The 113410-nt window shown below is 60.6% G+C and carries 112 protein-coding genes and 1 tRNA gene (2 of these 113 running past the window's edge); 32 read left to right on the top strand and 81 right to left on the bottom strand.

Annotation, left to right across the window (positions count from 1 at the left end):
• Both ACYQ1P_RS14840 and ACYQ1P_RS14835 read right to left on the bottom strand, forming a co-directional pair.
• Nucleotides 1-486, bottom strand: partial view of a DUF3299 domain-containing protein gene (locus ACYQ1P_RS14840; protein ID WP_460021118.1) — the 5' portion only. 180 nt of this gene lie to the left of the window's left edge; only the first 486 of its 666 coding nucleotides appear in the window; the start codon lies at nt 484-486; its stop codon lies beyond the left edge, outside the window.
• Between the two features lie 337 nt (nt 487-823).
• The gene (locus tag ACYQ1P_RS14835; protein WP_460021117.1) at nt 824-1237 is read right to left on the bottom strand and encodes a thermonuclease family protein; all 414 of its coding nucleotides are present in this window, start codon (nt 1235-1237) and stop codon (nt 824-826) included.
• A gap of 189 nt (nt 1238-1426) precedes the next feature.
• On the opposite strand from ACYQ1P_RS14835, the gene ACYQ1P_RS14830 reads away from it, so the two are divergent.
• Entirely contained in the window at nt 1427-2239 is an 813-nt protein-coding gene (locus ACYQ1P_RS14830) for a ferritin-like domain-containing protein (protein WP_460021116.1), read from the top strand.
• Here the strand turns inward: ACYQ1P_RS14830 and ACYQ1P_RS14825 are convergent.
• Nucleotides 2215-4272, bottom strand: coding sequence for a thioredoxin domain-containing protein (locus ACYQ1P_RS14825; protein ID WP_460021115.1), 2058 nt, complete (start codon nt 4270-4272; stop codon nt 2215-2217). The two genes, ACYQ1P_RS14830 and ACYQ1P_RS14825, sit on opposite strands and share 25 nt — an antisense overlap.
• Nucleotides 4269-5382 (bottom strand): peptide chain release factor 2 gene (prfB, locus tag ACYQ1P_RS14820; protein WP_460021114.1). Its coding sequence is split into 2 segments (ribosomal slippage): nt 4269-5312 and nt 5314-5382, totalling 1113 coding nucleotides; the frame shifts between segments, so codons are not numbered across the junction. Before prfB ends, ACYQ1P_RS14825 begins: the two co-directional genes overlap by 4 nt.
• A 168-nt stretch (nt 5383-5550) precedes the next feature.
• Between prfB and ACYQ1P_RS14815 the strand changes: the two genes are divergently transcribed.
• On the top strand, nt 5551-5982 hold the full coding sequence (locus ACYQ1P_RS14815) for a response regulator (protein WP_460021113.1): 432 nt from the start codon (nt 5551-5553) through the stop codon (nt 5980-5982).
• A gap of 7 nt (nt 5983-5989) precedes the next feature.
• Here the strand turns inward: ACYQ1P_RS14815 and ACYQ1P_RS14810 are convergent, their stop codons facing one another.
• The 3 genes from ACYQ1P_RS14810 to ACYQ1P_RS14800 form a co-directional block, all read right to left on the bottom strand.
• Entirely contained in the window at nt 5990-7315 is a 1326-nt protein-coding gene (locus ACYQ1P_RS14810; protein ID WP_460021112.1) for an adenylate/guanylate cyclase domain-containing protein, read from the bottom strand.
• Nucleotides 7316-7768: 453 nt separating this feature from the next.
• Entirely contained in the window at nt 7769-10219 is a 2451-nt protein-coding gene (locus tag ACYQ1P_RS14805; protein ID WP_460021111.1) for a penicillin-binding protein 1A, read from the bottom strand.
• Nucleotides 10220-10307: 88 nt separating this feature from the next.
• Nucleotides 10308-11600, bottom strand: a complete 1293-nt coding sequence (locus ACYQ1P_RS14800; protein WP_460021110.1) for an N-acetylmuramoyl-L-alanine amidase — start codon at nt 11598-11600, stop codon at nt 10308-10310.
• 503 nt (nt 11601-12103) lie between these two features.
• Here ACYQ1P_RS14800 and ACYQ1P_RS14795 point away from each other — a divergent pair.
• From ACYQ1P_RS14795 to ACYQ1P_RS14765, 7 genes are all read left to right on the top strand, one after another.
• Entirely contained in the window at nt 12104-14494 is a 2391-nt protein-coding gene (locus ACYQ1P_RS14795) for an Rne/Rng family ribonuclease (RefSeq protein ID WP_460021109.1), read from the top strand.
• A 189-nt stretch (nt 14495-14683) separates the two neighbouring features.
• A complete protein-coding gene (locus tag ACYQ1P_RS14790) occupies nt 14684-15052 on the top strand; it encodes a type II toxin-antitoxin system RelE/ParE family toxin (RefSeq protein ID WP_460021108.1) in 369 nt (122 codons plus the stop codon).
• Nucleotides 15049-15351: a Fis family transcriptional regulator gene (locus ACYQ1P_RS14785; protein WP_460021107.1), complete on the top strand. Its 303-nt coding sequence runs from the start codon at nt 15049-15051 to the stop codon at nt 15349-15351. Before ACYQ1P_RS14790 ends, ACYQ1P_RS14785 begins: the two co-directional genes overlap by 4 nt.
• 15 nt (nt 15352-15366) lie before the next feature.
• Nucleotides 15367-16101 (top strand): hypothetical protein, encoded by a 735-nt coding sequence (locus tag ACYQ1P_RS14780; RefSeq protein WP_460021106.1) that lies wholly within the window; start codon nt 15367-15369, stop codon nt 16099-16101.
• A gap of 360 nt (nt 16102-16461) precedes the next feature.
• Nucleotides 16462-16758: a type II toxin-antitoxin system RelE/ParE family toxin gene (locus ACYQ1P_RS14775; RefSeq protein ID WP_460021105.1), complete on the top strand. Its 297-nt coding sequence runs from the start codon at nt 16462-16464 to the stop codon at nt 16756-16758.
• 9 nt (nt 16759-16767) lie between these two features.
• On the top strand, nt 16768-17076 hold the full coding sequence (locus ACYQ1P_RS14770) for a HigA family addiction module antitoxin (protein ID WP_460021104.1): 309 nt from the start codon (nt 16768-16770) through the stop codon (nt 17074-17076).
• A gap of 60 nt (nt 17077-17136) precedes the next feature.
• Entirely contained in the window at nt 17137-17466 is a 330-nt protein-coding gene (locus tag ACYQ1P_RS14765) for a hypothetical protein (protein WP_460021103.1), read from the top strand.
• A 276-nt stretch (nt 17467-17742) separates the two neighbouring features.
• Here the strand turns inward: ACYQ1P_RS14765 and ACYQ1P_RS14760 are convergent, their stop codons facing one another.
• From ACYQ1P_RS14760 to ACYQ1P_RS14750, 3 genes are all read right to left on the bottom strand, one after another.
• Nucleotides 17743-18423 carry a sensor histidine kinase gene (locus ACYQ1P_RS14760; RefSeq protein WP_460021102.1) on the bottom strand — a complete coding sequence of 227 codons (681 nt, stop codon included), beginning with the start codon at nt 18421-18423 and terminating at the stop codon, nt 17743-17745.
• A gap of 3 nt (nt 18424-18426) precedes the next feature.
• The gene (locus ACYQ1P_RS14755) at nt 18427-19044 is read right to left on the bottom strand and encodes a response regulator transcription factor (RefSeq protein ID WP_460021101.1); all 618 of its coding nucleotides are present in this window, start codon (nt 19042-19044) and stop codon (nt 18427-18429) included.
• A gap of 225 nt (nt 19045-19269) precedes the next feature.
• A complete protein-coding gene (locus ACYQ1P_RS14750; RefSeq protein WP_460021100.1) occupies nt 19270-21462 on the bottom strand; it encodes an ATP-binding protein in 2193 nt (730 codons plus the stop codon).
• Nucleotides 21463-21643: 181 nt separating this feature from the next.
• Here ACYQ1P_RS14750 and ACYQ1P_RS14745 point away from each other — a divergent pair, with 181 nt between their 5' ends.
• A complete protein-coding gene (locus ACYQ1P_RS14745; protein ID WP_460021099.1) occupies nt 21644-22111 on the top strand; it encodes a tellurite resistance TerB family protein in 468 nt (155 codons plus the stop codon).
• On the opposite strand, the gene ACYQ1P_RS14740 is transcribed toward ACYQ1P_RS14745, so the two are convergent.
• Complete coding sequence (locus ACYQ1P_RS14740) at nt 22106-23266, bottom strand: LuxR C-terminal-related transcriptional regulator (protein ID WP_460021098.1); 1161 nt, start codon at nt 23264-23266, stop codon at nt 22106-22108. The genes ACYQ1P_RS14745 and ACYQ1P_RS14740 overlap by 6 nt on opposite strands.
• Before the next feature lies 1 nt (nt 23267).
• Nucleotides 23268-24425, bottom strand: a complete 1158-nt coding sequence (locus ACYQ1P_RS14735) for a DUF2336 domain-containing protein (protein ID WP_460021097.1) — start codon at nt 24423-24425, stop codon at nt 23268-23270.
• A 222-nt stretch (nt 24426-24647) separates the two neighbouring features.
• On the opposite strand from ACYQ1P_RS14735, the gene ACYQ1P_RS14730 reads away from it, so the two are divergent.
• Entirely contained in the window at nt 24648-25199 is a 552-nt protein-coding gene (locus tag ACYQ1P_RS14730; protein WP_460021096.1) for a SiaB family protein kinase, read from the top strand.
• A gap of 3 nt (nt 25200-25202) precedes the next feature.
• On the opposite strand, the gene ACYQ1P_RS14725 is transcribed toward ACYQ1P_RS14730, so the two are convergent.
• From ACYQ1P_RS14725 to ACYQ1P_RS14660, 14 genes are all read right to left on the bottom strand, one after another.
• The gene (locus tag ACYQ1P_RS14725) at nt 25203-25784 is read right to left on the bottom strand and encodes a hypothetical protein (protein WP_460021095.1); all 582 of its coding nucleotides are present in this window, start codon (nt 25782-25784) and stop codon (nt 25203-25205) included.
• Nucleotides 25769-26824 (bottom strand): COX15/CtaA family protein, encoded by a 1056-nt coding sequence (locus ACYQ1P_RS14720; RefSeq protein WP_460021094.1) that lies wholly within the window; start codon nt 26822-26824, stop codon nt 25769-25771. Before ACYQ1P_RS14720 ends, ACYQ1P_RS14725 begins: the two co-directional genes overlap by 16 nt.
• Before the next feature lie 9 nt (nt 26825-26833).
• Nucleotides 26834-27703, bottom strand: coding sequence for a heme o synthase (cyoE, locus tag ACYQ1P_RS14715; protein ID WP_460021093.1), 870 nt, complete (start codon nt 27701-27703; stop codon nt 26834-26836).
• Nucleotides 27704-27783: 80 nt separating this feature from the next.
• A complete protein-coding gene (locus tag ACYQ1P_RS14710) occupies nt 27784-28284 on the bottom strand; it encodes a cupredoxin domain-containing protein (protein WP_460021092.1) in 501 nt (166 codons plus the stop codon).
• Nucleotides 28281-29588: a cbb3-type cytochrome c oxidase subunit I gene (locus tag ACYQ1P_RS14705; protein ID WP_460021091.1), complete on the bottom strand. Its 1308-nt coding sequence runs from the start codon at nt 29586-29588 to the stop codon at nt 28281-28283. The genes ACYQ1P_RS14710 and ACYQ1P_RS14705 overlap by 4 nt, the downstream gene beginning before the upstream one ends.
• Before the next feature lie 87 nt (nt 29589-29675).
• Entirely contained in the window at nt 29676-30806 is a 1131-nt protein-coding gene (locus tag ACYQ1P_RS14700) for an SGNH/GDSL hydrolase family protein (RefSeq protein ID WP_460021090.1), read from the bottom strand.
• Between the two features lie 12 nt (nt 30807-30818).
• Entirely contained in the window at nt 30819-30977 is a 159-nt protein-coding gene (locus ACYQ1P_RS14695) for a hypothetical protein (protein ID WP_460021089.1), read from the bottom strand.
• Complete coding sequence (locus tag ACYQ1P_RS14690) at nt 30974-32128, bottom strand: MBOAT family O-acyltransferase (protein WP_460021088.1); 1155 nt, start codon at nt 32126-32128, stop codon at nt 30974-30976. Before ACYQ1P_RS14690 ends, ACYQ1P_RS14695 begins: the two co-directional genes overlap by 4 nt.
• A gap of 3 nt (nt 32129-32131) precedes the next feature.
• A complete protein-coding gene (locus ACYQ1P_RS14685) occupies nt 32132-34519 on the bottom strand; it encodes an AMP-binding protein (RefSeq protein ID WP_460021087.1) in 2388 nt (795 codons plus the stop codon).
• Between the two features lie 10 nt (nt 34520-34529).
• Entirely contained in the window at nt 34530-34952 is a 423-nt protein-coding gene (locus tag ACYQ1P_RS14680) for a DUF420 domain-containing protein (protein ID WP_460021086.1), read from the bottom strand.
• A 195-nt stretch (nt 34953-35147) separates the two neighbouring features.
• Nucleotides 35148-36764, bottom strand: coding sequence for a cytochrome c oxidase subunit I (locus ACYQ1P_RS14675; RefSeq protein ID WP_460021085.1), 1617 nt, complete (start codon nt 36762-36764; stop codon nt 35148-35150).
• Between the two features lie 15 nt (nt 36765-36779).
• Nucleotides 36780-37595, bottom strand: coding sequence for a cytochrome c oxidase subunit II (locus ACYQ1P_RS14670; protein WP_460021084.1), 816 nt, complete (start codon nt 37593-37595; stop codon nt 36780-36782).
• Nucleotides 37592-38431, bottom strand: coding sequence for an SCO family protein (locus ACYQ1P_RS14665; protein ID WP_460021083.1), 840 nt, complete (start codon nt 38429-38431; stop codon nt 37592-37594). Before ACYQ1P_RS14665 ends, ACYQ1P_RS14670 begins: the two co-directional genes overlap by 4 nt.
• A 23-nt stretch (nt 38432-38454) precedes the next feature.
• Nucleotides 38455-39237 (bottom strand): cytochrome c oxidase subunit 3, encoded by a 783-nt coding sequence (locus tag ACYQ1P_RS14660; protein ID WP_460021082.1) that lies wholly within the window; start codon nt 39235-39237, stop codon nt 38455-38457.
• Nucleotides 39238-39578: 341 nt separating this feature from the next.
• Between ACYQ1P_RS14660 and ACYQ1P_RS14655 the strand changes: the two genes are divergently transcribed.
• On the top strand, nt 39579-40373 hold the full coding sequence (locus ACYQ1P_RS14655; RefSeq protein WP_460021081.1) for a DUF2189 domain-containing protein: 795 nt from the start codon (nt 39579-39581) through the stop codon (nt 40371-40373).
• Between the two features lie 103 nt (nt 40374-40476).
• Nucleotides 40477-40905: a hypothetical protein gene (locus ACYQ1P_RS14650; protein WP_460021080.1), complete on the top strand. Its 429-nt coding sequence runs from the start codon at nt 40477-40479 to the stop codon at nt 40903-40905.
• Nucleotides 40906-41098: 193 nt separating this feature from the next.
• Here the strand turns inward: ACYQ1P_RS14650 and tyrS are convergent, their stop codons facing one another.
• Nucleotides 41099-42352, bottom strand: a complete 1254-nt coding sequence (tyrS, locus tag ACYQ1P_RS14645) for a tyrosine--tRNA ligase (RefSeq protein WP_460021079.1) — start codon at nt 42350-42352, stop codon at nt 41099-41101.
• A gap of 58 nt (nt 42353-42410) precedes the next feature.
• Between tyrS and ACYQ1P_RS14640 the strand changes: the two genes are divergently transcribed.
• Entirely contained in the window at nt 42411-43514 is a 1104-nt protein-coding gene (locus ACYQ1P_RS14640) for an anhydro-N-acetylmuramic acid kinase (RefSeq protein WP_460021078.1), read from the top strand.
• Here the strand turns inward: ACYQ1P_RS14640 and ACYQ1P_RS14635 are convergent.
• From ACYQ1P_RS14635 to ACYQ1P_RS14625, 3 genes are all read right to left on the bottom strand, one after another.
• Nucleotides 43474-44442, bottom strand: coding sequence for a zinc ABC transporter substrate-binding protein (locus ACYQ1P_RS14635; protein ID WP_460021077.1), 969 nt, complete (start codon nt 44440-44442; stop codon nt 43474-43476). The genes ACYQ1P_RS14640 and ACYQ1P_RS14635 overlap by 41 nt on opposite strands.
• A 23-nt stretch (nt 44443-44465) precedes the next feature.
• On the bottom strand, nt 44466-45815 hold the full coding sequence (locus ACYQ1P_RS14630; protein WP_460021076.1) for a mechanosensitive ion channel family protein: 1350 nt from the start codon (nt 45813-45815) through the stop codon (nt 44466-44468).
• 137 nt (nt 45816-45952) lie between these two features.
• Nucleotides 45953-46027: transfer RNA gene (locus ACYQ1P_RS14625), tRNA-Val, on the bottom strand.
• Between the two features lie 298 nt (nt 46028-46325).
• Here ACYQ1P_RS14625 and ACYQ1P_RS14620 point away from each other — a divergent pair.
• Nucleotides 46326-47271, top strand: a protein-coding gene (locus ACYQ1P_RS14620; RefSeq protein ID WP_460018340.1) for an IS630 family transposase whose coding sequence is annotated in 2 segments (ribosomal slippage) — nt 46326-46664 and nt 46666-47271 — 945 coding nt in all. Because the reading frame shifts where the segments join, the coding sequence is not laid out codon by codon here.
• A gap of 63 nt (nt 47272-47334) precedes the next feature.
• Here ACYQ1P_RS14620 and ACYQ1P_RS14615 read toward each other — a convergent pair.
• From ACYQ1P_RS14615 to ACYQ1P_RS14585, 7 genes are read right to left on the bottom strand one after another with little or no spacing between them, the layout of a single operon-like run.
• On the bottom strand, nt 47335-48165 hold the full coding sequence (locus tag ACYQ1P_RS14615; RefSeq protein ID WP_460021075.1) for a hypothetical protein: 831 nt from the start codon (nt 48163-48165) through the stop codon (nt 47335-47337).
• Entirely contained in the window at nt 48162-49721 is a 1560-nt protein-coding gene (locus ACYQ1P_RS14610; RefSeq protein ID WP_460021074.1) for an MBL fold metallo-hydrolase, read from the bottom strand. Before ACYQ1P_RS14610 ends, ACYQ1P_RS14615 begins: the two co-directional genes overlap by 4 nt.
• Before the next feature lie 19 nt (nt 49722-49740).
• Nucleotides 49741-50448 carry an ABC transporter ATP-binding protein gene (locus ACYQ1P_RS14605; RefSeq protein ID WP_460021654.1) on the bottom strand — a complete coding sequence of 236 codons (708 nt, stop codon included), beginning with the start codon at nt 50446-50448 and terminating at the stop codon, nt 49741-49743.
• Complete coding sequence (locus tag ACYQ1P_RS14600; protein ID WP_460021073.1) at nt 50445-51206, bottom strand: ABC transporter ATP-binding protein; 762 nt, start codon at nt 51204-51206, stop codon at nt 50445-50447. The genes ACYQ1P_RS14605 and ACYQ1P_RS14600 overlap by 4 nt, the downstream gene beginning before the upstream one ends.
• Entirely contained in the window at nt 51203-52147 is a 945-nt protein-coding gene (locus tag ACYQ1P_RS14595) for a branched-chain amino acid ABC transporter permease (RefSeq protein ID WP_460021072.1), read from the bottom strand. Before ACYQ1P_RS14595 ends, ACYQ1P_RS14600 begins: the two co-directional genes overlap by 4 nt.
• Nucleotides 52144-53019 (bottom strand): branched-chain amino acid ABC transporter permease, encoded by an 876-nt coding sequence (locus tag ACYQ1P_RS14590; protein ID WP_460021071.1) that lies wholly within the window; start codon nt 53017-53019, stop codon nt 52144-52146. Before ACYQ1P_RS14590 ends, ACYQ1P_RS14595 begins: the two co-directional genes overlap by 4 nt.
• A gap of 43 nt (nt 53020-53062) precedes the next feature.
• Nucleotides 53063-53701: an alpha/beta hydrolase gene (locus ACYQ1P_RS14585; RefSeq protein WP_460021070.1), complete on the bottom strand. Its 639-nt coding sequence runs from the start codon at nt 53699-53701 to the stop codon at nt 53063-53065.
• Nucleotides 53702-53914: 213 nt separating this feature from the next.
• On the opposite strand from ACYQ1P_RS14585, the gene cysE reads away from it, so the two are divergent.
• The 10 genes from cysE (at nt 53915) to mnmA (ending at nt 62134) form a co-directional block, all read left to right on the top strand.
• Nucleotides 53915-54688 (top strand): serine O-acetyltransferase, encoded by a 774-nt coding sequence (cysE, locus tag ACYQ1P_RS14580; RefSeq protein ID WP_460021069.1) that lies wholly within the window; start codon nt 53915-53917, stop codon nt 54686-54688.
• Nucleotides 54689-54727: 39 nt separating this feature from the next.
• The gene (locus ACYQ1P_RS14575; RefSeq protein ID WP_460021068.1) at nt 54728-55210 is read left to right on the top strand and encodes an Rrf2 family transcriptional regulator; all 483 of its coding nucleotides are present in this window, start codon (nt 54728-54730) and stop codon (nt 55208-55210) included.
• Nucleotides 55211-55270: 60 nt separating this feature from the next.
• Nucleotides 55271-56515 (top strand): IscS subfamily cysteine desulfurase, encoded by a 1245-nt coding sequence (locus ACYQ1P_RS14570; RefSeq protein ID WP_460021067.1) that lies wholly within the window; start codon nt 55271-55273, stop codon nt 56513-56515.
• 23 nt (nt 56516-56538) lie between these two features.
• Nucleotides 56539-56943: a Fe-S cluster assembly scaffold IscU gene (iscU, locus tag ACYQ1P_RS14565; RefSeq protein WP_460021066.1), complete on the top strand. Its 405-nt coding sequence runs from the start codon at nt 56539-56541 to the stop codon at nt 56941-56943.
• 36 nt (nt 56944-56979) lie between these two features.
• Nucleotides 56980-57321, top strand: a complete 342-nt coding sequence (locus ACYQ1P_RS14560) for a HesB/IscA family protein (protein ID WP_460021065.1) — start codon at nt 56980-56982, stop codon at nt 57319-57321.
• Between the two features lie 74 nt (nt 57322-57395).
• Entirely contained in the window at nt 57396-58055 is a 660-nt protein-coding gene (gene hscB / locus ACYQ1P_RS14555; RefSeq protein ID WP_460021064.1) for a Fe-S protein assembly co-chaperone HscB, read from the top strand.
• Between the two features lie 7 nt (nt 58056-58062).
• Entirely contained in the window at nt 58063-59985 is a 1923-nt protein-coding gene (hscA, locus tag ACYQ1P_RS14550; protein ID WP_460021063.1) for a Fe-S protein assembly chaperone HscA, read from the top strand.
• Between the two features lie 55 nt (nt 59986-60040).
• Nucleotides 60041-60379 carry a ferredoxin family 2Fe-2S iron-sulfur cluster binding protein gene (locus ACYQ1P_RS14545; RefSeq protein WP_460021062.1) on the top strand — a complete coding sequence of 113 codons (339 nt, stop codon included), beginning with the start codon at nt 60041-60043 and terminating at the stop codon, nt 60377-60379.
• Nucleotides 60380-60386: 7 nt separating this feature from the next.
• Nucleotides 60387-61049, top strand: a complete 663-nt coding sequence (tenA, locus tag ACYQ1P_RS14540; RefSeq protein ID WP_460021061.1) for a thiaminase II — start codon at nt 60387-60389, stop codon at nt 61047-61049.
• A complete protein-coding gene (gene mnmA / locus ACYQ1P_RS14535) occupies nt 61046-62134 on the top strand; it encodes a tRNA 2-thiouridine(34) synthase MnmA (RefSeq protein WP_460021060.1) in 1089 nt (362 codons plus the stop codon). The genes tenA and mnmA overlap by 4 nt, the downstream gene beginning before the upstream one ends.
• Here the strand turns inward: mnmA and ACYQ1P_RS14530 are convergent.
• From ACYQ1P_RS14530 to ACYQ1P_RS14480, 11 genes are all read right to left on the bottom strand, one after another.
• Nucleotides 62118-62543, bottom strand: a complete 426-nt coding sequence (locus ACYQ1P_RS14530; protein WP_460021059.1) for a universal stress protein — start codon at nt 62541-62543, stop codon at nt 62118-62120. The genes mnmA and ACYQ1P_RS14530 overlap by 17 nt on opposite strands.
• 12 nt (nt 62544-62555) lie before the next feature.
• On the bottom strand, nt 62556-64763 hold the full coding sequence (locus ACYQ1P_RS14525; protein WP_460021058.1) for a TRAP transporter permease: 2208 nt from the start codon (nt 64761-64763) through the stop codon (nt 62556-62558).
• Between the two features lie 72 nt (nt 64764-64835).
• Entirely contained in the window at nt 64836-65801 is a 966-nt protein-coding gene (locus ACYQ1P_RS14520; RefSeq protein WP_460021057.1) for a TAXI family TRAP transporter solute-binding subunit, read from the bottom strand.
• A gap of 104 nt (nt 65802-65905) precedes the next feature.
• Nucleotides 65906-67243 carry an aspartate aminotransferase family protein gene (locus ACYQ1P_RS14515; RefSeq protein ID WP_460021056.1) on the bottom strand — a complete coding sequence of 446 codons (1338 nt, stop codon included), beginning with the start codon at nt 67241-67243 and terminating at the stop codon, nt 65906-65908.
• Nucleotides 67240-67848 carry a MurR/RpiR family transcriptional regulator gene (locus ACYQ1P_RS14510; protein WP_460021055.1) on the bottom strand — a complete coding sequence of 203 codons (609 nt, stop codon included), beginning with the start codon at nt 67846-67848 and terminating at the stop codon, nt 67240-67242. The genes ACYQ1P_RS14515 and ACYQ1P_RS14510 overlap by 4 nt, the downstream gene beginning before the upstream one ends.
• Nucleotides 67845-68144, bottom strand: coding sequence for a MurR/RpiR family transcriptional regulator (locus ACYQ1P_RS14505; protein ID WP_460021054.1), 300 nt, complete (start codon nt 68142-68144; stop codon nt 67845-67847). The genes ACYQ1P_RS14510 and ACYQ1P_RS14505 overlap by 4 nt, the downstream gene beginning before the upstream one ends.
• Nucleotides 68145-68277: 133 nt before the next feature.
• On the bottom strand, nt 68278-70599 hold the full coding sequence (locus ACYQ1P_RS14500) for a cache domain-containing protein (protein WP_460021053.1): 2322 nt from the start codon (nt 70597-70599) through the stop codon (nt 68278-68280).
• Between the two features lie 61 nt (nt 70600-70660).
• Nucleotides 70661-71512, bottom strand: coding sequence for a mechanosensitive ion channel family protein (locus tag ACYQ1P_RS14495; RefSeq protein ID WP_460021052.1), 852 nt, complete (start codon nt 71510-71512; stop codon nt 70661-70663).
• A 93-nt stretch (nt 71513-71605) separates the two neighbouring features.
• Nucleotides 71606-73849, bottom strand: a complete 2244-nt coding sequence (locus ACYQ1P_RS14490; protein ID WP_460021051.1) for a GAF domain-containing protein — start codon at nt 73847-73849, stop codon at nt 71606-71608.
• A gap of 29 nt (nt 73850-73878) precedes the next feature.
• Nucleotides 73879-74688, bottom strand: coding sequence for a coiled-coil domain-containing protein (locus tag ACYQ1P_RS14485; RefSeq protein ID WP_460021050.1), 810 nt, complete (start codon nt 74686-74688; stop codon nt 73879-73881).
• 62 nt (nt 74689-74750) lie between these two features.
• A protein-coding gene (locus tag ACYQ1P_RS14480) for an IS630 family transposase (protein ID WP_460018340.1) occupies nt 74751-75696 on the bottom strand; the annotation gives its coding sequence in 2 pieces (ribosomal slippage) (nt 74751-75356 and nt 75358-75696; 945 coding nt in all).
• 338 nt (nt 75697-76034) lie between these two features.
• On the opposite strand from ACYQ1P_RS14480, the gene clpS reads away from it, so the two are divergent.
• Both clpS and clpA read left to right on the top strand, forming a co-directional pair.
• The gene (clpS, locus tag ACYQ1P_RS14475; RefSeq protein WP_460021049.1) at nt 76035-76364 is read left to right on the top strand and encodes an ATP-dependent Clp protease adapter ClpS; all 330 of its coding nucleotides are present in this window, start codon (nt 76035-76037) and stop codon (nt 76362-76364) included.
• Nucleotides 76365-76370: 6 nt separating this feature from the next.
• Nucleotides 76371-78680 (top strand): ATP-dependent Clp protease ATP-binding subunit ClpA, encoded by a 2310-nt coding sequence (gene clpA, locus ACYQ1P_RS14470; RefSeq protein WP_460021048.1) that lies wholly within the window; start codon nt 76371-76373, stop codon nt 78678-78680.
• 83 nt (nt 78681-78763) lie between these two features.
• Here the strand turns inward: clpA and ACYQ1P_RS14465 are convergent, their stop codons facing one another.
• The 4 genes from ACYQ1P_RS14465 to ACYQ1P_RS14450 form a co-directional block, all read right to left on the bottom strand.
• Entirely contained in the window at nt 78764-80026 is a 1263-nt protein-coding gene (locus ACYQ1P_RS14465) for an OmpP1/FadL family transporter (RefSeq protein WP_460021047.1), read from the bottom strand.
• 366 nt (nt 80027-80392) lie between these two features.
• On the bottom strand, nt 80393-80866 hold the full coding sequence (locus ACYQ1P_RS14460) for a CopD family protein (RefSeq protein WP_460021046.1): 474 nt from the start codon (nt 80864-80866) through the stop codon (nt 80393-80395).
• Between the two features lie 14 nt (nt 80867-80880).
• Nucleotides 80881-81528, bottom strand: a complete 648-nt coding sequence (parA, locus tag ACYQ1P_RS14455) for a ParA family partition ATPase (RefSeq protein ID WP_460021045.1) — start codon at nt 81526-81528, stop codon at nt 80881-80883.
• A 21-nt stretch (nt 81529-81549) separates the two neighbouring features.
• Nucleotides 81550-82755 carry a tetratricopeptide repeat protein gene (locus ACYQ1P_RS14450; protein WP_460021044.1) on the bottom strand — a complete coding sequence of 402 codons (1206 nt, stop codon included), beginning with the start codon at nt 82753-82755 and terminating at the stop codon, nt 81550-81552.
• A gap of 135 nt (nt 82756-82890) precedes the next feature.
• Between ACYQ1P_RS14450 and ACYQ1P_RS14445 the strand changes: the two genes are divergently transcribed.
• From ACYQ1P_RS14445 to ACYQ1P_RS14435, 3 genes are all read left to right on the top strand, one after another.
• Nucleotides 82891-84057: a phosphoserine transaminase gene (locus tag ACYQ1P_RS14445; protein ID WP_460021043.1), complete on the top strand. Its 1167-nt coding sequence runs from the start codon at nt 82891-82893 to the stop codon at nt 84055-84057.
• 111 nt (nt 84058-84168) lie between these two features.
• A complete protein-coding gene (serA, locus tag ACYQ1P_RS14440; protein WP_460021042.1) occupies nt 84169-85740 on the top strand; it encodes a phosphoglycerate dehydrogenase in 1572 nt (523 codons plus the stop codon).
• Nucleotides 85741-85887: 147 nt separating this feature from the next.
• The gene (locus ACYQ1P_RS14435) at nt 85888-86301 is read left to right on the top strand and encodes a hypothetical protein (protein ID WP_460021041.1); all 414 of its coding nucleotides are present in this window, start codon (nt 85888-85890) and stop codon (nt 86299-86301) included.
• A gap of 3 nt (nt 86302-86304) precedes the next feature.
• Here the strand turns inward: ACYQ1P_RS14435 and ACYQ1P_RS14430 are convergent, their stop codons facing one another.
• From ACYQ1P_RS14430 to ACYQ1P_RS14410, 5 genes are all read right to left on the bottom strand, one after another.
• Nucleotides 86305-86892 (bottom strand): TMEM165/GDT1 family protein, encoded by a 588-nt coding sequence (locus tag ACYQ1P_RS14430; protein ID WP_460021040.1) that lies wholly within the window; start codon nt 86890-86892, stop codon nt 86305-86307.
• Between the two features lie 5 nt (nt 86893-86897).
• A complete protein-coding gene (der, locus tag ACYQ1P_RS14425) occupies nt 86898-88307 on the bottom strand; it encodes a ribosome biogenesis GTPase Der (RefSeq protein WP_460021039.1) in 1410 nt (469 codons plus the stop codon).
• 11 nt (nt 88308-88318) lie between these two features.
• Complete coding sequence (locus tag ACYQ1P_RS14420) at nt 88319-89650, bottom strand: PQQ-like beta-propeller repeat protein (protein WP_460021038.1); 1332 nt, start codon at nt 89648-89650, stop codon at nt 88319-88321.
• Nucleotides 89651-89663: 13 nt separating this feature from the next.
• On the bottom strand, nt 89664-90332 hold the full coding sequence (locus ACYQ1P_RS14415; RefSeq protein ID WP_460021037.1) for a tetratricopeptide repeat protein: 669 nt from the start codon (nt 90330-90332) through the stop codon (nt 89664-89666).
• 128 nt (nt 90333-90460) lie between these two features.
• Nucleotides 90461-91018: a thioredoxin family protein gene (locus ACYQ1P_RS14410; RefSeq protein WP_460021036.1), complete on the bottom strand. Its 558-nt coding sequence runs from the start codon at nt 91016-91018 to the stop codon at nt 90461-90463.
• 129 nt (nt 91019-91147) lie between these two features.
• Here ACYQ1P_RS14410 and ACYQ1P_RS14405 point away from each other — a divergent pair, with 129 nt between their 5' ends.
• The gene (locus ACYQ1P_RS14405; protein WP_460021035.1) at nt 91148-91468 is read left to right on the top strand and encodes a hypothetical protein; all 321 of its coding nucleotides are present in this window, start codon (nt 91148-91150) and stop codon (nt 91466-91468) included.
• Nucleotides 91469-91483: 15 nt separating this feature from the next.
• On the top strand, nt 91484-92218 hold the full coding sequence (locus ACYQ1P_RS14400; protein WP_460021034.1) for a tetratricopeptide repeat protein: 735 nt from the start codon (nt 91484-91486) through the stop codon (nt 92216-92218).
• Nucleotides 92219-92221: 3 nt separating this feature from the next.
• Here ACYQ1P_RS14400 and ACYQ1P_RS14395 read toward each other — a convergent pair whose 3' ends face one another.
• The 24 genes from ACYQ1P_RS14395 to dsrA all read right to left on the bottom strand — a co-directional run.
• On the bottom strand, nt 92222-93100 hold the full coding sequence (locus ACYQ1P_RS14395; protein ID WP_460021033.1) for an ABC transporter permease: 879 nt from the start codon (nt 93098-93100) through the stop codon (nt 92222-92224).
• Nucleotides 93097-94059: an ABC transporter permease gene (locus ACYQ1P_RS14390; RefSeq protein ID WP_460021032.1), complete on the bottom strand. Its 963-nt coding sequence runs from the start codon at nt 94057-94059 to the stop codon at nt 93097-93099. Before ACYQ1P_RS14390 ends, ACYQ1P_RS14395 begins: the two co-directional genes overlap by 4 nt.
• 37 nt (nt 94060-94096) lie before the next feature.
• Nucleotides 94097-94591: an HPP family protein gene (locus tag ACYQ1P_RS14385; RefSeq protein ID WP_460021031.1), complete on the bottom strand. Its 495-nt coding sequence runs from the start codon at nt 94589-94591 to the stop codon at nt 94097-94099.
• 69 nt (nt 94592-94660) lie between these two features.
• Nucleotides 94661-95281 carry a cytochrome b/b6 domain-containing protein gene (locus ACYQ1P_RS14380; protein ID WP_460021030.1) on the bottom strand — a complete coding sequence of 207 codons (621 nt, stop codon included), beginning with the start codon at nt 95279-95281 and terminating at the stop codon, nt 94661-94663.
• A 67-nt stretch (nt 95282-95348) separates the two neighbouring features.
• Nucleotides 95349-96479 carry a rhodanese-like domain-containing protein gene (locus ACYQ1P_RS14375; RefSeq protein WP_460021029.1) on the bottom strand — a complete coding sequence of 377 codons (1131 nt, stop codon included), beginning with the start codon at nt 96477-96479 and terminating at the stop codon, nt 95349-95351.
• Between the two features lie 45 nt (nt 96480-96524).
• Nucleotides 96525-96857: a thiosulfate oxidation carrier complex protein SoxZ gene (gene soxZ, locus ACYQ1P_RS14370; RefSeq protein WP_460021028.1), complete on the bottom strand. Its 333-nt coding sequence runs from the start codon at nt 96855-96857 to the stop codon at nt 96525-96527.
• 15 nt (nt 96858-96872) lie between these two features.
• Nucleotides 96873-97358, bottom strand: coding sequence for a thiosulfate oxidation carrier protein SoxY (locus ACYQ1P_RS14365; RefSeq protein ID WP_460021027.1), 486 nt, complete (start codon nt 97356-97358; stop codon nt 96873-96875).
• A gap of 14 nt (nt 97359-97372) precedes the next feature.
• On the bottom strand, nt 97373-98917 hold the full coding sequence (locus ACYQ1P_RS14360; protein WP_460021026.1) for a tetrathionate reductase family octaheme c-type cytochrome: 1545 nt from the start codon (nt 98915-98917) through the stop codon (nt 97373-97375).
• A 122-nt stretch (nt 98918-99039) separates the two neighbouring features.
• Nucleotides 99040-99405, bottom strand: a complete 366-nt coding sequence (locus tag ACYQ1P_RS14355) for a rhodanese-like domain-containing protein (protein ID WP_460021025.1) — start codon at nt 99403-99405, stop codon at nt 99040-99042.
• 36 nt (nt 99406-99441) lie between these two features.
• A complete protein-coding gene (locus ACYQ1P_RS14350; protein ID WP_460021024.1) occupies nt 99442-100257 on the bottom strand; it encodes a CbiX/SirB N-terminal domain-containing protein in 816 nt (271 codons plus the stop codon).
• On the bottom strand, nt 100250-101050 hold the full coding sequence (gene cobA, locus ACYQ1P_RS14345; RefSeq protein WP_460021023.1) for a uroporphyrinogen-III C-methyltransferase: 801 nt from the start codon (nt 101048-101050) through the stop codon (nt 100250-100252). Before cobA ends, ACYQ1P_RS14350 begins: the two co-directional genes overlap by 8 nt.
• Complete coding sequence (locus tag ACYQ1P_RS14340; RefSeq protein ID WP_460021022.1) at nt 101047-102435, bottom strand: cobyrinic acid a,c-diamide synthase CobB; 1389 nt, start codon at nt 102433-102435, stop codon at nt 101047-101049. Before ACYQ1P_RS14340 ends, cobA begins: the two co-directional genes overlap by 4 nt.
• A gap of 150 nt (nt 102436-102585) precedes the next feature.
• Complete coding sequence (gene nrfD / locus ACYQ1P_RS14335) at nt 102586-103839, bottom strand: NrfD/PsrC family molybdoenzyme membrane anchor subunit (RefSeq protein WP_460021021.1); 1254 nt, start codon at nt 103837-103839, stop codon at nt 102586-102588.
• Nucleotides 103840-103853: 14 nt separating this feature from the next.
• A complete protein-coding gene (gene dsrO / locus ACYQ1P_RS14330) occupies nt 103854-104615 on the bottom strand; it encodes a sulfate reduction electron transfer complex DsrMKJOP subunit DsrO (protein ID WP_460021020.1) in 762 nt (253 codons plus the stop codon).
• A complete protein-coding gene (locus ACYQ1P_RS14325; protein WP_460021019.1) occupies nt 104612-105058 on the bottom strand; it encodes an Hdr-like menaquinol oxidoreductase cytochrome c subunit in 447 nt (148 codons plus the stop codon). Before ACYQ1P_RS14325 ends, dsrO begins: the two co-directional genes overlap by 4 nt.
• A 4-nt stretch (nt 105059-105062) precedes the next feature.
• The gene (locus ACYQ1P_RS14320; RefSeq protein WP_460021018.1) at nt 105063-107012 is read right to left on the bottom strand and encodes an NAD(P)-binding protein; all 1950 of its coding nucleotides are present in this window, start codon (nt 107010-107012) and stop codon (nt 105063-105065) included.
• 51 nt (nt 107013-107063) lie between these two features.
• A complete protein-coding gene (dsrK, locus tag ACYQ1P_RS14315; protein WP_460021017.1) occupies nt 107064-108560 on the bottom strand; it encodes a sulfate reduction electron transfer complex DsrMKJOP subunit DsrK in 1497 nt (498 codons plus the stop codon).
• A 23-nt stretch (nt 108561-108583) separates the two neighbouring features.
• Nucleotides 108584-109324, bottom strand: coding sequence for a respiratory nitrate reductase subunit gamma (locus ACYQ1P_RS14310; protein WP_460021016.1), 741 nt, complete (start codon nt 109322-109324; stop codon nt 108584-108586).
• 133 nt (nt 109325-109457) lie between these two features.
• A complete protein-coding gene (locus ACYQ1P_RS14305; RefSeq protein ID WP_460021015.1) occupies nt 109458-109790 on the bottom strand; it encodes a TusE/DsrC/DsvC family sulfur relay protein in 333 nt (110 codons plus the stop codon).
• A 79-nt stretch (nt 109791-109869) separates the two neighbouring features.
• A complete protein-coding gene (gene tusB, locus ACYQ1P_RS14300) occupies nt 109870-110169 on the bottom strand; it encodes a sulfurtransferase complex subunit TusB (RefSeq protein ID WP_460021014.1) in 300 nt (99 codons plus the stop codon).
• Between the two features lie 20 nt (nt 110170-110189).
• Complete coding sequence (tusC, locus tag ACYQ1P_RS14295) at nt 110190-110582, bottom strand: sulfurtransferase complex subunit TusC (RefSeq protein WP_460021013.1); 393 nt, start codon at nt 110580-110582, stop codon at nt 110190-110192.
• A gap of 11 nt (nt 110583-110593) precedes the next feature.
• Complete coding sequence (tusD, locus tag ACYQ1P_RS14290; RefSeq protein WP_460021012.1) at nt 110594-110953, bottom strand: sulfurtransferase complex subunit TusD; 360 nt, start codon at nt 110951-110953, stop codon at nt 110594-110596.
• Nucleotides 110954-111022: 69 nt separating this feature from the next.
• Nucleotides 111023-112096, bottom strand: coding sequence for a dissimilatory-type sulfite reductase subunit beta (gene dsrB / locus ACYQ1P_RS14285; protein WP_460021011.1), 1074 nt, complete (start codon nt 112094-112096; stop codon nt 111023-111025).
• Nucleotides 112097-112231: 135 nt separating this feature from the next.
• Nucleotides 112232-113410 carry the 3' portion of a dissimilatory-type sulfite reductase subunit alpha gene (gene dsrA, locus ACYQ1P_RS14280; protein WP_460021010.1) on the bottom strand. 75 nt of this gene lie beyond the right edge of the window, so only the last 1179 of its 1254 coding nucleotides appear in the window; its start codon lies off the right edge, out of view; the stop codon is at nt 112232-112234.

The raw sequence follows: 113410 nt of genomic DNA, 5'->3' as shown, positions 1-113410 counted from the left end.
TTGATTGATTGGCGGCGGCGGGACATGAATACAGGCACCCACGAAGGGGACGAGCAAGAATTCGGTCACCGCTTCCCCATTAAATTCCAGTGGTAGTGCAAAACCCGGAATTTTCACATCTTGGCCGTTCAGACTCTCATTCACGGAAGAATTCCGACGCAGAAGCTCCTTCCGGTAAGCTTGATCTCTGCGCAGAAGGGCCTCCACGTCTACGCCCTGCTTGGCAAGTTTTGATCTCAGGTCATTTTCCTCGACCGAACCAATACCCATTACTTCAATTGCATCCACGCCCTGTTCCCTCAGCGCCTGCATATCTGAGAGTTCGGCTATATCGTATTGCTGGTCCTCCGTTAGCGTCGTGAAGGGATCCTCTAACGGCGGCAGTTCGGGCAACAAATCATCCCAGGTCAGCGTTTTCAGGGTTTCTGCCGTACCGCTGACGGAAAGCGTCAAAAAAATGGCGAGTGTAGACAATAAAATGCGCATAGCGGCTCCCTTGGGATTGCGGTAGTGGCATGGACACCCCCCCCGGCGGCCTCGCGATGAGTCATGCTGGAGAACGTCGACGCTTTCAAGCACAAGGAGCGTTCAATGTCCAAGATTACCACAATCGGCCTTGATCTGGCCAAACGCGACTTACAAGTTCCTGCCGTCGTCGGGCCGGGGTGTCCACAGATGCCCGCGTCGATGGCCTTGCGGTCATAAGGGTGGAAGAGAAGCGGGTGCCGCTGGCTGATTGCCCGGGTGGCCGGACTGGTATGAGCTGGGTGAGGTCTTGCCCTTGAAGGCCTGGGGACGAGGCGTTTGGCTCAGGGGGTGCAGATCAACCGCACCAAGCCAGACGGCGTCCGCCCCGCATGGGTTGGACAAGTCCTTCGTCGAGCAGGATCGACGCAATGTCCCTGCCATCGACCCGCACCCGGGCGATCAGGCGTTGGGCATATTTGCCAGGGTGGGAGCCCTCGACCGTTACCTTGCCGTTGAGCAAGGCGGTCAGGCGGGCCTTGGCGCGCTGGGCCAGGGCGCGCTCGCTGTCGCATTTTCCCCGGATTTCGGGGGCGTCGATTCCATCCAGACGAATGGCGCGCTTAACCTGGAGGTCCGGCATCGGTTCGATCCACGCCCAGAAGGTATCGCCATCAATCACCCGGATCACATGGGCGGGATAAATCAGCCCTTCGGTCGCCGTGGCCTTCGGCGCACCCAGAGCCAGCAGAAGGAGAATCAGGTATTTCATTTACATAGAATATATAACATTAAGACAAATCACAAATTGTATTGTAATGACAATTTTTGTAATCGTCAAAATTGATTTTGCGGGGTTTGGATGAGCCGTGACAAGGCTAGGCGCAAAGTTGGTCACCTGTTAGGATTTAATAGAAGGGGGAATTGATTTGCCTGAAGAATTTAATTGGGAAGTGCGAACGTGAGGACGGACGCCAACACCCTGGCGGCCCGCGCGCGGGCGATTCTGCTGACCCCGGAACCGTCGGACAAGGCGGCGGCAAGTCTGGCGTTGGCCGAGTCTTGGCGTCAGGGACAGGTGAGCGACTCCGGTCACGGGGAGGCGCTGGCCCTGGATCGTCCGGCTCGTCCAGAGACACCGGAACTCCTGCACCCGCGTCACATGCCCCGGCGCGGCAAGGGCGGCCTGAGCGGTCGCATCGCCCTGCTGCATGCCATCGCGCATATTGAGTTTAATGCCATTGATCTGGCCTGGGATTTGATTGTTCGTTTCGGGAGGCCGGATCTGCCCCGCGCTTTTTATGATGATTGGGTTCTGGTGGCGGAGGACGAGGCCCGGCATTTCGCACTACTGGCGGCACGTTTGGCCGAGTTGGGCGCGGCCTATGGGGATCTCCCGGCCCATGACGGTCTGTGGGAGGCGGCGACCAACACCGCTGACGATTTATTGGCACGGCTGGCTCTGGTGCCCATGGTGCTGGAGGCGCGCGGTCTGGACACCACACCGGGGGCGGTGGCGCGCCTGAACAGCCATGGCGACCGGGACAGCGCCGAAATTCTGGCCCTGATCGGTGCCGAAGAGGAACGCCATGTGGCGGCCGGGGTGCGCTGGTTCCGGTTCGAATGCGCGCGCCGGGGGCGGGACCCGGTGCCGACCTTTCAGGATCTGGTGCGGCAACGATTTCCCGGGCGTTTCAAGCCGCCCTTCAATGGTCCGGCGCGGGATCGGGCCGGTCTGGAGGAGGCCTTCTACCTGCCGCTGGTTGGAAGCTGACGCAGGTCCTTCAGGGTTTCCGCCAGTTCAACCGCATCCGTGACCGGCAGGGAACAGACCGGACCGCGACAGACATAGGCGGTGGGACGGCCCGCCACCTGCGGCTTATCACGCGCCGGATGGCCCTCGGGCAAGGATGATTGGGGAGGGAGGACCTGCAAAATCCGCCCCGGCAGGTCCAGGGCAAAGACGTGCCGGAGCAGGACCTGGGTGGCCGGGTCCTGTCGTTCGCCGACCAACACCACTTGCAATCCGTGGCTCAGGGTATCGGCGGCGGCCACCAGGGCGGCATGGCGCAACGGCTGTTCCGGATCGCCGGAAAAGGCGGCCAATGTTCTGTCGGCGGCCACTCTCCAGGGTTCCTGACCGGTCAGATAATAAAGCCGCGCCAGTCCCTCGACGATCAGGGCATTTCCGGAGGCATTGGGATGATCCTGCATGGGTTTGAGGCGTACCGGTAACAGGGGCTGGTCGTGTGCGGTGGCAAAAAAGCCGCCGCTTTCCCGATCTTCGTGCATTAACAGGGCGCGTTCGGCCATCTCCCGGGCCTGGGCGAGATAGGGGGCTTGTCCGGTGATGTCATAGAGAGTCAGGGCGGCATCAATGCCATTGGCCAGATCATCCAGCAGCGCCGGAGGAGCGGCCTTGCCCAGATACAGGGCATGGGTCGGCGCCCCGCGTCCATCAATCAGGCGGTCCCACAGAACCGCGAGGGTCTGTTCCGCCGCCGTGATCCATGCCATTTCGCCTAAGGTAACGCCGGCTTCGGCCAGGGCGGCGGCGGCCATGGCATTCCAGTCGGCCAGCAGCTTGTCGTCGCGGCGCGGGGCGGGGCGCTGTTGCCGGGCGGCGCGCAGAAGGGCAAGGTCTTCCGGGCGGAGGGCCTCCCCATGACGAAACAGAACCCCGCCGGATTCTTCTGAGGTCAGCCCATAAGAGGCAAAGAAGCCGTCGCTCCACGTCCCGAGAACCCGTCGAATATCGCTCTCGCGCCAGGCGTAGAAGGCCCCTTCGGTCATTCGGCCGTTGCGTGGCGAGCGGCTGTCTGCATCCAAGGAAGAGGCGAACCCGCCGTCGGGGAGGCCCATGTCGTCGAGCAGAAACCGCACCGTATTCCGGATCGCTTGTTCCAAAACAGGATCGTGGGTTTCCTTCCATACTCGGGTCATCAGCCGCAGCATCGCGGCATTGACGTCGAGCATTTTCTCGTAATGCGGTTCGCGCCAGGGCGCATCGACACAGTAGCGATAGAAGCCGCCGCCCACATGATCGTGCAAGCCGCCCCGCAGCATGGCATCCAGGCTCTCGATGACGGCCTCTCGCCAATCCGCGCGATCCTGGCGGATCGCAGCTCGCCAGAGTAAATCCAAAGCCGCCAGATGGGGATATTTGGGTGCCGTTCCAAAGCCGCCATTAAACGAATCCCGCTGCTCCATCAAGGCACTGGCGGTCTTGGAGAGGCCGGGCAGGGCGGTCGGCTCGATTTGGCCCAGGGCCGCGATCAGGTTGCGGCCCTGTTCTCGGATGTCGCCTGGATTGGCCGCATGGGTCGTGGCGACGCGGGTCAGGATCTGTCGCAGGGAAGGCATCCCCTGACGCGGTTCCGGGGGGAAATAGACTCCGCCGAAGAAGGGGGTGCCGTCGCCGGTGAGGAACAGATTGAGCGGCCATCCGGTGGACAGCCCGAGCCGGGCGGCAGCCTGCATGTAAAAGGCGTCCACCTCTGGCCGGTGTTCGCGATCCACCAGAATCGGAATGAACCAACGGTTGATCATGTCCGCCGTCTCCGGGTCGCGAAAATGCTCGTCCTGCATCACATGGCACCAGTGACAGGCCAGATATCCGATGGACAGAAAGATCGGCTTGCCTTCCTGCCGGGCCAGGGCGAGGGTGTCCGGGTCCCAGCCGTGCCAGCGCACCAGATCATGTTCATGCAGGGCCAGATAGGGGCTGTTGGCGGCCTCCAGCGGCACCGCCCGGACCGGGCTCGCGAAAAGCAGCGTCAGGACGACGCACAGACCGATCGGCCTCATGACTCCGGCGCGTTGCCCAGCCGGGCGGCCAGGGCGGCGGCCATGAAGGGGTCCAGGTCGCCGTCCAGCACCCCTTGGGTGTTGCTGGTTTCCACGTTGGTCCGCAGATCCTTGACCATCTGATAGGGTTGCAGCACGTAGGAGCGGATTTGATGTCCCCAGCCGATATCAGTCTTGGCGTCATGCTCGGCCTGCGAGGCCTCTTCGCGGATTTGCAGTTCGCGCTCGTAGAGACGAGCTTGCAGCATCTTCATGGCGGTGGCCCGGTTCTTGTGCTGCGAACGGTCGTTTTGGCACTGCACGACGATATTGGTCGGCAGGTGGGTGATGCGGACGGCGCTGTCGGTGCGGTTGACGTGCTGCCCCCCGGCCCCGGACGCGCGGTAGGTGTCGATGCGCAGGTCTTTTTCCTGGATGTCGATGTCGATGGCGTCATCAATCACCGGATAACACCAGACCGAGGAAAAGCTGGTGTGGCGGCGGGCGCTGGAATCGTAGGGGGAGATCCTCACCAGCCGGTGCACGCCGCTTTCGGTTTTCAGCCAGCCGTAAGCATTGTGGCCGGAAATCTTGAGAGTGGTCGATTTGATCCCGGCCTCTTCGCCAGGACTTTCTTCGATCCATTCCAGCTTGTAGCCCTTGGATTCGGCCCAGCGGCTATACATGCGCAGCAGCATCTCGGCCCAGTCCTGGGCCTCGGTGCCGCCCGCCCCGGCATGCACTTCGAGAAAGCAATCGTTGGCGTCGGCCTCGCCGGACAGCAGAGTCTCCAGCCGAGCCTGGGCGGCCCGGTCGAGCATCGCCTTGAGGGCGGCCTCGGCTTCCGCCACCACGTCCGCATCGTCCTCCGCCTCGCCCAGTTCGATCAATTCGAGGGTATCGGAAAGATCCTGCTCCAGGGTGTGAATGGCGGCCAGGCCGGATTCCAATTGGTTCCGCTCGCGCATCATCGCCTGGGCGCGGGCGGCGTCGTTCCACAGGTCGGGGGATTCGGTGAGGGCGTTGAGCTCCTCCAGTCTCAGTCGGGCCTGATCGTAGTCAAAGATGCCTCCTCAGCAGCTCGATCGACTGCTTGATTTGCTCGGCGATATTTTCTACCTCAGCGCGCATGCAAGACCTCTATTGTAAGTCATTGGTCAGACGTTTATAGTGAACCAAGCGTTGTTCGTTGCCCGTCGTGTGGTCAGTTCAAGCGTTGTATTAGCCGCTTATGGAAGGACGGACAAGGCCTGACAACGACCGCTCCAGGAGGCGGGCTGAGTGATTGGAGACTTGACGATGATGCGGGTGCTCCTGGTGGAGGACAATCCAGGCGATGCCCGGCTGACCCAGGAAGCCTTCAAGGCCGGACGGGTGCTCTGCGACGTCTTCCACGTCGTCAATGGCGAAGAGGCGATGGCCTATCTGCGCCGTGAGGGGATCTACCGGGATCGTCAAAAACCCCACATGGTACTGTTGGATCTGAACATGCCGCGCATGGACGGGCGTGAGGTGCTGGCCGCCATGGCCCGCGATCCGCAGCTCAAGGAAATCCCCGTGATCGCTCTGACCACCTCTTCGGCGCCCGAGGATATTGAGGCCTGCTATCGCAACGGAGCCAACGCCTATGTGGTCAAGCCGCCGGAATTTCAGACCTTTATCGAAAAGGTGAAGGCGCTGGAGGATTTCTGGTTCGGCACCGCCAGCCTGCCGGAATTCGGCACCATCTGATAACGGATTATTCGTCTAAAAAATTGATGTCCAGTACCTCGGTCACCGGAAGGGTCGCGATATCCTGAAACTTTTCGTTTTTGGGATTGCTCAGGTCGACGAGATTGACGATCCGTGAGAAGGTGGAATTCACCAAGATTTCCTGACCGTCGTCGCCGCGCCGCCGGATGCCGAAGTAGAGTTGCTTGCGATGGTGATAGCTGAGCTTGCTGACCACCTGTTTGCTGACCCAGATGGACCCCTTGCGCGCAAAGTCACTCAATCGGGCGGCCTGATTGATGGTATCGCCAAGGACAGTGAATTCCAGATGGGTCGGGGTTTGGTAGGTGCCGAACCATTCCTCGCCTTCATGGATGCCGATGTTAAGCTGTAACTCATTGAGCCAGTTTTTCCGTGTGCGCCATTTGCGGGATATGTCCTGCATGGTCTTGCGCATTTCGCCGGCACAGTACAGGGCGTTTTCGATGTAGCAGGAATCGGGCTGCGGGAGGAAGTAATAGACCATCCCATCACCGACATGCTTGCCGTGGGTGGCATGGAAACGGCGCAGGTTGGGTTCCACCGCGCTCCAGATGGAATTGATCAGTTCAAAATATTCCTCGGGGGGCAATTCGGCGCAGATCTTCGTGGAGCTTTGCAGGTCGGCAACCAAAACCGCCAGGGGAGTCAGATAGGGACGCTTGTGGCGCATCAATTCCCGAATGACCACGTCCCGTCGGGCCAGAAAGGTGCTTAACGTCTCGACTTCGCTCTCGAAAGGCTCATAGACGAAAAAAATGCCCTCTCTGAAAAACGAGGCGTAGACATGGAACCAGTTTTCCGCTCCGCCACGGGGGCCCAGGTTCACTTCCGTGCGGATCATGGCGCGGGTGACCAGGGGCGGAGTCTTGTCATAAATTTCCAGCAGTTTGTCGAGATAGTTCCTGTCATCCTCGATTTCCGCATCGAGCGCGACGATCGACTTGCGGGAGACTCGTTTCTTGGCGATGGAGACATGCAGGTCGCGCAGGACGTCCCAACTTTCCGCTTCCAGGGCGGTCCGGCTGGCGGAGAACAGGAGGAAAATGTTGCGTTCAGCAATCTCCAGCGCCTTGTTGAGGCGATCCGGAAAAAGCAGCGCGGTGGATTCAGTGTTCCACCATTCCAGTTCAAAGTTGTTGTTGACCATATAGGCCGGACTGGTGATCTGATCGAGACTGAGGCGCATGCCGTCACCGGGCAGATTGCTCTTGATGATCTCAATGCCCGGCGGCAGGTCGGATTGTGCCGTTTCCTGATCCTCCTGCGGGGCGCCTTTTGCATTGTTCGTGACGATTCGAGAGATCTCCGCCATTTTTCATCCCCACATTCATTTACCAGTCAATGAACACACCATTATTCGAGGCAACGGCAATCCCGGCATCGACGGATGGGCCGTGGCAATTTTATCTTTTTGATTCAGAGGCAGAATTCGCCTCCAAGAAGATCCTTGGCCCGGCCTCTCCCCCCCCCATCAACCCGTTTTATAAGATGAGGCGAAGATTTCCCTTACGTCGAGCATTAATTTTAATTCATTGGAGGTATATGTAAATAATAAAATCAATAAATTGGTTTCAGATTTATGAATACAGGGCCTGATTTTTGGAGTGGGCAAATATTGCCGATTCGTATGGCTGTGTTAGGCGCAACTCTTTCATCCGATTTGACATATAAGCGGAAAGTGAATGGCCTGGATATATCAGTGAAGTTTGCAAATATTACAGTGTAACGATATTCTTGTTTGGTCAAGGATTGAAAGAATTGTGTATCAGTACAACCCGCCGGTTCCCAGTGCCGGGGCACCGCTGCCGCCCATGCTGCGGCTGTCGATTTCTTCGGCTTCCGATTGTTCGGTCGGCACCGTATCTGGCTTGAAGGCTTCCAGAATCACATCTCTGTCCGAAGTGCGGGCCAGTTTTCCGGTGCGGGCATTGATCCGCACCAGACGGATATCATTGGGAATGCGGAAGGGGATGATCGGCTGATCCTTCAGGGCCTCGCCCATGAAGTCCTTGAACACCGGCGCGGCGACGCTGGAGCCGGTTTCCTTGCGGCCCAGGCTGCGGGGCTCGTCAAAGCCCATGAACACTCCGACCGCCAGATCGGGGGAAAATCCCACGAACCAGCTGTCCAGGCTGTCGTTGGTGGTGCCGGTTTTGCCGGCCAACGGTCGATCAAGTTCGGAAATCCGCCGCCCCGTCCCCCGTTTGACCACCCCTTCGAGCATGGAAACGATCTGATAGGCGCTGGCCGGGCTGGTGACGGCTTCTCGGGTATCGGGAACCAGTGGCACCGGCTGTCGGGTCCAGTTCACCGCCCGGCAGTCGGGGCAGGGGCGGTCATCATGGCGGAAAATGGTCCGCCCCTTGCGGTCCTGAATGCGGTCGATGAGGCTCGGCTGAATTTTCTTGCCACCGTTGACCAGCATGGCATAGGCGGTGGTCAAGCGGAGAAGGGTGGTTTCCCCGGCGCCCAGGGACATGGACAGGGTCTGCGGGAGATTGTCGTAAACCCCGAGACGGCGGGCATATTCGGCAACCCGATCCATGCCCAATTCCTGGGCCAGACGCACGGTCATCAGGTTGCGCGATTTCTCGATGCCTAAACGCAGGGTGCTCGGCCCGTAGAACTGCTTGGTGTAGTTGGCCGGACGCCATTTGGGCAGGCCCGGTCCCTGGTCGATGACGAAGGGGGCATCAAGAACGATTGAGGAGGGGGTGAACCCGCTATCCATGCCAGCCAGATAGACAATCGGCTTGAAGGCCGAACCCGGCTGCCGCTGGGCCTGGGTGGCGCGATTGAATTCGCTCTGCTGATAATCGAACCCGCCGACCATGGCCAGCACGCGACCGGTATGCGGATCGAGGGCCACCAATGCCCCTTGAATTTCCGGCATCTGGCGCAGGGCATAGGTGTTTTCCGGTGGCGCGGTTTTGTCGTTGGGCGAAGGGGTGACCGGCTCGACCAGAATCAAATCGCCCACCCGCACAACATCGCTCGCCCGTTGGATCGCCGGGCCGCGTTCCTGGTCTTTTTCGGCGCTTCTGGCCCAGCGCAACTCGGCCAGGGGCAGGGTGCCCCGGCGGGCATCGGCAAACAGAATCTCGGCTTGATCGGCGCCGACCTTGTCCACGGCGGCAAGGGACCAAGTGTCGGGCAATCCCTTGGGCGCCGCCGCAGCCCGCAATTGACCGAGCCAGTCGGCGGGCAGGGCGGCGGCCCCCTCGGCGGCGATGCGTCCCACCGGGCCGCGATAGCCATGCCGCCGATCATAGTCAATCAGTCCCTCGCGCAGGCTTCGACGGGCAATGGATTGCAAATGTGGATCGAGGGTGGTGCGCACCGACAGGCCACCCTTGTAGAGACCGCTTTCACCATATTGGTCGGCCAGTTGACGGCGCACTTCCTCGGCAAAATAATCGGCGGTGACGAATTCGGTGGCCGAGCGTTCGCGGACGATTAGCGGTTCGTCGCGCGCCTGATCCCGCTGTTGTGCGGTGATCCAACCTTCCTCGAACATGCGTCCGACCACCCAATTGCGGCGCTCGATGGCGGCGTCGGTCTTGGTGATCGGGTCGTAGTTGTTGGGGGCCTTGGGCAGGGCAGCCAGAAAAGCGGCCTCAGAGACGGTCAGTTCCCCCAGCGACTTGTTGAAATAGTTGAGGGCTGCCGTGGCCACCCCGTAAGAGCCATAACCGAGATAGATTTCATTAAGATAGAGTTCAAGAATGCGGGCTTTCGGCAAAACCCGTTCGATGCGCAGTGCCAGGATCGCTTCCTTGATCTTGCGGCGGTAGGACACTTCGTTGGTGAGCAGGAAATTCTTGGCGACCTGCTGGGTGATGGTCGAGGCCCCCTGAAGCCGTCGTCCAGAGCCCAGATTCTTCAGGTTGGTCAGCATCGCTCGGGCGACCCCCATGGGATCAACCCCGGTATGGTCGTAGAAATGTTGATCCTCGGCGGCCAGAAAAGCCCGGGCCACCCGAAGGGGAATGGCGGTGATGGGGACGAAGACCCGCTTTTCGATGGCGTATTCGGACAACAGGCGGCCATCCCCCGCATGGACACGGGTCATCACCGGCGGTTTGTAGTCGCTCAGCTGGTGATAGTCGGGAAGGCCGCTGCCAAAGGCGTAAAACACATAGCCTACCCCCGCCGCCCCGATCAGGCAGAGCAGCAACAAAAGGGCGGCAAAGACCCCAAGAAGGCGCAACAACATGATAAATCCTCGCTTGCCGCCCTTTATACAAGGACAAGCGAGGCAACATTAAGCGGAAAAATGGACCATTTGATGACCTTTTCGCGCCTCAGCGTCGAATGGCTTCCTCGACCTGGGTGAAATAGCTGTCGATCCCCTGGGAGATGGCGCGGGCCAGATCGCTACGGTAGCCCGGATCGCGCAGGGCCGCTTCGTCCTTGCTGTTGGACAGGAAGCCCAGTTCCATCAGCACAGAGGGAATGTCCGGGGCCTTGAGCACGGCGAATCCGGCGAATCGGTGGGTGTTGCGGAGCAGCTTGGTCTCGCGGCTCAGTTCATGGACCAGCAAGGAGGCAAACTGCACAGATTGGTTCATGGTCTCCCGTTGTGCCAGGTCAATGAGAATGTTGGTCACCTCATCGGATTCGTGGGTCAAATCCACCCCGGCGATCAAGTCGGCCTTGTTTTCCTTCTCGGCCAGTAGCCCGGCTTCCTTATCCGAGGCCTTCTCGGACAGGGTATAGACGGAGAGGCCGCGGATTTGACGATCCCGGATGGTGTCGGCATGCAGGGAGATGAACAACTCGCCGCCCCGGTCACGGGCCATGCTCACCCGATCCCGCAGGCGGATGAAAATGTCGCGATCACGGGTCAGGATGACCTTGTAGCGTCCGGTGGCCTGCAACCGGTCCCGAACCTCGCGGGCCATGGCCAGAGTGATGTTCTTTTCATGGATGCCGCTGACTCCGGTGGCTCCGGGATCAATCCCCCCATGTCCGGGATCGAGCACCACCACCCGTTTGCGCAGTCGGTCGAGGGGTTTGGGCTTCGGCGGTCCGAGCCGCGCCAGCAGAATGACGTCGTCGGGCAGGTTGGGGCGGGCGGGCGCGGCCTGAACGGGCGGCGCCGATTCTTCGGGAGCGGAGCTGGTCCCGGAGATGATCGCCCGCGCCGAGGTCTGCCCCAGGTTGTTCAGGAACGCCTGCTCGGAGATCGGCTCCAGATCGAGCACGAAGCGAAAGCCCAATCCCTTGCCCGGCGGCAGGACCAGGGCCTGACGGATGCCCACCGGCACCGTGGCGTCGAGCACGACCCGCGATTGCCCCGGTCGGAACAGGCCATAGCGGAAACCGCTGATCGACCCGGCCCGGTGCGAGCCGGTATCCTCGGGCAGGTGCCAGCCCACCTCCGGCATGTCGATCACCACCCGATAGGGATTGGTCAGGGCATAGACCCGAAATTCCAGGGGCTGGTCCAGTTCCAGGACAAAACGCGAATAGCCCGGATGCGCCCCCAGTCGAAGGTCATGCACCGACGGCGTATTGGCCGCCAAAGCCGAAAGCGGGCCGAACAGTCCAAGAACGAGCAATGCCGACAGCATCAATCCCATGGGGTGCCGCATCGTCGTTTTCCTGTGGTCGCCGCCAGTGCCCATGCGTAAAAAATCCAATTGACTCTACCGGTCCCGGCAACCGGGGCCTGAATGCGGGGGCTATCATACCCCGATGGAAGTAGGGGGCAAGCCTTGCCCGACTCCTTATTGGTGCCAGAGTTAAAAACCCTCAACAAGGCCATTGTCGAATGATATCCCTACCGTTATGTTAACAACGCACTGGCGTCGGTCGCTCGGCTCGGCTCGGGACCGGGGCGAATCGGAACCCCCTTTGATGGGAGGCTGATTTTTCGCCCTGACCCGCCCCGACGGGGCCGCTTGTACCAGTGTCGCCCTACCTAATTTCTTAGCTCCCGGAGAGGACCGCCCGTTGAATTCCGTTTCCCAGACTTTTGGCTTTGTCAGCCCCCTGGAACGGCATGCGCGCGCCGCCGGAGCATTCACCAAAACCACCCGATCCAGCTCGCGGCTCCGCCGTCGGGGAACGTCGGGTGTCAGGAGTTCTACAATACATGGCCATCAAACGCATGCTCATCGATGCCACCCACCCGGAAGAAACACGGGTCGTGGTGGCGACCGGCAATCGGCTGGAAGACTTTGATGTCGAAGTCGCCTCCCGCAAACAACTCAAGGGAAATGTCTATCTCGCCAAAGTAACCCGCGTCGAACCGTCCCTTCAGGCGGCTTTTGTCGAATATGGCGGCAATCGCCACGGGTTTTTGGCTTTTAGCGAAATTCATCCCGATTACTATCAGATCCCGGTCGCCGACCGCGAGGCCATGATGGCCGAGACCTCGGTGCAGGAACCGGTCAACGGCGATGCCGACGAGGTTCCTGAAAACGCTAATGAGTCTGCGGAAAGCTCTGAAGAATCGGCGGAAACCGTCGAGGAACTGGGCGGCGACGATCCGGCCGAGGAGGCCGAGGCCCGTCGGCCCTCCCAGTCCTACCGCAATTACAAGATTCAAGAGGTGATCAAGCGGCGGCAGATTCTGCTGGTGCAGGTGGTCAAGGAAGAGCGCGGCAACAAAGGGGCGGCGCTGACCACCTACCTGTCCCTGGCCGGTCGCTATTGCGTGCTGATGCCCAACACCACCCGGGCTGGCGGCATTTCGCGCAAGATCGCCAGTGTCAATGACCGCAAGCGCCTGAAGTCGGTGCTTGGCGACCTGTCTATTCCGGATGGCATGGCGGTCATCGTGCGCACCGCCGGGGCGCAGCGCTCCAAGGCCGAGATCAAGCGCGACTACGATTATCTGCTGCGGCTGTGGGATACCATTCGCAGCGCGACCCTGGAAAGCGCCGCGCCTTGCCTGATTCACGAGGAAGGCAACCTGATCAAGCGTTCGATCCGGGACTTGTACGACAAGGACATTGATGAAGTGGTGGTCGAGGGCGACGAGGGCTATCGCACCGCCAAGGACTTCATGAAGATGTTGATTCCGTCCCACGCCAAGAAGGTGCAGCCCTACAAGGACAACGTTGTCCCCATGTTCCAGCGGTTCCAGGTGGAAAGCCAACTGGATGCCATGCATGGACCGGATGTGCAGCTCAAGTCGGGCGGCTATATCGTCATCAACCCGACCGAGGCCCTGGTTTCCATCGACGTCAATTCCGGACGGTCGACCAAGGAGCGCAACATCGAGGAGACCGCCTATCGGACCAACCTCGAAGCGGCGGAAGAAATCGCCCGTCAGTTGCGGTTGCGGGATCTGGCCGGGCTGATCGTCATTGATTTCATCGACATGGAAGTGTCGCGCTATCAGACCAACGTCGAGCGCAAACTGAAGGAATCCATGCGCAATGACCGGGCGCGCATTCAGATTGGCCGCATCAGCCCGTTCGGGTTGCTCGAACTCTCGCGCCAGCGCCTGCGTCCGAGCCTGATCGAGACCAGTTTCGAATCCTGCCCCCATTGCTCCGGAACCGGTGTCATCCGGTCCACGGAATCGACGGCGCTGCATGTGTTGCGGGCCATCGAGGAAGAAGGGACCCTCAGCCGCTCGGCGGAAATCATCGTCCATGTGGCGACGTCGGTTGCTCTTTATATCCTCAATTACAAGCGCTTGGCTCTGGCCGATATCGAGGCCCGCTATGGCTTGTCGGTGATGATTCAAGGGGATGACGCGCTGATCCCTCCGGCTCACCGGATCGAGCGCATCAAGGCCCGTGGCGCCGATGCCCCGGCCATTGTGAATATTCCGGTCCTCGATCTGGGGAATCCCGACGAAGAGGAAGCCACCGAAGACACCGATGAGGACGGCAACAAGCGCAAGAAGCGTCGGCGTCGTCGTCGCAAGCGTCCCGACGGAACGGAGGCTCCCGAGTCTGCCAATGACGAGACGGAAGAGGAGTCCGAGGACTCCGAAGACTCCGAGGAGGCCGCCGTCGGGGAGGGCGGTGGCGACGAGGATGCGCCGAAAAAGCGTCGTCGTCGGGGCCGTCGCGGCGGACGTCGGCGGAAGCGTCCCGATGCGGAAACCGGCGAGAATGGCGAAAATGGCGAAAACGGCGAACCAAGCGCCGCCGCTCCAGCCGAGGATGGGACGGAAGCACCTGTTCTTGAAGCGGAACAGCCCGTGACGGTGGACGAAGATGCCGCCCCGGAGGCCGAGGCCCTTGTCGAGGCCGCAGCAAGCGACGAAGAGCCGCCCAAGAAGGCCCCCCGTCGTCGCGCGCCGCGCAAGAAAAAGGAAGAGGAAACTCCGGTTGACGCTTCGGAGGAGACTGCTCCGGCACTGGAAGTCGCGCTGAGTGTTGTCGAAGACACGGCGCAGGACGCTCCGGCGGAGGAAAGCCCTGTCGAGGAACCGCAACCACCGGCCCGCACCGATGTGGTCAATGTGGATGCGGTACAGACGGAAGATCGGAAAAAAGGCTGGTGGTCCAGAATTCTGGACTAGTTGTTCTCAAAACGAATCCACTGAAGGAGAGGGCTCAGGTCCTCTCCTTTTTTATCGAGATCCTCCGGCGGGGGGACGGACTCTGGAATCCAGTATTCTCTATTTTATTGAATAAAAATAAGACACTATTTGTATTTGTCTCAACAATTTTGATGCAAACTCCTTCCTCCTTGTTCGTGCGGATCATTTTTGGTACATTTCATTGTGGTCGATCAAATGAAGCGCATTCAGGCCGTATTCTTCCGCTCCGAGAGTGGTACCGAACCGGTGCGGGATTGGCTGAAAGCGTTGGACAAAGAGGATCGGTTTCGCATCGGCACGGACATCAAGACGGTCGAGTTCGGCTGGCCGATCGGGATGCCGACCTGCAAGCCGATGAAGAACGGGGTGTTCGAGGTGCGGACCAGCCTCGGCAACCGGATCGCCCGCGTCCTGTTCTGCATCGTCGAGGGTCGTATGGTGTTGCTGCATGGTTTCATCAAAAAGACCCAAAAGGCTCCGCAATCGGATCTCGACCTAGCCCTGGATCGCAAACGCAAACTGGAGAAGTTCTCATGACCAAGGCCCGCAACCCTCACATCGGCTCGCCCCTGGACGACCTTTTGGAAGAAGATGGCATACTGGCCGAGGCACACGCCGTCGCCATCAAACGCACCCTGGCGTGGCAGGTCAGCCGGACCATGGTCGAGGAAAACCTGAGCAAGTCGGAGATGGCCCGGCGCATGCACACTAGCCGCGCAGCCCTCAACCGCCTGCTCGACCCTGACAACCCCTCGGTGACCCTGCTCACCATGGACAAAGCGGCGGCGGTGCTGGGCAAGCGGCTGCGGGTGGAGCTGGTAGACGAGGTGGCGTGAAGATGAGGTCGGCTCATGCAAACCCCAAGCGAACCAACGGTTTTACAAGCGATTATTAGCGCAACCGAATTCTGGCCGGCCATTGTTGGTGCGTTCGTCGGCGGCAGCTTGGCCCTGATTGCTCAACTCATTGCCCTCCGTGAGGAGCGAAAACACCGTGCCGAAGACCGAAGGCTGATCCAGCAAGCTCATGGGCGCGCGCTTCTGGTCAAGACCATGCATATCTACGAAAACTTTGTTGAGGTGCACGGCAAGATAGGGGAAGGCATTCCAGATGCGGTGGAGGATGAGAAGCTCTGGTCGTTCGTTCAGCCACTCGTCACTTTTCCTGATCATATTGATTTTTCGGCTGAGGAGCTCGGCATGTTGCTCGGGTTGAATCACGGTGACACCTTCGACAAGGTCCGCTCTTTAGGCATGAGCCACAACAGTCTTGTTGATGCCACAAAGGTTTATGCCACCGAGCGAACTTCGCTAGCAGACCGGCTTCCCGCAGGCAAATTCGACACGGGCGAGATCGGCAGTCACTATCTAGACGAGCAACAGCTAGCCGCCCTTCAGCCGCGCATGATTGACTTGAACTCCCTGATCAAGCAGATACGCGGCCGCGCACAAAAGGACCTGAGCGAATCGCGAGCCGCGCTCGAGATGCTTCGTGTTGCACTAAGGGATAAACTCGATCTCGACCACCCATTGGAGTTTGTGTCGGACATATCGTCCTCAACGTCACCGGCGAGCCCGCGAGAATAGTCTACATCTGTGATTGTCGGGACCGCCTCAGCCCCGTACAGACCGCAGTCAACATGACCGGAGAACATTGGCCGAGAGAGAGGGGGGGCGGGAAGAAACGCCGGTGGGACGGTCAACAACTTGCCGCCTGAAAGCGCACGGAACCAAGGGTTTCCAGACCACAGAAAGACTCCGAGAGACCGTCGCTGATGCTAGATGGCGGAGGGAAGAGTTCTGGATTTCAATCTTCTCTACAATTTCATGTAAATTCAACGCATTACCCTACGGCATACAGTCCTGATCGCTTGGCATCGGGGTTGTTCGCGTTTCTTGCGCCAATGCCCCAATGTGTGGTACATTGGTACTGAATGGAGTGGCGGGATGATCGTTGGGTTTCGGGATAACTGGCTGCGAACATTCTTTATGGATGACGTCCGCTCACGCAATGTCCCGCCCGACCTCGAAAACCGCCTGTTCCGCAAGCTCCAGATGATCGATGACGCGACGTGCGACCAGGATTTACGGGTGCCGCCCAGCAACCACTTTGAAAAGCTGCGCGGAAATCTAGACGGGCTCCATTCCATCCGCGTCAACAAGCAATGGCGGTTGATTTTCCGTTGGAACAGCCGCAAGGGGGAGGCGTCGGACCTCTATCTCGACGATCACGGGTACAAGTGAGGTGAAACCATGCTGACGACCAAGCGCAAACCGGCCACGGTCGGCGAAATTCTTGTCGAGGAGTTCATGCGGCCCATGGGTCTGACGCAGGGCGCGTTGGCCGAGGCCATGGGCGTTCCGCGCAAGCACGTCAACGAACTGTGCAACGACCGCCGCTCCGTGACGGCGCCGACCGCGCTCATTCTTGCCCGCGTATTTGGCAACAGTCCGGACTTTTGGCTGAACGTGCAAAGGCGAACGGACCTGTGGGAGGCGACGCATTCGCCAAAGGAAATGGCGCGTATCGAACGGGCCAAGCCGCTGTCGAGCGCGGCGTAAACCGAATGGCAAGGCGTCCGCGAAGGTTCTGTGTCACGGAAACAACGAGAGGTCAAACGCATGAGTATTTCTGAACCCAACCAGACCGTTCACTTGATGAGATGGTACGATGTACTGCGCACACGGCACCTTATGAAGGGCCGCAACAAACTCGAAATGCAACTTTACACCACGGACGATTTGCGGCGGCGGTATCAAGAAAACGACGATGACCTAAACTTTCTCCGTGATGGCATTGTCACCCGCAACGAGCTGGTTGCTGAAATTCTCTGGCGGGTGTTTTGGGCACGGTTCGGCTATGGGATAGTACTGGTTATGACTGTGATTGCGGCAGTTGCTGCAGTCGTCGCCGCCGTCGAAGGATGGAAGTGGGACCTTCCGATACGGTGACCGACCGGTACAATGCGGATACGGCGACAGAGCACACGTTACCTCACCTCAAACCGTACCTTCATCGATTTCGCAGTCGGCAGGTGCGGAGATAATGAAGCGGAGAGAAGAGATCCGCTAGGGTGGTCAACAGCTACCCGCCTGAAGGCGCACGGTACCAAGGGTTTCCAGACGACAGAAAGACTCCGAGAGACCGTTGCCGATGAAAAATGGCAGAGGGTGCGATATACGGACTGTCGGTACGCTTAGGCCGCAATGGGTCAAAAGAGCCCTGATCTATATCAGGGGCAGCGCCAGGGAAAAAACCGAGCCGCGTCCTTCTTGGGAGCAGAGTTCGAGGGGGTGTCCGAGCAGATCGGCGGCCTGCCGGGCCATCGGCAAGCCCAGACCCAGGCCCCTGGAATCCCCCTTGAAACCCTCTTGAAAAATCGCGTCCCATTGATCCTCGGGGAGGCCCGGCCCGCTGTCCCAGACTTGCAGGCGCAAATGGTCGCCGGTTTTGCGACAGCCGAACAGAACACCGCCCCGCGTCGTGACGTGCAGGGCATTGGCCAGCAGTTGGCGCAGTATGATTTCCACCAAGGGCTCGCTGCCGAGCACCGGGGCCGAGGGGGCCACATGGCGCAGGGTGAGACCCTTTCGTCGGGCCTTTTCCTCGAATTGCCGGTGCACCCGTGCGAACAACGGAGCCAGATCCAGTGGTCCGAGATCGTTGGGGAATTCTCCAGATTGCAGGCGGGCGTAGTCGAACAACTGAATGTGCAGGGCGCTCAGGTTTTCGGCCGCCCGATCAAGGCGTTCGACCACATCCGTGGCCCGGGGAGACAAAGATTCTGCTTTCAGAACATCGAGCAACAAGGTGATGGCCTGAAGGGGTTGACGCAGGTCGTGGCGAAACAATGAAATCAGGCGACCAAGACTGGCCGGGTCGTCGGGGCGGGGACGGGACGGCGGCATGGGTCAGGCGGGACTGGCGATTCCCAGGTCCATCGCCTTGCGCACGGCCTGGGTGCGGTTGCTGACCTTGAATTTGCGGAACACCGATTTGAGATGAACCTTGACGGTGATCTCCTTGATTCCCAGGCGTTCGGCAATGTCCCGATTGGAATGCCCCTGGGTGAGCAGAATCAGCACTTCCCGCTCGCGCTGGGTCAGGGCGGAGACATCGGGATGCCGTTCTATATCCACCAACAGGTCGTCGGGCACGAAGCGTTCGCCGTTGAGGACTTTTTTTAGGGCCTCGATCAATTCCGGTCCCCGAATGGTCTTGGGGATATAGCCTTGCGCGCCCAGTTCCAGGCTGCGCGCGGCCTGATGGGCCTCCACCACGGCGCTGAGAATGACCACCGGCACATGGGGGTGGGTTTCGGTCAGGTTGATCAGTCCGGCAAAGTCCTTCATGCCCGGCATCATCAAATCGAGGATGACCAGATCCGGCTTGAGGCCATTAGTCATGCGCGTATAGGCCTCGTCGAAGTTGGAGGCCTCATGCACTGTGACATCTTCGGAGATCCTCGAGAGATACAGGGATAGAGTCTCCCGTATCAATGCATGGTCGTCCGCCAGAATAATTTGCATCAATTCACCCCAAAACCTCTAAAGCCCATGACAATCCGCTGAGCCTTTCCGTTCGGTACGATAACCTCCCCCAGCGATAATCTGAACAGGAGAATTAGGCTTTTATCACATGATGAAAACATTATCCTCCCGAAACACTTTTTGTCTACACCGATTATGGTAAAGCTATGAGCCTTTAGTCAGTGAGCGGGTATGCACCAAACAAAAACCAGAATAAAATTACAATTATAAAATGGGAAAGGTGAATAGGAATTTACAGCCGTTGTTCCGGTTGCTCTCGATCCAAATCCGGCCACCGTTTCGGGTGATGATCCTTTTGACCAGCGCCAGGCCGACGCCGCTGCCTTCGTGGGTATCGGGGTGGTGCAAGCGTTGAAAGAGGCCGAAGACCCGCTCTTGATCCTGCGGTTCAATGCCGATCCCATTATCTTCCAGGGCAAACAGCCAGTTCCGCTCTTGGCGCGTAACGGTCAGGGCGATTTCCGCCGGGCGATCAGGACTTCGGTACTTCAGCGCATTGCCGATGAGGTTCTGGAAGACTCGGACCAAAAGGTCGTGATCGCCTAAAATGCGGGGCATTTCGGGAGGAATGGTGATTTTTGCCGGATCATTTTCAATCACCGCCCGCAAATTCATCAGCGCCTCTTCGAGGGCAGCCCTGCTGTCCACGGGGGTGGGCGTGAGGGCTCTGGTATGGACGCGGGCGTAGTCGAGCAGGCTGGTGATCATGCGGCTCATGCGTTCCGCGCCATTGGCGGCGAACGTCAAATATTCCAGCCCCTCGGCGGGGACATCACCTCCGAATTTGCGTTGGAACAGCTTCAAAAAGCTGGAAACCATGCGCAAAGGTTCTCGGAGGTCATGGGAGAGGGCCGAGGCGAACTGCTGGAATTCAGCATTGGATCTTTCCAATTCGGCGGTTTTTTCGGCCATCTGTTTTTCGGCTTGTCGTTTTTCCGTGATATCGGTGAACAGACAGTAGGTCTGCTTGAACTGCCCTTGTTCATCATAACTGACCCGGCCCTCGAAAGAGCCCAGGAGCGGCGGGCCATAGGCTCTTTGCAGGGCCAGTTCCACCCCGTGCATGCTACCCTCGGCCAGAAACCGCTCGAACGTCTGGTCATACGTGGCGCGGCTTTCCGCGGTCAGCACATCCTTGAATTTTTGGCCGATGACCTGCTCATGGGGCAATCCGGTGAGGCTGCTCCAGGCATTGTTGACATCAAGGATACGGCCTTGCGCATCCAGGGACTGGTACGGGATTGGGGCGTTTTCAAACAACCTGCGAAAGCGTGTTTCGCTGTCGCTCAGGGCACGGGTTTTGGCCGTGACCTCATTGGCGAGCTTCCGACTGGCATACCGGAAGGCGACGATCAGCAGGATTTCGATCACTATGAACCCGACGATGCCATAGCCGATGGTGATCTGCTGCGACATGTCATAGGCGGCGATTTGCGCATCGGCATTGCGCCAAAAGACCAAAGCCCCGACAGGGGGGCGAGCGAGGTCCTTCGTCCCCTTGTAATCGCGGAGGGGAAAGTGACTGATGGCAAAGGTGTGATCCCCGACCTCGATGAATTCTGCTCCCTTGGTTTGTAAATAGATGGCGCTCGATTGCGCGGCGGAGAGGATCTCTTCCAGGCCGTCCCGAGAGGCCGCTTCCAGCATGCATCCGCAAGCCGATTGGCTCTGACCGAAAACCTTTTTGATCGCTTCCGGCCACATGGTTGATTCCACATGTTCTTTCGTGAGCAGAGCGGCTGCGCCAAAATCGTAGCGTTGGTCCAAAATAGTGAGCAACGTGTCGAAGGAGGTGCCCACTTCCAGGGCTCCGGCATGGACTGTTTTTCCTGTTTCAGGGTCGAGGGCGGATACGGGAACCACCCCCCGCAGTCCGGAATAGACGCGGCCCGTTTCGAATCCGGTGCGGGGGTTCCGTTCTGCGTTGGTATCGATCACGGTAAAGCGCAGGTCATGCATCGTGTCGCCGAATTTTTCCGGTCGATGGACACGCAGGAAGCTGGTCGAGGCCGGACCCAGGTGAAAGTGCAACTGCCGGACATGATACGACCCTTGGACCTCGCGCCAGGACGGGCCGATCTTGTCGAGCAGTTGCTGTCGGATAATGGCGGCCTTCGCGCCCCCCGGACCGCCGCCTTCCGCTTCCACGGCCTGTTTTCCGGCCAACATCAAGGAGCTGATTTCCGGGTCCAGGGAAATGAAGGTGGCCATGGTCAGCATGTTCACATAGACCTGCGAGATCAGCATTTCGTAGCTGGACTCGATCCGTTGTCCTTCATCTACGAGGGTCTCGTGCAGGGCCCGCTTGGCGAAATAGTGACTGCTGACCACCACCGCAAAGTCTGAAAGGGCGATGGCCAGAGATAGAAACAGAAGGGGCCGGTTTCTGATCTTCATCTACACACCGGTAGGAGGAAAACTATACGTTAGAATGATATAATGTTTTACCGAATATGTCTCTTTCCAATTCTTCGCCCTCCGCGCTCAAGGCCCGGTCGTAAACGGCTTGATGTGCATAGGCGGTCGTGCTGAAGTACTCGTTCGAGGAAAAGAGGCGCGGGCAAAGGGAGGCTGAGGCTTGGGCTTTTTATCGGTCCTGACGGATCGCTTTCAGGAGGAATTGTCGCGCCAACGGAACCTGCCTTTCCTGCGCGCCACCATGGCCGCCTGTGCTCTGGTGGCGGCGGATGATGGCGTGGTTTCCCTGGGGGAGCGGGTGCGAGTCGATCAGATCCTGGAGACATTGGAAGCCCTGCGGGTGTTTGATCCCCATGAGGGAGTCGACCTGTTCAACGCATTTGTCGACGGCATTCTGGCCAGTCCCCGGGTCGGGCATGCCGCCGCCTTGCGGGTGGTTCTGGATTTCGTCGAGGACAACCCGGAGGTGGCGCATCTGCTGATTCGGGTCTGTCTGGCGGTCAGCGAGGCCAATGGCGAGAAGACGCTGATTGATCAGATCGAGATTGTCAGTCTGTGCAGTCGGCTGGGAATTGATCCGCAGACGGTGGGGCTTTATACCCCCGGCTCCGTGATCCCCGATTCATAAGGTGACCGTTCCCAGGTTGGAGGCCAGAACCACGGCCTGAGTGCGGTTTTCAGCCCCCAGACGGTCACAGACGGCCCGCACATGGGATTTGACCGTGGCCTCGGAAATCTCCAATTGTCGGGCAATCTGCTTGTTGGAATAGCCTTTCATCATCAGGGAAAGCACTTCCCGCTGACGCCGTGGCAGGGCCTGAACCTGCTCGTTGGACGTTTTTTCCGTGCTGGGAGAGGCGGCCAATGTCGGCCCGCGATCCAGGGCGAGCGTGCCGCGAGTGACGGGATAACCGGGAATCAGCGCATTCAACAGGGCCACCATGCGCAGGAGTCGGGTGGCATGACCCAGGATCTTGTCGATGCCCGCCTGGGCCGAAGCGGCGGGCAGGGCGACGGCCATGCGCCGGGCCTGCTCATCGAACAGCATCCAGAGATCCAGCGGTGTGCCTCTCAGCGGTGACGAAATCCGAAAGGCGATTTCCTCCACCTCGTAAAGCTCGCTGCGCCGGGTGCGATAGAAGCTTTTGTTCTGCCAGGCCCCGAACGCCGTCAATTGTTCATCGGCGCGAGTCGTTTCCGTGTCGTCGGAGTCCTGAAACAGCAGGTCCGCGCGGGTCAGGCTCTTGAGTTCCATTTCGCCATGGCCGCTGATTTCCTGAAAGCGGGGATTGGCATAGAGGATCTTGCCCTGTTCGTCGCTCATCAACAAAGGGACGAAATCGTTGTCCAGGGCCTGCACCAGCTTTTTCAGTCCCTGCCAAGCCAGGGGCGTGTTGGTGGCATCCTCCAGCATGCCGATCATGCCGAGAAAACGGCCATCCTGCGTATCGTACAAGGGAGCGGCGCTGACCTTCAGCAGTCCGGGCAGGTCGTCCCGGCTTTCATACTGGTACAGCAGGTCGCGGAACGGTTGGCGTTTTTGTTCCCGCGTGGCATCCGCCCGGGGCAGTACCGGACGGATGATGTCGTCGAGCAGACATCCGACCAGTTCCACCGGATAGTATCCCATGTGACGCACCGAGGGATCGGAAACCGCGACGAGCCGAAAATGCGCATCGGTTTCGAAAACACAGGTGTCGAGCAGATTGATCAGCTGCTCGCGGCGCAGCGCCATTTGGTGGTGGGCCTGCCGTTCCTGCTCCAGTGTGAGAGGGGGTTCCATCTCACTTTCCCCGCTTTCCCGTCATCTGCAATTCCCGTACGGCGGACAGAAAATCAGCGCCCCGAGACCACATTTTGACCACCCTGTCCGCCGCCTCGTGGGTCACGGAATCGAAGAAATCCAAAGCCGTCGAGGGTTCCGGGTCGCTGCCGATATCCTCCCCGGCTCCGGCCCGGGCCATACGCGACAGAACATAGATATCGGCATAGGCCTCCCGGTTGAGGCCAATGGCGCGGCAGGCGATGGCCAGTCCCTCGCCGCCGGGTTCGAACAAAATGCGCCGGACCAGCCGGGCGCGCAATCCGCTGACCTGCCGGAACATGCTGATGAACAATGGAACTTCTCCCTCGTGCAGGGCGGCGACCAGCAGCTTCATGCGGTCTTCCTGGGTCGCCATCAAGGTGGAAACCAGGTCCTGGCCCGGCACGAATTTGCGGCCCGATAATTCGTACAGGCGGCGTTCCTTGATGATGGTTTTTTCCAGCGCCTCGTCGACCAGCGCCGGGTCCAGCCGCCAGGTCTCCAGGATGTAGCTGCGCAAAGCGGCGCTGACCCAAAAGACCATCTTGCGGGCCAGATCCTCGTCCAGATCGGAACGTCGCACGATGGGTTCCTGAATGGCGCTCATGGTGCGGGATTTTTCCACCAGATATTCCATGGTCTGGCGGGAAATGACCGAATCGGTGTTATGCAGCAAACGCAGGATGACCCCTTCCTCGCCGGTCATGGCCAAGGCGTGGGACAAGGTTTCGCTGACATTGCGTCGCGCCGCGATGGCCATTTGATGTTCCAGCGTGCGGTGACGGATGATTTCGATCAGGTCCTCGTCCATCAGGACCTTGCTGTGCAGAAGAATCGGTTCGGCGACGGCGAAATCGTCATTGCCCAGAAAGCGCAACAGGTCGCGCGGCGCAGCCTTGTGTTCGGACAAAATCTCACTCAGGTTCAGCCGCACCGAGGATTCCACGTCGGTGATGATCTGATGCAGGATGTCATAGATCAGCGAGCGGGCGCGGTCGTTGAGCACGTCTTCGCCGTGATTGAAGAACGCCGCCACCATCTTGGCCAGTTCGGACCGCGATTGGGTCGATTTTTTGCGCGCCAGGGCCAGCAGATAATTGCTGTCGATGGGTCCGCCCGCTGTCGGCTGATCTGCCATGCCTTGGGTCCTGTCCCTCAAGTGCCGGGAGGATTCCGTATCCATCCTCGCCACAGTTCACCATATCAGCGCCGGGGAATCAATCGTACACTCCACCAAAAGGTGGAGCCTCGGACCAAGGGGGCCCGCGGCCTGGACGTGCAATGTTTTCTAGTCAATCCGCACCGCTTCCTCTACCATTCCTCAAGACATTGGACGGAAAGGTCTTGGGTGAGGGAGACGATGTTCGGGGACAGCATTTATGACCTGCGGACCTTTTTACGCGGCAATGGCGTGCTGTTCTGTTATGGCGGCGTGATCAACGAGAGCGTGCTGAAGGGGGTCGGCGATGCCCTGCGCCGCAAGATGGCTTCCGACGGCGTTGATCTGCGCTCCGCCCGGGGGGTGTTTTCTGTTTTCGTCGAACAGATGCAGAATGTCATCCGCTATTCCGAAGATCTGGAGCGGGGGCCCGGTGACTCCGATGCGGAACTGCGCCATGGCGTGTTGGTGATCGGCCAGCGTCCCGAGGGCTTCACGGTGCTGTGCGGCAATATGATGCGGACCTCCGAGGTTCCTCGCTTGAGCAAGGCGCTGACCGAAATTCAGGCCATGTCCCGGGACCAGATGAAAAAACGCTTCAAGGAGATTCTGCGCGGGGCGGTGCCCGAAGGCTCCAAGGGGGCGGGGGTCGGCTTTCTGGATATCGCCTTGCGTGCTACCCAGCCCATCGCCTTTCGGTTTCAGGACGCGGGCGACGGGCTGTCGTTCTTTAGTCTCGACGTGACCATATGAGCCTTATTGGGTCGGGCCGATGCCGGTTTTCAGGACGTGGCCGCCGCCCTCGAAGCCGGGCATGATCAATTTCTGGCCGACCCGGACCTTGCCCTGACGGCGCTGAATGTTGAGCCAATCCAGTTTCCAGATGCCATTGCCTTCATAGACCACCACCGACTCGAAGGGGGCCGGTCGGTATTCCTTGCCTTCCCACCAGATAACCGCCGAGCGGATGGAAAAGACGCCCGGCTTGCCGGGCACCACCTTGGCGGATTCGAGGGACGGGAAGCGGAGGATCTTGGTTGGCCCGACCAGTTCGCGAATGAAGATCTGAACCACCGCGTAGGCTCCGCGCTGGTCCGACTGAATGACGTCATCACCTTGCCCGGCCAGGGACATCAGATGGGCCTTGCCGGCCTCCACCTCGACCGCCATATCGGCTTCCAATGCCAGCCGCTGGGTCTTGGGCAGATTGGCCAGATATTCGACCTCGGTCACTCCGCCAATAAGGTTTGACGCAATTTCCTTGTAGGCCAAAAGGGGCAGGGGAAGTAGTACGGCGGCGAGTACGATCCACAGCAGCCATTTTACCGGTCGGGACATGACAGACCTTTTTCGTAGAAGGAAGACAGCGGGATGGGGCGGATGCGATGCAGGGCCCACAGGATTGCTGTGAACAACAGCAGCGCCCCGGCCTGATGCAACGAGCCCAGAACCACCGGGACCTCGAACAGCAGGGTCAGAATGCCCAGGGTGACCTGGACCAGCGCCGCCAAGGCGAGTAGGGGAAAAGCCGTCTCGACCCGTCCGCGCCAGCCGAGCCACAGGGCCAGGGCCAGGGTGAGTAGCGCCAGAACCCGGTGATCGAACTGCACAGTGGCGGTGTTTTCCAGCGGGTTGATGTACCAGGGATCGAAATGCCACAGGTTGTCGGGAATGATCTGCCCGTCCATCAGCGGGAAGGTGTTGTAGCTCAGTCCCGCATCCAATCCGGCAACCAAAGCCCCGGCAATCACCGTGATCGAGGCCAGGGCGAGCAGAATCCATGTGGGGCGACGCAGAGGACCGGCAACGACTTCCGCGTGATGGCTCTCGGGTTCGAGCAGCAACAGGGCCTGTCGAAACATCAGTCCGTAAATCAGAAAGGCCAGTCCCAAATGGGCCGCCAACCGGTAATGACTGACGTCCGGCTGGTCCACCAGCCCGCTCTTAACCATGATCCAGCCCATCACCCCTTGCATTCCACCGAGCAGGAAGAAACCTGCCAAGCGCCAGATCAGGCAGGAGGGCAACTGGCGGCGCAGCAGAAACCACAGGAACGGCAACAGAAAAACCAGCCCGACCACGCGCCCGATTACCCGGTGAATGAATTCCAGCCAGAAGATTTCCTGGAACCCGGAAAGGGTCATGCCATGGTTGATTTCACGGAACTCGGGCGAGGAGCGATAGGCGTCGAACAAGCGCTGCCAGTCGTCCGTGTTCATCGGCGGCAGAAAACCGGTCAGGGGCTTCCATTCGACCATGGACAGGCCGGAATGGGTCAAGCGGGTCAGGCCGCCGATGACGACCATCACCGCGACCAGGGCGCAACAGACCAGGAGCCAGATCCCGACGGCCCGGAGAGAGGTTTTGTCCGACGGCATATCCAGCGATCAGAACAGATAGCCAGCCAGATGCTTATCGACCACCACGGCGATGAAAATGGCCAGCAGATAGAACATGGAGCCGAGGAAGGTGCGGCGGGCATTGGTCCGCGACGGGTCCTGCACCAGATCCCAGTTGCGCATCAGGAACCAGCCCCCGGCGGCGGCGGCCAGCGCCCCATAAACCGCGCCCAGAGCTCCAAACGCCCAGGGCAACAGGGTCGAGACCACCAGGGCCAGACTGTTGAACAGAATATAGCGGGCGCAGCGGGCGTCACCGACCAGCACCGGCAGCATGGGCACCCCGGCCTTGGCGTAATCCTCGCGCAGCAGAATGGCCAGCGCCCAGAAATGGGACGGCGTCCACAGGAACAAGGTAATGGCCATCAGCATCGGCAGCAGCCACAGGGAAGGGTCGGAAGCGGCGGCTCCGGCCAGAATGGCGAAACTGCCCGCCGCGCCACCGAACACGATGTTCAACCATGTGCGACGCTTCAGCCAAACCGTATAGACAATGGCATAGACGAATGCCCCCAGAAACAAATGCGCCGCCACCACCCAGTTGAGGGTGGTCACGGCGAGGGCGCAGCCGGATATGACCAAGACGGCAGCCAGAACCAAGGCCCCACGAGGATCGGTCATCGCGCCGGTGACCAGCGGGCGATTGGCCGTGCGGGCCATCAGGCTGTCCAGATCACGGTCCCAGAAATGATTGAACACGGCCCCGCCAGAGGAGCCCAGCACCATGGCCAGGAACAACGGCAGAGCCTGAGCAGGGTCGACGGTCGGCGCCACCGCCGCATAACCGGTGACCGCCGTTAGAGCGATCATGAAGGCGATGCGCGGCTTGCAGAGTTCCAGGTATCCCCGCAACGTCATTTCCCATACTCCCTATGTGTAATTTAGTCGGAATAATGACTGATTTTCTGTGGATACTCAAGAGTTACATTCGGTTTATCTTATTTATCCTCGGGCGGTAAAATTTTGATCCAGGCTTCCATCCGCGAATGTTCCAGGCCGCAATATTCGCTACAGCGTACCGGCAGGCGTTTGCCGGGGCCGGGAGTCAGGGTCACGGTGACCGGATGCCCGGGAATCAACAGCGCGGTGATTCCCTGTTCGGGCAGGGTCAAGCCATGCACCAGATCGACGCTGGCCACATGCAGGCGATAGGTCTGCCCCTGGCGCAATTCCAGGGAGGGAACGAAACGGAAGCGTTCGGCGCGCAGGTAGACATCCCCCGGCGGCGGCTGCACGATGGCCGTGCCGTCGTCGGTCTGACCAACCCTGTAGGCCGCTTCCTGCGCTGCGACCCGATCAAGAAAGGCGGCAATGGCCTCCGGTTCCGCCACGGGCGGGCTGTCCGGCAGGTTCCACAGGGCGGGCTGCGTGGCGCTGAACAGCGCGACGGTGAGCAGGGTCAGCCCCAGGGCCAGAAGGCGATCAGCGCGGCGGGTCACGGTCGGCGCTCCTTGCTGAACAACATCCGTGCCGCCAGCCAGATAAACAAAATGCCGCCGATGACGGCCAGCAATCCGCCCACTCCGGCCACCCCCATGGCGGCTTTTTTGGCCATGGTGTCGAGCCCCTGTTCCAGTCCGGCGGTCTTGCGGGGGACCCCTGTGGAACCGGCGGCGAATAGCCCGGCGGCGTGCAGCAACTGTCCGATGCCATAGGCCCAACTCATGCGACGTATCCAGCGGCGTCCCACGGGCGGGCGGTTGAGCAGGGTCGGCAAGTGAACCAGAAACCAGGCCATGAAGGCCAGATTCACCGCCCCGATCACCGCATGGTAATGGGCCGGGGTGCGGGTGTCGGCGACTCCCAGTCCGTAGCCCAGAACCCCGCCGACGACGAACAGCGCCAGGGTGAGCATCAGCGCTGGACCCTCAGCCGCCCAGGCCCAGGCGGCGGAAACGCGCATCCGGCGCAGCAATCCGAACACCACCAGGGACGGCGGCAGCACCAGCCCGCTCCACAGCAGCAGGGTGAAGGCCTCCCGGTAAGCGATGCCCATGGGGTCGAACAGCAAGGTATAGGCCGGACCGGCGAGGGAGACCGTGAACAGCAGGATAAAGACGGTGTTGAAACTGATTGGGCCGAGAACCGGCTGCGCGGTGCTCAACAGACACAGGCGGTTCCAGGCCAGGATCAACAGGCCCGTGTTGAGCAATTGCAACAGGTGTCCGCCGCCCCAGAACAGTCGTTGCCAATACAGCGCCGGGTCCAGATCGGGCGGCAGCCGCCAGGCGGCAAGGGCGAAAGTCAGCAGGGCCAGCAGAAAAATACCGCCCAGGGACATTAGCGGGACGTCCCAGCGGGCGGGCTGCATCATCAAGCGCAGTACCGGCACGGCGACCCCGGCGGCGAACAGGACCAGCCCGACCCCGAACAGCGGATGGTCGATCAACGGCACATAATCGTTGAGCGAGGCATCGCCCAGATTGAACAGGGCCGGAATCAGCAAAAACCCGCAGCCCAGGGCGGCCAGGGCCAGACCCAGCCGAGACGACCAGCGAGGGGCCCGTCGATCATATCCCCCCTCGGCGCTGACCAGGGCCAGCAGGGAGAGGAACCAGGCCACGGTGGAGAACACCACATGGGTGACCAGCGCCTTGTAAAAGAAGCTCTCCCAGGGCCAGGGCAGCCAATCCTGCACATAGGGGGTGCGCGAAAAGGCCAGCAACAGAGCCAGCAATCCGGCCAGCCCCAGGGTGCCGACGGCGATCAAGGCCCAGCCGCGCAGTTCGCCTGTCCGGGTCATGGGGGTCGCTCCTGGGTGTGACGGGCTGGAGGTAAAAAAGTCGAGCGCCAAAATAGGACAGGCGCGGGCCAAAATTCAATAACAGCTTTACTCCTCGGGCAGGCAGCCGTTGCCGCGTTCCCGAACCAGCGCCCGGACTCGGGGGTCTTGGATCAGTTGGTGGGCCACTACCTCGCCGAAATGCCGACTGCCGAGCCGCGATGTATGGGAACTGTCTACGTAATACTGGGGATCGGCGGGAAAGGCGTCCATGGTTTGGATCAACGGAATGTCATGGGTCGCGGCCACTTCGGCCAGCACCTGATTGTAGGAATAGTAAGCCTCGACAATATCACCGATGAAAATGCCCGGCGTGTAGAGCACCCGGGATTTGGCATATTGCAACTGGGTTGTCAGCGGTTGACCCCGGCGCAGCAGCGGGGCCAGTTCGATGAAAACCGGCAGACTGTGCGCCGCAAGAATGGTATCGGCGACGCGGTTGATATCCGGACGCAGATTTTCGCGCAACCACGCCTGATCGAGAGGGTGGGCCTTGTCCAGCCGTCCGGCGAGCCGCGTCAGGCGAAGCGCTTCAGCGGTCTTTTCCAGTTTCAGCCAGAGCAAAGAGGCGCGCGCCAGTACACTCGGCCTGTAGGGGCCGATGTCATGACCTTCGCTGCGCAATTGACCAATGGCCCGGGTCCCCATATCGGAGAGTTGTAAAACCGTCAAATCAGGCGCGAAGGGTTTGGCGTCCTCCTCGAACCGGAGCAGGGTTTTTTGAATGTTGTATCCCATCACTCCAGCATTGAAAAAATCGAAGCGGCAGGCGGGATAGGCGTCGGCCAGATGGTGGAGAACGACGGCGGGCCAAGTTTCCGTGTCGTCTGTGACGTAAGGGTCCAGGGTGATCGAAGAGCCGAAGAAGCCGACCCGGATCACGCCGGACGGCTTGGGAACGGTGAGCTTGGGCCCGCGAAAACCGTCGGCGGAGAAGCTCAGTTTCCCCAGTTTGGCCGACGGTCGCGGTCGTTGGCGGTCTCCGACCATTTCCCAAATGGGCGAATCCACTTCAGTATCTGAAGTGTGCAGGGTGCCGAACTTTTGGTATTGCTGCCAGCGCAACAGACCTTCGCCCGCCAGGAACAAAGCCATCAGGGTCAGGGGAAGCAGCATCGCCACCCACAATTCCCGTGCCCGGGGAGGCAGACGCAGCCAATGGGTCACAAGCCAGGGCATCCGTTTTTGGTCCTACATGGCGAGATATTGGAATTCGGCCCGGGGTTCCAGGAAGCCATAGGCGGCCAGCAGCAGCATAACCACCAGCCAAAGCCCGGTGATCAGGTCCCGCCACGGGCCAGACAGCCCCGGAATCCAGTGCCGCAACGTGGCATGAATGCCCTGTTTCACATCAGGAAGCCAAGTGTCGCCGTTTTCCATACCGTCCAAACCTCGCTGAGACTGTCCTTGCGCACAATGGCAAAACCGAACCACACATAATGCACGGTGAAAATAATCGACAGGCCGGTCAACAGGTGCCGCATCCACCCTGTTCGCACCTCGGGCAGGTGAGCCTTCACATCCTGGAACGCCTGCCAGACAACCAATCCGAAGCCATGATAAAGGCCCCAACAGACAAAACGCAACGACAGCTCATGCCATAAGCCGATGACCAGCAAGGTGGCGATGGCCCCCAAGGCAGGGCTGCGCGAAAAGGAAACCACGCTCGTATAGATATAGTCGCGACACCAACTCGTCAGGGACATATGCCAGCAACGCCAGTATTCGGACAGATTGCGACGCAAGAACGGCCAGTTGAAATTCTCCATGACCTCGAAACCGAGCAGCCGGGAAAAACCGATGGAGATGTCCGCGAAGCCCGAGAACTGGAAATAGAGATTGAGCCCGCCTTGCACGATCCACAAATAGGCTTGCAGCGCCGCCTGTTCCGGCGGCAGTTGATCCACATAGATTCCCAGCGTGCCATTGACCAGATGATTGGCCAGAAAACCGATTTTGACATAGCCGTAAAGAATGCGCTCCAGCCCCTGGGACAGCATGGCGCGGTCCAGCCTGACCCGATAAAGGTCTCTTTGGTAGGCCCCGAAGCGATGGATGGGGCCGACCAGCAATGTCGGCAGAAAGAACAGATAGCCAATGACTTCCCACGTCGTGGCATCGCCGAAGCGACCGCGGTAACGCTCAAACATCAGGTGCAGACAGCGGAAGGTGTAATAGGACAGCCCCAGGGGAATCAGCGCATCGGTGACGATATTCTCGACGCTCTGACCGGTCGCCCCCAGTTTGAAATAGATCAACACGGAGACCATCAGGGCCGACATGCCCGCCACCTGTCCGCCGTGCGGCCTTGGCTGTCGCACCAGCGCCGCCGTGAGGGCGGTGAACAGCACCAAGAGTCCAGCTGAAAGGGGGGATTCATGGACCAGAAGGGCAACGGTAAGCAGCACCAGGACAACCTGTCGCCAGGCTGCCGGACTCAGCCAATAGAGACTGAAGGTGCCGATCATCCACAACAGGTATTCAAGGGTGACGTAATGCATGCCCTATACCGCCTCCCGCTTGATCATCAGGAGGGTTTCCACGTCTCCCAGCGTGCGGATGGAGAGAATGTCGCGCGGCGACAGTTTCAGAGCGAAGTGAGATTCCAGTTCGACAATCAGGGAAACGAAGGCCAGCGAGTCCCAGCCCGCCGTGGTGTCCGGTTGCGACCGTCGGGTCAGTTGGTCGGGCGCGACCTGAAAAATATCCGCTGCCAGATCGCGCAAGGAAATCCATAGGGAATCCGCTGAATCTGCCTCGGATAAATCCATGATCCGACAGGGAGTCAACTGCCATTTCCCGCGATGCAATCCCAGCCTGTCCGGTGTGACCCCCAGACGCTCCTTGAAGTGGGCGAGCAACGCCGGTTCGGGCAGGGAGCCGGTCAGGGCGACGTGCTCCTGATCCGAGTAGCTCAGGCTGTCCTCAAGGTGACTTTCAGCCTCCGCCCATAAGCAAAGCCGGGCGCGATCAATGATCACATGACGGGCCGACAGGCGGTGCAGAGGCCCCAGATCCGCCGCCCGTGATCCCCTGGCATCGGCAGGCAGAAACAGCAATTGCCCCTGGCAGTCCAGCACATGCCACAACAGGGAAACGGTGGCTTCCCGGTCCAGGCATCCCAGCGCCAGAGCCAGAGTCTGGCCGGGGGCGAGGGGAAACAGGGGGCGCCACCCGGCGATGGCGCGAGACAGATCCAGGGACTCTGTCTGCGCCGTCTCAACCAGCCGGGCCAGCAGAGTCATCAATTCCGGGGGAGACTGCGGCAAGAGCTGTGAATTGAGCAGCCCGTGGGCCAATTTCTTGCGGGACAGGCGTAATTGCCCCTCAAGGGCGGGCCAGCCGGGCCGAAGGGTCCTCAGGCGGGATAAAATGTCCGTCGGACGGGGCAGGGCGGAATCCTCTGCCTGAAGGGCCAGATCGGCCAAGGCGGCACGGCGGATTTTCGCCGTTCCGACGGTTCGGGGCAACTGCTCGAGCCGATACAGGCGGCGCGGCAGCTTGAAGTTGGGAAGTCGGTCGCGTAAGTGGTCGCGCAGGGTCTCCAGGGTCATATCCGCAGCGGTCCCGGCTTCCAGGAACAGCGCTGGAACGAAGCCCTCAATGCCCTGAGGATCGGGAATGCGCGCGATGGCAAAGTGACCGTTCGGGAGGAGGTCCTTCAATGCCTCTTCCACTTCCTGCGGGGCGACCTTAAGGCCGCCTACATTGATCATGTCGTCGGTCCGACCCACGTAGGTCAGGTAGCCTTCCGCATCCAGGCGACCGATATCGCCCGTCGTCAGCCATGAGCCATCCCGCTTGGCGGCCCAGGCTTCGGGCTGGTCGAAATAGCCGCTGGCCATGTTGGCCCCGCTGACCTGGATGATCCCATCCTGTCCGGTTGCCACCTCCTTCTGCCGTTCATCGACCAGGCGCAGGGAAATTCCCGGTGCGGGGTGGCCGACCGTATCAATCTTGTCGTCCGGCACCGCGTTGAGTTCCAGGAATGTGCTGCGAATGGCCTCGGTAAGGCCGTAGGAGACGAAGCAACGGGTGTGGGGAAAGGTTTCAAGCAGCCATTGACGATGCAGGTGCGGCAGATGTCCGGTGCCCAGTTCAATCCATTTCAAGTGCTCGCGCGCCGCGCTCAAAGCGGGTTTGGCATCTTCGATCAGCAGGGTCATGGCGGAAACGGCCGCCGACAGCATGTTGCAATCCTTGTCGAGCAGTTCTGAGGCCACCGTTTGAGGGGTTAATAGGCCCGGCGGTAAAACGGCTGTGCCGCCCATATGCAGGGCGCAACGTACCCGGCCCATGCCGAACCCATGTTCCAGCGGGGCGGCAACCAAATCGCGCACTGTTTCATCCAGGCCCATGCGGGCGTTCATGTAGCCCGCCGTCGCCCCGAGGGCATGATGGGACAACAAGGCCCCGCGCCGAATGCCCTGGGTGGTTCCCGAGGTGAGAATGACAAGTCCGATGTGTTGCGCCGCCAACGGGACAGAATCCATGGGGTCGGTCTGTTCGAAATCGGCGATTGGCACCACAGGTGGCCCAAAATCCGGGGCGGATTCCCGGTCTCCTGAAAACAGCAACAGATGAGGCCGGAAGTAGTCGCAGACCTGTTGGATGTCCTCTTCCTGGGCCGACAGGGGAAGCACGGCGGCCCCCGCGCCCATGGCGGCCAGCACAGCCGTCATCAGCTCGATTTTGCGTCGCGCCACGACGACGATTCGATTCCCAGGCACAAGCCCGGCCGCATGGAGAGCCGCAACGCCTTGACGCAGACGTAAATCAAGCGTGCGGTAATCGAGAATGTCATCCCCTTCAATGAGCGCCGCTTTGTGCGGATGTTCCTCCGCCCTTGTCGCCAGATGATGGGGCAGGGGCGGATAGATTGGGGCGGCCATGGGGAGCTTGTCAGATATAGACGTGGTATAGCAGAACGTAGATCAGAACGCCGGTGGTCGTCACGTAGATCCAGGTGGGAAAGGTCCATCTGGCCCATTTCCTGTGACGCTCGAAACGACCGTGCAGGGCGTTCCAGACCAGCATGGCGATCATCGGCACGACTACAGCCGACAGAACGACGTGACTGATCAACATGCCGTAATAGATCGGCCGGACCCAGCCTTCGCCCTTGAAGACAAAGATGGGAGCGGTGAAATGGTAGACCAAGTAACAGACCAGAAAGATCGCCGAAACCGTCAGGGCACCGAGCATCACCTTCTTGTGAGTCTGCTGACGTCCGGTCTTTATCATGAAAAAGCCGACCAGCAGCAACAGCGTGCTGAGGGCATTCAATCCGGCATTGAGATGCGGCAGAAAAGTTGCGGAGGTCATGGGCCGTAATGAGAGATTTTGTACATGATGCTGGCGTAGAGTAGGACGGCCAGCAGCACAAGGCCACCCGCCACCCACCACTTTGCCGCGCCGGGAACGCGGGGATTCGGAGTCTCGTTGTTTTTCATGGGTCGTTTATATCCAAAAAAAGGGAGGCCGTCACGGCCTCCCTTGTCGGTTGGAGATCGTTGCCGATCAGCGTTTGTCATATTCGTAGGGACCCCAATTGGAATCTACCACGACATTGACCGGGAAGTTGCCCGGCCCCGGAGGATTGGGACAATGAGTCCATTCCAGGGACTGGGAGTTCCACGGGTTGTCGGGCGACTTCGGTCCGGCAAAGGCAGCCCGAATCCAGTTGGTCAGGGTCACGATCATGCCCGCACCGATCATCAACGCGCCGTAGGTGGCGATGTTGTGATAGGGCTCGAACTGCGGGAACATGGCGTAGTCCCAATAGCGGCGCGGCATGCCCTCGACACCGATGATGAACAGCGGCCAGAAGGTGATGTTCACGCCGATGGTGTTGAGCCAGAAGCCGAGCATGGCATATTTGCCGTCGGCCAGACGCCCGGTCATCTTGGGGAACCAGTAGTAGACGCCGCCGATGATGGCAAAGGTCGAGAACAAAGCCATCACGAAGTGGAAGTGGGCGTGCACGAAGCTGGTTTCCGACAGATTGACGGTCAGCACCGGCAGGGCCAGCGGAATTCCCGTCAGACCGCCGACCAGCAGCAGGAACAGACAGGCCGCCGCGTACCACATGGCGACGTTGAAGGTGATCGCCGCCTTGTACAGGGTGCCCCAGAGGGACATCAGCAGCAGACCCACCGGCACCGAAATCAACAGCGTCGTGACCATCATGCCGATGCGCAGCCAGTTGGGCATGCCCGCCACATACAGGTGGTGAACCCAAACCTCCCCGGAGATCAGCACGATGCCCCAGATGCCGCCATAGACACAGACCTTGTAGTTGAAGACCCGGTTCTTGCCCATGGTGGCGAGGATCTCGAACAGGATGCCTACCGCCGGCAGCAGGATCACGTACACCGCCGGATGGGAGTAGAACCAGAACAGGTTCTGATAGAGCAGCACGTCTCCACCCTCAGCCGGGTCGAAAAAGTGGGTGCCCAGGTACTTGTCGAACAGCACCATGGTCACCGCCGAGGCCAGAACCGGAATGAATACCAACTGCATGACGAAAGCCGCCACCGTGGTCCAGGTGAAGATGTTGAGCTGGTTCCACCCCATGCCCGGCGCCCGGAGGAAGATCACGGTGACCAGGAAGTTGACCGCACCGAGAATGGACGAGAAGCCCAACAGATGCACGGCGAACACGTAGAAAGCCGTATTGCCCTCGGTGGTCACCGAATAGGGCGGGTAGCCGGTCCACATGACGTCCGGACCATCCGGCACCACGTAGGTGAGCAAGGCCAGCACGATGGCGGCGAAGAACAGCCACACCGACAAGGCGTTGACCCGCGGGAACGCCACGTCGTTGGCCCCGATCATCAGCGGCAGGAAGAAGTTGGCGAAAAAGCCGGTCAGTCCCGGGATCAGGAAGGCCAGAATCATCGCCGTGCCGTGGAAATACAGGGCATGATTATATTCGGTGCCGGTCTCGATGAACTGGGCACCGATGGAATGCTGTTCCAGGCGCAGCAGCATGGCCGAGAAACCGGCCACGGCAAAAGCCGAGAAAGAGCCGATCAGATACAAGACGCCAATGCGCTTATGATCGGTGGTCAGAATCCATTCCTTGAGGATCCCTCCCAGGCCGCCCTCGGCGGCCGCAGAATGCGAAGCGGACATGATTGACGTCCTCCGTTAGCTATTGTTCTTCTGGGTTTCCATCATGGCCTGGGCTTTTTCATCCGCCAGCCATTGTTGGAAATCCTCGGGCGATTCGGCAATAACCTCACCGTTCATTTCGGAATGTGAATTTCCGCAATATTCGGTGCAGACCACATTGATCTGCTTTTCCTCATCCGACATGTCGTCGAGATTTTCGGTGCTCTTGATGTCGCGGACGGCAATCAGTTCCTCGGCCGAGCGGGGCATGAACCACAGATAGGTCACGCGACCGGGCATCAGATCCTCCTTGACCCGGTAATCGGGCATGTAGAAGGAGTGCAACACGTCGTTGGAACTCATGCGCATCACCACCGGTTGGCCAATCGGCACATGCAACTCGTCGCTGACCACGCCATTGGCATATTCGAATTCCCAATACCATTGGTAGCCGGTGACTTTGATCTCCACCGCGTTTTCGGGGACGTTGCGGAAGGTGTTCCAGACAGTCCAGCCCTTGGCGGCGAGGAAGAAGTCGTCGGCCATGAAAATGGCGGCCGGGATCAAGGCCCAGGAGATGGCCTGTGCCCGGGACAGTTTCGGGCAATGGCCCACGTCATTGGGGTTCTTGGCCCGGTACTTGATCAGCCAGTACAGGGCGACCAGACCGAAAATGACGCCGATGACAGTGATGTCGATCAGGGTCTCGTGCCACAGATGATCCCAATCGCGAACCGGGTCGGGCATCCCGCTGTCCTCATGCTCATTGGCCAGGACCGCCCCGGAAGCCGTCAGACTCCCGAGCAGGGCCATCGTCCGGACACCCCAAATTTGTAAGTCTTTTCGTTTCATCGAGTTGCCTCCCTCTTGCGACGGCGCACGAACGAAATTGACGCCGCCGTGAAAGTTCCCACCCCCAAGGCCAATGAACCAAAGGCGATGAACATAGGAATATTATAGGTATAGCGGCCTTCCTTGTAGTTGTAGGAATAGCAAAGGCTGACCGCAAAATTGATCAACTCCCTGGGCGTGGCCTTCATGGTTCCGGTGGCGGAGTCCAGCAACGCCAGTTCCACATCGGAGGGGCCCACATTCAGGGCATAGAGATATCGTGACACCCGACCGTCCGGGGAAATCACGACGTAAACGCCGGGATGGAAAAAAATGCGATCCCGGGGCGACCAGAAGAACTTGAAGCCCAACTTGTCGGTAAACGGTTTGATGTCGTCGCGGTTCTCGAACAGCGCCCAGGTCCAGCCGTCCATGGCGGCCGCCGCACCGGTCTGCTTGCGAAAATTGCGCAAAGTTTCAAGAGTATCGTCCTGGTCAAAGGCCAGGGTCAGAATGCGGAAGTCCTGGCCCGGTTTCAGCCGGTCCATACCTTCCAACTGCTGCGCCAGATCCTTGTTCACCACGGAACAGGTGCCGTCGCACATGTAATAGGACAGGACCAGAACCAGCGGTTTGCCGCCGATCAGATCCTTGAGCGGGAAGCTTTGGCCGTTCTGGTCGATCAACCGAGTCTCGGGATCGGGGCGAACGCCAAGGAAATTCTGTTCATCGATGGAAAAAATTTCCGGATCGACGCTGGAATCGGGATTGCGGAACGGTGAAAAAGCCAGCGCCGCCGACTGGACCATGGTCCAGGTCGCGCAGACCGCCAGGGCAGTCATCAGACCGCGTTTCACCGTTCCGTTTCCCATGGCTCAGATCACCAGAAATAGATCTGAGTAACCACGAAGAACCACACCACATCGACAAAGTGCCAGTAAATGGAGACACATTTGACGAAGGTGTCGTTGGTCCGCCCGGACATGGCCGGGATCGCCACCGCCACAAAAGCCGCCAACCCGACGAAAACGTGCGAGGCATGGAAGCCGGTGATGGAGAAGAAGGCGGAGGAATAGGCATTGGTGCCCGGCACAAAGCCCAGGTGCACCAAGTGGGAGTATTCGTAAATGGTGCAGGCGAGGAAGGCCAAGCCAATCAAGACAGTGATGAACAACCACTTGCGGAAGCCATCCATGTCACGATGGTGGAACAGTTTTTCTTCGCCGATATGGATGGTGATCGAGGAGGTGACCAGCAACACGGTCATGATCGACGGCAACAGTAGGTCGATATGCGGCGTGCCTTCGGGCGGCCAGTTGACATAAGGAATGCGCATGGACCAATAGCCAGCGAACAGGCCGAGGAAGATGAAAACTTCCGACACGATGAAGATCGGCAGGGCGATACCGGCCAGCCCATCTTTTAGCGGTTTGTAAACCAAACCCTCGGCAACCCAGCGCGCAATACCCCACAGCAGCAGGGGCGTGCCCACACCGCAGTAAATGGTCGTCAGCAGGACGTTTTCATAAACGAAATAGGCTGAGAACCCCATGGGAACCAGGAAAAACAGGCCCGCCACGACGAGCAGTGGTGCGCTGGAGGTTTCCCAGTGATGTTCGTGATGTTCTTCGCCCGCGACTGCATGCGCCGTGTCCGTGCTCATGGACCTCTCCCGTCTGATTTAAAATAAAGCATCCCCTTTGAGATCAAGCCACGGTCCAGCCCGGATTCCTGCCCGGTTTGCCCCTGGATGGCCTGATTCACTCTCGACACTACGCGACCGGAAACGGCTTTTCAAGGTTGTTCATTAGTTTTTTGTGGTGCGAAAGGTATAAAACACAAATCATATTACACATTGCGCATATTCTCATTTTCTTATATGTAAAATTTGTGCTTTGCATTCGTTTGAGCTCCTGCCACTCTGCGGTCGAGACAAGGTAAGCGGCCTGCCCGGACTGCGAGAGTCGGGGGCGGGCATCTATAGTAAGGAATGGAGAATTCAATATGATGGCGAGTGCGACTCTGGGCCGGGTGCCTTCGACGGGCCAACACCCTCAGACCCCTTCCGTGGATGATTCCGGTCAATGGCTGGCGTCTGGATGGCAGGATTTCCGCTCGAACATGCTGTTCAGCCTGACTTATGGCGCGATCTTCGGGATTGCCGCGCTGCTCATGTTCATCGGCTTGGACAGCAAGGAGCAGGGGGCGTTGTTCATCCCTCTCGCCGGAGGCTACCTGATCATCTCGCCGATTCTGACGGTGGGCTTTCATGAAATCAGTCGGCGTCGAGAAAAAGGCGAGAAGATGGATTTCTCCTGCATGTTCACCTGTTGCCGCGGGCGGGTCGGGCAGTTGGCCCTGGTTGGACTGGTCCTGGCCATGCTGTTCCTGTTCTGGATGTTGGTGGCGGTGCTGGATTTTGCCGTGTTCTTCAGTGCCGGGGTGCCCTGGCAGTTGGAGCCCTTTCTCAGCCATATCCTGACCTCGCCGCAGTCGGCGCCGTTCCTGATCATCGGCACCCTGGCCGGGGGGGCGTTGGCCTGTGTCGCTTATGCGGTGAGCGCCTTGTCCATTCCGATGATCCTCGATCGCAATGCCTCGGCCATCGACGCCATGGCGCTCAGTGTCCGTACGGTGCTTGCCAATTGGCGGGTGATGAGCGGTTGGGCGGCGATGCTGGTGTTGTTGACCTTCTCAGGCATGGCGGTGTTTTTCGTCGGTCTGGCGGTGGCGCTGCCGCTGGCCGGTCATGCTTCCTGGCATGCCTATCGCGGGCTGTTGGGTTCCACCGAGGGCTGATGTGGTTTATGACCGCTGGCCCGGGCTGACGGTTGCCGAGTTTCACCTGGATCTTTCCCGGTCCCCCCTCAAGGGGGTATGGCGTCGTTCCGAAAGTCTCCCCGTGCTGTTTCTGGGCGGCGGCGTTTCCCTCGTCCTGGGGAGCACGCTCGCCGGATTGAGCCTGTTCGGGGAGGGGCGTCCCATCCTGCCGGTTTTCGCGGCGGTTTTCGGGGTGAACGCCCTGGTGATGCTGGTCCTGGGAATGCGGCTGTTCATGCGCGGGCGGATTGTTACCGTCGATCCACTTGCTGATCGCGTGTCCATGCAGGGACTGGGGCGCGCCGCCGCCGAGGATTTCACGTTGCCGCTCAGTGCCTTCGAGACGGTGACCTGTCGGCGGGACGGACACGGCTTCCGGGTCGAACTGACTCATCCAGACTCCCGGTTTCATGTGCCGTTGCTGCTGACGATGAAAATGTCCCATGCCCAGGTGCGACAACAGGCCGACGCCTTGGCCCGCGCCCTGGGAAAGCCGGTCCGTTTCTCTTAAAACTCCGACGCCGAACCGCGCGGCCCGATGGATATGGACGCTCAGGATCAACCCGAAACCGAGCATCAAGGTGAGCGTGAGAATTCAGAAAATTTAGTGCATTCGATACAAGAGTCTTGAACCAGCACACCCATGCTTCGACATGCTCGGCATGAGGGGGGGCCTGGCTGGGGACAAACGGGGCGCAGGCCTCCTAAACCGGCTTCACCAGTGCGTGACGCTTTTTACCCGCCGAGAGCTTCAACACCGCCCCCCCGCCCAGGTCCGCATCGGTTATATTCTGGGTCTCGTTCTGGATCGGTTTGTCGTTGAGTTTGGCGCCGCCGCCCTTGATCAGACGCCGGGCTTCGCCGTTGGAAGCCGCCAGATTGGCCCGGACCAGCAAGGCAAAGGCCGGAATACCCGCCTGCAATTCCGCCAGCGGCACCTCGATGGTCGGCAGATCGTCGGCCAGAACGCCCTGCTCGAAGGTCTTGCGAGCGGTCTCCGCGGCCGCCTCGGCATCGGCCCGGCCATGGCACAGGCCGGTCACCTCATTTGCCAGGATCTTTTTGGCTTCGTTCAATTCGGCCCCCTCCAGGGCCTCCAAACGGGCGATTTCATCCAGCGGCAGTTCGGTGAACAGGCGCAGAAACCGCCCGACATCCGCATCTTCCGTATTGCGCCAATATTGCCAGAATTCATAGCTGCCCAGCATGTCCGCATTGAGCCAGACCGCCCCGGCGGCGCTCTTACCCATCTTAGCCCCCGACGCGGTGGTCAGCAGCGGAGAGGTGAGACCGAACAGGGATTGGTTATTGACTCGTCGCCCCAATTCCACCCCATTGATAATATTGCCCCATTGGTCGGAGCCGCCCATCTGCAACAGGCAATCATGACGCTTGCCCAATTCGGCGAAATCATAGGCCTGGAGGATCATGTAGTTGAATTCCAGGAAGGTCAGCGGCTGCTCGCGTTCCAGGCGCAGCTTCACCGAATCGAAGGTCATCATGCGATTGATGGTGAAATGCGGTCCGAAGTCGCGCAGGAAGTCGATATAGTTCAGCCCATCCAGCCAGTCGGCGTTATTGACCATCATGGCATCGCCCCGGGCATCGCCGAAGCTCAGGTATTTCTCGAACACCTTGCGGATGCCGGCCATGTTGGCATTGATTTGCGCATCGTCGAGCAGCTTGCGGGATTCGTCCTTGCCCGAGGGGTCGCCGACGCGGGTGGTGCCGCCGCCCATCAACACAATGGGTTTATGCCCGGTCTTTTGCAGCCAGCGCAGCATCATGATCGGCAACAGAGATCCCACATGCAGGCTCGACGCCGTGCAATCGAAACCGATATAGGCGGTGATCATCTTCTCTTGCAGGTGCTTGTCCAGCCCCTCCAGGTCGGTGCACTGGTGAACGAAGCCGCGTTCGGTGAGAATGCGCAGAAAATCGGAAGTGGGGACGCTCATGACCGGTTCCATCGAATTTTGCTTGTCGGAAGGCCGTGTACCTACCACACTCCCGCCCATGACGGAAGCAAGGACCTATACCGCGCTCGGCCTGATGAGCGGCACCTCGATGGACGGCATCGACATTGCCCTGCTGCGCACCGATGGCGAGCGGGTGGAGAGTCATGGCCCGAGCGCCACCTATCCCTACGAGCCGGACTTCCGAAACCGTCTGCGCGCCATCCTGGGCCGCACCACCGACAAGGACGGGGCCATCGAAGCGGTGGCCCTCGACCTCTCTTCAAAGCATGTGGCGGTGGTCCGCGAATTCATGACCACCCACGGCCTGCGCCCCGAGGATGTGGACTTGATCGGCTTTCACGGCCATACCATCACCCATATGCCGGAACGCAAACTGACCTGGCAGATCGGCTATGGGGAAATGCTGGCCGAGATGCTGGGCATTGAGACGGTGGCCGGTTTCCGCACCCAGGACGTGGTGGCCGGAGGACAGGGGGCACCGCTGGCCCCGGTCTATCATCGCGCCCTGGCCCGGGATCTGCCCAAGCCCCTGGCGGTGCTCAATCTGGGCGGCGTCGGAAATGTCACCTGGATCGGCCCTGACGGAACGGAACTGGTGGCCTTTGACACCGGACCGGGCAATGCGCTGATCGACGACTGGGTGTTGCGCCTGACCGGACAGCCGCAAGACACCAACGGAGCGTTGGCGCGGCGCGGCGCGGTGGATGCGGAAATCCTGTCGATCATGCTGGCGCATCCCTATTTCGAGCGGCCTGGACCGAAATCCCTCGACCGCGAGGCCTTCGCTTCCGTCCCGACCGCCCAGTTGACCCTTGAAGATGGTGCCGCCACCCTGACCGCCTTCACCGCCGAAGCCGTCGCCCGGTCGCGTCGACACCTGCCCGCCTCGCCCCGGCGCTGGCTGGTCTGCGGCGGTGGTCGCCATAATCCGGTGCTGATGGATGCCTTGCGTCAGGCGCTGGATGTGCCCGTTGACCCGGTGGAAGCGGTGGGTTGGCAGGGGGACGCGCTGGAGGCCCAGGCCTTCGCCTTCCTGGCTGTGCGCTGCAAGTTGGGCCTGCCGATCAGCTATCCGGGCACCACCGGCTGCCCGCGTCCGCTCACCGGTGGCCGCTTTCATCCGCCGCAAGGCAGGTCCTGAACGACTCCGCCATGCCCTGCATCAGCTCGAAGTAGAGATCCGGCCCTTCGTTCAGAGAGGCCCCCAATGGGTCAAGCACCCCGGCCCGGGCCGACGTGCCGGAGAGCAGACGATGCACCAGCTTGGGCTCGAATTGCGGTTCCGAAAACACGCAGACGGCTCCCAGCGCCCGGATTTTGTCCTGAATTTCCGCCACATGGCGGGCCCCGGGCAGAGCATGGGATGACATTGCAATCGCTCCCGCGGCCTTGAGTCCAAAGCGATTCTGAAAATAGCGATAGGCATTGTGGTAAACGATGAACGGTCGGCCTCGAACCTCCTGCAACTGGGAGTCGATGGCCGTTCTCAGCGCGGCGAGCCGTCCGGACAGCGCCGTCGCATTCTGCCGATAGGTCTCGGCATGCGCCGGATCGGCCTCGGCCAGAGTGGCGGCAATCCGTTGCCCCATCACGTCGGCATTCAGCGGATCGAGCCAGACATGCATGTCCATGGTCCCTGGGGCATGGTCGTGCGCGTGCTCATGCACATGTTCGCTCTCGTGTTCGTCCTCGCCTTCCGCCGCCGCTTCCGTGAAAGGCAGCAGGGTCAGACCGGGCGTCTCCGCCAGCGCCACGACCTGCGCTCCGTCCGCGAGGCTGCGCAAGGGCTTTTCAAGAAAGCGTTCCATGTGCGGTCCGATCCAGAACAACACATCGGCCCGCGCCAACACTTCGGCGTCGGAGGGTTTGAGGCTGTAGCTGTGGGGGGACGCGCCGCCCGCGATCAACACATGGGGCGTGCCGACGCCCTCCATCACCGAGGCGACCAAGCCCTGCAACGGCTTGAGCGTCACCACGACTCGCAAACCGCCCGCCTCAATGGCCGACGCAGCCCTCGGCCAGGCGACCAACAGGGAAAGAACGAACCAACAAACCAATCTACCAATCATTTTTGAATACTCGAAAAAGGTGCTCACGTCTTTCCCGCCCCGGACTCTACCTGGGAAATCAGGCTCGCCCCCTCGGGCAGAGACCGGATATTGATATCGCGATGCGGATAGGGAAATTCAATGTGATGCTCATGGAACATATCCCAGATGGCGAGCAGGATATCACTGCGCACATTAGCCACCCCATTCTGCGGGTCTTGAATCCACACCCGCAGTTCCAGATCCACCGAACTGTCTCCAAAACCCATCAAACGACAGACCGGGGCCGGATCTTGCAACACCCGCCGGGTGGCCCGGGCGGCTTCGACCGTCAGTTCGATGGCCTGACGCGGGTCGGCGTCGTAGGAAATCCCGACCGGCAGCTTCAAGCGCACCATCTGATTGGAATAGGACCAGTTTTCCACCCGCTGATTAATCAGGTCATCGTTGGGAATCAGGTGTTCGATGCCGTCCCGGGTGATCAATGACACATAGCGAGCCCCAAGGGAGTTGATCCAGCCGAAAGTGTCGCCGACGGCAATCACGTCACCGGGCTTCACCGACTTGTCCAACAGCAGAATCACCCCGCTGATCAGGTTGGAAAAAACCTTTTGCAGCCCGAAACCGATACCGAAGCCGACGGCACCGGTAAACACCGCCAGCGCCGTCAAGTCGATCCCCACCGATTCCAGACCGATCAGAATGGCGCTCATATAAAGAAGGATGCGCGCCAGCTTGCCGAACAGCACCCGACTGGAGGGCGACAAGTGATGGGCCGTCGCCAGTCGTCGCTCGGCCAGTTTCGAGACCAACCCAGCCAGCCACAGCAACAGGGCCAGGGACGCCGCCGCCTTGAGCGCCCCGAGCAGCGATAGCCGCAGATCGCCCATGTTAAAGGCGACCGCATCCAGAAGTTCAACCGTCGCCCCGAGCAGACCGACGATGTTCAGGGCAGCCACGGTCCAGGCCATCACCGCGATGGCCTTGGACCAGGAACGGTTGGTAAAAGCATTGGACATCAGCCGGATGATGACCCAGGCCGTCAGCAGACTGACCACCGCGCGCAGGACATCTTGCGACCAGCCATTGCCGTTAAAGATCAGGGCCGTGATCCACAGCAGGACCAGCCAGACCACCGGCAGCATCAGTGGAATAAGCACCCACAGGGCGATCTCCACCTGCTTCCGAAAACGATGCGCCCGGGCATTCTTTTTCTCGATCCAGGCGGTCACCCGGGGGGTGGTCAATTTGGCGACCAGAAAGGCCACGCCGATGAGCAGGATCTGTGCCAGATTGACAAGGACGAAAGCGTATTCCTTGAGCCAGCCCGTGACGTAGTCCAGGCTTTCATGGAACAGCTTTAGCAGTTGTGCCACTTCGGGCAGATTTTCCACGCGGGAGCTCCCTGAAAAAGACCCAGAAGGTCCAGAACATACACTCCCTTCTAGCACAAGGCGCGGGCGCATTCGATCTCAAGCATGCCACGATTGTGACTCACCTAAAGATAATTCCCGGCATTGATTGGAAAAAATGGTGGGCACGACAGGGATTGAACCTGTGACCCCCGCCGTGTGAAGACGGTGCTCTCCCGCTGAGCTACGTGCCCCCATGGGGGGATGTTCCACCGAACGGTGGGTCGGATCCATATAAGGAACCATCGGCATCCTGTCAAGAACAGCCGGAGTTAGTTGTCATCGACTGCAAGACCTCCCGGGGGAGTCACGGCCGCCATGACGGCAAGGTCCCGCGGCACCTTGTTTCGGCCTTCGCCGTTCCCGGCATCCGCCGCTCGACGCCCGGCGCAATGCACTAGAGCGGGATGAAGCCGGAGTGAATCGAAAGGGGATTCCCAAAGTCTCGCAATTCTGATTCAACATACTGGCTGGAAAAGGAGGCCAGTATGGATGACGAAACCCTATTCGAACGATCTCCGCGAGCGTGTGGTCGCCGCCGTTGAGGAAGGCGGCCTCTCTCGGCACCAGGCCGCGGCGCGGTTTGCCGTTGGTGTCAGTTCGGTCATCCGCTGGGTGACCCGTTTCCGCGAGACGGGCAGTGTTGCGCCCGACAAGATGGGAGGGAACCGGCCGAAGACAATCCGAGGAGAACACCGTGATTGGCTTATCCAGCGGTGCAAGGAGAAGGACTTCACGTTGCGTGGGTTGGTGGCGGAACTGGCCGAGCGCAAGGTGATGGTCGACTACCGCAGCGTCTGGGAATTCGTGCATGCCGAAAAACTGAGTTTCAAAAAAAAGCGTCCTTCCCAGGGAACAGGATCGGCCCGACGTGGCGCGTAAGCGTGAACAGTGGAAGGCGTATCAGGACCGGGTGGCCATTGATCGCCTAGTCTTCATCGACGAAACCTGGACCAAGACCAACATGGCGCCGCTCCGGGGATGGGCGCCGGTCGGCCAAAGGCTCGACGCCAAGGTGCCGTATGGCCACTGGAAAACCATGACCTTCCTCGCCGCGCTCCGCCACGACCGCATTGAGGCGCCCTGGGTTCTCGACGGGCCGATCAATGGCGAACGCTTCCGGGTCTATGTCGAGAAGGTGCTCATCCCCACCCTCAAGCCCGGCGATATCGTGGTCATGGACAATCTCGGCAGCCACAAGGGCGAAGCCATCCGCCGCCTCATCCGAGGCGCGGGTGCCAAGCTGTTCTTCCTGCCGAAATACTCCCCCGACCTGAACCCCATCGAGCAGGTCTTTGCCAAACTCAAGCATCTGCTGCGCAAGGAGGCCGCGCGCACCGTCGATGCGCTCTGCGAGGCCATCGGAAGGCTACTCGATGCCTTCCCGCCGCAGGAATGCGCCAACCTCGTCAGAAACGCCGGATATGGACCAACCTAAATTCATCCCGCTCTAAGCCAGAGCCGACGCGTTCGGCGACGCGGTGATCGCCCTGGCGCGGGCTTAAATCAAGCCGGCCCGCGCGGTGCGGACGAAGCGGATATCCATGCGGAAATCGCGGCCCAGGCCGCCCGTATAATGGATGAAATAGTTGTTGCCCCAGACGGCGTTGGCGACCATCGCTCGCAGCCGCCCGTTTTCACGCTCGGCGGGCCAGAGAATGAACGGATAATGCTCCAGCAGAGCATACATGATGTCGCAGTTGAAGCGCGGGTCGAGCGGTTTCACCAAATCATTTTTGAACAGATGATAAGACAGCGGCATGTTATCGGCCATGGACAGAGGTGTCTCTTCATACTGGTCATAGACAGCCCGCAAGACCTCGCGATGCAGGGGCGGGCGCAGAACCATTACTCCGGTATTGGTCCAATCGGTCACGTCTCCCGGCAGCCCGGCTTCGGTGTAGCGGTCCACAATCCGGCGGCCATAAGGTTGGCCTTGCAGGGCGGTATGTAACCGTTGTTCCAAAACCGATATGCCGTCGATGTATTTCAGGGTGTTGGCGTAACTGAGGACGCCGATCCTGTCGGAGCCATGGGCGTTCACCACGCAGGGCGCTTGATGGAAATTGATCGCCACATCGCCATCGAGCCAGACCACATGGGCATAGTCCTGGACGTCGGGGTGTTCCAAAATCAAACATTTCTGCCAGTGGGGACGGCGCTCCTGTGCTTTATTGGAACGGTCGATATAGTCGTCGATGACGATGATGTCGTAGCCATGGGCCGCCGCGTAGGGCTCCCAGGTCGGCTTGAAATGGGTCTCCCAAAGTTGCTGGTGGAAGTCTCCGATAAGAACGGTGACCAGCGCCTTTGCATGGCCCGTGGCGCTCATCCGCCGCCCCCCAACCCGTGGGGTTCGGGGGCCAGATAGGTGATGCGTTTCAGCAAGGCCCGGTAACGTTCCTTCTGGGCCTCCCCATAGACAGGACTCTCCCGGTCATCGAAGGCGCGGTCGATGGCCGCCCAATCCTCTGGGGTCAAGGTCTCCATAGCCAAAGGCAGAATCTCTGTTTCCTCCAGCCGGGTATGCACACGACCCAGATTGAGATGGGAATCGGCCAGATCACAAAACCAAAGCAGGTCTTTTTCATTCCCGGACTTGACCTTGCCCACGGCTTCGTTCAGTTGATGGCGCAGGGTTTCCTCCTGGCGATGCTGACGGATCAACAGATCCAGACGCTCCCCGATGCCAGGGGCTTTCTGACGGAGCGGCGTGAACAGGCATTCCTCTTCCTTGGGGTGATGATAGACCCCGAGAAAATTTTCCATATAGTCCAAAATCAGCCGGTACAGTTCTTCATCGAAGGAAAGGCGTCCGGCCCGCAGGTCGCGCACCAGTTCGCCGAACAGGTGGGTGACCGTGTGAAAGCTCAGATGTTCCGACTTGATGGCTTGCAGGGCCAGCGGCAGTTCCGGCCCTTCCGGGTGCACGGTGCGAAGCCCTTCCAGTTCGCGCCACAATTCCCAATCCCGTTCGTGGGTCCAGATGCGGGGCTCGCGGATGCCCAGTGCCTCCTCGTAGGCCCGCGCCACATTGAACGGCAAGCAATGGTCAAAAATCCGCCAGCTTCCGAAATCGGGCTCCAGGCAGGCGCGGGCGGCCAGATAGACCGTGCGCAGATCGTCGCCCCGGGTGACGCCCTCGTGCACCGTCTTCCAAAGTCCGTTCAAATAGCGTTCCGTCCCCGCCAGACAGACCCGCCCGGCCTCCGGCGTGGCGGCCACGGCCCCGCGTCCGGGCACCACCACCTGTGGGGACAAGGCTTCAAGAACCTCGATGGTGGATATCCATTCATGCAGATAGCCATCGCCCAGATAGGGGGAGGCTTGATTGCCCAGCAGGTCGCCGGTCATCAGGACGCCGCGTTCTGGAACCCAGGCCACCACATCTCCCGCCGTGTGGCCGCGCCCCGGATGCAGCAAATGGACCTCCAGACCTCCCAGATCGACAATCAGTTCCAAATCGAACACCAGGGTCGGGCGGACCATCTCTGGGGTTCCGTCCTCGTCGGCGAACAACCGTGGAAAGCGTTCCTTTTCGGACCGGTAATCGGCCTCGCCGCGTTCCATAATCAAATCGCGGGTGCCGTGGGAAGTGATGATGTCGGAAGCCCCCAAGGCCGAAGCTCCGAGCACCCGGACCGCATGATGATGGGTCAGCGCCAGGTATTTGATTGGTCGGTCGGAGATCGCGGTGAGGCGCTGGCGCAGGGCATGGACCTTGGCCCGGGTGGCCTGGGCATCGACCACCAGAATACCGTCACGCCCGATGATGATCCCGCAGTTGGGATCACCCTCGGCGGCATAGACATAAACACCTTCGGCCACTTGCTCAAAACTGATCGACGGTTCGAGCCGGTCATCGCGAGAGGCGAAACTCTTGGCCATTGGTTTTTCTCCTCGTCGTTCAAATACCCAGATAGGCCTGTTTGACCTGCTCGTCGGCCAGCAGGTCCGGCCCCTTGCCGGTCAGGGTGATGCGCCCGGTTTCCATCACATAGCCCCGATCGGCCACGCCCAGGGCGGCGAAGGCGTTCTGTTCGACCAACAAGATGGTGGTGCCCCGGGCCTTGAGGTCATGGATGATGTTGAAGATTTCGGTCACCAGCACCGGCGCCAGCCCCATGCTCGGTTCATCGAGCAACAGCAGGCGGGGACGACTCATCAAGGCGCGGGCAATGGCCAGCATCTGTTGCTGACCGCCTGACAGGGTGCCCGCCGGTTGACGGCGCTTGTCGCGCAGAATGGGGAAGGTGGCGTACAGTCGTTCAATATCCTCGGCCACGGCGGCCTTGTCGCGGCGGCTGAAGGCCCCAAGGCGGATATTGTCTTCCACCGCCAGGGGGCCGAACACCTGCCGTCCCTCGGGCACCTGAGCGATGCCCAGGGGCACGCGCCGGGCGGCGGGAAGCCTTGAGATGTCGCGCTCCTCGAACATGACCGACCCGGCGCTCAGGGGATGCAGGCCGGATATGGCGCGCAACAGGGTGGTCTTGCCCGCCCCGTTACCGCCGACCAGGGCCACCAGTTCGCCCTGTCGGACCTCCAAAGCCACTCCATGCAGCGCCTGGATGCGTCCGTAGTGGCAGGACAGGTCGGTCAGGCGCAGCATCAGACCGTCCCCCCCAAATAGGCGGAAATGACCTCCGGATCGTGGCGAATTTTGTCCACCGTGCCCTCGGACAGTTTGCGCCCATAGTCGAGCACCAGGATATGGTCGGAAATGCCCATCACCATGCGCATGTCGTGTTCCACCAACACCACGGTGATGCCCTGCGCGGCGACCCGGCGGATGACATTGTCCACTTCCCGGCTTTCGGTCGGATTGAGACCGGCCGCCGGTTCGTCGAGCAATAACATCTTGGGGCGGCAGGCCAGGGCGCGGGCAATCTCCAGACGCTTCAACGCCCCATAGGGCATGGCATCCGCATCGGCGTTCAAAAAATCGTCCAGGCCGACAAAACGCATCAGTTCCGCCGCCTCTTCGCGCAGGGCCTTGTCGGCCCGGCGGATGCGGGCGAGGCCGAACAGGGCCGGAAAAAACCCGCGATCAAGATGCAGGTGCGCCCCGACCATGACGTTTTCCAGCGCCGTCATGTTGAAGAAGATTTGCAGGTTTTGGAACGTCCGTGACAGGCCCCGTGCCGCCAGTTCGGATGGCCTGTGGGCGGTGACGTCTTCCGCGTCGAACCAGATTTGGCCGCTGGTCGGGGTATAAATGCCGGAAATGAGGTTGAACAGGGTGGTCTTGCCCGCCCCGTTGGGGCCGATGATGGAATGGATGGTGCCCGGACGGATGGTGAAGTTCAGTTCGGCGATGGCGTGGACGCCGCCGAATTCCTTGTTCAGCCCCTCGACGCGCAGCAGGGTCATGGCTTCCTCCGCGTCAGCAGGCCGCTCAGGGTCGGCAACAGGCCCTTGGGCATGAAGATCATCACCCCCATCAGGATCAGGCCGAATATCAAATGCTCGTAGTCTTCGAGCACCGTCAGCACCTGCGGCAACAGGGTCAGGATCAGCGCCCCGATCACCGCGCCGAAGGTCGAGGCCATGCCGCCGAGCACCACCATCACCACGAATTCGATGGAATGAAAGAAGCTGGCGATGCCCGGGGTGATGAACTGGCCGTAAAAGGCGTTCAGCGACCCGACCAGACTGGCGAAAACCGCCGAGACGACAAAAATCAGCACCTTGTAGCGGCTGCTGTCGATGCCGACCACCTCGGCCGCCACCTCCGAACCATGCACCGCCCGCAAGGCGCGCCCGACCGGCGAGTCGATGAGATTGAGGGCCAGCCAGACGGCGATCCACAGCAATCCGCCGACCATCCAGTACCACTGAATTTCGCCCGCCGGTTCCCATCCCCACAGATTGAGGGCGGGCACGACCATGCCGTCCGGGCCGCCGGTGATCTGGTCTTCGATATTGAGCACGATGGCAATGATGATTCCCAGACCCAGGGTGGCCATGGCCAGATAATGGCCCTTCAGCTTGAGGATCGGTCGGGCCACCACGAAGGCCAACAGCCCGGTGCCGAGGGCGCTCATCCCCATGGCGCTCAGGGAATCCCATTGATGATGGGCGGTCAGCACCCCCGCGCCATAGGCCCCCAGGCCGACGAAGGCGGCATGGCCGAGACTGATCTGCCCGGCATAGCCGATCAACAGGTTGAGCCCGACGCAGACGATGGCATTAAGCCCGACAGTCACCGCCACTTCCAGATGGAAGGGATTGTTCATCACCAGGGGCAGCGACAGGATGACCGCCGCCAGCAGCCCCAAACCACCGGTCTTGGGATGCAGCAGCCGCCTCATACCCGCTCCGTCCCGGTCTTGCCGAACAGGCCGCTGGGGCGCACGAACAGCACCAGCAGGATCAACACGAAGGCGATGGCATCCTTGTAGTCGGAACTGATGTATCCGGCTCCCATGGCTTCGGTGATGCCGACGATCAGGCCGCCGACCACCGCTCCCAGCCCGTTGCCCAGGCCGCCCAGGATGGCGGCGGCGAAACCCTTCAGGCCGAGCATGATGCCCACTTCAAAATTGGTCAGGGTGATCGGCGCGACCAGGATTCCGGCCACCGCGCCCAGCGCCCCGGACAGGCCGAAGCTGATGAACAGCACCAGGGTGACGTTGATACCGACCAATTGCGCAGCGTCGCGGTTATGGGACGCGGCGAGGATGGCCTTGCCGAGCAGGGTGCGGTTGAAAAACTGGAACAACCCCAGCACCACCAGGGCCGAGACTCCGAGAACCCAAAGGCTTTGCGGCAGCAGGGTGGCTCCCAGCACATGGATCGGCGCGTCGCCGGAAAAGGCGGGCAGGGCATGGTATTCCTTGCCCCAGACCACCTGGGCCAGGCCGCGCAGGGCGATGGAGGCGCCGATGGTGATGATGATCAGGGTGACCACCGAGGCTCCCTTGGCCGGCTGGATGGCGAATTTTTCCAGGAACAGCCCGGCCATCCCGGCCAACAGGATGGCCGCCAGCATGGCCACCGGCAGCGGCAGGCCGAGGCCGATGAAATAGACCGTGCCCATGCCGCCGATCATGACAAACTCGCCTTGGGCGAAATTGATCACGTTGGAGGCGTTGAAGATGATCGAAAAGCCGAGCCCGACCAGGGCATAGGTCGCCCCCAGGGTGATGCCGGAAAACAGAAACTGCAAAAATTCCGCGAACATGTCCGTGGCTGCTCCCCCGCCGCTGCCGCTGGAGACGGACGCTCTACTTCAGATGCGCCATCACATATTCATCGACGATCTCATGCATGGGAATGATGTGATCGCCGTAGAAATGATCCGCCCCTTCGATGGTCCGATAGTCGATGACAATATTTTTTTGACTGGAGAGCTTATCGGTCAGTTTGTCGACCGCTGCCTTGTTGACCACCTGATCCTGATCACCTTGAATAATCAGCCCGGAAGAGGGGCAGGGGGCGAGAAAGGTGAAGTCGTACTGGTCGGCGGGCGGCGAGATGGAGACAAAACCGGAAATTTCCGGCCGCCGCATCATCAATTGCATGCCGATCCAGGCCCCGAAAGAAAACCCGGCGATCCAGCAGGCGCGGGCGTTCTGGTTGTAATTTTGCAGCCAATCGAGGGCCGAGGCGGCGTCGGACAGTTCTCCGGTGCCGCTGTCGAAACTGCCCTGGGAACGACCGACCCCGCGAAAATTGAAGCGCAGCACGGAGAAACCCCGCCGGGCGAAGGTCTGATACAGGGTGAAGACCACCCGATTGTTCATGGTGCCGCCGTTCTGCGGATGCGGATGCAGCATCAACGCGATGGGGGCATTGGCCTTCTTGCTGTGATGATAGCGGCCTTCGAGACGGCCTTCGGGTCCATTGAAAATAACGTCGGGCATAATGGGGGACGAACTTCCTTGTCTGGCCGTGCCCTCCCAAAAGACCCAGTAGGTTTCTCGGCTATCTGGGGAGGGGCTAGAAAAAAGTTGGTCAAAATACTTGACCGTTTTTCTCGGGTATCCTATATACGGTTTATCACAGAGGGCGCGGGCTCTCCGTGAGGGACCGCATATTAACACTATTTAGGCAATGGTTTTCAAGAGGCAATGGCTGTGAGTGTTATTTCTCGCCTGAAAGAGGACATCGATTCCTACATCGCCCGCGATCCCGCGGCGCGCTCGCGGTTCGAAGTCTGCCTCACCTACCCGGGGTTTCATGCGGTCGTGACCTATCGCGTGGCGCATGTTCTGTGGCGTCAGGGCTGGAAACTCACGGCGCGCTGGCTGTCCTACATGGCTCGCATCGTGACCGGCATCGAAATCCATCCCGGGGCGACCATCGGGCGGCGGTTTTTCATCGACCACGGCACCGGCGTGGTGATTGGAGAAACCTCGCATATTGGCGATGACGTCACCATCTATCATGGGGTGACCCTGGGCGGTATTGCCCCGTCGGTGGACAGTCAGGCCCAGGTGGATCAGAAGCGCCATCCGACCATACAGGACCGGGTCATTATCGGTTCCGGCGCGCAGATCCTGGGGCCGATCACCATCGGAGCCTGTGCCCGCATCGGGGCCAACGCGGTGGTTTATAAGGATATCGCGCCGAAGGTGACGGCGGTGGGCATTCCGGCCCGCGCGGTGATGCCGCGGGATCAAAGCCGGGCCGAGGAATTCAAGGCCTACGGGACGGCGCTGGATGATATGCCCGATCCCGTGGCGCGCACCATCGACAGTCTGCGCGGGCAGGTCACCGCCCTCATGGCGCGGGTTGAGGAGTTGGAAAAAGAAATTCAGCCCTCATCTAAGAACAAGGCAACACACCAGAAACCAAAACCAGAGGATGAAAACGACGAGCCATCCAACGTCGTTTCCATCGGTGAATAAAAGACCCATCGGGCATAGGACAGGAAGAGGAGTATCGACGTGAGGCTCAGTACCAAGGGACGTTATGCCGTCATGGCCATGGTCGACCTGGCTTTCCATAACAAGGGCAATCCGGTGCCCCTGGCCGATATCGCCGACCGGCAGGAAATCTCGCTTTCCTACCTGGAGCAACTGTTCGGCCGCCTGCGCAAGGGCGGTCTGGTTAAAAGCGTGCGCGGCCCCGGCGGCGGGTATCTGCTGTCGCGCTCGGCCCATGATGTGCGGGTGTTCGACATCATCATGGCGGTGGACGAACCGATCAAGGCGACCCGCTGCAAGCCCGGCTCTCCCGCCGGTTGTCGTCACAACAAGGCGCGCTGTCTGACCCACGATCTGTGGGAAGAACTGAGCAATCAGATCTATCTGTATCTCAGTTCGGTCTCTCTGGAATCCATCTGCAACAAGGAGATTCTCGGCTCCAGCGGCATGTTCATGCGCGATGCGGTGGACGAAATTCTTGAATCCCAGGTGGCGGCTCAATAGATCCATTCAATGAAGGTGTGTGGCCGCCCATCGGGGCGGTCCCAAGAGGAGATAACAACAATGTCGAACGCCCAAGGCAAAGGACATAACAGCATTGTCACCCCGGTCTATCTGGATTACCAGGCGACCACGCCGACCGATCCGCGGGTGATCGAAGAAATGCTGCCCTGGTTCAATCAGAAATTCGGCAATCCCCATTCACGCAACCATGCCTATGGCTGGCGCACCGAGGAAGCGGTGGAAATCGCCCGTGCGCAGGTGGCGCATCTGATCGGAGCCGACCCGCGCGAGATCATTTTCATGTCCGGGGCGACGGAGGCCAACAACACGGCGCTCAAGGGAGTCGCCCGTTTCTACAAGGACAAGAAGCGCCATATCATCACCGTGGTCACCGAGCACAAATGCGTCCTCGATTCCTGCCGCCACTTGGAACAGGAAGGCTTCGAGGTGACCTATCTGCCGGTGCAGCAGAACGGCCTGCTCGACCTGGAGCAGCTCCGCGCGGCGCTGCGCGACGACACGCTGATGGTCTCGGTGATGGGCGTCAACAACGAGATCGGCGTCATTCAGCCGCTCAAGGAAATCGGCGCCTTGTGTCGGGAGAACAAGACCTTCTTCCATACGGACTGCGCCCAGGCGGTGGGCAAGATTCCGCTCGACGTCAACGACATGAACATCGACCTGATGAGCATTTCCGGTCACAAAATCTACGGTCCCATGGGCATTGGCGCGCTGTTCGTGCGCCGCCGTCCGCGGGTCCGCCTGGAGGCCCTGATCTCCGGCGGCGGCCAGGAACGGGGCATGCGCTCCGGGACGTTGCCGGTGCCGCTCTGCGTCGGTCTGGGCAAGGCCTGTGAAATCGCCGAAAAGGAAATGGCGGCGGAAGCCGAACGGCTGCGCATGTTACAGGATCGGTTCTATAACAAGTTCAACGATGCCCTGTCCGAGGTCTACCTGAATGGCGACCGGGAGCAGCGCATCCCCGGCAATCTGAACCTGTCCTTCGCCTATGTGGAAGGCGAGGGGCTGATGATGGGGATCAAGGATCTGGCGGTGTCCAGCGGCTCGGCCTGCACCTCGGCCTCCCTGGAGCCGTCCTATGTGCTGCGCGCTCTCGGTGTCGAGGAGGAACTGGCCCATACCAGCCTGCGGCTGGGCATCGGTCGCTTCACCACCGAGGAAGAAGTGGACTTCGCCGTCGATTTGATCGTCCGCGAAGTGACCCGTCTCCGCGAGATGAGCCCGCTGTGGGAAATGGCGCAACAGGGCATCGACATCAAATCCATCCAGTGGGCCGAACATTAGAATCTCAATTGGAGTGACCTATCATGGCATACAGCGATAAAGTTATCGATCACTACGAGCATCCCCGCAATGTCGGCGCCCTGGACAAGGACGACAACCACGTCGGGACCGGTCTGGTCGGGGCTCCGGCCTGCGGCGACGTGATGAAGCTGCAAATCAAGGTGAGTGCCGAGGGCATCATCGAAGACGCCAAGTTCAAGACCTTCGGCTGTGGATCGGCCATTGCGTCGAGTTCTCTGGTCACCGAATGGGTCAAGGGCAAGACCCTGGATGAGGCCTCCGCCATCAAGAATACCCAGATCGCCGAGGAATTGGCCCTGCCGCCGGTCAAGATTCATTGCTCCGTGCTGGCCGAGGATGCTATCAAGGCCGCCGTTGCCGATTACCGGTCAAAGGGGGCCAAGCCGAAAAGCGACGCGGCGGAGTAACGTCGCGGTCCAACGACCGAACGGAGGAGTCAGGAGATGAACCAGTCCATGCAACCGATCCAAATCACCGAAGCCGCTATGCAACAGGTTAAGGCGCTGCTCGACGGGCGCGGCAAACCCTCGGCGGGTATTCGGATCGGGGTCCGCACCAAGGGCTGCTCCGGTTTGTCCTACACCATTGAATTTGCCGACGAACGCAATGAGTTCGACGAGATCATGGAGCAAGACGGGGTCACCGTGATGATCGACCCCAAGGCCACCATGTTCATCATCGGCACCGAAATGGACTATGTGGAGGAAAAGCTGCAAGCCGGGTTCGTCTTCCGCAATCCCAATGAAAAGGGTCGCTGCGGTTGCGGTGAATCCTTCCACGTCTGACCCTTCGACGGGGTGCGGGACGGCCGGTCGGCGGTGATCGGCCGTTGTTTGTTGCCCCAGGGACCAAGAAACTCATGGATCACGAGACCCCGGAACATTCCGTTCGACATGTGGACAAGGCAGCGCGCCAGCGCGTGCTGACCTGTTGGTCCTGTCGCGGACCGGTGGCGGGAAGCGATCTTTTCTGTCCGACCTGCGAGGCGGTGCAGCCGCCCGGTCAGGCCGATTATTTCACCCGACTCGGGCTGCCCATTTCGTTTGAGATCGATGTTGCTGCGCTGGATCGGGAATATTTCGCCTTGCAGCGGCTGTTGCACCCGGATCGTTTCGCCACCCGCACCGGACGCGAGAAGGCGTTTTCCATGCAGCAGGCGACCAGTCTCAACGAAGCCTACGAATGCCTGAAGGACAGCCTCTGCCGGGCCGATTATCTGGTGCAATTGCGCGGCGTCGAGGTGATGCCCGAGGGCTGCAATCTGGTCAATGACCAGGAATTGTTGATGGAAGCCATGGAAATGCGTGAGGCCTTGGCTGAAGCCGAGACCATTGACGACATCGCCCGGGTCACGACCCGTGCCGAAGGGGACATGCAGGACTGCCTCAAGCGCCTGAACAAGGCATTCGGCGCCCTGGCCCTGGAAGAGGCCTGCCGCCTGACCACCCGGCTCAAATACCTGCGCAAGCTGGCCGACGAGGCCCGCCAGCGCAAGGTGCAACTCAGTATGAAGCGGTAACCGAAACATGCCCTCAGACGTTCTGCTGCAAATCCACGAGCCCGGCGAAACGCCGATGCCCCATGCCGACGACCGCAAGCTGGCCGTCGGGATCGACCTGGGCACCACCAATTCGGTGGTGGCCATCAGCGAGGAGGGCAAACCCGAGGTGTTGCGCGACGAACAGGGGGAAGGACTGGTGCCGTCCGTGGTCGCCTATGCCGCCGACGGCACGACCATCGTCGGGGCTTTGGCCAAGCGGCTGTTGCTGATGCGGCCCGATCATGTGGTGAGTTCCATCAAGCGGCTGATGGGGCGTGGCATCGAGGACGTGAAATCCCTCGGCGGTCAGTTGCCCTACAGCATCGAACCGGCGGTCGAGGGGGAATCCAAGATGGTCCGCCTGTTGGTGGCCGGACATCGCCTGAGCCCGGTGGAGATTTCCGCCGAGATCCTCAAGGCGCTCAAGGAGCGGGCCGAAGCCCATCTGGGCAGTCAGGTCACCCAGGCCGTGATTACCGTGCCCGCCTATTTCGACGATGCGGCCCGAACGGCGACCAAGGATGCGGCGCGCATGGCCGGGCTGGAGGTGTTGCGGCTGGTCAACGAGCCGACGGCGGCGGCCCTGGCCTATGGTCTGGATCGTGACGTGGAAGGGCTCTACGCGGTCTATGATCTGGGCGGCGGGACCTTCGATATCTCCCTGCTGCGGATGGAGAAGGGCGTCTTTCAGGTGCGCGCCACCGGCGGTGACGCGGTGCTCGGCGGCGATGATTTCGATCATGCCATTGCCGAACATTTTCTGGCCGAACGTCAGGCCAGGACCGGCGAAACGGAGATCTCTTCCGGCGATGTGAAAACCGCCCTGATGACGGCGCGGCTGGCCAAGGAATGCCTGAGCAGCCAATGCGAGGACTGTGGTGGTAACAACTGGGTGCTCGACGTGGGCGACCGCCAGACCCACCACGCGCTGACCATTGAACAAATGGACAAGCTCATCGAACCCTTCATCGAGCGGACCATCGACATTTGCCGTTCGGTACTGATGGACGCCGGAGTCACCCCGGACGAGGTGCGCGGCGTGGTGCTGGTCGGCGGCTCGACCCGGGTGCCGCAGGTGCGCCGCCGCATTGCCGATTTTTTCGGTCAGCAGCCGTTGGCCGATATCAATCCCGACGAGGTGGTGGCGGTGGGCGCGGCGCGGCAGGCCGAGGCGCTGACCGTCGGTTCCGATACCCTGTTGCTCGATGTGACGCCGCTGTCCCTGGGGCTGGAGACCATGGGCGGTCTGGTGGAAAAGGTCATTCCCCGCAACACCCCGATCCCGGTCGCCAAGGCGCAGGAATTCACCACCTATCAGGACGGCCAGACGGCGATGGTCATTCATGTGGTGCAAGGCGAACGGGAAATGGTCGATCAGAATCGCTCTCTGGCCAAGTTTACCCTGCGCGGCATTCCGCCCATGGCGGCGGGGGCGGCGCGGATTCGGGTGACTTTCGCCGTCGATGCGGACGGCCTGCTGACGGTGGCTGCCGAAGAGACCACCACCGGCCAGACCCAGCAGGTGGAAGTGAAGCCCTCCTACGGCCTCAGCGATGAGGAAATGGCAACCATGCTCTATGACAGCATGAAGAACGCCAAGGGGGACATGGATGTTCGCCTGTTGACCGAAGCGCGGGTCGAGGCCAAGCGGGCCTTGCTGGCCATTGATGCGGCCCTGGCGGCCGACGGCGACTTGCTGACCGAGGCCGAGCGTCAGGATATCACCCAGGCAACGGCGGCGGTGCGCGAGGCGATTGCCGGAGATGACCGGCATCTGATTGCCGAACGGGTGGAGAATATGGAGGGGGCAACCAAACCCTTTGCCGAGAAACGCATGGACAAGGGCATCCGCGAGGCCCTGGCCGGTGTGTCGGTGGAGGATCTGGACGCGGCGACCGGTTCGCCTTGACCTCGCCCCTTGCCGACTCTAAATAAAGCAGCCTTTGCGTCAGGAGAACGCCCCCATGCCCAAGATGACTTTTATTGAACCCAACGGCTCCCGCCGCGTGGTTGACGCGCCGGTCGGCCAGTCGGTGCTTGAGATCGCCCACCACAACAAGATCGACCTGGAAGGGGCCTGCGAAGGCTCCCTGGCCTGTTCGACCTGTCATGTGGTGGTGGACCCGGAATGGTATGACAAGCTGGAGGAAGCCGACGAGGACGAGGAGGACATGCTGGATTTGGCCTTCGCCCTGACCCATACCTCGCGTCTGGGCTGTCAGATCGTCATGACCAAGGAACTGGACGGTCTGGTGGTCACCCTGCCAGCCGCCACCCGCAACGTCGCGGTGGACAAGAAGTAATCCTCTCATGGCCTTGTTCGACCAACTCAAGGCGCAGGCTGCGGGAGAATGGTCGGCCTATGTGGACCATCCCTTCGTGCGCCGACTGGCCGACGGCAGTCTGCCCGAGGCGGCGTTTCGACACTACCTGATCCAGGACTATCTGTTTCTCATCCACTTTGCCCGGGCCTATGCCCTGGCTGCCTACAAGTCCGAGACTCTGGCGGATTTGCGTCAGGCCACCGAGGGGCTGAAGGCCATGGTCGAGGTGGAGATGGGCCTGCATGTGCAGTTTTGTGCCGATTGGGGCCTGAGCGAGGCACAAATGGCGGCGACTCCGGAGGCGGATGCCTGCATGGCTTATACCCGCTATGTGCTGGAGAAAGGTCACGCCGGAGATTTGTTGGATCTGCATGTGGCGCTGGCTCCCTGCATCGTCGGCTACGGGGAAATCGGTCGCCGCTTGGCCGCCGATCCCGCCACCAAGCGCGACAACAATCCCTATGGGGCCTGGATCGACATGTATGCCTCCGACGACTACCAACAGGTGGCTCGGGCCGAGGCGGCCTATCTGGACGATCTGTTCGTCCGGCGCGGCGGGCCGGGGCGGTTGCCTGGCCTGCACACCACCTTCCGGCAGGCCACCCGCCTGGAGGCCGCCTTCTGGGACATGGGATTGAATTTGTCATGAACAGTCTCGGCCTCGACCGGGCCGCCGCCGATACCCGGGTCTGCGTGGCCATGTCCGGTGGAGTCGATAGTTCGGCCACGGCGGCCCTTTTGGTCGAGGCGGGCTACGACGTGTTCGGGGTCACCCTGAAGCTCTACGACATGGCGGTGACCGTCACCACCGGCACTTGCTGCGCCGGCAAGGATATCCGCGACGCGGCCAAGGTCTGCGAGGTTCTAGGCATTCCGCATCATGTGCTGGATCTGGAAGACGTATTCAAAAAAGACGTCATCGACGCCTTTGCCGACAGCTACATGGCCGGAGAAACGCCGATTCCCTGCGTCCATTGCAACGAGACGGTGAAGTTCCGCGACCTGCTGGGCTTTGCCCTGGGGCAGGGGGCGGACCTTCTGGTCACCGGCCATTACGTGCGCTGGCGGGACGGGCCGCAGATGTGGCGCGGTCGTGACCCGCAACGGGACCAGAGTTACTTTCTGTTCGCCACCACCCGGGACCAGTTGAGCCGTTTGCGCTTCCCCCTGGGCGACATGGACAAGGACGAGACCCGTGCCGTGGCGACCCGCTTTGCCCTGCCGGTGGCGCACAAGCCGGACAGTCAGGATATCTGTTTCGTGCCCCAGGGGCATTATGCCGATGTGCTGAAAAAGCTGCGCCCCGGGGCCGCCGAACCGGGCGAGATCGTCAATCAAGCAGGGGTCGTCCTCGGGACTCACAAGGGCCTGATCCATTATACGGTCGGCCAGCGGCGCGGCTTGGGGATCGGTGGCGGCGACCCGCTCTATGTGTTGGCCCTGGAGCCGGAAACTCATCGCTTGGTGGTCGGGCCGCCGGATGCTCTGTTGTGTGAGGATTTCTCTCTGCGCGGCGTCAACTGGCTGGGGGAGGGGGCTCCCGAAGAATTTGACTGTGCGGTCAAGGTGCGCTCCACTCAGCCCCCGCTGGCGGCGCGGGTTCGCCTGACAGAACAAGATGGCGCCCGGGTGCGGCTCAAGGAACCGCATGCGGGGATCGCCCCTGGGCAGGCGGGTGTCTTCTACGACAATGACCGCCTGTTGGGCGGCGGCTGGATCACCGCACCACGGTGACCGAGCAATTTGCGTGGCGCACCACCCGCGCTGCGTTGGGGCCGAGCAGAAAATCTTTCAAGCCCGTTCGATGGGCGGTGACGACGATCAGGTCGGCCTTCACCCGCTCCGCCATTTCAAGGATGCGGTGATAGATGGAGCCCTGGGCGACGATATGCTGCACTTTGATGGTGTCGGGGATTCCCTGTTTGACCACGTTGTGTAGCGATTTTTTGGCATCGTCGACGATCTGTTTTTCCGCCCCTTCGGGAAAATACTGACCGACTTGAGGGCTGCCGAATTCCGGCACCACGGTCAGCACATGCAGGGTGGAGCCGAAGGCCTGACAGTATTCGATGGAGGTCTGGAAGGCCTTTTTCAGGCCCGCTTCATCCTGCAAATCGACGCACAACAGAATATCCTTGTACATGCTCGCTCTCCCTCAGGCGGTCTGGATTTTTGGCGGATGGTTCCTGCTATAGCGGGCACGCTGATAGAGGTACAGGCCGACAAAGATGAGCAATCCGACGGCCTGAGTCATTTCCCGGTGCATGCCGATCAAGTCCGCCACCAGACTCGGTCGCAACAAGGCCAGACAGAGCAGCCCGAGAACCACCCGCTCCAGCAGGCTGCAGAAATCTGCGAAGAAACCTTGCAGTGCCGCCGCGAAAGCAAACATGGCGGCGAGCGAGACGAAGAAGATCCAGCCGATATGCAGCCAACTCGTGATCCAGATCGGATCGCCATTCTCGGCCACCCCGTCGATCATCAGCAGGTCCAGGTTGAAGATGAACATGAACGGCAGAATGGCCGTGCGCATGTCGTAGGTGAAACCCTGAATGCCGGTCTTGATCGGGTCGGCTTTGGCCAGTGCCGCCGCCGCATAGGCCGCCAGTCCCACCGGTGGCGTGTCATCGGCCAGGATGCCGAAGTAGAACACGAACAGATGGGCGGCAATGAGCGGGAACACCAGACCCGCGTCGGCTCCCAGTTGCACGATGACCGGCGCGGTCAGGGTTGCCATGATGATGTAGTTGGCGGTTGTCGGCAAACCCATGCCCAGCATGATGCTGGTGCCTGCGGTGAGCAGCAGCATGAGAAACACATTGCCCATGGAGAGCACTTCGATGACGTTGACGAAACGTCCGGTCAATCCGGTGCTGGTTACCGCGCCGACGATGATGCCCGCCGTGGCCGTGGCCACACCGATGGCGATCATGTTGCGTGCCCCGTTGATCAGGCCGTGCCAGAGATCCTCGAAACCCCCGACGACGGCGGCCCCCATGAGTCCCTTGTCGCGCACCGGGTCGTACTGCCCGGCGCTCTTTTTCTTGGTGATCGCCAGCCAGGCGATGATCGGGCGTTGAATGAGGATGATGACCAGCAAAGCCTCGATGCCGTACAGGCAGGAGGCGATGGGCGATTGGCGGGCCACCACGAGAAAGTAAATCAAGACGCCCACCGGGATGAGATAATGCATGCCACCCAGGGCGGTTTTGAGGAACGGCGGCAGCTCTTTCTTGGGGATCACCGGCAGGTCCAACTTCATGGCTTCCAGATGCACCACGTAGATCAGGGCCAGATAGGAAATGACGGCCGGAATGACGGCGGCGCGCACCACGTCCAGGTAGGGAATGCCGATAATTTCCGCCATGATGAAGGCGGCGGCCCCCATCACCGGCGGCATCAGTTGGCCGTTGGTCGAGGCGGCCACTTCCACCGCCCCGGCCTTGTGGGCGGGAAGGCCGACCTTTTTCATCAGCGGAATGGTGAACAGGCCGGTGGTCACTGTGTTGGCGATGGACGAGCCGGAGACGACGCCGTTCAGGCCGGACGCCAGCACCGCCGCCTTGGCCGGGCCGCCCTTGAGGTGGCCGAGACCGGCAAAGGCTACGTCGATGAAATATTTGCCGGCTCCGGCCCGCTCCAGAAAGGCCCCGAACAGCACGAACAGGAACACGAAGCTGGTGGAGACCCCGAGCGGCGTGCCGAAAATGCCGGTGGTCGACAGGTATTGGTCATTAACGACGAAATCCAGTGGAATGCCCCGGTGTTTCAGGAAATCCGGCATCCAGGGGCCAACAAAGCAATAGGCCAGGAACAGGCCCGCCAGGATGCTCAGAGCCGGGCCGAGGGCGCGACGGGCGGCTTCCAGCAGCAAAACGATCAATATGGTGCCGAGTACCGCATCGGAGGTTTCCGGCAGGCCCTGACGCAGGACGATGTTGTCGTAATCCCACCAGATGAACAGCGCCACGGCGGCCCCGACAACGGCAAACAGAAAATCATAAAGGGGAATGTAGTCGCGGATGGAACGTCCGGCACCAAAGCCGGGGAAAATTTTACGGATTCCCCTTACCCAAAACGGAATTTCATGATCTTTGAATGCCGGAAAAGCCAGAAAACACAATGAAAGAGCAAAAGCCAAGTGCCAGGAGCGGGCAATGAACGAATTGGTCGGCATGTAGGCGATATAAAGCTGATAACAGGACCAAATCAGGCATAGGGCGATGATTAAGCCGGAAGTCCATTTGGATTTCGGGTGGCGCGGCCCGGTTTCCACCAGGGCGACAATGTCCTCGGCGCTCAGTTGAGGCACCGTCGCACTGTCTTTTTCGGGCTCCGAGGTCTTGGCGATTTCTTCGGCCATGATGGCCCTCCCGTGATCCTGCATTGGAAAGAAGAGCGGGGAGTGCCCGAAGGACACTCCCCGATGTCGGACTTACATCCAGCCCATTTCCTTGTAGTACTTTTCCGCACCGGGGTGCAGCGGCGCACTCAGACCCATGAGCATTTCCTTGGGGTTCAAGGTCTTGAAGGCGGCATGGGTTTTCTTCAGTTCGTCCAGATTGCTGAAGATGGTCTTGACGAAATCATAGACCATCTCATCGGAAGCCGCCGCAGAGGCCACCACGGTCGCTTTCACGCCATAGGTCTCGGTGTCGGTATCGACGCCCTTGTACATGCCGGCCGGGATGGTGGACATGACGTAGTAGGGCTTGCTCGCCACCATTTCCTTGATGGCATCACTGTTCACCGGCACGAAGGCGGCATCCACGGAATTGGCCGGTTCCTCGATGGCGGCGGAGCCGTGACCCACCGAGTAGAAGAAGGCATCGACCTTGCCGTCGATCAAGGCCCGCGAGGCCTCATTCTGTTGCAGGCCTTCGGCCTGGATGTCCTTATCCGGGTCGATGCCGTACATGGGCAGGACGGTCAAGGCCATGCCGCGCTGGCCGGAGCCCGGGTTGCCGATGCTGATGGTCTTGCCCTTCATGTCGGCAATGCTCTTGATGCCGGAGTCTTTGGTGGTCATGACATAGAGCAGTTCCGGATGCATGGAGAAAACGGCGCGGATGTTTTCCTTTTTCTTGCCGTCCCATTCGCCTTCGCCGTTCCAGGCCTGGGACTGGACATCGGACTGGGCGACACCAAAATCGAGCAGACCGCGATCAACCGCATTGATATTGAACGAGGAGCCCAGCGCCGGACGACCGACGCAATTGTACTTGCCGCCGGAATGCTTATTCATCAAGGCGCAGGTTTGCAGGGCGACTTGATAGTAGACGCCGGTGACCGACCCGCCGCCGATCAGAATGTCGGTGGCGGCGACCGCCGGAGCGGTGCCCAGGCTCATCCCAACGGCAGCGGTCGCGGCCAGCAGGGTTCCTTTAAAGAGGGTATTCATATTTTAATTCTCCCGTTTTAATTGCATATTACACACTTGAATGTCGGCTTTGGTATTGTGGAAACCGGGTGCTGCCGACGAGGCGTCTCCGGCATAGACGATACTTATGTCACGATTTCAGCGAGCGCCGCCGCCACAGAATCCTTAAGACGTTGGACGATGTCGGCGATCTGTTCCCCGGTGACGATGAACGGTGGCGCCAGCAGCACATGATCGCCCCGCTGGCCGTCCGCCGTGCCGCCGAAAGGATAGCACATCATATGGCGGGCCATGGCCTGACGCTTGATTCGGCCATTGAGTTTGAGCGCGGGCTCGAAGGGCTGTTTGGTCTCGCGGTCGGCGACCAGTTCGATGGCCTGGAACAGGCCGCGGCCGCGAATATCGCCCACATGGGGATTGCCGTCGAAAGCCTCGTGCAGCAGGCGGGTCAGTAACGCGCCCTGGTTCTGCACATTCTCCAACAGGTGGTCGCGTTCGATGACGTCGAGCACGGCGAGGGACGCGGCACAGGCGGTGGCATGGCCCATATAGGTATGTCCATGCTGGAAAAAGCCACTGCCGCCAAGCAGGCTGTCGAAGATGGTGCCGGAGACCAGCAGCGCCCCGATGGCCTGATAGCCCGCCCCCAGACCCTTGGCGATGGTGCACAGGTCGGGAGCGACGCCCTCCTGCTCGCAGGCAAACAGGCTGCCGGTGCGCCCCATGCCGCACATGACCTCGTCGAGAATCAACAAGACACCGTATTGATCGCAAATCTCGCGGATGCGCTTGAAGTAGCCTGGGGCCGGGACCAGGGCTCCGGCGGTGGCTCCGACCACCGTTTCGGCGACGAAAGCCCCGACCGTCTCCGGGCCGACCCGCAACAGTTCGCTTTCCAGCTCGTTGGCGGCGCGCAGGCCGTAGGCTTCGAGGCTCTCCCCCGCCGCCTGATAACGATAGGGATTGCAGGCGGAGATGTGGCTGACCCCCTCCATCAGCAGGGGCTCGAAGGGGGCGCGGCGCTGCTTGTTGCCGCCGACCGCCAGGGCACCCAGGGTGTTGCCGTGATAGCTTTGCTGGCGGGAGATGATGCGGGTCCGCTGGGGTTGGCCGATTTCCAGGAAATATTGCCGGGTCAGCTTGAGTGCCGCCTCCATGGCTTCCGAACCGCCAGAAAGAAAGTAGACCCGCTCCAGGCCAGCCGGGGCCAGGGTGACCAGTCGATCCCCCAACTGTTCCATCACGTCGGTGGTGAAAAAGCCGCTATGCACGTAGGCCAGCTTGTCCACTTGGGCATGAATGGCACGGCGAACGGTTTCGTTGCTGTGGCCGAGGCAGGACACGGCTGCGCCGCCGCTGGCATCCAGATAGCGTTCACCATCCGAGGCAATCACATAGATGCCATCGCCGCCCACCGCTCGCGGCAGGATTTCCTTGGGGGCCCGATGAAACACATGGTTCATGAAACCAGACCTTTGCTGCGCGGTTCGCCTTCGAGCCAGTAGGCTTCGAAGGCGTCCAATTGGGATTCGCTGTCGGACAGTCCGGACAGGGCGGAGGCTCCGCCGTGGGTGATGAGCAGCATTACCAGGGCCTGGACGACGGCCATGGCCGGGACGACGCCATGAAAAAACGACGGCGGCACGGCGGGAAGAATCAGCGGCGTCAGCTTGTCGGAACGCAACAGGGGTGACAGCGGGCTGTCGGTGAGGGCGATGATCCCGGCCCCATGCTCCACGGCATAATCCACCGCACGGACAACCTGGCGCGAGTAGGGCTGAAAGCTGATGGTCAAAAGCACGTCTTCCGGGGCGATGCGGCGCAATTCATCGGCAAAGGTGCCCCCCTGGCCGTCGAGCAGGGTGACGTTGTCGAGAAACATGCGGCAGGCATAATGAAAATAATAGGCCACCGGATAGCAGCTCCGCACACCGGCCACATAGATCCGGCGGGCCTGCTGAAGCTGTTTGGCGCACTGGTTCAGGGTCTCCAGACCGATGCTGTGAAGGATCTCCTCGTGCAGGTTCTGGCCCTGCTGGAGCACATCCTTCAGCCTGGCCTCGATCACCGTCGGGCGATCCTGTTGCAGGGAGCGGGCATCCCGGCTGTAGGCAGCGGTCGGTCGTTTGCGAAGGCGGGAGACTGAAACGGCTCCTGAAAGGCCGTGTAGCCGTCCAGGCCCAGTTCCTTGACCAAGCGCACCATGGTGGAGGGATGGACCGCCGCCATGGCGGACAACCTACGCATGGATTGCAGGGCCACATCGTCGGGATGGTCGAGGGCGAATCGGGCCGCCTGTTTGAGTTGCGGGCTCAAGCGGGCAAAGGTCTTTTCAATCTGATGGCAGACCGCTTCGAAATCCATTCCTGTAGCACCACCTCATTTTACACTTTACCAGAGCATCCATGAGGCTATCCCCCCTCAGAGGAGGGTGCAACAAATGATTCATGAATTCCACATTCGAAACATTTGATATGGTGGAAAAACCTGAGACCGCTCAGAGCGCGGGGAGGGTGAAGCGGAACGACGATCCCTGACCCGGTGTGGATTCGACCCACAGGCGCCCGCCCAGATGCTCGACGATCCGTCGGCAAATGGCCAGACCGATGCCGGTGCCTTCGTAATCTTCCCTCTGGTGCAGGCGTTGGAAGATGACGAATATGCGTTCCAGGTATTGCCGTTCGATACCGATTCCATTGTCGGTGATGTGAAATTCCCATAATCCGCCTTGGCGGGTGGCCCCGATTTGGATGACCGGGGTTCGTTCCGGCTTGCGGTATTTGATGGCGTTGCCGATCAGGTTCTGCATCAGGCTGACCAGTTGTGTATGTTCCCCCTGGACTTTCGGCAGGGGGTCGATCAGCAGTTCGGCCCCGCATTCGTGGATCGACATTTCCAGATTCATCTGGGCATCGCGCACCACGACCGCCATGTCCACCGGACCCAACTTGCTCATTGAGCGTTCGATCCGCGAATAGGCCAGCAGCGCATTGATCATGCGATGCATGCGGGACGCGCCATCAACGGCGATGGACATCATTTCGTGGGCGTCCTCGTTGAGGTCCTGGCCGTATTTGCGGTCCAGCAATTGCAGGTAGCTGGTGATCATGCGCAGCGGCTCTTGCAGATCGTGGGAGGCCACGTAGGCGAACTGCTTGAGTTCGGCGTTGGATTTTTCCAACAGCATGGTCTTGCGTTTCAATTCCCGTTCCGTCTGCTGCCGTACCGAGGTATCGCGGACAATGGCGCAGACATACTGGCGGCCATCGAAATGCAGGTAGTTGGCCACCGCTTCCACCGGAATGTCGTCCCCGGTGGCGGGGTGGGCGAAGGCTTCCCAGGTGGCCGAATCCGTTTGCGTGATATGCGCCCAGAAGGCCGGCCAGTCCTGGGAGTCCGGAAGGTCGATCAGGTCGGCCAGGGCGAGGTTCATCAGCGTCTCGGAGGTCGCGCGGAATAATTTTTCCCCGGCCTCGTTGAGCGCGAAGACAAGGCCTTCGTCGTTGATCCACAACACGCTGTCGGCGCTGTGGTCGACGGCGAATTTGGTCAGTCTGAGATTGTACTCCGCCTGTTTGCGCGCCCCGATCATCTGGTTGGCCGAGGTGGCGAGCCTTTGGAATTCCTGGAACTCCATGGCGTCGGCATCAATGCGCTCGGTGCCCTGTGCGGCGCGGGCGAAGAAGTCGGCGAAACGCCCGTGAATGCGTTCGGCTTTCAGGCGGGTCCTGCGCACCGTCCATCCGATCATCAACAAAAACAGAAATAAAATGCCAAAGGTTTGCAAGACGTTAAACATGATCCGTTCTTGCAGTTCCTGTTTGCGCTGACGGGATGTTCGTTCGATGTCGCCGATATAGGTGCCTGCGCCCACATACCACTGCCAATCGGTGACGCCGGTGACATAGCTGATTTTAGGACCGGAGGGGCGATCACCGAAGGCCGGAATGACATAGGTGAGAAAGCCGTTGCCCTGTTGGGCGATGGCAATCAGGTTCTGCACGATCTTCAATCCGTTGACGTCGGTCACGTCGATCACATTCTTGCCCTTGTTGGGTTCGGTTTTGGAGATCCCGTCGAATGTGCCCACAAAGACATAACCCTGGTTGCCGAATCTGATCTGTTCGATGCGCGCCAGCACATCTTGCTGCGTATCCGCCGTCGCATCGTCCAGATATTCGCCGGTCCCGATGACCCAGCCCAGGGGTTCGAACAGCTGGATATAGGAGAGTTTCTCGAAATCGGCTTGCTCCTGGCCCGGCTTGTCCCAGTGGTATTTATAGTATCCACCCCCCTCGCGGGCGATCAGGTCGAGCATGTCTTGCACTACCATTTCCCCGTGGGCACTTTTCAAGGAAAGCATGCTCTGGCCTTCCAACTCCGGGCGGAGGGGGAAGAGTTGCTCGATCCCCTGGGTATCGAAGGCGAAGAAATAGCCTCGGCCTCCGTCATGGCGAGGGGTGCGCAAGGTTTCTCGAATCAGCTTTTCCAACTCGGTCCTGGAAAGGCGGTCGACATTTTGATCATACAGACTCTGGGCAATGGAGAGGGCGTTGCCGACTCGGTCCCGCAGGCTTTGTCGCACCCGTTCCTCGGTACTGGCACGGCCATAGTCGATGAGGGCAATGGCGCTATGCACCACCTTGCGGAGTTGCTCCTTCTGCTCGTCGATCAGGTTTTGCTCAAGGTGCTCGGCATCCTCGGCGTATTCGTGAATCTCAGTTTGCAGCCACAGGCCGCCAATCAACAAAACGGCGAGCACGGCGACGATGGCCGTGCGCAATGTCAAAGATCCGACGATACTCGGTTTTTCAGCCATGGGCGGAATCCTATAGAGATTCCCGCCAATTGGCGAGAATTTATCGGCTGATTAAGAGAGCCTACCCTTTGCCTTGCACCATATGGATCACCCGCTGCGGGAAGGGAATCTCGATTCCCTCGGCATCGAGCTTTTCCTTGAACGCCTTGGTCATGTCGAATTTGACGCCCCAATAGTCGCTGGCGGCACACCAGACCCGGACCACCAGATCCACCGAGTTGTCGCCCAGGTTGGCGACGGCGATCAGCGGGGCGGGGTCCTTGTGGGCGCGGGGATCGGCGACGATGACCGACTCCAGGGCGCTCATGGCCTTGTCGATGTCGGCGCCGTAGCCGATGCCGATGGCGAAATCCACGCGACGGGTTTTATGAAAGCTGTAATTGGTCACCGAGCCGCCCCAGATCTGACCATTGGGCACCACGATATGCACATTGTCGGGAGTCGCCATATCGGTCGTGAAAAGGCTCAATGCCTTGACGGTGCCTGCGTGCCCCCCGGCATCAATGTAATCGCCCACCTTGAACGGTCGGAAGATGAGCAGCATCACCCCGGCCGCCACATTGGACAGCGTGCCCTGCAAGGCCAGGCCGATGGCCAGGCCCACAGCACCCAAGGCGGCGATGATGGAGGCGGTTTGAATGCCGAATTGGCCCAACACGGCAACAACCGTGAAGGTCAGGACCAGATATTTGACGATACTGGAGAAAAAACCGCGCAGCGTGATGTCGAAGCGCTCGAATTTGCTCAGTCCCTTGTCCACAGCCCCCTTGGCCCAACCGGATATGATCCAACCGATGATCAGGATGCCGATGGCCCCGATTACGTCCAGCCCGTAAGAGGTGATCATGGTCATGATGTCCCCGATTACGGTCTGAATGGTCTCCTGCATCTTGGTCATGTCTAGGTTTTCCATGGGATATCTCTTTCCTCGATCAGTATCACGCGCACCTATGGGGACGCTGTCATGTTATATCAATGAAGGGCAAAATCAGGGCGGAAAATTGACCTATTTTGTCGTCATGACCCAGACCCCGTTCCATTCCCCTTCCGGCGGGTTGGCCTTCAGGAGTTCGCACCGCTCGATGTACATTTTCGAGCATTTGTCACCCGGATTGGCGGCGATGGCCTCGTTGAATTTGCCAATCGCCTTGTCCCATTTGGCGGTGCGGAAATTCTTGATCCCTTCCTGGAAGTGGCCGAGCACGTCCATCATGTTGGGGAAATCCCTGTCGTCATAATGGTCCAGAACTTCAAAAACCGGAATCGGCTGAGTCTTGCCCTTGACCACCAACAGGTCCACTTCACGCATTCGATAGGTGCCGCGCAGGGCCTTGCGGGTATTTTCGCTGATCAGGATATGCGCCCCGTATTGCTTGCAGGCGGCTTCCAGACGCGAGGCGAGGTTCACCCCGTCGCCGATGACCGTGTAATCCATGCGCTTGGGAGAGCCGATGTTGCCGGACACCACCACGTCCGTATTGATGCCGACCCGCATGCCCACTTCCGGGCGGCCATGTTGCACCCGGTCGCGGTTCCAGTCGCGCAATTGGGTCTGCATGGCGATCCCGGTACGCAGGGCGCGGTCCTCGTCGTCGTCATGGGGCAACGGAATGCCGAACTCGGCCATGATGGCATCGCCGATATATTTGTCGAGCATGCCGCCTTCCTTGGCGACGCATTCGACCATGATGGTGAAATATTCGTTGAGCAACGACACCGTGGCCTGCGCTCCCAGTTCTTCAGACAGGGTGGTGAAGCTCTTGATATCGGTGAACAGCATGGTCGCCTTGCTGTTCTGACCCCCCAACAGATCTTCGCCGCTCTCCAGCAGTTTGTCGGCCAGACCGGGGTCCATGTAGCGGGCCATGGTGGATTTGACCCGTTTTTCGGCGCTGATGTCTTCAAGCATGATCAGCGTGCCCATGGATTTCTGTTCCGAACTGATCAGCGGCAGGGCGGTGAAGTTGGCCGAGACCTTTTGGCCGCGCCATTCCATTTCGGCGTCCATGGAAATATCCGTTTCCCGACTGTCGCGGACCTTGTCGATCTTTTCCATGATCCAGTGATTGGGGCCGGTGAAGATCTGGTCGCCCTTGAAGCCGATGATTTCTTCCGACCGATGCTTGAGAATGCGCATTCCGGCGGCGTTACAGGTCACAATCACGCCGTTTTCGTCCAGGGTCAAAACGCCGTTGGACATGGATTGCAGCATGCTTTCGTTATAGTTCTTTATGGTTTGCACGTCGTCGAAGAGTTTGGCGTTTTCCAGGGCGATGGCGACCTGAGAATTGAAGGCCTTGAGCCGCTGCTCGTCTTCCTCGGTGAACGGGCCGCCGCGCTTGTTGAGCACCTGGGTGACGCCGATGTTCTTGCCGCGCTTGTTGACCACCGGCACGCACAGGATGGAGCGGGTGAAAAATCCGGTTTTCTTGTCGAACGCCGGATTGAAGCGCAGGTCCGCGTAGGCATGGGGAATGTTGACCGAAATTTGCGACGTGAACACCGTGCCGGCGATGCCCATGTGGTTGGGCAGGCGGATTTCGCCGACGCCATCGCCCTGGGCGACGCGGGAAAACAGCTCGTTGGTTTTCTCGTCGTTGAGAAACAGGGTCGAGCGTTCCGCGTTGAGCATGTGCGTGGCTTCGTACATGACCTTTTGCAGCAGCACATTGAGGTCGATTTCGGCGGTCAGTTCGGCCACCACGTCGAGGAATTCGCGCTCCTGGTCGCGGGCTTTTTGGACCCGCTCGATGGTTTGGGCATTGCGCAGGGCGATGGCCACGTGTTGCATCATGGCTTCGAGCAGATCCTGGTCCAGCTTGCTGAATCGGCCCTTGCGCTTGTTGAGCACCTGGGCGACACCGATCACATGCCCTTTGACCGTGCGGATCGGGGCGGCCAGGATCGAGCGGGTGACGAAGCCGGTCTGCTCGTCGACCGCCGAATTGAAGCGATCATCCGTATGGGTGTCATGGACCATCAGCGGTTGCTTCTGGCTGAACACGTGACCGGCGATTCCTGTGTTGTTGAGGATGCGGATTTCGCGCCGCATGGAGCCCTGGGCGACCCGGGCGACCAGCTCTCCGGCTTCCTCGTCATTGAGAAACACCGTGCTGCGTTCGGCATCCAGGTGCAATGTGGTCACATCGACCAGTTGCTCCAGCACCTCGTCCAGGGTCTCCACCACCGAAACCCGGCGCAGAATGTCCTCCATGGCCTTGGCTTTTCGAGTATCCTTGCTTACCGCCACCGCTTCACCCTTCCTTCGATGTATGGACTTCAAGCATCCGTCGCGCCCTGTCCGGCGGCAACGGAATCCAGGCGATCCCGCAGGACGCCAATGGTTTTTTTCAGGTGCCGCTGTTCCTCATCGGCGATCTGAATTTGGGATTGCAACTTTTCATCCTGGAGGATCTTCTGCCGTTCCAGTTCGTCGCGCAAGGACGTTGCCACGGCCTTGAGTTGCTGAATCTCACTTTGGGCGAGAGACGCCGCTTCCTTGCCGATGCGTTGTTTTTCATCTTCCTGCTTTTCCATCTGGTCGCGCAGGGCCTGAATGGTTTCGTTCAGTCGCAGGATCTCGCCATGGGACTCGGCCTGGGCTTCGGCGACGGCGCGACGCTTGTCCTCGGCCTCCACTTCGAGTTGATCGCGTAGGGCCGCGACCAACTGATTGAGCATGGCCATCTCGTTTTGACTCAGTTCGCGGGCCGACTGGACCGCCTTGTCGCACTCGGCGGCCATGTTCTGGATACGGTTGCGCAGTGCCCCGACCGTATCCCGAAGCTGGGCGATTTCAGAACGGGTTTCGACTATCGCCCGTTCGACCTCGGTCTCTCTTTGCTGATCGGCCGCTTCCAAAAGGGTCCGCAACTCGGCGATGGTTTCCCGGTGCCGTTCGTTTTCGGATTGCAGATTGGTGGCCACGGCGCGGACCGCCGCTTCCTTTTCAACTTCGGCCGCTTCCAGGCGTTCCCGCATGGTGCTGATGGAGGCCGCGAGATTGGCGATTTCCTTGTTGAGCGCTGTGGTCGCGCCATCCACCGCTTCCTTCTTGTGGGTGGCGGCGAGATCCAGCTCATCGCGCATAATGGTGATGGTTTGCTGAAGATGACGAATATCGCTGACCGCCGCGTTAGAGCGGGATGAATTTAGGTTGGTCCATATCCGGCGTTTCTGACGAGGTTGGCGCATTCCTGCGGCGGGAAGGCATCGAGTAGCCTTCCGATGGCCTCGCAGAGCGCATCGACGGTGCGCGCGGCCTCCTTGCGCAGCAGATGCTTGAGTTTGGCAAAGACCTGCTCGATGGGGTTCAGGTCGGGGGAGTATTTCGGCAGGAAGAACAGCTTGGCACCCGCGCCTCGGATGAGGCGGCGGATGGCTTCGCCCTTGTGGCTGCCGAGATTGTCCATGACCACGATATCGCCGGGCTTGAGGGTGGGGATGAGCACCTTCTCGACATAGACCCGGAAGCGTTCGCCATTGATCGGCCCGTCGAGAACCCAGGGCGCCTCAATGCGGTCGTGGCGGAGCGCGGCGAGGAAGGTCATGGTTTTCCAGTGGCCATACGGCACCTTGGCGTCGAGCCTTTGGCCGACCGGCGCCCATCCCCGGAGCGGCGCCATGTTGGTCTTGGTCCAGGTTTCGTCGATGAAGACTAGGCGATCAATGGCCACCCGGTCCTGATACGCCTTCCACTGTTCACGCTTACGCGCCACGTCGGGCCGATCCTGTTCCCTGGGAAGGACGCTTTTTTTTGAAACTCAGTTTTTCGGCATGCACGAATTCCCAGACGCTGCGGTAGTCGACCATCACCTTGCGCTCGGCCAGTTCCGCCACCAACCCACGCAACGTGAAGTCCTTCTCCTTGCACCGCTGGATAAGCCAATCACGGTGTTCTCCTCGGATTGTCTTCGGCCGGTTCCCTCCCATCTTGTCGGGCGCAACACTGCCCGTCTCGCGGAAACGGGTCACCCAGCGGATGACCGAACTGACACCAACGGCAAACCGCGCCGCGGCCTGGTGCCGAGAGAGGCCGCCTTCCTCAACGGCGGCGACCACACGCTCGCGGAGATCGTTCGAATAGGGTTTCGTCATCCATACTGGCCTCCTTTTCCAGCCAGTATGTTGAATCAGAATTGCGAGACTTTGGGAATCCCCTTTCGATTCACTCCGGCTTCATCCCGCTCTAGGCTTTCGCTGCGGCTTGGCATTTCCGGATTCTGTCCCTGGCGTTCCGTTGGTCATGGAGTCCCGTTTTTTTGACGAGTTGGCCCTGAATCGTCGGATATCTTGCCGGGAATTGTAGCAGGACAGATGAAAACGCGAAGGTAAAAAACACAGTCAGGGCTTTTCCCACTGGCAAAGCCCCATATATTATAAAGTCAGAACTGAACAAGGCGATGCCGGGGCCGAGCCACCGGTCGGAGTACCAGATGAGCGAACGCGATGACGACGGCGACGATCGAGGCCGGGAGCCTGGCTTGGCCGTCAAAACCCGTCCCAAGACAAAAAAGCCTGCCATGTATAAGGTTCTGATGTTGAACGACGATTACACGCCGATGGAATTCGTCGTGCATGTGTTGGAGCGATTCTTCAACAAGAATCAGGAAGAAGCGACCCAGATTATGCTTCATGTGCATCAGCGCGGCGTGGGGGTTTGCGGAGTCTTCACCTATGAGGTGGCCGAAGCCAAGGCCACCCAGGTGATGGATTTAGCCCGTGAACACCAACACCCGCTTCAATGCACCATCGAAAAGGATTGAGCCCGCATGCTTTCCCGCAACCTGGAACAGACTCTGCACCGCGCCTTGGCCCTGGCGGCCGAGCGACTCCATGAATTGGCGACCCTGGAACATCTCCTGCTGGCGTTGATCGACGATCCGGATGCCGTGGCGGTGATGCGGGCCTGCGGCGTCGACCCGGAACAACTGCGCCGGGATCTGACGACGTTCGTGGATGAGCAACTGGAAACCCTGGTGACCGGTCGGGCCGGAGAGGACCCCACGCCGACTGCCGGATTCCAGCGGGTGGTGCAACGGGCGGCCATTCATGTGCAGTCCTCCGGGCGTGAGGAAGTCACCGGGGCCAATGTGCTGGTGGCGCTGTTTTCCGAACGGGAGTCCCATGCGGTCTATTTTCTGCAACTGCATGAAATGTCCCGCTTCGATGCGGTGCAGTACATCTCTCACGGCATCGCCAAGGTGCCGGGGGCCTCGGAAAGCCGCCCGGTGCGCGGGGCCGAGGAGGGCACCGAGTCGGAAGAGGAGGGGGTGCAGCAGGGCCGCGAGGCGCTGGACGCTTATTGCGTCAACCTGAATCAGAAATCCCGGGACGGCAAGATTGATCCGCTGATCGGCCGCGAGTCGGAAATCGAACGGACCATCCAGATTCTGTGCCGTCGCTCCAAGAACAATCCGCTTTATGTGGGCGACCCGGGGGTTGGAAAGACCGCCATCGCCGAAGGACTGGCGCGCCTGATCGTCGAGGGCAAGGTGCCGGAGGTTCTTGAAAATGCAATCATATTTGCCCTTGATATGGGGGCCTTGCTGGCCGGGACACGCTATCGCGGCGATTTCGAAGAACGCCTGAAGGCGGTGATGAAGGAACTGGAGGCGACCGAGGGGGCCATCTTGTTCATTGACGAAATTCATACGGTGATCGGGGCCGGCGCGACGTCTGGCGGCTCCATGGATGCCTCGAACATACTCAAGCCGTCCCTGGCATCGGGGACCCTGCGCTGCATCGGCTCCACCACCTACAAGGAATTCCGCAATCATTTCGAAAAGGATCGGGCGCTGGTCCGCCGGTTCCAAAAGATCGACGTCAACGAACCGTCGGTCGAGGATACGGTGAAGATCCTGCGCGGCCTCAAGCCCTATTTCGAAGCCCATCACAAGGTGCGCTATACGGCGGAATCCCTGCGTTCGGCGGTGGAGCTGGCGACCAAATACATCAATGATCGCAAGCTGCCCGACAAGGCCATCGACGTCATCGACGAAGTGGGGGCCTCGCGCATGCTGCTGCCGGAAAACAAGCGCCGCAAGACGGTGACGGTGCGTGACGTGGAGGAGATCGTCGCCAAGATCGCCCGCATCCCGCCGAAAAGCGTGTCTCGCGACGATACCAAGGCGCTCAAGAGCCTGGAACGGGACCTCAAGACCATGGTCTTCGGTCAGGACAAGGCCATTATTTCCCTGGCCTCAGCCATCAAGCTGGCGCGGGCCGGGTTGCGCGAACCGGAAAAGCCCATCGGCAGTTATCTGTTCAGCGGCCCCACCGGCGTCGGCAAGACCGAGGTGGCGCGGCAATTGTCCAAGACCCTGGGCATCGAACTGGTGCGTTTCGACATGTCCGAATACATGGAGCGCCATACGGTGTCCCGGCTGATCGGCGCGCCGCCGGGCTATGTGGGGTTTGATCAGGGCGGCCTGCTCACCGACGCGGTGGACCAGCATCCCCATGTGGTGTTGCTGCTCGACGAAATCGAGAAGGCCCACCCGGATCTGTTCAACATTCTGTTGCAGATCATGGATCATGGCAAACTGACCGACCATAACGGCAAGTCGGTGGATTTCCGCAATGTCATTCTGATCATGACCACCAATGCCGGGGCCGCCGATCTGGCCAAACCGGCCATGGGGTTCGGTCGCGAGGATCGCATCGGCGAAGACACGGAAGCCATCGAGAAGATGTTCTCGCCGGAATTCCGCAACCGGCTGGATGCCATCATTCCCTTCAGCAGCCTGTCCACGGAAGTGGTGGCCCAGGTGGTCGACAAGTTCATCATGGAACTGGAAGCCCAACTGAGCGACCGCAATGTGCTTATTGATCTTTCCGAGGGGGCACGGGCCTGGTTGGCCAAGAAGGGATTCGACCCGCTCTATGGTGCGCGTCCATTGTCGCGGATGATCCAGGAATATGTGAAAAAACCGCTGGCCGAGGAATTGCTGTTCGGCAAGCTGGCCAAGGGCGGCACGGTGGTGGTGTCGGTCGAGGGCAACAAGCTGGTTTTCAGCTATCCCGATTCCCCGCAGCCTCCGGCGACCCGGGAAGACAAGGTTCCGGCGCTGGTGGAGTGAGCAATATCTGAATTTTATTTTTGAACAACGAAAAAGGGCCGGAACAAGTCCGGCCCTTTTTGCTGCGTGATCGTTAGGAACGATCAGAACTTGTAGGTGACGCCCACCTGAGCACCCATCTGCCACATGCCGATTTCGGTGCCTTTGCCCATCCAGCTGAAGCTGTCGCCTTGACCACTATCGGTCACGTTGTTCTCCAGGGCGTAGAAGAAGCTGCCGCCCAACTCCCAGTTCTCATCGAAAGCGTAAGAGGAACCGACGGAGAGGTGATGCTCAACAACGGCCGGGAACATGGCATTGGCGAACACGAACTCCGGATCGATGGGCGACGGGGCGTAGTTGTAGCCGGCCCGAACGGTCAAGCCCATGTCGTAGCGATGTTCCACACCGACGGTGAACACCGGAATGCTATGCCAGCCGAAACCGCCACGGCAAGCACCAACCGCGCCACCGGCACCGCCGCAAGCGGGACCTTCGGACAGGGTGCGCTCAAGACCGAAGCCGAGATACTTGACATCAAAGGCAATATCCGTTTCCGGGGTGTAGTGGTACACAGCACCCACACCGACGGTCATCGGGGTATTGATGGAGCCACTCAGCAGATCGTTGTACTTGTCAAAGCTTTGGAACCAAACGGGGGTCGAGATCGTACCACCGACGGTGAAGTCCTCCGACCAATCATGCAGGAAGCCGAAGCGGGCCCCAAGACCCCAGGCCCGATCAACATTGGGCCAACCCGGAGTCTGGCGGAAAGAGGAGTTGGAGAAGTTGGAGCGGAAATCCGAATAGCCGATGATCAGGCTGGCACCCAGGGTCGTCTTGGGGTCGGTCTTGTAGGTCACGGTCGGCGCCAGATGTCCCATGCGATAGCGGACCTCTGAATCCCCGGCAGCCACCTGACCAGCAGCCGTGGTGTTGATGCGGGGCGAGTTGTACTTGGTGTGCATACCGCCCGAACCGTAAAGGGAAACACCGTAAGACCATACACCGTCAATCTTGGAGCTGAAGCCCATGGAGCCTTCCACGAAGTCCTCGACCTGGCTCCATTCCTTGGGGTCCTGGAACGGGAAGCCATTTTTGACTTTGGACTGATCGCGATAGCGTTCCGGGTGGAACCAACCGGGGGAGAGAATGACCTGATCAGGAATGTTGCCCATCAAGGCCGGGTTGACGCCGGCACCGGTGGCGTCCTGAGGCATTGCAATGCCTGCGCCGCCCATGCCGCAGTTGTTGACGCCGACACAATGGCTCAGGAAGCCGTTGGTGGCCTGGGCATCCTGCCCGGAGAGGCTGACGGCGGCAGCGACCAAGGCGGTCGATGCAATAAGATGACGAATAACGCGCATTTCCTTTTTCCCCCTGTTTTGGGTATTTCAGCTCGGTTGCTACTCTCTGCTCTATATGCAACGCGGCCGAGGTTTTGTTGCACATCTCTGCAATTTCATTTCCTTGTCTACACGAGCAGTCTCAAATAAGCAACATATTCAATGCATTAGAAAAATCTAATAACCTAGGTGTTTAGAGGCAAAAAAATATCATAACCTTTTGATTTATAAAAAAAGTGATAAATATCACTTTCAATGACGTCAAAGGAGAAAGCACATGTGTGTGATAATTATGCAGCAGTTTGAGTCAAAAGATCCAAGGGTGCGAGGCAAAAAAATATTCCACGATTTTTTGTGAAATAAAGATGATCTGTTCAATACGCAATTCTAACCGAGAAAACGTCCCGAAGCACCGATTGCTGAGGTGAGCAGGCCGAGGATCAGGTTGACTCCGACCAGTCGTCGAAGGACTGCCATCCGTGCTCCGGCGACCGGCCAGTTCTCCGCCAAGACCGCCGCGCGGAATCCCTGGAACGGGATCATATATATATAGACATAGATTCCGGCCATCAGAGTGCCGACGGCGGTCATGGTCCATACCGAATGGGTGGCATTGGCGAAGCCTTCGTAATCAACCAGGACGATGGTCGTGCCGGTGAGCAATAGAGTGCCCACGGCCACCCAGACCCAGGCGAAAAAGCGTGGAAACACTTGATTCAGCAGCTTCAGGCGGATTGGCGGTTCCAGGGTCAGAACTGCCGGGCGCAGGGCCATATGGGCGAAGAACATGCCGCCGACCCAAATGATCGCCCCCAGGGCGTGCAGGGCGCTCATCAGGGCGGAGAGTTCGTTGGGTTCCATGGGGCGTTCCTTCGTTATGGGGTAACGGTGCCGAGACGGCTGGCGATGTCGATGGTCAGGGCGCGGATTTCTTCGGCGGCGGCGCGATGGCCCCCGCGCTCGGCGACTCCCAACCCCTCCATCATGGTAGCGGCGAAACCGGCCCGATTGCCGATCCCGGTGGCGGCCACCGGCAGGCCCTGTTGGCGCAACTTGGCCCGCACCTGGGTTTCCAGCTTGCTGCGTGCCGGAACCCGGTTGAGCAAGCAGAGCAAAGGCCGATTCTCGCTACGGGCCAGATCAATGGTCGGCTGGGTGGCCCACAGGTCCATGGGGCTGGGTTGAACCGGCACCAGCACCAGGTCGGCGGCACGAATGGCCGCCTTGGCCTCGGTTTCCGCATGCGGCGGGCTGTCGATGATGACCATGTCGAAGTGGGCGCGCAGCCGGTTGAGTTCATTGCCCAGTCGCCAGCCGGAGACATCGGAGAGGTGCAGCTTGTTGGTCTCGCCCAAGCGTTCCTGGCGCACCGCGTGCCAACTGCTTAGGCTGCCCTGCGGGTCAATGTCCACCAGGGCCACCCGATGACCCTGTCGTGAGAAGGCGACCGCCAGTTGTGCCGCCAGAGTGGTTTTGCCCGCGCCGCCTTTTTGTTGTGCGATGGTTAGAACCTGTGCGGACATCAGAGGTCTCCTTCAGAGGGCTCAAGGGACAGGGCGCGACAACCCGGATGCGGGAAACTCCTGCGCCAGGGCCGCCTTGACCTGGGCCACAACCGGACCCCAGCCGCCGTCCCGTTGCCGGAACAACCGGACAGAGGGATACCAAATACTCGCCTCCCGGTCCACGCCCCATCGCCAATCGGAGTTCCGGGGCAGCAGAATCCAGGTCGGACGCCCCAGGGCTCCGGCCAGATGGGCGACCGCCGTATCGACGGTAATGACCAAATCCAGCCGTTCGACAGCGGCGGCGGTTTCCGCGAAATTGGAAAGCTGTGGTGCCAAGTCCTGAATATTGGCGGGACAGCGGTGTGCATCCTTTTGCAGGCTCATCCACTCCAGGTCTGTCCGTTCGGTCAGGGGGGCCAGCGTCGGCCAGTCAATGGAACGGTAGCGATCGTTGCCGTGGGCCTCGTTGCCGCGCCAGACCAGCCCGATTCGGGGCGTCGGAACATTCGGCAGGCGGTCTTCCCAACGCGCGCGTGCCTCGCCGGGGGCGGCCAGATAGGGGGCGGTGCGCGCCAGGGCATCGCCGCTCAAGTCGAACAGCCGGGGCAGGCTCAACAGGGGGTATTGCAAGCCGACGGGGGGCAGGGACTCGCCCCAGGAAATCACCTTGTCGACACCTTCTGCCTGGGCCAAAAGCGGTGCCAGTTCGGGGGGGCAGCCAATGACCAGCCGTCCGACACGTTGCCGAGCCAGGGGCGCGAATCGGATGAAGTGCAAGGCGTCCCCCATACCCTGTTCGGTATAGAGCAGCAGAGTGGCATGCTTCGAAGGCTTGCCGTCCCAGCGCACCGCCAGGGGCGGTTGATGATCTCGATATTCCGCCGTGCCGAAGCGCTGTTCAAATTCCATCCAGCCACGAGTCCAGTGCTCGAAGCGGAGCAGGGCGAGCCCCAGGGACTTGCGGATTTCCGCATTGTCGGGGGCCAGGGTCGCCGCCTGTTCGAAGGATTCCAGAGCGGCTTCGAACTGGCCCAGATTCTGTTGCACCAGTCCGAGGTTATAGAACAGCGGTCCCTCGTCGGGGCAAATCTGGGCGGCCCGCCTGCACAGGGGCAGGGCGGCGGAGAATCTGCCCTCTCGCAGATGTTGCCCGGCCAGATTGACCAAGGTTTCCAGGTCATCGGGTCGGGTCGTCAGCACCATTTCCAGGGCGGCGGTGGAGGGCGGGACGGAGTCGATCATGGTCCCAGCATGACCGCATGGAGGGGTTGAATCCACATTTTCTTGACGTCTTTTATACAGGGGCGTAGAAGGCCGGTGGGCCGCACCCTCCCAACGGGGTGAGACCCTTCTTTTTTGGAAGGGAGAGATATCCAAATGACCACTGCCAGCAAGCCGGGCCTCCGTCCGGCCAACCCCAATTTTTCTTCTGGTCCCTGCTCGAAGCGTCCCGGTTGGACGATCGAGGCGCTGTCCGGCGCGCTGGTCGGACGATCCCATCGCGCCAAACCAGCCAAGGCGCAGATCCAGGACGTTATCAACCGGTCCAAGAAACTGCTGGGCCTGCCCGAGGGCTATGTGCTGGGCATCGTTCCGGCCTCCGATACGGGCGCCGTGGAAATGGCCCTGTGGTCGCTGCTCGGCGCGCGCGGCGTCGACATGCTGGTCTGGGAAAGTTTCGGCAAGGGCTGGGCGACCGACGTTACCAAGCAATTGAAGCTGCCCGACGTGCGGGTGCTGGAATCCGGATATGGCGAACTGCCCGATCTGAAGTCCGTGGATTTTGATCGCGACGTGGTCTTCACCTGGAACGGCACCACCTCCGGTGTTCGAGTCCCCAATGGCGACTGGATTGCGGCCGACCGGGCCGGGTTGACCATCTGCGACGCCACCTCGGCGGCGTTTGCCATGGACTTGCCGTGGGACAAGCTGGATGTGACCACCTATTCCTGGCAGAAGGTGCTGGGTGGCGAGGCGCAGCACGGCATTCTGGTGCTGTCGCCGCGCGCCGTTGAGCGGCTGGAAAGCTACACGCCGGACCGCCCGTTGCCGAAGATCTTCCGCCTGACGAAGGGCGGCAAGCTGATGGGCGATGTTTTCGAGGGCGCAACCATCAACACGGTCTCCATGCTGGCCATCGAGGACGCCATGGATGGTCTGAAATGGGCCGAGAGCGTCGGCGGGCTGAAGGGGCTGATTGCCCGTTCACAGGCTAATCTGAAGGCGCTTGAAGCCTTTGTCGACGGCTCGCCGAATTTCGGATTTCTGGCCGCCGATCCGGCCATTCGTTCCAATACCTCGGTCTGCCTGATGATCACCGCGCCCTGGTTTGCCGCCCTCGAAGCAGCGGATCAGGCGGCGGCGGCAAAGAAACTGGTGTCGCTGCTCGACGGCGAAGGGGTGGCCTACGACATCGGGGCCTACCGCGATGCCCCGGCGGGACTGCGCATCTGGGCCGGTGGCACCATCGAGACGGCCGACCTGCAAGCCCTCGGGCCGTGGCTCGAATGGGCTTTGGCCGAGGTTCAGAAAAGCTATTCGTAACAATCGGAGTCCCTTTCTTCGTCCTTCGACAAGTTCAGGATGAAGAAAGGGGATTCCTTGCCGTGCCTCATCCTGAGCTTGTCAAAGGAGGAGGCCAAGGGAGATTCAATCATGGTTAAAGTGCTCATTTCCGACAAGATGGCCCCCGAAGCGGCGGATATTTTCCGCGCCCGGGGAATTGAGGTCGATGTCAAGACCGGCATGACCCCCGACGAACTGAAGGCCTGCATCGGGGCCTACGATGGTCTGGCCATCCGTTCCGCCACCAAGGCCACCGCCGAGATCATCGCCGCAGCGGAGAACCTGAAGGTCATCGGCCGCGCCGGGATCGGCACCGACAACATCGACAAGGCGGCGGCCACCGCCAAGGGCATCGTGGTGATGAACACCCCGTTCGGCAATTCCATCACCACCGCCGAACATGCCATCGCCATGATGATGTCCACTGCCCGCATGATCCCCCAGGCCAACCAGTCAACCCATGCCGGAAAATGGGAAAAGTCCAAGTTCATGGGGGTCGAACTGATGGGCAAGACTCTCGGGGTCATTGGTACCGGCAATATCGGTTCGGCGGTTTGCGAGCGAGCCATTGGTCTGAAAATGAAGGTGGTGGCCTACGATCCCTTCCTGTCCGATGAGCGGGCCACCGAGATCGGTGTCGAAAAGGTCGAGTTGGACGACCTGTTCGCCCGTTCCGACTTCATCACCCTGCATACCCCGCTGACCGATTCCACCCGCGCCATCATCAATACCTCCGCCATGCTGAAGATGAAAAAGGGCGTGCGGATTATCAACTGTGCCCGTGGCGGTCTGGTTGTCGAGGCGGACCTGAAACAGGCCATCGAGTCCGGCCATGTGGCGGGGGCGGCCCTGGATGTGTTCGAGAACGAACCGGCCAAGGAAAACGATCTGTTCGGCATGGAACAGGTGGTCTGCACCCCGCACCTGGGGGCCTCGACCACCGAGGCGCAGGAGAAAGTCGCCCTGCAGGTGGCGGAACAGATGGCCGACTACCTGCTGACCGGGGCCGTCACCAATGCCTTGAACATGCCCTCCGTGACCGCCGAGGACGCCCCGAAGCTGAAGCCGTACATGCAGTTGGCGGAACAGATGGGGTCGTTCGCCGGGCAGATCATCGAATCCGCCCTGTTGAAGGTCAATATCGAGTATTCCGGGGCGGCCATCGACCTCAATACCAAGCCGCTCACGGCGGTGATCCTGCGCGGCATCCTGGCCCCGTTGCTCGATGACACGGTGAACATGGTCAATGCGCCGGTACTGGCCAAGGAGCGCGACATCGCGGTCAGCGAGACTCGCAACGAAGGCCCTTGCGAGTATCACACCCTGATCCGTCTGAGCATCACCACGGAAAAGCGCAACCGGTCGGTGTCCGGCACCCTGTTCGCCGGGGCGCCGCGCATCATCGAAATGGAAGGCATTGCCGTGGATGCGGAACTGAGCCCGCACATGCTCTATATCCATAACGAGGACAAGCCCGGATTCATCGGTGCCCTGGGCACGCTGCTCGGCAACGAGGGGTTGAACATCGCCACCTTCCATCTGGGGCGGGATGACAAGGGTGCCTTGGCTTTGGTGTCAGTGGACCAAGAAGTGACCGAGGATCTGGTCAAAAAAGTTCTGGCCCTGCCCCATGTGACCCGCGCGCGGGCCTTGAGGTTCTGAGCGAGACCTCCGATGCCATCGAAAAGGCCGGGCGAGACCCCGGCCTTTTTGTTGTGTGGAAACGGCGCTGGGATCGGCCTCGCCTTGACTTCCCGGCACCGGCCCGCCACCTTCCGACGGAAAGACAATTCATTGGGGAGACGTGTGATGCGAAGGATCTTGCTGGCGGGGATGCTCTTCGGGGGGCTTTCTTTTCCGGGGCTGGCGCAGCAGTATCCGTCAGTCGATAACGGCACGCCCCCGCCGCCGTTTGAATCCAACTCTGCGGAAAGCTACCGGGGAAGCGTCCCAACTCCGGATCTGCCGTTGCCTCTGCCCTACGACTCCACGCCTTCCGTTACGCCGCCGACGTTGGGCGGGGGGGCTTACAAGGGGGCTCCCTATGGCACCATGGCACCACAGAATCTCTCTCAGGCGCTGCAGCAGGGCTTTCCGGAAACCAATCCCTGGCTCGATCCGCAGTTCATCTCCTGCATCCTCGACAATCTGGATCGGCCCAAGGTCGATGCGGCTGTCACCGCGCTCTATATGGCCTGCCGGGGGGTCGCCGCGCGGCGATAATTCTCAAAGGCTCCAGGCTTCCCAGGCCGCCAGTCCGGCGAGGCCAAGGAACATCAGGCCGCCGCCGCCGTGCAGGACGGGCAGGGGCAGACGAGTCAGCAAAGTGCGCCCGACCAGCACGCCAAGCGCCGAGACCAGAACCAAAGCCCCGGTGGCACCGACCCAAACGGCCAACGGCGGATGCCATCCGGCCAGCGCCGCTGTGGCGAGTTGGGTCTTGTCCCCCAGTTCAGCCAAGAAAATCACCAGAAAAGCGCTCACAAAAAGTCCCCGGTCGGTCACCGGAGCCGTTGCATCATCATTGGGCTCGGGACGTATGGCGGACCAAAGTTCCTTCAGGCCAAACAAGGCAAACAGCAAGGCCACGGCCAGCAACAGCCAGAAGCGGGGAATCCAGGCGGCCAGGGCGGCCCCGAAAATCACCGCCAACCCATTGAGTAGGGCGAAGGCGAGCAATGCCCCGGCCAGGATCGGAGCCATGCGCCGGTGGCGGGCCGCCAGGGCCATGCAGACCAGTTGGCTTTTGTCGCCGATTTCGGCCAGGGCGATGAGGGCGAAGGCCGTTCCGGCAGGTGCCAGAAATTCCGCCATGGGGTTCATCGTCCGGCAAATGGGTTCTTGCCCTTGCGCATCAGCAGGCGGATGGGCACGCCGGGCATCTCGAAGTCTTCGCGCAACCCGTTGATCAAATAGCGCGAATACGACTCGGGCAGTTCCTCGGGCAGACTGGCGAAAATGACAAAGGTCGGCGGTCGGGTCTTGGCCTGCGTGATGTAGCGCAATTTGAGGCGGCGACCGCGGGCCAGGGGGGGCGGATGGTGGTCGGTGACATGGGCCAGCCAGTCATTGAGCCGGGAGGTGGGAATGCGCCGGTTCCAGGCGTTGTATATGTCGAGCACGGCGGGCATCAGACGATTGACCCCGTGGCCGGTCTTGGCCGAGAAGGTAATCACCGGAATGCCGCGCACCTGGGGCAGCGAGGTTTCCAGCTTGTCCTGGATATGGCCCAGGGCGGCCTTGCGGTCGGGGACGCTGTCCCATTTGTTGATGCCCAGGATCAGGGCCCGGCCTTCCTCGACCACTTGCCGGGCAATGGTCAGGTCCTGCTTGTCCAGCGGCTGATGGGCATCAATGACCAGCACCACCACGTGGGCATAGCGCACGGCGCGCAGACCATCGGCCACCGAGAGTTTCTCCAGCTTGTCCTGAACCCGGGCGCGGCGGCGCATACCCGCCGTATCGACCAATTTGATCGGGCGTCCCCCATGCTCCCAGGGAATGGAAATGGAATCCCGGGTCAGCCCGGCTTCCGGTCCGGTCAACATGCGGTCCTGGCCGAGCAGACGGTTGACCAGGGTGGATTTGCCCACGTTGGGACGACCGACGATGGCCAGTTGCAGGGCGCGGGTGCCGTCGTCCTCGTCCGCCGCCTGACCGTTTTCATCCAGGTCGATTTCAAAGGCGGCGTCAAGCGGTTCGGTCTGTTCGGCCTGTTGCTGCTCCAGGGCCTCGATCATCGGGGCGATGGCTTCGTAAAGCTCGTTCATGCCCTCGCCATGTTCGGCCGAAAACGGCATCGGATCGCCCAGCCCCAACTTGTAGGCTTCGTAGAGCCCGGGCTGGGCGGCCCGGCCTTCGCATTTGTTGGCCAGCAGCAAAACGGGAGTTTTTTGGGCGCGCAGTTGATTGGCGAAATAGGCATCCAGCGGCGTCACCCCGGCGCGGGCGTCGAACAGGAACAGGATGACGTCGGATTCGACCAGCGCGGCTTCCGTTTGCCGCCGCATGCGGCCTTCCATGCTGTCGTCCAGACTGTCTTCCAGACCCGCCGTGTCGAGCACCCGAAAGCGCAATTCGGCCAGCCTTCCATCCCCCTCGCGGCGGTCGCGGGTAACGCCGGGGGTATCGTCCACCAGGGCCAGCTTCTTGCCGACCAACCGGTTGAACAGGGTGGACTTGCCCACATTGGGGCGGCCAATGATGGCCAGGGTAAAGGGGCGGGACATGGGGAATCTCGTCAGCGGTAGGCGACTAATGTCGCGTCGTCGGACAAGAAATACAGGGTGCCGTTGGCGATCACCGGCGGGATTTTCACCCGGTCGGGCAATTCCACCTGACCCAGCACATGGCCGTCATAGGGGGATAAAGCCAGGGCCAGACCGTTGGACCCGGCGACCACCAGCCGGTCGCTGGCCAGCAGCGGTCCGGACCAGACGATCAGGTCGAGCTTTTCCTCTTCGTCTTCCCAGCGGGGCAGCGAGGCCACCCAGTACAAGGCCCCGTTTTTTCGCGACAGGCAGAGCAATTCCGAATCGTTGGTCAGCACATAGATGTAATCGCCCGCCACCCAAGGCATGTCACTGCCGGCGATTTCCTCTTCCCAGACCCGTTGACCGGTCCGCAGATCCACCGCCACCAACAGGCCGCCGTGGTTGATGGCAAACACCCGCTCGCGGTCGATCACCGGATTGCCGCGAATCTGGAACATGTTGGACAAGGCTCCGACCCGCCGCCGCGAGGCCAGGGATTCGTTCCACAATTCGCGGCCGCTGTCGGCGCGCAGGGCGACCAGTTCCCCGGACAGAAAGGCGGCGACCACGATCCCCCGGTCCACCGCCGGGGTGGCCGAGCCGAGCAGGCCGACTTCTTCGGATAGCGCCTCGTAGGTCCAGGCCAGATTGCCGGTGGCGGCATTGAGGGCGAGCAGTTTGTTGTCGGTGGTGACGACGAACACCTTGCCGTGACGGGCCGCCGGGGCGGCGCGCATGGGGGCGGAGGCCCGATAGCGCCAAAACACTTTGCCGCTCACCGCGTTGATGGCAAACACCTCGGCGAAGCCAGTGGTGACGAACAGGCCGCCGCGATAATAGGCCAGTCCTCCGGCGATATGGGCATCGTCCTCGTCGTCGGGCGTGAGGTCACGCCGCCACAGAACGTCGCCGGTCTTTTCGTCAAAGGCCGACACCATGGATTCAGAATCAATGGTGAAGACCTTGCCGTCGGCGATGATGGGTTGGGCAATCAGCCGGTCCGTGTCATCGGCTCCGGCCCCGACATCCGCCGTCCAGACCTGTTGCGGCACGTCGGCGCTTTGGGTGTGGTGCATGGCATGGTTGGCATAGCCCCCCGACTGCGGCCACTCGGCATTGATGCTCGGCGGCGGCAGCAGGATTTCCTGACCGGCGACTTCTTTGTCCGGAGTCAGGGTCTGCTCATGCAGTAGCACCGAAATGCGCTCACCCGGCAAGGGGGCGTCGTCCTTTTCCCCGAACCAGGTGCCGCAGGCACTCAGGGCCAGCAGCATCAGGGCCAGGGCGGGGACGGCGCGCAGGACACGGGCTTGGGGCATGGACGGCACGCTCCTAACGATCAAGAACGGCAAGCATTTCGGTCGCGCGGTTGCGCAGGCCGGTGGGGATGCCGACTTCTTCGGAAAGCCGCTGGTAGAGTTGTTTGGCCTTGTCCATGTCGCCAGCCTTGTAGGACAGCGCGGCGATCAGTTCGCGGGCGGAGTGACGCCAGGGATTGTCGTCCGTGGCGATCGGTTCCAGACGGCTGATCAATTCCGCCGTCGTCCCCTGATCCATGTCGTTGAGGGCGGAAAGGACCATGGCCATGTCCCGGTACAGGGCCGGAAAGCGGCTGTCGTCGGCCAGCTTGGCAAACACCAGCGACGCCGCCTTGCGGTCGCCTTTCTTGGCCAGCAACGAAGCCTCGCGGTACAGCGCCATCATGGCATAGCCGTCGCGGGAGTCCTGGCCCATCTGGGAGAGGGCGGAGATGGCCTGATCGGTCTGCTCCGTGCGCGCCAGTTGCAGGGCGCTGGCAAAGCGCTCGCCTTCGGCGTTGCGGCTGCTGACGTCGTAATTGCGCCAGCCCTGATATCCGGCAACGCACACCACCAGGGCCACGGCGGCCCCGATGATCCAGTTGCCCCAGGTCTTCCAGAAGGCGGCAAGCTGTTCGGCGCGCAGGTCTTCCTCGACCTCGCGGAACAGCATGTCTTGTGTGGGGTCTTTTTGCTCGGCCACGGATTGTCCTCGACTTGGGCAATTTCAGGATCGGCGCGGGCGGGTCCGACGCGCCGATAATCGGGGGACATTACCGGTCCGCGAACGGTTTGTCATCCCTCATCCCCCGGCACCTCGGAGGTATCGGCTCACCCGGCGTCGCGCCATTTGATGGAACAGCCCATGCTGGGAATCTGCTCGGCAGGGCCGTGACCGGTGTTGATGACCTGGACCATGGCCTCGAACAGCTCCCGGCGGGCGTCGGCGGGGCCAGTTTCCTTGCGCGAGGCGTCCAGGCGGCCCCGGTATTGCAGGCCCAGATCCTTATCGAAGCCGAAGAAGTCGGGGGTGCAGACGGCGTCATAGGCGCGGGCGATGTCCTGGGTCTCGTCGATCAGATAGGGGAAGGTGAATCCCTGCTGTTGGGCGAACCGCTTCATGTTGTCGAACGAATCGTCGGGGTAGGTCTCCGTATCGTTGGACATGATGGCAACCACCCCCAGACCCAGGGCCTGAAGCTCCTTCGCGTCGCGCACCAGACGCTCGATAATGGCCTTCACATAGGGGCAGTGATTGCAGATGAACATCACCAGCGTGCCGTTGGGGCCGCGCACATCGGCCAGGGAATAGGTCTTGCCGTCGATGCCCTTGAGGCTGAAATCCGGGGCTTTCCAGCCAAAATCGCAAATCGGGGTTTCCACTGCCATGATCAAGGCTCCTCAGCTGTTCGAAAAGTCGAGCGTATTATCCCTTTCGGTCCGTATTGTTCAAGATGTTTACGGTCCCTTAAAATCTGCCGGGCGATGCTGTATGATGGAGTAAACGGGAGAACGGAAATGCGCAGCCCCCTAATGCTTGTTGTCGCCCTGGTGTTGTTGAGCGGCTGCTCCAACCAGTTCGGTGGCCTGGAAGTCGGGACCGTCATGGTCACCGACAAGACGGTCGGCGATCATGTGATCTCCTGGGCCAGCGGCAAGGATTGTTCGACCGTGCGCTGGGAACAGGGGATGACCTATTGCAAGGAAGACGAGCCACGCCCGGAAGCGGCGGTGTTTTGCTATGAAACTCTCGGTGATGTGGTCTGCTACGACCGCCCGGACCCCCATGCCAATCCTCAGCAGCGGGTCGGGATCTACGATCATAACCTTGCCCGATAACCCGGCGGCCCGGCCATGAGCAGGCGCACGATCCTTGTTCTCGTGTTGCTGGCGGTCGGGTTGATCAGTCTGGCCGTGTGGTGGAATACCGATCTGCCCAAGGTCTCCGAGCTGCATGCCATGATGATGGCCGAAGATCCGCAGGTCCTGGAGTTGCGGGCCTTGCGCCGGGGAGCGGCGGCGGGAGATCCGCGCGATCAGTATGGATTGGCCGAGGCCTACCGCACCGGACAGGGCGTCCCCGTGGAGCCTATGGCGGCGGTCAAATGGTACTCTGAAGCGGCCCGCCAGGGACATATCGACGCCCAATACCAGTTGGGCCACCTCTATGAGACCGGAACCGGCGTGCGTCAGGACCCCAAGCGGGCCGCCGAATGGTATCGGTTGGCGGCCAAGCTGGGCAACAATGCGGAGGCGGAATTTCGGCTCGGCCAACTCTATTTCAACGGCAAGGGCGTGCCCCATGATTTCAACTTGGCCCGGGAATGGTATCGCAAGGCGGCGGAACGCGGCCATCCGGTGGCGCAATTCCTGCTCGGGGCCATGTACGAAGAGGGTTGGGGCGTCGATCAGGATCTGGTGGAGGGCTATGTCTGGTACAAATTGGCCGCCCGCAACCTGACCCGGCTGAATGCGGAGTCGGAACGCTACGATCTCCCAAAGGCCCTGGACGGGCTGGTGAGCCGCATGAACAACTTTCAGATCGAGCAGGGTGAACGGCGATTGGCGGCCTGGAAAGCCAAGAAATAGCCCTTATCTTGATTTCTGTGTGGCACGCGGATCAAGGGCGTCCTGCAAACCATCGCCGAGGAAGTTGAAGGCGATCACCGTGACAAAGATCAGCGCCCCCGGCCACAGGGCCAGGGCCGGGCTCTCCCAGACCAGTTCCTGCGCATTGGTCAGCATGTTGCCCCAACTGGGCACCGGGGGCTGAATCCCCAGGCCGAGAAAACTGAGCACCGATTCCAGCAGGATCACATTGCCCACCGACAAGGTGGTGGCGACGATCACCGGCGACAGCAGGTTGGGCAGGATATGGCGCAACACGATGCGGCTCTGTGAGGCTCCTAAGGCATGGGCCGCCAGCACGAATTCCCGCTCGCGCAGGGCCAGGGCCGCGCCGCGCACCAGTCGGGCGACGGTGGTCCAGCCGACCAGGGCGACAATCAGCACAATGCGGTGCAGACTGGCCTGTTCCGAGGTCAGCCAGGCAGTCCCTAGGCCCAATTTGGTCGGATCGAGGGCCGCCAAAACGATCAACAACGGCAATAGGGGCAGAGAAATCACTCCGTCGGTCAGCCGCATCAGCAGCGCATCCATCCAGCCCCCTCGGGTTCCAGCGAATAGTCCGACCGTCGTGCCGATGATTGCCGCCGCCAGCGCTGCCGCCAATCCCACCGCCAGGGAAACCTGTCCGCCGCGCAACAGCCGGGCCAACAGGTCGCGGCCCAGTTCATCGGTGCCCAGGGGATGGGCGGCGGAGGGCGGGGCAAAGCGGGCGAAAAGATTGATCGCCTCGGGGTCCAAATCCAACATCCGCTCAATGACCGGGGCCAGCAGCACCAGGGCGGTCAGGGCGGCCAGGGTGAGGGCCCCGCCGACGGCCAGACGATGACGCCAGAAACGCCTCATGGCCGGGCCTCGCGGAAATGAATACGTGGATCGAGGGCTCTGTAGGCCAGATCCGCCAACAGATTGCCCAGCAGAGTCATGGCGGTGGCCAGCAGCAGGGCGACCAGGGCCAGATTGAAGTCGTTGCCCATCACCGCGTCATAGATCAGCCGTCCCATGCCCGGATAGGCGAAGATGGTCTCGGTGATCAGCGCCCCGGAAAACAGCACCCCGAAGTCCAGGCCGATAATGGTCACCACCGGCAGCAGGGCGTTGCGCAGGGCATGGCGCAGCACCACCCGGCCTTCGCCCAGCCCCTTGGCCCGGGCGGTACGGATATAGTCGGCGCGCAGGGTCTCGATCATGGCGGCGCGCATGTAGCGGGTATGGCCGCCGATGCTGGCGAGGGTCAGACTGGCCACCGGCAGGACCAGGAAGGTGAGACCGCTCCAGAATCCGCCGTCGCCGGTTTCCAAGCCCCCGGCCGGGAGAATCCCGAGAAACACGGCAAAAATGAAAATCAGCACGAGGGCGAGCCAAAAAGGCGGCACAGAGATTCCGGCAAAAGCCAGCAGATTGACCCCATAATCGAGCTTCGAATAGGGGCGGGTGGCGGCCCACATGCCGAGCGGCAGGCCGATCAGCAGGGACAGGCCGAGCGCCGCGAGCATCAGTCCCGCCGTATGTCCCAGAGCCTCCGGCAACACCTCCAACACCGGTTTGGCGAACAGTCGGGAATAGCCGAAGTCCCCCTGCACGGCCGCCGTCAGCCAATGGCCGTAGCGGGTGAGGAGCGGTTGATCCAGGCCGTACAAAGCCTTCAGCCGTGCCGCGTCGGCAGGGGTCAGGTGGGGGTCGGCGGCGACCATCAGGTCGATGGGATCGCCCGGCATCAGCCCCATCAACCCGTAAACGGCAAAGGAGACCGCCAGCAGGACGATCAGCGATTGCATCAGACGTGGGGCGATGGCGCGCAGCATGGGCCGATTATAGCGGTCCCGCCGGTCGTGGTGCGAGCTATTTGGGGGGAAGGGGATAGGTGGTGCGCGGCGGTATCCGGTGCACGATCATGGCCAGGGTCATGAGCAGCAAGGACCCGGCCAGAATGGGCACCAGAACAAATTCCGGTCCCGGATCGGACAAGAAAATCACGATGGGATCTGCCCCCGCCGGGGGATGGGTGATGCGCAGCACGGCCATTAACAGCATGGCCAAACCCACCGCCAAACCCATGGCCCACCAGTCGGGGGGCAGAACGGCGCGCAGCACGATGGCGAGCATGGACACGACCACATGGCCGAGGATCACGTTGGGCGGTTGCGCCAGGGGGCTGGACGGTGCGCCGAACAGCAGCACGGCGGTTGCCCCGAACGGCGCGATGAGCAACGGAATGCCGCTCATTTCCCCGATCCCGGCAACCAGGGCGATTCCGACTCCGCCGCCAATGCCGATTTTCAGCCAGCAGATCCAATGCAGGGGCGGCAGGGGACGATGAAGCAAACGTTTGGGCACGGCAAGACTCCGATGCGAAACTCTGCAACGGAGGCTAACCCGAAAGCACGTTCCGTGGCTTGACCATCGTCAAGCCTTGGCCGGAGTTTCCTCGTCGTCCTCGGTTTCTTCGTAGCCGGTGATCATGGCTTCGATGTGGGCCAGCGGTGTATGTCCGGTGGTGGCGAAGTAAATATGAAGGACGAAAAAAATCGCCATCATGAACGCGGTCACCAGATGCACGAAGGCGACCATTTCCAGAGTCAACAGCCCGGCCACCACGGCAGGCCATTCATTGTAATAGAGATAAAGCAGGCCGCTGATCCAGATCAACGGGTTGATCATCAGCTTGACCCACAAATAGGCCAACCTTTGCAAGGGGTTGTGCTTGCGAAGCTGGGTCTGGCGAAAGGGGTGCGGCGCATCAACGAAAATGCCGCCCGCATAATAGCGCATCATGGCGAACAGGTTTTCGGTGGTTGGAATGTACTGTTTCCATTCGCCGGTGGTGAAATGCCAGAAGATGGCGAACGCCCACAGACCGATCAAGATCCAGGCGGCGGTGGTGTGATAGATCCCGGCCTGCTCGAAGCCGAAAATCCTGTAGGTGCCATGGATTTCAAAGCCGGTGACCATCATGACGATGATCAGGGCCGCCTGACTCCAATGCCAGAACCGCTCGAACCGCTTGAAGATATAGATGCGTGCCATGAACGTGCCCCCTCGGGAATTTTGTCAGGCGGGGCGACCATGCCGCCCCGCCGAATCAGGTGAGGATTTATGGATGCGGCTTGACCTTGAAGCTGCCGTCCTTGGCGAAATCAACTTCGGCGTCGAGGTAATAGACCTCCATGTCGGGTTTCACCATCTTGACGATGTCATAGGCCTCGCTGCTCCGGGCACCAGTGGCGCAGACAAAGACCAACGGCTTGTCCGAGGGCAGATCGGCCACCTGTTCCTCCAGTTCTTCCACCGGAATGTTGCTCACGTTGGGCATATGGGCCGCCTTGTATTCACCCGGATCGCGCACGTCGATCAGGGTCACGCTGTCCGGGGATGAGGTGACGATGCTGTTGAAGGATTCGATGGTGATGGTGTCGCCACCGGGGCCGGCCTGCAAGGTCGCGGCGGGAGCCGGGGCTTCCTCCACGGCCGGAGCGGCACCGACCGTCGGGCCGTCACCGTAGGCGGCTTTCCAGCCCGGATAGCCGTCCTGGAACAACAAGATGTTGGTATAACCCAATTCCTGGGCCTTGGTCGCCGACTTGAAGCTCAACGGGCATTTGGGGCCGCCGCAATAGAAGATCAGCCCGGTGGCCTTATCCGTGGGCAGCTTGTCGGTCATCTTGTCGAAGAAGGTGTTGGGAATGTTGATGGCGGTGGGGACGTGACCCAGGTCGTACTGTTTGCGCGCCGGACGGGCGTCGATGATCACCGTGCCGTCGGGATTGTCGATCAGGTTCTTGACGTAGGCGGCTGAAACCGAGGCGAAGTTCCCTTCGGCCTTCCACTTGGGGAAGCCTTCGGCGAACACCATGATGTTGGTATAGCCCAGGGCTTCCGCCTTGACCGCCGACTTGTGGCTGAGCGGGCATTTGAGGCCGCCGCAATAGAAGATCAGCGCCGTGCCCTTGTCCTTGGGCAGCATGTCCACATGCTTGTCGAAGAAGGTGTTGGGAATGTTGATCGCTCCCGGCACATGGCCGAGGTCGTACTTCTTGCGGGTCGGACGGGAATCGACGATCACCACGTCGTCGCGTACCGGGATGACCGCGTAGGTCTTGAAGGTGTCATAGTCGATGATCTTGGAATAGGGCTCGAAAGCGGGTTCTTCCGCCGCTCCGGCCCCCTGGGACCAGGGGAAGAAAACCAACGCCAGCAAAACCCACAATCCAGTCATTTGTCTCATAGCGAAACCCTCCTCAGATTTTTCTCATTTTTGAACGGTTGAGCCTCAGGCGGTCGCAACGGCGACCTGTGCGGTTCGGCGGTACGTGGTGCCGTCGTCGGCCTGCCAGGTAAATTCGAAGGTCCCGGCCCCGGGCACCTGGGCATAGAAGGTGAAGTAGGGGTTCTCCGAGACCCCGGAATGCCAGTCGGCGCTTACCACCTCGGCCCCATTGAAGGTGCAGGTGAAGGTATGAATCCGGTTGCGCGGGACCGTTTGACCTTCGGGGTCCTTGCGCCAGCCGGTCTCCATGGGGTGCCAGGCCTTGGTGCGGATCAGAAAAGGCACGCCGGGGGTGACCTGACGGGGCACTTTGATTTCAGGGGCTTTGTCGCTCATCTGTTTTCCTCCCCATCAACCGCAGCCGCCGCCGCCGCGGGCGACCTTGCAGCGGGCCTTGCCGATATGGAACGATCCGTCACTCATTTCCGCCAACACGGTCAGGATCTGCGTTCGCGCCACCCGGATGCGGGTGGACACGGCCACCGTTCCGGCCATTGGACCGAAGCGGTAGGAGGCGACCTCGGGCACCGTGTTGCGTTCGGCGATCAGATGCAGGGCCTTGACCCGGTCGGTATCGGTCATCGGACTGTCCACCGCGATGGCCACCCGCACCTGTTTGCCGTATTCCGTATAGGGCGGCAGGTCGATGCTGATCCGGCTCAACTCCGGTTTGACCCCGCCGGTCAGGTCGGTGAGCAGCTTTTCGGCATCCTTGGGATCGGCCAGCGCCTCGGCGGGCAACAGAGCGGCCAGAGCGGTTGTCAGGGCCATCGCTCCACCCATCGCCAGGACCTGACGCCGGGTCATTCGGATTTCATAGCGGTCGGACGACTCCATGAGGTTCCTCCTTTTCAATCCCGCTTCGAATGGGAATGCATGACCATGCGCAAGGCACCATGACCGATTACGCCTAGGAAGGTCAGGATCACCAGGGCATAGCCCGCATAGTCGATCAGCGGCCAGCCATCGCGACCGGGCATGTACATGCCCGTCACACCGGCCAGACGACCGTTCTTGGCGTGGCAATCTTCGCAGTCCAGGGATTTCTCGGTCGGGGCGACCATATGGGCCATCGGCCACATCATGGTGGTCTCGACGAACCCCACCTCGCCGCTGAACGGCAAACCCACGGCGGCCATGCCCTTGGCCACCGAGTCCTGCCATTGGAACTGTGTCCAATAACCGTCCTTGCCGGTGGTATGGACCGGAGCCATGGTCTTGTTGACGGCATCGTAGGGCTGTTTGCCGCGCATCACCTTGACCGGCCAGAGGCGGGCGTCGGGATCGTCGGCGCTGCCCTCGAATGTGTTGATCGCGACGATGGAACTCGGGTCGATTTCCTCGCCCACCAGGGTGTAGCGGACGGTGCCGTTGAACCAGACGTATTCGGGCACCACGTCGCTGCCCCACTTGAAGTCGCCTTTTTTGGAATTATAGATTTCCTGGCCCTTGGCATCGTGTTCTTCAAAGGGCTTGCCCTCGGCATTCATGCGACCGGCGGTGGACCAGTCCCACCACATCTTGGTCGGAAAGTCGCCACGGGCGAAAGCCGGGACGTGGCAGGCGGTGCAGGCCAGACGGTCCGTATGATCGTTCAGCTTTTCGTCCTTCATCGGACGATGGCCGTGACAGGCCTGACAGGAGGCGCGATTCTGGTCCTTCTTGCCGGGCACCACGATGCCCTCGGCACCCTTGGCCTTGGGCGCGTAGCGGCTGCCGCTGACCATATGAGCGTCGGTGGTGTGGCAAGTGGCGCAGGAAAAATTCAGGCCGTCGGCATCCATATGCACGTCAAGAAACATGTCTGGCGTGGTCATGGAGGGGTCCAGGTCGCCGTGTTTCACCGCTGCGCCGCCCCCGCCCTTGAAGTGGCAGGCTCCGCAAGTGGCGCGGCTGGTCGGGCCGACATTCTGGGCCACCAGACGCAGGTTGACGCTCTTGCCTTCCTGCAGGCGTTTCTTGTCATAGGTGCCGGTGCCGTCATGGCAGACCAGACAATCCACATTGGCCTCCGAAGAGAAATCGAACGTGTTGTCGGTCCAGCCGTAGCCCACATGGCAGGAGGAACAAGAGCCGATATTGGACTGGGTGGAAATGCAGAAATTGTTGATGACGTTGCGCTTGCCGAGTTTCTGGCCGGTCTGCTTGTTGACCACCGACCAGGTCCAGTGCTTGGTCTTGTGAACCTGCTTGGCGGCCTCCGTGTGGCACTTGAGGCAAGCCGTGGTGACCTCGGGGCCGGTTTCGAATGGCCCTTCCAGTTCCTTGAACTTGGTATGATCGGCGGTGGAAGACACAGCTGCCGCCTGCACCGGCGTGACAAAGCCGACCGCCAGAAGGCAGGAGATGAGAAATAACGAAGCACTCAGACGCAGTTCGACTGCGCATCGATCCATGTAACCTGTTAGCACATCAACCCCCGAAGATATACTATACGGTCACTTAGGCTAGTCTTGGTGGGTATATTATTGCAAGCGTCAATTCGGAATTGCTGCATTGCACATGATGCAGGTTAGCCTCAGATGGTATAATCCAGCGCCTCGTATTTGCCGCCCTGGATCTCCAGCCCGGCCTGTTTCCAGGCGGCAATTCCGCCGGTCAGATTATAGATTTGCGGCAGGCCGCATTCCACGAGTTGCCTTTGGGCGGCGGCTCCGCGCTTGCCCATGGCACAAATCACAATCACCTTGTTGTGGAAAATGGCTGGAGCCCGCTTGGGATCGAGGAAGGACAGGGGCAGCAGTACCGAGCCGGGGATGTTCTCGAAATCGTATTCCGAGGCCTCGCGTACGTCGAGAATCACCGCCTCTCCACGAAGCTGCCAATTCAGGGCTGTCGTGGGGTCAATCTCGGGCAGATGGAGTTCCGACTCTTCCGTCATCATCGGGCCATGATAACAGTTTTCAAATCCGCATATGAGTTATTTGAGCTTCCGCGTGGCCCGTTCCACCTGTCGCAAGATCACTTCCGCGATGCGCGTCTCGCACCCCACCGCCCGGCAATACCACAGGCGGCGGCCCTGAAGATCGTAGGGTCCGGCAGGCTTTCCGGTTTCGGCCAGGATCGCCAGGGCCGGATCGTCGGCGGCGAGGCCGAGCAGGCGGGGAATGTCCTCCGCCCCGTGCAGGCCGTTGGAAATCATGAACGGAATGACGATGACGTTGCGCTTGGCCGTATCTCCGGCCCATTCGTTGACCAGCGGCGGATGTTCCAGGAACGCAGTGCGTACGTCGGCAGCCAATTGCATCTGCGCCAACCTGGCGGCCACCGCCTCGGTCTGGATGGCTGATTTACGATTTCGGCTCGAGCCGTGGCCGACCAGAATCAAACAGGTTTCGTCCGGGTGCAGTCCCTGATCGGTCATGATGGAGCAGGCGCGGTCGGCCAGGATCTCGGCCATCAACGGGTGGGTGCCCACCGGATCGCAGACCACGATGCGTTGCCCATTGCGCCGCGTCACGGGGCCGTCGAGATCCATTTCCCGGGGCAGAACCTCGCCGGTGATATAGCCCTTGCAGGCCAGATTGGGCACCAGATAGACCGTCTCGGAGGTCACGCCCTCCAGGCAGACATCGAGCTTCGGCGCTTCCTTCCAGAATCCGACCGCGACTTCGGCGAACAGATCGCGGCACCGCAGTTCTTCCGCATGGTCAAAGGTTGCCCGGGACGATTGGGGATTCACCGACGACCCATGGCCGACCAGCAAAAGCGCGGAATCCTTGAACCGATTAGCCATGAGCTTCCATGTCGCAGGAGGATTGCGGGATTTTCCAGGCCAGGGTGTTGGCCAGGGAGACCACCTTGCCGATGACCAACAGGCTGGGAGCCTTGAATTGCTCCCGTTCCAGCATCTCCGGCAATTCGGCCAGGGTCGAGGCGGCGGCCCGCTGGCGCGGCGTGGTGCCCGATTGCACAGCGGCGGCGGGGGTTTCCGGCGGCAGGCCGTGGGCGATCAGTTCACGGGAAATGCGCGCCACGTTGGTCAGACCCATGTAGACCACCAGCGTCGTGTTGGGATCGGCCAGACCTTGCCAGTCCAGGTCCAATTCCTCGCCCTCGCGCACATGGCCGGTGACGATCCGCACCCCGGTGGAAAGGCCCCGATGGGTGAGCGGAATGCCCGCGTAGGCAGTGCAGCCCGCCGAGGCGGTGATGCCGGGCACGATCTCGAAACAAATTCCGTGTTCGGCCAGATACATGGCCTCTTCGCTGCCGCGTCCGAAAATGAAAGGATCGCCGCCTTTCAGGCGCACCACCCGGCGACCGCTGCGCGCCAGATTGACCAGGGTTTCATTGATGTCGCCCTGTTTCATATGGTGATGCAGCGCCGCCTTGCCGGCAAAGATGCGCGTGGCCCCGGCTGGAATCAGTTCCATGATCTCGTCGGAGACCAGCCGGTCATAGACCACCACGTCGGCGCTCTGAATCAGCCGCAGGGCCTTGACGGTCAGCAGGTCCGGGTCACCCGGCCCGGCACCGACCAGGGACACGCAGGGAGACTTGGTTTCTTTTTCTGGAGCTTGGCTCATGGGGTTCCTCCGGTCGTCGCTTGAGCCCGGACGAAAGCGACGAAACGCTCGGCCCAGGGATTGGCGGTCACATGGCGCATGTGACCATAGCCCGCCAACAGATTGTGGATGACGATTCCGTCATTGTGTCCGTCTATGCCGTGGCCGCGCAAGACCTGCCAGGCATAAGTCAATGCAGGGTCCAGATTGACCAGCCGCGAATAATGGAATTCATGGGCCGGAAACTCGGTCGGCTGACCCCGGGCGTCGGTCAACGGCCAGGGACCGGCCCCGGTCTCGCGCAGCCGAATATAGCCTCGGCCCTGGGGGCGGTCGCCCATCACCGTGTCGGCGGGCACGACCCCGGCCATTTCGTGGGTGCGGCCCTGCCACTGGATGGTGCGTGACAAGTACATCAGCCCGCCGCATTCCGCGTAGGCGGGCAGGCCGTTGCGCAGCGCCGCGTGAATCTGGACCCGCATGGCCCGATTGGCACTCAGGGTTTCGGCCTGGGTCTCCGGAAAGCCGCCGCCGAGAAACAGGCCGTCCACTTCCGGAAATTGTTGATCGGAGGTCAGGTCGATAAACAACAGATCGGCCCCCGCCGCCTGCAAGGCTTCCAGGTCGCCGGGATAATAAAATCCGAAGGCTGCGTCCCGTGCCACGGCAATCCGCACGTCCCTGGCCCGTGGGGCGGGGAGGGGCGGTGGTGGGGGCAGTGTGGGTGCCCGATGGGCAATGCGCAACAGGTGATCCAGATCAATGGCAGCGTCCACCGCATCGGCAATGGTCTTGATTTGGGCTTGGGCAGCCGGGGCTTCGTTGCTTGGCATCAATCCCAGATGACGCTCGCGGATTTCCAGGGCCGGGTTGTTGTGCAGGGCGCCGAGCACCGGCAGATCGGTGTAGCGCTCCAGGACGGTGCGCAGTTTGCTTTCATGACGCGCCCCGCCAACCCGGTTGAGAATGAGCCCGGCAATATCCGTGTCCGGGTCGAAGGCCTGAAGACCGAGCACAAGGGGGGCGATGCCGCGGGTCATGCCCTGGCAATCGAGCACCAGCACCACCGGGGCCTGCAACAATTTGGCCAAGGCGGCATTGGAATCGGAGCCTTCCGGGTCCATGCCGTCATGCAAACCCTTGTTGCCTTCGATCAGCGAAATATCCCCGCCGACGCCACGACGGGCCAGCGACGCACGAATCTCGTCCGCCGACTGCACATGGAAATCCAGATTGTGGCAGGCCGTCCCGGCGGCCCGTCCGAGCCACATGGGGTCGATATAGTCCGGACCGCGCTTGAACGGGCGCACGTCGAGCCCACGGCGCGCCAGGGCGGCGCACAGACCGATGCTTACCGTGGTTTTGCCCGACGATTTGTGCGCGGCGGAAATGTAGACGTGGCCCATGGGGCTCCTCAATCAGCGGCAATAACGGGGCTCAAAAAATGTTGTGACCTATATAGGGACTTTTGCTGCCGTCAAAAGCCATAAAGAGCGACAAAAAAACAGGGGGCGGTGATGACCGGCCCCCCTGCTGTTTCCATGTATTGACGTGGGTCAGATCTCTTCGGCCAGGGCCGCCTCGGCGGCCAACTGGGCCTGGGTTTTTTCGTAGTCCGGGTCGAGATACTTGTCGCTCAACGAGTCCGGCACTATGCGCAAGGCCTTGGCCGCGACGGCGATGATCAGCATCGTCACGGCAAAGCCCAGCACGCCCAGACCCACTTCCCAACCACTGGGGACGTAGCTGTTGACCCTGCCGTCGAAGAAGCTGCTGCTGACTTCCATGCCGGGGAACAAAATCAGCGGGAAAGCCTGACCGCCGATGATGGTGACGTACATCTGCGCCATGCCGCCAATGAGTACCAGAATGGAGGCGATGGAAATGGCGTTGCAGGAGGACCGCGTTCCGGGATTGAACAGCAACACCATGGGCAGCACGTAGCCGATGCCGACCTGCCCGATCCAGAACAGGCTGGTGTAGACGCCGCCTTCCATCAGAACGAAACGCTCCCAGCCGTGATGTTCCGTGGCATAGAGGTTGGTGAGATGATAGACGGTCACGAAGTAGAAAGAGCCGGCGATGAAAATGCGCAGCAAATCGCCCATGCGCTGGGTCACGTAACAGCCCAATTCGCGGCCTGTCCAATTGTAGATGGCCAAGACCACGAGATTGAAGAAGGCCAGCCCATAGGCAAAGGAGAAGATGATGAACATCGGCGCCATGATCGCCGCGTCATAGGCCTGACGGGCCACGATAAAACCGAAAATCGAGCCCGTACCGGTGGTTAGGGCCAGACGCCAGACGAAGGCGAACTGCCCCACTTTCGACGAAATGGGGTTCATCCGCCGTTCCAGCATGACCCACAAATAGGCCAGGACAATGACGAAGAAGCCGGTATAGAGGTAGATGTTCCACGAGAAAATGGACTTGAAGTTATAGCTGGTCATGGCCACGGTCAAACGGTCCGGGCGGCCCAGATCCAACACCAGAACGGCCAGTCCACCGGCCAGCAGGGCCACCGACACGACGGTCGATAGGGGGGCCAGCGGCTTGTACATCTTCTTGCCGAACACGGAACTGATGGAGGCCACGTTCAGCGCTCCAGAGGCGGCGACAATCAGGAACACGGCGAAGACATGCGGGGTGCCCCAGACAATCTGGTTGTTCATCCCGGTGACCCAATGGCCGTTATGCTCCATGTAGAGAACGCAAGCCAAACCCGCGAGCACGACAAGGCCGAGCCAGCCGAGGAACAGGTAATATTTGCTGCCCGAGGCGGCAACGTGATCCAGGTTGATCCGTTTCATACTTTCGTTCCCCCTCAGAAGCCGTGATACAGAACGCCCGGGTTAAGCCCCAGGTCAGCCCGGATCTGGGTCGTGGCGATGCTGGCAACCCGCCGGGCAATCTCGCTGTTGGGATCGTTCAGATCCCCGAACAGCATGGCTCCCCCGGCCTTGGCGGCACAGGCTTCAACACAGGCCGGAAGGCGACCGTGATCGACCCGGTGCGAACACATGTTGCAGCTCTCCACCGTGCCCTTGCCGCGCGGCGTGTGGGTTTTCTGCATAACCAGATCTTCATGCACAAAGGAGCGGGCCTTGTAGGGGCAGGCCATCATGCAATAGCGGCAGCCGATGCAGATATGCTTGTCGACCAGCACGATCCCGTCGGCCCGCTTGAACGAGGCCCCGGTCGGGCAAACGTCGGCACAGGGCGGGTTTTCACAATGCTGGCACATCATGGGCAGGGAAAAGGCGTAGCCGGTCTTGGGATTTTTGACATCGACCTTGCGAATCCACTGGGCATCCTGCTGGTCATTGCTTTTGCTTTCGTCACCCCAGCCGTGCTCGGCCTTGCAGGCCCCGACACAGGCATCGCAGCCCGCATCGCACTTGGTGGTATCAATCAGCAGTCCCCAGCGGACCTTGTCAGTGACCGGCCCGGTCACCGCAGCCTCGGCAGGCTTGGGCGCGACCAACAGCACACCTGGAGCTATGGTCATGGTCGCCGCCGCCGCTGCGCCCGCAAGCAAGCGACGCTTGTTGTGGTCCAGCGACAGATCAGAATGCAGTTCGGTCATTGGGCCTTCTCCTCTTGTCGAGGCTTGTGGGCCAATTCGAAACCCTTCCAGGTCTCGTCTTGCAGGGCGCTATGTCCGCCCTCGCCACGCACCGGGGTGTGACAACCGAAGCAGTCGATGGTCACGGCGGCGTAGCTGTGGCATTGCTGGCAGAAACCATACAGGGTTTCGGCCTTGACTTCGGGGCGCGGGTCCGGCGTGGCGTGGCATTCGACGCATTCCGCCAGGGAGTATTTCTCCCCGCGGATTCCTTGCCGCATGGTCTCGTCGCGCTGGTGCTTGAGATAGTCCATGTGGTTGCGCCGCATGACATTGGTGGGCTCCACACATTGCGTGCCCTTGCCCTTTGTCAGGTGGGGCAGGAGCGAACCGTCACCGGCCTGGGCGGGGAATGCCCCCAGCACCAGAACGGCGATAGCCATTAACCACGTCATCCGGATCATGGGTTTACTCCCCGAGGCCCATGTCGATGTAGCCGGTCGGGCAGACATCGGCGCAGATGTGACAACCAATGCAGCGGGTGTATTCAGTATACACATACCGACCGACGGCCCGGTCCGCTTTCTTGGTCCGATGCACGGCATCCTGCGGGCAATAGATCACGCAGTTGTCGCATTCGAAGCACATGCCGCAGCTCATGCAGCGCTTGCCTTCATCCTGGGCGGCTTCCTCGGTCAGCGACTTGATGCGTTCCTGGAAGTTGCCCAGCACTTCCTCGGCCCCGATCTGGATTTCCGGCCGCTTGTTGCGCGCCTTGAACGGGAAATGACCCAGGTACAGGTCGTTGTGCGGGATGATTTCGGCGAAGGAACGGTCTTCGTAGTTGTGCACTGCGAAATCCGCATCGGAAGTGCCCCGGGTCGGGCCTTCAGCCTTCGAGGGCTCCAGACCGCGATCGCGGAGTTCTTCCATCAGGTTGAAGTGATGCACATCGACACGCGGACGCTTGCCCAGTTCCTCGGCCCCGGCCAGCACCTTGTCGATGCTCTCGGCGGCAATGGAACCCTGGCCGATGGCCGTGGTCAACAGGTGCGGGCGAAGGATGTCGCCACCGGCGAAGTGCTTGTTTTCCTTGCCCTTGACCTGGAAGGTCTTGTTGGCCTCGATGAAGCCGCGACCGTTGTCCATGACCTCGATGCCGGTCATGTCGCCCATCTGACCGATGGCCGAGACCACCAGATCGCATTCGATGGTGAACTCGGTGCCCTCGCGTGGGATCGGACGCATGCCGTCCATATCGCATTCGCACATCTTCAGGCCGATGGCGCGACCGCCCGCGTCCTTGAGGACTTCCAGGGGCATGACGCCGCCACGGATGTCCACGCCTTCGCGCAGGGCATCCTGACGCTCATGATCGGCGGCCGTCATCTGTTCGATCGGGAACAGCGAGGTCAGGGTCGAGGCCACGCCCTCGCGGGCCGCGGCACCGGCCACGTCATGGGCCGTATGGCCGAGCACGACATTTTCCGGACGATCCTTTTCGTGGGTGGTGGAGATATGCCCCAGACGACGGGCCACCGAGGCCACGTCGATGGAGGTGTCGCCACCGCCGACCACGACAATGCGCTTGGTCACGTATTGCAGGCGGCCTTCGTTGAAGGCGCGCAGGAAATCGACACCGGTCAGGCAGTTGGGGGTATTGTCCCAGCTCGGGATCGGCAGCGGACGGCCCTTCTGGGCGCCAATGGCCCAGAAAATGGCGTCAAAGTCTTTTTCCAACTGTTCGATGGTGACGTCCACACCGACCTTGACGCCGGTCTTGGCTTCCACGCCCATGTCGATGATACGGCCGATTTCGGCGTCCAGCATCTCACGCGGGGTACGGTAGCCGGGAATGCCATAGCGCATCATGCCGCCCAGTTCGGGCAGGGATTCGAAAACCGTGACCCCATGGCCGTCGCGGCGCAGGAAGAAGGCCGCGGCCAGACCGGCCGGACCACCGCCGATGACGGCGACTTTCTTGCCGGTTTCCTTTTCCGGCTTGGGAAAGCCGATCTTGTTCTCAATGGCCCAGTCGCCCACATACTGCTCGACCGAGTTGATGCCCACATAGTCATCGACTTCGTTGCGATTGCAGCCGTCTTCACACGGAGCCGGGCAGACACGACCCATGCAGGCCGGGAACGGGTTGGCTTCGGTCATGCGCTGGAACGCATATTCCTGCCAGGACATGCCTTCCACCGGCGGCTTATCCATGCCGCGGGCAATGGCCAGCCAGCCGCGAATGTCGTGACCGGAGGGGCAGCTTCCCTGACACGGTGGGGTCTTGTGCACGTAGGTCGGGCACTTGTAGGACCAACTCGCCTGGAAGATCTTGTCCTCGTAGCGATTCCAATTCTTATCGCCCTCTTTGTACCGGCGGTACGTCAGAGCGGTATTCGATGTTTGTTGATTCATTGCTTCCTCACCGTGCTACTGAATTCTTGAAACTCTGAAACGGGGCCAGGATTACTCCTTTGTGCCCAGACGGATGGCGTTGCTCACCAATTGGTGCACCGAAACGATAGCGTCCATATCGAAGCCGTAATAGGGCATGACCTTGGTGAACTGACTCTTGCAGATGGCGCAGATGGCCGCCATGTGGGTCACCCCGTGGCGTTCACGGGCATCGGTCAGGGCCTCCATGCGGGGCAGGGCACCCTTGACGCGCAGTTCCATCAGATCGTCGGTCAACAGACCGCCGCCACCGCCACAGCAATAGGTGCTTTCGTGGATGGTTTCGGGAGACATGTCGACGAAGTTGTTGCAACTGGCCTTGATGACTTCACGCGGAATATGGAACTGACCGCCCGGCATGTCGCCCATGCGCGAGGCGCGGGCCACGTTGCAGGAGTCGTGGAAGGTGACCGTCATGTGGTCGTTGGCTTCCTTGTCCAGGTTCAGCGCGCCGCGCTTGATCATGTCGTGCGTAAACTCGCAGATATGCTGCGGCACCGGATAGTTCGGGTCCAGGAAGTCCCAGGGACCGGCCAGGGTATTGAGGAAAGAATAGGCGACCCGCCAGGCATGGCCGCATTCGCCGAACACGATCCGCTTGACGCCCAAATCCAAAGCCGCCTTGCGAATTCGGTTGGCGACCTTGAACAGCTGGTCATAGGACCCGATGAACATGGAGAAGTTGGCCGCTTCAGAGGCATAGGTGCTGACCGTCCAGCTAATGCCCGCCTGATGGAACACCTTGCCGTAGCCAATCAGGCCGTCAATATGCGGTTCGGCGAAAAAGTCGGCGGACGGGGTGACCAGCAGGACCTCGGCCCCTTGCTGATTGACCGGATACTTGACGTCAAATCCGGTCTCGTCCTTCACGTCCTCTTCCAGATCTTCCAGAGTCTGGATCAGCGCCGGTTCCGGCAGGCCCAGGTTGTTGCCGATCTTGTGCACCTTGGTCAGGATTTCATTGCAATACTTCTGGCCAACGCCGACGTGATCCATGATCTCGCGGGCAGCCATGGAGATCTCGGCGGTATCAATGCCGTAGGGGCAGAATACCGAGCAGCGGCGGCACTGGGAGCACTGGTGGAAATACTTGTACCAGTCGTCCAGGACTTCCTTGGTCATGTCCTTGGCACCGACCAGTTTCGGCGCGATCTTCCCGGCCAGGGTGAAATAGCGGCGGTAGACGCTGCGCAACAGATCCTGGCGCGCCACCGGCATGTTCTTGGGGTCGCTGGTGCCCAGGAAATAATGGCATTTGTCGGTGCAGGCCCCGCATTTGACGCAGGAATCCATATACACCTGGAGCGACTTGTACTTGGTGAGCAGGTCACCGAGCTTGGCCACCGCCTTGTTTTCCCAGTCATCCACCAGTTCGCCCGGAAAACCCAACGGTTCCTGGTGCTCCGGCTTGGCGATGAACGGTTGCGAATGGTCCATCGACCCCGGCACAATGGCCGGGATTTCGCGGTATTTCCGGAGCTCCGGAGTTTCGATTTTCGCCTTGGCCACGATAACCCTCCAGTCGTCCTTGTTTAGCGTTCCCGCGTCGCATCCATGGGGGCCGCCCAGGGGGCCACATGGCGAACTTCGCGCGGGTTATCGACCATGGTCCGGGACGGGCTGAAGAACACGCCCGGTGCATGCAGGAGCTTGCTGAACGGAAACACGATCATGAGAACGGCCACCAGGGCCAGATGAATGAGCAACGCCGGGTCGGTCGGCAGGGGCTGCCAGTTGAAGGTGACGAGGCCCAGGGTGAACGCCTTTAGCTGAACGATATCCGTATGCGCAACGAACTTCATGCCCAGTCCGGTCATGCCAATCCCGACCAGCAGGGCCAGCATCAAATGATCGGAGGGCTGCGAAATGTAGCGCACCCGATCGACCAGGAAGCGCCGCGCCCACAGACCGAGCAGCCCGACCACCATGGCCATGCCGCCGTAAATTCCCAAAGGCTGGGCGAGGGAGACCCAGAACCACACCGGTTCCGTGAAGTAGCGCAAGTGGCGCACGACAACCAGAGCCAGTCCGCCATGGAACAGCACGGCGAAAATCCAAATCCAGCGATTGGACTTGAAAAGACTCTCGAACAGCGCCACCTCTCTGGCAAGGCGGAACACCACCCCGGTCCGAGTTGTCGGCGCGGGTGTTGTCGGAATCACCAGTGGCGACGGAACCGTCGCGAACTGCTTGATCTTCAGCCCCGTGAACACGACCAAGACAATGGTCGCGAAGTAGAACAACAGGGCATAGACTACCGTTAGGAGCGTCATGGAGGCGCTCTCCCTCACGAAAATCCAAAAAACTCAACGTTTCCGTACCAGCGACCCGGAATCCCAATGGAGATTCGAGGCGTTCGGCTGTCCGGTATGCGGCGGAGGAGGGGTCTCCTCCGCCACCATACGATCAGACGCAGCCGGTCGGCTTCGGCAGGCCACCGATTTTACAGGCCTGCTTGGCCGGGCCATACGGGAACAGCTCGTACAGGTACTTGTTGCTGCCCTTCTCCGGGCCCAACTTCTTACCAATCGCCTTGACCAGCACGCGGATGGCCGGAGCAATCTGATATTCTTCGTAGTATTCACGCAGGAAGTCGATCACTTCCCAGTGCTCCGGACCCAGGTCAACGCCTTCGTCCTTGGCGATCAACTCGGCGATTTCCTTGGACCACTCGGACAGGTTGGTCAGGTAGCCTTCCTCGTCATGTTCGACAGTCTTGCCATTCACTTCATAAGCCATATCAACTACTCTCCTTGTTAAGCGATGGACACGAGGTCCACTCTTGAAACCATGGTCGTGGACGTCCGTAGACGATCAATCAGAGCCAGGAATTACTGGGACCCTTATCCACCACCAGATCCACGAACCCGTCGTAGTCAACGACGGAGATGCCGTCAACTACCCGTCCATCGACACCACGCACCTTGAGATCGGCACTTAGGACGTAGAAATCGTGGTCCGCCATGGCCGACTTCACGCGGTCGGTCACGGCAGTATTGTCGAGGGCGCCGTAAACGCCGTCCTCGATGAACAGAATCGAGCTTCCCTTTTCAGCCAGACGCAGGCAGGCATCGAGGGCATTCCGCTCGAACGGCGACTTGTTGACGATATGCAGCATGTCTTCGTTCTCCTCTGCGCTCAGCCAGAAATGATGACGTCTTGCTCGGCAATGAGGGCAGCCAGATCGGCGGCGCTCAAAACCTCCACATCGACGATCAGATCGTCTTCCGTCAGGCCCCGGGCTTCCATGGATTCCTTTTCCACATACAGCCGTTCAACGTCGTAGCCGTCGAGCGCCCGATAGGTCTTGGAAAAGTTCTTCATGGCGTTGGTTTCAGAATTGTCCACGCCCTTCATGATCTGGTAGACGCCGTCATCGATGAAAGCCAGACAGGTATCCTGATCGAAGGCGGCGGAAATCAGAACCGTCTCCAGGACTTCGAGGGCATAGATGGTGCCGTAAGGCGCCTTGCGGTTCAGAAACATGAACTTCTTGACGACGCCTTCGGTGTCAAATTCGAACTCAGGCATTACAGTCCCCCTTAATCACCGAATGTCACAAGACGCTCGCACCCCATGCCGGCTTCGATAAGCTGGCCCAGGCCGGAGATGCGGAAACCGTCGGCCAGGATTTCATCCTTGATGCCCCGGCGCAGGCCCGCCGCCACGCAGACCACCAGGTCCACGTTGTGCTCGGCGGCGAGTTCGCCCCACTGCTTGACCAGATTGCGGTCATCAGATTGCGGTTCCGACAGCTTGTTTCCGTTGTTGACGCCGTCGTAGTAGAAAAACACCCGCGGCACTTGGTGCCCCTTGGCGATGGCGGCCTTGGCGAACATGTACGCCGAGTCCGATGCCTGGTGGGTGAACGGCCCTTCATTGACGAGGATGCCGATATTCATGGTCTTCTCCCCCTTGGGTTCCCCTTGGGTTGCTCCTAAATCGAACGGTGGCTTCCGCCACGTCCCCTTTTACAGGTGGACGTGGGAGGAAGTGTTCAGGGAGTTGCGGCCCCCCCGCCAGTCGTCGATGTGATACTTGGTGAACGGCAGCCCGGTCAGCTCGAAGAAACGCGGCCAACCAATGCGGTCGATCCATTCGTTCATGCGCTCCCAGGGACGACCGTCGGCCTTGTAGGCACCGAGGATCTTTTTTACCGCAGTAGCGACTTCCGGCCAACGCGGGGCGTTGTTCGGCAGACCGGCGATGACCAGCTTGTGGAAAGCCGGGCTCGAACGGGTCGAGGAGTGCTTACCGCCGACCCAGATGGCCAGCTTGGAGTTCTCCGGATCGTTGATCTGCATCGGCGGGCAGGGCGGGAAGCAGGCACCGCAGCAGATGCACTTGCGTTCATCTACTTCGAGGCTCGGCCTGCCGTTGACCAGCGCCGGACGAATGGCCGCCACCGGGCAGCGGGCAATAACCGCCGGCCGTTCGCACATGTTGGACACCAGATCATGGTTGATCACCGGCGGCTTGGTGTGCTGGATGTTGATGGCGATGTCGCCCTGGCCGCCGCAGTTGATCTGGCAGCAAGAGGTGGTCATCTTCACCCGGTTCGGCATTTCTTCATGGATGAAGTCTTCGTAAAGCTCATCCATCAGGGCCTTGACCACGCCGGAAGCGTCGGTGCCCGGAATGTCGCAGTGCAACCAGCCCTGGGTGTGGGAGATCATGGAGATCGAGTTGCCCGTGCCCCCCACTGGGAAGCCGTGCTCGTTGAGCTTGGCGATCAGCGGATCAACTTTGGACTGGTCGCTGACCATGAACTCAATGTTGGACCGGGCGGTGAACCGCACGTGACCTTCGGCGAACTCGTCGGCGATATCGCACAGCAGACGGATGGTATAGAGATCCATCTGACGCTGGGTACCGGCCTTGACGGTCCAGATTTCATCACCACTTTTGGCAACGTGATGCAGAACACCGGGCCGGGGGCGGTCATGCCAATCCCACTTACCATAGTTCTTCACCATCACCGGGTGCATGTACTGAATGGGGTCGGGAACCCCGCACTCATCGGGCATACGCGGCTTGTCGCTCATACTTTCCTGCCTCCGAACATATTACTCTTGTGGTCCTTGCTGGACCGTCACACGTTTCCCCCGTCGGGAGCATCGCCCATGAGGACGATGCCCCCTTGATCGGGAATGAGATCGGCAAACTTGCCTTTGGGAGCCTTATTCGGCCGCCGCGGACTGCTTGCGCTTGTTCCACTTCTCCACTTCCGCGTCCCAATCGTCCATGCGGACGTAGGACGAGGTGCGCGGATGCTTGACCATGTTCGGATCCACATCCAGGCCGACACCTTCGAGGAAGTTGACCAGACCGATACGCTCGATCATTTCACCGGTGCGCTCGTGTTCCAGAGCGTTTTCGGCGAAGAAGTCCAACACGTCAGCGGCCAACTGAGACAGCTTCTCGTAATCCTCGTCGGTTTCGAGACGCATGAACGGCACGACCACGGAACCCATGAGGTCACCGATCTTCAGAGTCCGCTTGCCACCCACCAGGATGGTGCAGCCCTTCACGTCGCCCGGGGACAGGGCCTTGGTCAGCACGTTGATGCAATGCATGCAACGCACACAAGACTGGTTGTCCACGTCCAGCGTGTCGTCGTCGTTCAGGGACAGGGCGCGGGTCGGGCAGAGGTTGATCACCTGATCGATGATCTCCTTGCGGCCGCGCTCGGCCACGTATTGCTTGAATTTCTCCTGATTGACCTTCATGTCGTCGGCCCAGGTGCCCAGGACCGCGAAATCGGAGCGGTGCGAGGCGTTCACGCAGTCGTTGGCACAACCGGAGAACTTGGCCTTGAACTTGTAGGGCAGGGAGGGGCGATGCATGTCATCGAGCACGTTGTTGATGACGCTCTGCATGGCCTTGGATTCGTCGTAGCAGGACTGCTCGCAGCGGGCCGCGCCGACGCAGCTCATGGAGGTCCGGACACCGGCCCCGGCACCGCCGAGGTCGAAACCCATTTCGTTCAGCTCGTTGAACGCGCTTTGGACGTGATCCGTATCGGCACCCTGGAACATGATGTCGCCGGATTGGCCGTGGAAGGCAATCAGGCCGGAACCATGCCGCTCCCAAACGTCGCACATGTCGCGCAACAGCTTGGTGTTATAGTGCATACCCGCCGGAGGCATGACACGCAGGGTGTGGAATTCACGGGATTCCGGAAACTTGTCCGCCACTTCCGAGAAGCGCGGGATGATGCCGGCGCCATAACCGAGGACACCAACGGTGCCACCCTTCCAGTAACCCTTGCGGGTCTCGTAGGAATGCTCAAGCTGACCCAGGAGACTCTTCATCACCGGGGCATACTGCTTGCCTTCGTCATTTGCCAGCCGCTTCAG

This window comes from Magnetospira thiophila, assembly GCF_054657015.1.
Note: the sequence above shows the minus strand (reverse complement) of the source record. Positions and strands in the feature narration are given on the sequence as shown.

Bases quoted from the DNA above. Each gene is read 5' to 3' on its own strand.
- ACYQ1P_RS14585 (WP_460021070.1), bottom strand. From the start codon at position 53,701: ATGCCCGACGTTATTTTCAATGGACCCGAAGGCCGTCTCGAAGGCCGC.
- tyrS (WP_460021079.1), bottom strand. From the start codon at position 42,352: ATGAGCGTCCCCACTTCCGATTTTCTGCGCATTCTCACCGAACGCGGC.
- cobA (WP_460021023.1), bottom strand. From the start codon at position 101,050: ATGAGCCAAGCTCCAGAAAAAGAAACCAAGTCTCCCTGCGTGTCCCTG.
- ACYQ1P_RS14785 (WP_460021107.1), top strand. From the start codon at position 15,049: ATGACCAAGGCCCGCAACCCTCACATCGGCTCGCCCCTGGACGACCTT.
- parA (WP_460021045.1), bottom strand. From the start codon at position 81,528: ATGTCCGCACAGGTTCTAACCATCGCACAACAAAAAGGCGGCGCGGGC.
- tusC (WP_460021013.1), bottom strand. From the start codon at position 110,582: ATGCCTGAGTTCGAATTTGACACCGAAGGCGTCGTCAAGAAGTTCATG.
- ACYQ1P_RS14705 (WP_460021091.1), bottom strand. From the start codon at position 29,588: ATGACCCGGACAGGCGAACTGCGCGGCTGGGCCTTGATCGCCGTCGGC.
- ACYQ1P_RS14365 (WP_460021027.1), bottom strand. From the start codon at position 97,358: ATGGAGTCGTCCGACCGCTATGAAATCCGAATGACCCGGCGTCAGGTC.
- ACYQ1P_RS14640 (WP_460021078.1), top strand. From the start codon at position 42,411: ATGACGGAAGCAAGGACCTATACCGCGCTCGGCCTGATGAGCGGCACC.
- ACYQ1P_RS14760 (WP_460021102.1), bottom strand. From the start codon at position 18,423: ATGCCGCCGTCCCGTCCCCGCCCCGACGACCCGGCCAGTCTTGGTCGC.
- ACYQ1P_RS14675 (WP_460021085.1), bottom strand. From the start codon at position 36,764: ATGTCCGCTTCGCATTCTGCGGCCGCCGAGGGCGGCCTGGGAGGGATC.
- ACYQ1P_RS14520 (WP_460021057.1), bottom strand. From the start codon at position 65,801: ATGAATACCCTCTTTAAAGGAACCCTGCTGGCCGCGACCGCTGCCGTT.
- ACYQ1P_RS14670 (WP_460021084.1), bottom strand. From the start codon at position 37,595: ATGAAACGAAAAGACTTACAAATTTGGGGTGTCCGGACGATGGCCCTG.
- ACYQ1P_RS14500 (WP_460021053.1), bottom strand. From the start codon at position 70,599: ATGGCTGAAAAACCGAGTATCGTCGGATCTTTGACATTGCGCACGGCC.
- ACYQ1P_RS14735 (WP_460021097.1), bottom strand. From the start codon at position 24,425: ATGGCAGATCAGCCGACAGCGGGCGGACCCATCGACAGCAATTATCTG.
- ACYQ1P_RS14800 (WP_460021110.1), bottom strand. From the start codon at position 11,600: ATGCGGCACCCCATGGGATTGATGCTGTCGGCATTGCTCGTTCTTGGA.
- tusD (WP_460021012.1), bottom strand. From the start codon at position 110,953: ATGAATATCGGCATCCTCGTCAATGAAGGGCCGTTCACCCACCAGGCA.
- ACYQ1P_RS14795 (WP_460021109.1), top strand. From the start codon at position 12,104: ATGGCCATCAAACGCATGCTCATCGATGCCACCCACCCGGAAGAAACA.
- cyoE (WP_460021093.1), bottom strand. From the start codon at position 27,703: ATGACGTTGCGGGGATACCTGGAACTCTGCAAGCCGCGCATCGCCTTC.
- ACYQ1P_RS14355 (WP_460021025.1), bottom strand. From the start codon at position 99,405: ATGATGACGGAAGAGTCGGAACTCCATCTGCCCGAGATTGACCCCACG.
- tusB (WP_460021014.1), bottom strand. From the start codon at position 110,169: ATGCTGCATATCGTCAACAAGTCGCCGTTCGAGCGGAATGCCCTCGAT.
- ACYQ1P_RS14460 (WP_460021046.1), bottom strand. From the start codon at position 80,866: ATGGAACCCAACGAACTCTCCGCCCTGATGAGCGCCCTGCACGCCCTG.
- tenA (WP_460021061.1), top strand. From the start codon at position 60,387: ATGGCCTTGTTCGACCAACTCAAGGCGCAGGCTGCGGGAGAATGGTCG.
- hscB (WP_460021064.1), top strand. From the start codon at position 57,396: ATGGATCACGAGACCCCGGAACATTCCGTTCGACATGTGGACAAGGCA.
- ACYQ1P_RS14360 (WP_460021026.1), bottom strand. From the start codon at position 98,917: ATGGATCGATGCGCAGTCGAACTGCGTCTGAGTGCTTCGTTATTTCTC.
- clpS (WP_460021049.1), top strand. From the start codon at position 76,035: ATGAGCGAACGCGATGACGACGGCGACGATCGAGGCCGGGAGCCTGGC.
- ACYQ1P_RS14810 (WP_460021112.1), bottom strand. From the start codon at position 7,315: ATGGCGGAGATCTCTCGAATCGTCACGAACAATGCAAAAGGCGCCCCG.
- ACYQ1P_RS14545 (WP_460021062.1), top strand. From the start codon at position 60,041: ATGCCCAAGATGACTTTTATTGAACCCAACGGCTCCCGCCGCGTGGTT.
- ACYQ1P_RS14380 (WP_460021030.1), bottom strand. From the start codon at position 95,281: ATGGCACGCATCTATATCTTCAAGCGGTTCGAGCGGTTCTGGCATTGG.
- ACYQ1P_RS14755 (WP_460021101.1), bottom strand. From the start codon at position 19,044: ATGCAAATTATTCTGGCGGACGACCATGCATTGATACGGGAGACTCTA.
- ACYQ1P_RS14660 (WP_460021082.1), bottom strand. From the start codon at position 39,237: ATGAGCACGGACACGGCGCATGCAGTCGCGGGCGAAGAACATCACGAA.
- ACYQ1P_RS14325 (WP_460021019.1), bottom strand. From the start codon at position 105,058: ATGATCCGGATGACGTGGTTAATGGCTATCGCCGTTCTGGTGCTGGGG.
- ACYQ1P_RS14435 (WP_460021041.1), top strand. From the start codon at position 85,888: ATGCGAAGGATCTTGCTGGCGGGGATGCTCTTCGGGGGGCTTTCTTTT.
- ACYQ1P_RS14765 (WP_460021103.1), top strand. From the start codon at position 17,137: ATGAGTATTTCTGAACCCAACCAGACCGTTCACTTGATGAGATGGTAC.
- ACYQ1P_RS14395 (WP_460021033.1), bottom strand. From the start codon at position 93,100: ATGAGGCGTTTCTGGCGTCATCGTCTGGCCGTCGGCGGGGCCCTCACC.
- ACYQ1P_RS14405 (WP_460021035.1), top strand. From the start codon at position 91,148: ATGCGCAGCCCCCTAATGCTTGTTGTCGCCCTGGTGTTGTTGAGCGGC.
- ACYQ1P_RS14600 (WP_460021073.1), bottom strand. From the start codon at position 51,206: ATGACCCTGCTGCGCGTCGAGGGGCTGAACAAGGAATTCGGCGGCGTC.
- ACYQ1P_RS14530 (WP_460021059.1), bottom strand. From the start codon at position 62,543: ATGTACAAGGATATTCTGTTGTGCGTCGATTTGCAGGATGAAGCGGGC.
- ACYQ1P_RS14320 (WP_460021018.1), bottom strand. From the start codon at position 107,012: ATGAATCAACAAACATCGAATACCGCTCTGACGTACCGCCGGTACAAA.
- ACYQ1P_RS14390 (WP_460021032.1), bottom strand. From the start codon at position 94,059: ATGCTGCGCGCCATCGCCCCACGTCTGATGCAATCGCTGATCGTCCTG.
- ACYQ1P_RS14725 (WP_460021095.1), bottom strand. From the start codon at position 25,784: ATGTCCCGACCGGTAAAATGGCTGCTGTGGATCGTACTCGCCGCCGTA.
- ACYQ1P_RS14400 (WP_460021034.1), top strand. From the start codon at position 91,484: ATGAGCAGGCGCACGATCCTTGTTCTCGTGTTGCTGGCGGTCGGGTTG.
- hscA (WP_460021063.1), top strand. From the start codon at position 58,063: ATGCCCTCAGACGTTCTGCTGCAAATCCACGAGCCCGGCGAAACGCCG.
- ACYQ1P_RS14310 (WP_460021016.1), bottom strand. From the start codon at position 109,324: ATGACGCTCCTAACGGTAGTCTATGCCCTGTTGTTCTACTTCGCGACC.
- ACYQ1P_RS14700 (WP_460021090.1), bottom strand. From the start codon at position 30,806: ATGCCCTGGCTTGTGACCCATTGGCTGCGTCTGCCTCCCCGGGCACGG.
- ACYQ1P_RS14340 (WP_460021022.1), bottom strand. From the start codon at position 102,435: ATGGGCCACGTCTACATTTCCGCCGCGCACAAATCGTCGGGCAAAACC.
- ACYQ1P_RS14590 (WP_460021071.1), bottom strand. From the start codon at position 53,019: ATGTTCGCGGAATTTTTGCAGTTTCTGTTTTCCGGCATCACCCTGGGG.
- ACYQ1P_RS14720 (WP_460021094.1), bottom strand. From the start codon at position 26,824: ATGCCGTCGGACAAAACCTCTCTCCGGGCCGTCGGGATCTGGCTCCTG.
- ACYQ1P_RS14375 (WP_460021029.1), bottom strand. From the start codon at position 96,479: ATGAGACAAATGACTGGATTGTGGGTTTTGCTGGCGTTGGTTTTCTTC.
- ACYQ1P_RS14410 (WP_460021036.1), bottom strand. From the start codon at position 91,018: ATGGCAGTGGAAACCCCGATTTGCGATTTTGGCTGGAAAGCCCCGGAT.
- ACYQ1P_RS14750 (WP_460021100.1), bottom strand. From the start codon at position 21,462: ATGAAGATCAGAAACCGGCCCCTTCTGTTTCTATCTCTGGCCATCGCC.
- ACYQ1P_RS14655 (WP_460021081.1), top strand. From the start codon at position 39,579: ATGATGGCGAGTGCGACTCTGGGCCGGGTGCCTTCGACGGGCCAACAC.
- ACYQ1P_RS14560 (WP_460021065.1), top strand. From the start codon at position 56,980: ATGAACCAGTCCATGCAACCGATCCAAATCACCGAAGCCGCTATGCAA.
- dsrO (WP_460021020.1), bottom strand. From the start codon at position 104,615: ATGACCGAACTGCATTCTGATCTGTCGCTGGACCACAACAAGCGTCGC.
- ACYQ1P_RS14515 (WP_460021056.1), bottom strand. From the start codon at position 67,243: ATGAACCATGTGTTTCATCGGGCCCCCAAGGAAATCCTGCCGCGAGCG.
- ACYQ1P_RS14505 (WP_460021054.1), bottom strand. From the start codon at position 68,144: ATGGATTTCGAAGCGGTCTGCCATCAGATTGAAAAGACCTTTGCCCGC.
- ACYQ1P_RS14305 (WP_460021015.1), bottom strand. From the start codon at position 109,790: ATGGCTTATGAAGTGAATGGCAAGACTGTCGAACATGACGAGGAAGGC.
- dsrB (WP_460021011.1), bottom strand. From the start codon at position 112,096: ATGAGCGACAAGCCGCGTATGCCCGATGAGTGCGGGGTTCCCGACCCC.
- der (WP_460021039.1), bottom strand. From the start codon at position 88,307: ATGTCCCGCCCCTTTACCCTGGCCATCATTGGCCGCCCCAATGTGGGC.
- clpA (WP_460021048.1), top strand. From the start codon at position 76,371: ATGCTTTCCCGCAACCTGGAACAGACTCTGCACCGCGCCTTGGCCCTG.
- ACYQ1P_RS14730 (WP_460021096.1), top strand. From the start codon at position 24,648: ATGTTCGGGGACAGCATTTATGACCTGCGGACCTTTTTACGCGGCAAT.
- mnmA (WP_460021060.1), top strand. From the start codon at position 61,046: ATGAACAGTCTCGGCCTCGACCGGGCCGCCGCCGATACCCGGGTCTGC.
- ACYQ1P_RS14485 (WP_460021050.1), bottom strand. From the start codon at position 74,688: ATGCGCGATGAGCTGGATCTCGCCGCCACCCACAAGAAGGAAGCGGTG.
- ACYQ1P_RS14690 (WP_460021088.1), bottom strand. From the start codon at position 32,128: ATGCATTACGTCACCCTTGAATACCTGTTGTGGATGATCGGCACCTTC.
- ACYQ1P_RS14495 (WP_460021052.1), bottom strand. From the start codon at position 71,512: ATGGAAAACCTAGACATGACCAAGATGCAGGAGACCATTCAGACCGTA.
- soxZ (WP_460021028.1), bottom strand. From the start codon at position 96,857: ATGAGCGACAAAGCCCCTGAAATCAAAGTGCCCCGTCAGGTCACCCCC.
- ACYQ1P_RS14680 (WP_460021086.1), bottom strand. From the start codon at position 34,952: ATGACCTCCGCAACTTTTCTGCCGCATCTCAATGCCGGATTGAATGCC.
- ACYQ1P_RS14595 (WP_460021072.1), bottom strand. From the start codon at position 52,147: ATGAGGCGGCTGCTGCATCCCAAGACCGGTGGTTTGGGGCTGCTGGCG.
- ACYQ1P_RS14465 (WP_460021047.1), bottom strand. From the start codon at position 80,026: ATGCGCGTTATTCGTCATCTTATTGCATCGACCGCCTTGGTCGCTGCC.
- nrfD (WP_460021021.1), bottom strand. From the start codon at position 103,839: ATGAAACGGATCAACCTGGATCACGTTGCCGCCTCGGGCAGCAAATAT.
- ACYQ1P_RS14780 (WP_460021106.1), top strand. From the start codon at position 15,367: ATGCAAACCCCAAGCGAACCAACGGTTTTACAAGCGATTATTAGCGCA.
- iscU (WP_460021066.1), top strand. From the start codon at position 56,539: ATGGCATACAGCGATAAAGTTATCGATCACTACGAGCATCCCCGCAAT.
- ACYQ1P_RS14835 (WP_460021117.1), bottom strand. From the start codon at position 1,237: ATGAAATACCTGATTCTCCTTCTGCTGGCTCTGGGTGCGCCGAAGGCC.
- ACYQ1P_RS14815 (WP_460021113.1), top strand. From the start codon at position 5,551: ATGATGCGGGTGCTCCTGGTGGAGGACAATCCAGGCGATGCCCGGCTG.
- ACYQ1P_RS14445 (WP_460021043.1), top strand. From the start codon at position 82,891: ATGACCACTGCCAGCAAGCCGGGCCTCCGTCCGGCCAACCCCAATTTT.
- ACYQ1P_RS14770 (WP_460021104.1), top strand. From the start codon at position 16,768: ATGCTGACGACCAAGCGCAAACCGGCCACGGTCGGCGAAATTCTTGTC.
- ACYQ1P_RS14570 (WP_460021067.1), top strand. From the start codon at position 55,271: ATGTCGAACGCCCAAGGCAAAGGACATAACAGCATTGTCACCCCGGTC.
- ACYQ1P_RS14610 (WP_460021074.1), bottom strand. From the start codon at position 49,721: ATGGCCAAGAGTTTCGCCTCTCGCGATGACCGGCTCGAACCGTCGATC.
- ACYQ1P_RS14775 (WP_460021105.1), top strand. From the start codon at position 16,462: ATGATCGTTGGGTTTCGGGATAACTGGCTGCGAACATTCTTTATGGAT.
- ACYQ1P_RS14740 (WP_460021098.1), bottom strand. From the start codon at position 23,266: ATGGAACCCCCTCTCACACTGGAGCAGGAACGGCAGGCCCACCACCAA.
- ACYQ1P_RS14350 (WP_460021024.1), bottom strand. From the start codon at position 100,257: ATGGCTAATCGGTTCAAGGATTCCGCGCTTTTGCTGGTCGGCCATGGG.
- ACYQ1P_RS14825 (WP_460021115.1), bottom strand. From the start codon at position 4,272: ATGAGGCCGATCGGTCTGTGCGTCGTCCTGACGCTGCTTTTCGCGAGC.
- ACYQ1P_RS14450 (WP_460021044.1), bottom strand. From the start codon at position 82,755: ATGATCGACTCCGTCCCGCCCTCCACCGCCGCCCTGGAAATGGTGCTG.
- ACYQ1P_RS14615 (WP_460021075.1), bottom strand. From the start codon at position 48,165: ATGAGCGCCACGGGCCATGCAAAGGCGCTGGTCACCGTTCTTATCGGA.
- ACYQ1P_RS14685 (WP_460021087.1), bottom strand. From the start codon at position 34,519: ATGGCCGCCCCAATCTATCCGCCCCTGCCCCATCATCTGGCGACAAGG.
- ACYQ1P_RS14430 (WP_460021040.1), bottom strand. From the start codon at position 86,892: ATGGCGGAATTTCTGGCACCTGCCGGAACGGCCTTCGCCCTCATCGCC.
- ACYQ1P_RS14420 (WP_460021038.1), bottom strand. From the start codon at position 89,650: ATGCCCCAAGCCCGTGTCCTGCGCGCCGTCCCCGCCCTGGCCCTGATG.
- ACYQ1P_RS14805 (WP_460021111.1), bottom strand. From the start codon at position 10,219: ATGTTGTTGCGCCTTCTTGGGGTCTTTGCCGCCCTTTTGTTGCTGCTC.
- ACYQ1P_RS14635 (WP_460021077.1), bottom strand. From the start codon at position 44,442: ATGATTGGTAGATTGGTTTGTTGGTTCGTTCTTTCCCTGTTGGTCGCC.
- ACYQ1P_RS14525 (WP_460021058.1), bottom strand. From the start codon at position 64,763: ATGGCCGAAGAAATCGCCAAGACCTCGGAGCCCGAAAAAGACAGTGCG.
- serA (WP_460021042.1), top strand. From the start codon at position 84,169: ATGGTTAAAGTGCTCATTTCCGACAAGATGGCCCCCGAAGCGGCGGAT.